At 54.5% G+C, this 81,247-nt stretch carries 67 protein-coding genes and 4 pseudogenes; 54 read left to right on the top strand and 17 right to left on the bottom strand.

The genetic code is table 11. The features are described 5' to 3' along the window. Nucleotides 1-835: MerR family transcriptional regulator (locus F1381_RS07305; protein WP_151734157.1), on the bottom strand; the 835-nt coding region annotated here is incomplete at its 3' end. Nucleotides 836-975: 140 nt separating this feature from the next. On the opposite strand from F1381_RS07305, the gene F1381_RS07310 reads away from it, so the two are divergent. From F1381_RS07310 to F1381_RS28565, 4 genes are all read left to right on the top strand, one after another. Further along, nucleotides 976-1,974, top strand: a complete 999-nt coding sequence (locus tag F1381_RS07310; RefSeq protein WP_151734158.1) for an ABC transporter ATP-binding protein — start codon at nt 976-978, stop codon at nt 1,972-1,974. Then, nucleotides 1,971-2,762: an ABC transporter permease gene (locus F1381_RS07315; RefSeq protein WP_151734159.1), complete on the top strand. Its 792-nt coding sequence runs from the start codon at nt 1,971-1,973 to the stop codon at nt 2,760-2,762. Before F1381_RS07310 ends, F1381_RS07315 begins: the two co-directional genes overlap by 4 nt. A 5-nt stretch (nt 2,763-2,767) precedes the next feature. Beyond that, the gene (locus F1381_RS07320) at nt 2,768-3,559 is read left to right on the top strand and encodes an ABC transporter permease (RefSeq protein WP_151734160.1); all 792 of its coding nucleotides are present in this window, start codon (nt 2,768-2,770) and stop codon (nt 3,557-3,559) included. 101 nt (nt 3,560-3,660) lie between these two features. Next, complete coding sequence (locus tag F1381_RS28565) at nt 3,661-3,765, top strand: YjcZ family sporulation protein (protein ID WP_222850424.1); 105 nt, start codon at nt 3,661-3,663, stop codon at nt 3,763-3,765. Between the two features lie 94 nt (nt 3,766-3,859). Here F1381_RS28565 and F1381_RS07325 read toward each other — a convergent pair whose 3' ends face one another. Then, nucleotides 3,860-4,591 (bottom strand): GH12 family glycosyl hydrolase domain-containing protein, encoded by a 732-nt coding sequence (locus F1381_RS07325; protein WP_151734161.1) that lies wholly within the window; start codon nt 4,589-4,591, stop codon nt 3,860-3,862. Nucleotides 4,592-4,898: 307 nt separating this feature from the next. Here F1381_RS07325 and F1381_RS07330 point away from each other — a divergent pair, with 307 nt between their 5' ends. Further along, nucleotides 4,899-6,179, top strand: coding sequence for a cellulase-like family protein (locus F1381_RS07330; RefSeq protein WP_151734162.1), 1,281 nt, complete (start codon nt 4,899-4,901; stop codon nt 6,177-6,179). 299 nt (nt 6,180-6,478) lie between these two features. On the opposite strand, the gene F1381_RS07335 is transcribed toward F1381_RS07330, so the two are convergent. Then, complete coding sequence (locus tag F1381_RS07335) at nt 6,479-7,627, bottom strand: family 8 glycosyl hydrolase (protein WP_151734163.1); 1,149 nt, start codon at nt 7,625-7,627, stop codon at nt 6,479-6,481. Between the two features lie 219 nt (nt 7,628-7,846). Here F1381_RS07335 and F1381_RS07340 point away from each other — a divergent pair, with 219 nt between their 5' ends. Together F1381_RS07340 and F1381_RS07345 are read left to right on the top strand one after the other, a co-directional pair. After that, nucleotides 7,847-8,332, top strand: coding sequence for a nitroreductase family protein (locus tag F1381_RS07340; protein ID WP_151734164.1), 486 nt, complete (start codon nt 7,847-7,849; stop codon nt 8,330-8,332). Between the two features lie 125 nt (nt 8,333-8,457). After that, on the top strand, nt 8,458-9,084 hold the full coding sequence (locus tag F1381_RS07345; protein WP_151734165.1) for a spore coat protein: 627 nt from the start codon (nt 8,458-8,460) through the stop codon (nt 9,082-9,084). Nucleotides 9,085-9,475: 391 nt separating this feature from the next. Here F1381_RS07345 and gluQRS read toward each other — a convergent pair whose 3' ends face one another. The 4 genes and pseudogenes from gluQRS to F1381_RS28160 form a co-directional block, all read right to left on the bottom strand. Next, complete coding sequence (gene gluQRS, locus F1381_RS07350) at nt 9,476-10,474, bottom strand: tRNA glutamyl-Q(34) synthetase GluQRS (protein WP_281349884.1); 999 nt, start codon at nt 10,472-10,474, stop codon at nt 9,476-9,478. 35 nt (nt 10,475-10,509) lie between these two features. Further along, nucleotides 10,510-11,037: a helix-turn-helix transcriptional regulator gene (locus F1381_RS07355; protein WP_151734166.1), complete on the bottom strand. Its 528-nt coding sequence runs from the start codon at nt 11,035-11,037 to the stop codon at nt 10,510-10,512. Beyond that, the gene (locus F1381_RS29245) at nt 11,030-11,302 is read right to left on the bottom strand and encodes an AraC family ligand binding domain-containing protein (protein WP_187355231.1); all 273 of its coding nucleotides are present in this window, start codon (nt 11,300-11,302) and stop codon (nt 11,030-11,032) included. The genes F1381_RS07355 and F1381_RS29245 overlap by 8 nt, the downstream gene beginning before the upstream one ends. A 258-nt stretch (nt 11,303-11,560) precedes the next feature. Beyond that, nucleotides 11,561-11,934, bottom strand: a pseudogene (locus F1381_RS28160) (hypothetical protein); the annotation flags it as partial. 81 nt (nt 11,935-12,015) lie between these two features. Between F1381_RS28160 and F1381_RS07370 the strand changes: the two are divergent. Then, complete coding sequence (locus tag F1381_RS07370) at nt 12,016-14,829, top strand: glycoside hydrolase family 2 TIM barrel-domain containing protein (RefSeq protein WP_151734168.1); 2,814 nt, start codon at nt 12,016-12,018, stop codon at nt 14,827-14,829. Nucleotides 14,830-14,981: 152 nt separating this feature from the next. Here the strand turns inward: F1381_RS07370 and F1381_RS07375 are convergent, their stop codons facing one another. Together F1381_RS07375 and F1381_RS07380 are read right to left on the bottom strand one after the other, a co-directional pair. Continuing rightward, a complete protein-coding gene (locus tag F1381_RS07375; RefSeq protein WP_151734169.1) occupies nt 14,982-15,575 on the bottom strand; it encodes a D-glycero-alpha-D-manno-heptose-1,7-bisphosphate 7-phosphatase in 594 nt (197 codons plus the stop codon). Between the two features lie 37 nt (nt 15,576-15,612). Then, nucleotides 15,613-15,930 (bottom strand): hypothetical protein, encoded by a 318-nt coding sequence (locus F1381_RS07380; RefSeq protein WP_151734170.1) that lies wholly within the window; start codon nt 15,928-15,930, stop codon nt 15,613-15,615. A gap of 286 nt (nt 15,931-16,216) precedes the next feature. Here F1381_RS07380 and ku point away from each other — a divergent pair, with 286 nt between their 5' ends. The 8 genes and pseudogenes from ku (at nt 16,217) to F1381_RS07420 (ending at nt 22,148) form a co-directional block, all read left to right on the top strand. Next, nucleotides 16,217-17,083 carry a non-homologous end joining protein Ku gene (gene ku / locus F1381_RS07385; RefSeq protein WP_151734171.1) on the top strand — a complete coding sequence of 289 codons (867 nt, stop codon included), beginning with the start codon at nt 16,217-16,219 and terminating at the stop codon, nt 17,081-17,083. A 3-nt stretch (nt 17,084-17,086) separates the two neighbouring features. Continuing rightward, entirely contained in the window at nt 17,087-17,995 is a 909-nt protein-coding gene (locus F1381_RS07390) for an ATP-dependent DNA ligase (protein WP_151734172.1), read from the top strand. Further along, nucleotides 17,992-18,895, top strand: a pseudogene (locus F1381_RS07395) (DNA polymerase domain-containing protein). The gene F1381_RS07390 and the pseudogene F1381_RS07395 overlap by 4 nt, the downstream one beginning before the upstream one ends. 39 nt (nt 18,896-18,934) lie before the next feature. Beyond that, the gene (locus F1381_RS07400; RefSeq protein ID WP_151734173.1) at nt 18,935-19,165 is read left to right on the top strand and encodes a DUF2188 domain-containing protein; all 231 of its coding nucleotides are present in this window, start codon (nt 18,935-18,937) and stop codon (nt 19,163-19,165) included. A 151-nt stretch (nt 19,166-19,316) separates the two neighbouring features. Continuing rightward, nucleotides 19,317-19,694 (top strand): VOC family protein, encoded by a 378-nt coding sequence (locus F1381_RS07405; RefSeq protein ID WP_151734174.1) that lies wholly within the window; start codon nt 19,317-19,319, stop codon nt 19,692-19,694. Between the two features lie 153 nt (nt 19,695-19,847). After that, a complete protein-coding gene (locus F1381_RS07410) occupies nt 19,848-21,422 on the top strand; it encodes a glycosyltransferase family 39 protein (RefSeq protein ID WP_151734175.1) in 1,575 nt (524 codons plus the stop codon). Continuing rightward, on the top strand, nt 21,409-21,663 hold the full coding sequence (locus tag F1381_RS07415; protein WP_151734176.1) for a hypothetical protein: 255 nt from the start codon (nt 21,409-21,411) through the stop codon (nt 21,661-21,663). The genes F1381_RS07410 and F1381_RS07415 overlap by 14 nt, the downstream gene beginning before the upstream one ends. Before the next feature lie 14 nt (nt 21,664-21,677). Next, complete coding sequence (locus tag F1381_RS07420) at nt 21,678-22,148, top strand: DinB family protein (RefSeq protein ID WP_151734177.1); 471 nt, start codon at nt 21,678-21,680, stop codon at nt 22,146-22,148. A gap of 56 nt (nt 22,149-22,204) precedes the next feature. Here the strand turns inward: F1381_RS07420 and F1381_RS07425 are convergent, their stop codons facing one another. After that, nucleotides 22,205-24,349, bottom strand: a complete 2,145-nt coding sequence (locus tag F1381_RS07425) for an alpha-amylase family glycosyl hydrolase (RefSeq protein WP_151734178.1) — start codon at nt 24,347-24,349, stop codon at nt 22,205-22,207. 309 nt (nt 24,350-24,658) lie between these two features. On the opposite strand from F1381_RS07425, the gene F1381_RS07430 reads away from it, so the two are divergent. Next, nucleotides 24,659-25,168 (top strand): DUF1572 family protein, encoded by a 510-nt coding sequence (locus F1381_RS07430; protein WP_281349885.1) that lies wholly within the window; start codon nt 24,659-24,661, stop codon nt 25,166-25,168. Nucleotides 25,169-25,280: 112 nt separating this feature from the next. Then, nucleotides 25,281-26,216 (top strand): phosphotransferase enzyme family protein, encoded by a 936-nt coding sequence (locus F1381_RS07435; protein ID WP_151734180.1) that lies wholly within the window; start codon nt 25,281-25,283, stop codon nt 26,214-26,216. 65 nt (nt 26,217-26,281) lie between these two features. On the opposite strand, the gene hmpA is transcribed toward F1381_RS07435, so the two are convergent. Then, nucleotides 26,282-27,475 carry an NO-inducible flavohemoprotein gene (gene hmpA / locus F1381_RS07440; protein ID WP_151734181.1) on the bottom strand — a complete coding sequence of 398 codons (1,194 nt, stop codon included), beginning with the start codon at nt 27,473-27,475 and terminating at the stop codon, nt 26,282-26,284. A 152-nt stretch (nt 27,476-27,627) separates the two neighbouring features. Between hmpA and F1381_RS07445 the strand changes: the two are divergent. Further along, nucleotides 27,628-28,056 (top strand): annotated as a pseudogene (locus F1381_RS07445) (Rrf2 family transcriptional regulator); the annotation flags it as partial. A gap of 13 nt (nt 28,057-28,069) precedes the next feature. Here the strand turns inward: F1381_RS07445 and F1381_RS07450 are convergent. Beyond that, nucleotides 28,070-28,489, bottom strand: coding sequence for a hemerythrin domain-containing protein (locus F1381_RS07450; protein ID WP_151734183.1), 420 nt, complete (start codon nt 28,487-28,489; stop codon nt 28,070-28,072). Between the two features lie 299 nt (nt 28,490-28,788). Here F1381_RS07450 and F1381_RS07455 point away from each other — a divergent pair, with 299 nt between their 5' ends. The 9 genes from F1381_RS07455 to moaA all read left to right on the top strand — a co-directional run bounded on the left by F1381_RS07455 (nt 28,789) and on the right by moaA (nt 40,374). After that, a complete protein-coding gene (locus F1381_RS07455; RefSeq protein WP_151734184.1) occupies nt 28,789-32,463 on the top strand; it encodes a nitrate reductase subunit alpha in 3,675 nt (1,224 codons plus the stop codon). Next, complete coding sequence (gene narH, locus F1381_RS07460; protein ID WP_151734185.1) at nt 32,453-34,018, top strand: nitrate reductase subunit beta; 1,566 nt, start codon at nt 32,453-32,455, stop codon at nt 34,016-34,018. Before F1381_RS07455 ends, narH begins: the two co-directional genes overlap by 11 nt. Further along, nucleotides 34,011-34,577 (top strand): nitrate reductase molybdenum cofactor assembly chaperone, encoded by a 567-nt coding sequence (gene narJ, locus F1381_RS07465; RefSeq protein WP_151734186.1) that lies wholly within the window; start codon nt 34,011-34,013, stop codon nt 34,575-34,577. The genes narH and narJ overlap by 8 nt, the downstream gene beginning before the upstream one ends. After that, complete coding sequence (narI, locus tag F1381_RS07470) at nt 34,574-35,260, top strand: respiratory nitrate reductase subunit gamma (protein WP_151734187.1); 687 nt, start codon at nt 34,574-34,576, stop codon at nt 35,258-35,260. The genes narJ and narI overlap by 4 nt, the downstream gene beginning before the upstream one ends. Before the next feature lie 48 nt (nt 35,261-35,308). Next, nucleotides 35,309-35,767 (top strand): GAF domain-containing protein, encoded by a 459-nt coding sequence (locus F1381_RS07475; RefSeq protein WP_151734188.1) that lies wholly within the window; start codon nt 35,309-35,311, stop codon nt 35,765-35,767. Nucleotides 35,768-35,799: 32 nt separating this feature from the next. Further along, on the top strand, nt 35,800-36,843 hold the full coding sequence (locus F1381_RS07480; RefSeq protein WP_151734251.1) for a PAS domain-containing sensor histidine kinase: 1,044 nt from the start codon (nt 35,800-35,802) through the stop codon (nt 36,841-36,843). Further along, on the top strand, nt 36,840-37,487 hold the full coding sequence (locus F1381_RS07485; RefSeq protein ID WP_151734189.1) for a response regulator: 648 nt from the start codon (nt 36,840-36,842) through the stop codon (nt 37,485-37,487). The genes F1381_RS07480 and F1381_RS07485 overlap by 4 nt, the downstream gene beginning before the upstream one ends. Before the next feature lie 322 nt (nt 37,488-37,809). Then, a complete protein-coding gene (locus F1381_RS07490) occupies nt 37,810-39,300 on the top strand; it encodes an MFS transporter (RefSeq protein ID WP_151734190.1) in 1,491 nt (496 codons plus the stop codon). 57 nt (nt 39,301-39,357) lie between these two features. Next, on the top strand, nt 39,358-40,374 hold the full coding sequence (gene moaA / locus F1381_RS07495; RefSeq protein WP_151734191.1) for a GTP 3',8-cyclase MoaA: 1,017 nt from the start codon (nt 39,358-39,360) through the stop codon (nt 40,372-40,374). A gap of 19 nt (nt 40,375-40,393) precedes the next feature. Here moaA and F1381_RS07500 read toward each other — a convergent pair whose 3' ends face one another. After that, nucleotides 40,394-40,639: a hypothetical protein gene (locus F1381_RS07500; protein WP_246187940.1), complete on the bottom strand. Its 246-nt coding sequence runs from the start codon at nt 40,637-40,639 to the stop codon at nt 40,394-40,396. A 175-nt stretch (nt 40,640-40,814) separates the two neighbouring features. Here F1381_RS07500 and ilvB point away from each other — a divergent pair, with 175 nt between their 5' ends. Then, a complete protein-coding gene (gene ilvB / locus F1381_RS07505) occupies nt 40,815-42,491 on the top strand; it encodes a biosynthetic-type acetolactate synthase large subunit (protein ID WP_151734192.1) in 1,677 nt (558 codons plus the stop codon). A 115-nt stretch (nt 42,492-42,606) separates the two neighbouring features. Here the strand turns inward: ilvB and F1381_RS07510 are convergent, their stop codons facing one another. Continuing rightward, nucleotides 42,607-43,329 (bottom strand): YwiC-like family protein, encoded by a 723-nt coding sequence (locus tag F1381_RS07510; RefSeq protein ID WP_151734193.1) that lies wholly within the window; start codon nt 43,327-43,329, stop codon nt 42,607-42,609. Between the two features lie 525 nt (nt 43,330-43,854). Between F1381_RS07510 and F1381_RS07515 the strand changes: the two genes are divergently transcribed. The 8 genes and pseudogenes from F1381_RS07515 (at nt 43,855) to F1381_RS07550 (ending at nt 52,729) form a co-directional block, all read left to right on the top strand. Beyond that, nucleotides 43,855-45,999, top strand: a complete 2,145-nt coding sequence (locus F1381_RS07515; RefSeq protein WP_187355235.1) for a peptide ABC transporter substrate-binding protein — start codon at nt 43,855-43,857, stop codon at nt 45,997-45,999. Between the two features lie 71 nt (nt 46,000-46,070). Then, nucleotides 46,071-47,033 carry an ABC transporter permease gene (locus F1381_RS07520; RefSeq protein WP_151734195.1) on the top strand — a complete coding sequence of 321 codons (963 nt, stop codon included), beginning with the start codon at nt 46,071-46,073 and terminating at the stop codon, nt 47,031-47,033. Between the two features lie 35 nt (nt 47,034-47,068). Further along, entirely contained in the window at nt 47,069-47,968 is a 900-nt protein-coding gene (locus F1381_RS07525; RefSeq protein ID WP_151734196.1) for an ABC transporter permease, read from the top strand. Nucleotide 47,969: 1 nt separating this feature from the next. Next, the gene (locus F1381_RS07530) at nt 47,970-48,956 is read left to right on the top strand and encodes an ABC transporter ATP-binding protein (protein ID WP_151734197.1); all 987 of its coding nucleotides are present in this window, start codon (nt 47,970-47,972) and stop codon (nt 48,954-48,956) included. Then, the gene (locus tag F1381_RS07535; RefSeq protein ID WP_151734198.1) at nt 48,946-49,935 is read left to right on the top strand and encodes an ABC transporter ATP-binding protein; all 990 of its coding nucleotides are present in this window, start codon (nt 48,946-48,948) and stop codon (nt 49,933-49,935) included. The genes F1381_RS07530 and F1381_RS07535 overlap by 11 nt, the downstream gene beginning before the upstream one ends. Before the next feature lie 176 nt (nt 49,936-50,111). Then, complete coding sequence (locus tag F1381_RS07540) at nt 50,112-51,014, top strand: hypothetical protein (RefSeq protein WP_151734199.1); 903 nt, start codon at nt 50,112-50,114, stop codon at nt 51,012-51,014. A gap of 99 nt (nt 51,015-51,113) precedes the next feature. Then, entirely contained in the window at nt 51,114-52,091 is a 978-nt protein-coding gene (locus tag F1381_RS07545) for an aldo/keto reductase family protein (RefSeq protein ID WP_151734200.1), read from the top strand. Nucleotides 52,092-52,127: 36 nt separating this feature from the next. After that, a pseudogene (locus F1381_RS07550) lies at nt 52,128-52,729 on the top strand (amidohydrolase family protein). A 24-nt stretch (nt 52,730-52,753) separates the two neighbouring features. Here F1381_RS07550 and F1381_RS07555 read toward each other — a convergent pair. Beyond that, complete coding sequence (locus F1381_RS07555; protein ID WP_151734201.1) at nt 52,754-53,890, bottom strand: glycosyltransferase family 61 protein; 1,137 nt, start codon at nt 53,888-53,890, stop codon at nt 52,754-52,756. A 288-nt stretch (nt 53,891-54,178) separates the two neighbouring features. On the opposite strand from F1381_RS07555, the gene F1381_RS07560 reads away from it, so the two are divergent. Next, nucleotides 54,179-56,494 (top strand): glycoside hydrolase family 95 protein, encoded by a 2,316-nt coding sequence (locus tag F1381_RS07560; protein ID WP_151734202.1) that lies wholly within the window; start codon nt 54,179-54,181, stop codon nt 56,492-56,494. A gap of 22 nt (nt 56,495-56,516) precedes the next feature. Here F1381_RS07560 and F1381_RS07565 read toward each other — a convergent pair whose 3' ends face one another. Further along, entirely contained in the window at nt 56,517-57,350 is an 834-nt protein-coding gene (locus F1381_RS07565) for an AraC family transcriptional regulator (RefSeq protein WP_187355236.1), read from the bottom strand. A 538-nt stretch (nt 57,351-57,888) separates the two neighbouring features. Between F1381_RS07565 and F1381_RS07570 the strand changes: the two genes are divergently transcribed. Next, on the top strand, nt 57,889-58,551 hold the full coding sequence (locus F1381_RS07570; protein WP_151734204.1) for a hypothetical protein: 663 nt from the start codon (nt 57,889-57,891) through the stop codon (nt 58,549-58,551). On the opposite strand, the gene F1381_RS07575 is transcribed toward F1381_RS07570, so the two are convergent. Then, on the bottom strand, nt 58,543-59,373 hold the full coding sequence (locus F1381_RS07575) for a helix-turn-helix transcriptional regulator (protein WP_151734205.1): 831 nt from the start codon (nt 59,371-59,373) through the stop codon (nt 58,543-58,545). The genes F1381_RS07570 and F1381_RS07575 overlap by 9 nt on opposite strands. A gap of 158 nt (nt 59,374-59,531) precedes the next feature. Here F1381_RS07575 and F1381_RS07580 point away from each other — a divergent pair, with 158 nt between their 5' ends. From F1381_RS07580 to F1381_RS07650, 15 genes are all read left to right on the top strand, one after another. Then, complete coding sequence (locus tag F1381_RS07580) at nt 59,532-63,167, top strand: glycosyl hydrolase 115 family protein (protein WP_151734206.1); 3,636 nt, start codon at nt 59,532-59,534, stop codon at nt 63,165-63,167. Nucleotides 63,168-63,335: 168 nt separating this feature from the next. Then, nucleotides 63,336-63,665 carry a hypothetical protein gene (locus F1381_RS07585; RefSeq protein WP_151734207.1) on the top strand — a complete coding sequence of 110 codons (330 nt, stop codon included), beginning with the start codon at nt 63,336-63,338 and terminating at the stop codon, nt 63,663-63,665. A gap of 15 nt (nt 63,666-63,680) precedes the next feature. Next, complete coding sequence (locus F1381_RS07590) at nt 63,681-64,004, top strand: hypothetical protein (protein WP_151734208.1); 324 nt, start codon at nt 63,681-63,683, stop codon at nt 64,002-64,004. Nucleotides 64,005-64,241: 237 nt separating this feature from the next. Continuing rightward, nucleotides 64,242-64,601 (top strand): hypothetical protein, encoded by a 360-nt coding sequence (locus F1381_RS07595; RefSeq protein ID WP_187355237.1) that lies wholly within the window; start codon nt 64,242-64,244, stop codon nt 64,599-64,601. 42 nt (nt 64,602-64,643) lie between these two features. Continuing rightward, nucleotides 64,644-66,389, top strand: coding sequence for an ABC transporter ATP-binding protein (locus F1381_RS07600; protein ID WP_151734209.1), 1,746 nt, complete (start codon nt 64,644-64,646; stop codon nt 66,387-66,389). Continuing rightward, on the top strand, nt 66,373-68,241 hold the full coding sequence (locus F1381_RS07605) for an ABC transporter ATP-binding protein (protein ID WP_151734210.1): 1,869 nt from the start codon (nt 66,373-66,375) through the stop codon (nt 68,239-68,241). Before F1381_RS07600 ends, F1381_RS07605 begins: the two co-directional genes overlap by 17 nt. A gap of 300 nt (nt 68,242-68,541) precedes the next feature. Continuing rightward, entirely contained in the window at nt 68,542-69,483 is a 942-nt protein-coding gene (locus F1381_RS07610) for an AraC family transcriptional regulator (RefSeq protein ID WP_151734211.1), read from the top strand. A 163-nt stretch (nt 69,484-69,646) separates the two neighbouring features. Next, nucleotides 69,647-70,510 carry an ABC transporter permease gene (locus tag F1381_RS07615; RefSeq protein WP_246187947.1) on the top strand — a complete coding sequence of 288 codons (864 nt, stop codon included), beginning with the start codon at nt 69,647-69,649 and terminating at the stop codon, nt 70,508-70,510. Nucleotides 70,511-70,531: 21 nt separating this feature from the next. Beyond that, entirely contained in the window at nt 70,532-71,425 is an 894-nt protein-coding gene (locus tag F1381_RS07620; RefSeq protein ID WP_151734213.1) for a carbohydrate ABC transporter permease, read from the top strand. A 22-nt stretch (nt 71,426-71,447) separates the two neighbouring features. After that, entirely contained in the window at nt 71,448-73,127 is a 1,680-nt protein-coding gene (locus tag F1381_RS07625) for an extracellular solute-binding protein (RefSeq protein WP_151734214.1), read from the top strand. A 24-nt stretch (nt 73,128-73,151) separates the two neighbouring features. Continuing rightward, nucleotides 73,152-74,144, top strand: a complete 993-nt coding sequence (locus tag F1381_RS07630; RefSeq protein WP_151734215.1) for an N-acetylglucosamine kinase — start codon at nt 73,152-73,154, stop codon at nt 74,142-74,144. Further along, a complete protein-coding gene (locus F1381_RS07635; RefSeq protein WP_151734216.1) occupies nt 74,129-75,442 on the top strand; it encodes a 6-phospho-beta-glucosidase in 1,314 nt (437 codons plus the stop codon). Before F1381_RS07630 ends, F1381_RS07635 begins: the two co-directional genes overlap by 16 nt. Continuing rightward, nucleotides 75,429-77,099: a glycoside hydrolase family 3 N-terminal domain-containing protein gene (locus tag F1381_RS07640; RefSeq protein ID WP_151734217.1), complete on the top strand. Its 1,671-nt coding sequence runs from the start codon at nt 75,429-75,431 to the stop codon at nt 77,097-77,099. Before F1381_RS07635 ends, F1381_RS07640 begins: the two co-directional genes overlap by 14 nt. A 27-nt stretch (nt 77,100-77,126) precedes the next feature. Next, the gene (gene nagZ / locus F1381_RS07645; protein ID WP_151734218.1) at nt 77,127-78,761 is read left to right on the top strand and encodes a beta-N-acetylhexosaminidase; all 1,635 of its coding nucleotides are present in this window, start codon (nt 77,127-77,129) and stop codon (nt 78,759-78,761) included. 2,164 nt (nt 78,762-80,925) lie between these two features. Continuing rightward, the gene (locus tag F1381_RS07650) at nt 80,926-81,201 is read left to right on the top strand and encodes an HPr family phosphocarrier protein (protein ID WP_151734219.1); all 276 of its coding nucleotides are present in this window, start codon (nt 80,926-80,928) and stop codon (nt 81,199-81,201) included. The last annotated feature ends 46 nt before the right edge of the window (nt 81,202-81,247 follow it).

Here is an 81,247-nt window from a genome sequence, read left to right on the forward strand (position 1 = left end):
CAAACCGGGCGAGACTGCGCCGGATTGCCGCGATGCTGTAATGGTTCTGCCGCAGCATGTAAATAAGGCGCAATCTGGCGATTTCGTCGTCGCCATAGACACGCCGGTGTCCGGAACCGGCCCGCGGGACAGTGATCAGCCCGTTCCGTTCCCAGTTGCGGACGACCTCGGCCGTCACGCCCAGCATTGAGGCGGCTTCTTTGCGGTTAAACCGCTGTCCGCTCTGCGGAAGCTCCCGGCGTTCGGTCCATTGCTTCAGCAGGGACGCGGTCTCCAGGGCGGCGGCATATTCCTGTTCTACTGTCCGCAGATGGGCTTCGGCGCAGCCGCTGGCTTTGGGCAGATTTCGTTCCTTCAGGGCTTGAAGCACGGTGAGCGACGAATTCCGCAGCCGCTTTCCGGCATAGGGTTCTTTAAAAATCAGGCGGCATATCCTTAGCTGCAAAAGATGCAGCGGCGTAAACTGCCGGTAACCGTTCTGCGCCCGTTCCACGGGGGAGATGAGGCCGACCTTCTCATAAAAGCGGACCGTATTGGGCGGCACCTCCGCGATTTTGGAAAGTTCACCGGTCGTATACCGCTCTGCTTCATTAACCTTGGGCTCCCATTTGATCTGCGGAGGTACATATTTCAGCACATCCCCGATCCCGCATCCGAGTACGGCACATACCCGGGCAAGAACGTTAAGATCCGGCCGTGTAACTTTGCCTGCGATATACTGCTTCAGCTGCTGCTGCTGGAAATGCGCCGCTTGCGCAAGACGCCGGCTGTCGAAGCCCCGGCTCCGCATGATTCCCTCCAGGGTAATCTCGAAATAACCCCATTTTCCGTCCAATGCCGTCCCTCCTGAAACTGATCATATTGTCCCAGTAAAGCATATCCGGCAGTATCTATCAATGCGCAACCCTCCCATTGCCCACCACTATAAGTTATCGTGCTAATCTTCTTGTGATCTCACATGAAAGGAGGAGCGGCATGAGTGTACATATTGCTGCAGATGGTTTGACCAAAACTTACCGCGTCCCGGTTAGGGAAGCGGGTCTGGGCGCTGCTGTGCGGAGCCTGTTCCGGCCCCGGTTTGATGAAGTGCAGGCGGTGAGGGATGTCAGCTTTCAGATTGAACGGGGGGAGATGGTCGGATTTATCGGCCCAAACGGTGCGGGGAAGACGACCACACTGAAAATGCTGTCCGGTCTGTTGTATCCGACATCAGGCAGCGTGGATGCAGCCGGGCATACTCCCTGGAAACGCAAAACGCAATATTTAAGCAAGATCAGCATGCTTATGGGCAACCGCAGCCAGCTGCAATGGAACAACACGGTTTATGATACCCTGTACATTTTCAAAGAAATTTACGGTGTGCCTTCGGATGTATTCAAGCGGCATCTGGCGGAATTGTGCGACCTGCTGGATCTTGCCAAATTGCTGCCGAAACGGTCGCGGAATCTGTCGCTCGGCGAACGCTCCAAATGCGAATTCGCTTTGGCATTGCTGCACCAGCCGGAAATACTCTATCTCGACGAGCCGACGCTGGGGATGGATGTAACAATGCAGCTCAGACTGCGCGAATATATCCGGGAATATAACCGCCGTTTCGGCGCTACGGTCATTTTAACCAGTCATTACATGTCAGACGTTACTTCACTTTGCGGACGGGTTCTGCTGATCAACGGGGGAGAGCTGGTATACGACGGGAAGCTGGCCAAGCTGCAGGAAATGATTACGCCGTTCAAAATCGTAAAGCTGACGCTGGACCAGGCAGAGCTGACGCAGGAAGAGCTGGTCTCGCAGGGAATTGAGGCGGAGCTGACGGAACGCAAAGACAATGAATATATGCTGCGCGTCAAGAAACAGGATGCGGTAACCGCCAGCGGGCTGCTGATGAGCCTGTACAATATCGTTGACTTCAGCATTGCCGACCCGCCTATGGAAGCGGTTATCGATAAGATTTACACAGAGGGGGGACTCGGATGAATCTGCGCGGAGGGCTGGCCCTGATCCGTGGTCAATTGTTCGGTTATCTGTCCGAAAAAGGTTTCTTCTGGACGCTCGCGCTGGGCTGGATGACGGCGCCGGTCATCTATCTCCTGGTATGGCAGGCAGCGGCTGCGGGGGGCGTCATCGGGGGCTATGACCGGAACGATTTTATTCTGTACTATCTGTGTCTGATCGTGGTAAACCAGGCCACTTACCCGACGACGCACTGGACGACGGCCGAACATATCCATAACGGAACGATCTCCGCAGAGCTGCTGCGGCCGGTACCTCTCATCTATAATGCGCTGGGAACCGAATTTGCTGTCAAAATCGTCTGCCTGCCATTCGTAACTGCGGTTGTGACGCTGTTCGGCTTTGGTTTTCAAGTAAAGCTGACCATCGCAGCGGACTCACTGGGGCTTGCCGCCGCCGCACTGCTGCTGGCGATGCTGCTCCGCTTCCTTCTGGCGTATGCCATCTCACTGCTGGCTTTCTGGACCCAGCAATCGAATGCCTTGCTGCAGGTCAATGACACGCTGGTGTTTCTGCTGGCCGGGCAAGTGGCTCCGCTGGCCTTGTTCCCCCCCGGACTGCAGAAGCTCGCTATGCAGCTGCCCTACCGTTATATGGCTTCTTTTCCGGTTGAAGCAGTGCTCGGCAAGCTGTCCATGGCTGAAATCCGCAGCGGCTTCGCGGTCATGGCGGGCTGGATTCTGCTCCTCGCCATATTGACGTATGTGTTGACGAACAAGGGTACCCGGAAATATTCGGCAACGGGAGGGTGAGCAACATGAGATATTTACGTTTACTCGGTACTTTTATCCGGGCGGCGATCCAGAACGAATCGGCTTACCGGCTGAATGCAGTCATGAGGCTCTTAAGCACCGGATTATCGCTGGCCGGAGGGATCGGGGGCATTGCCGTACTCTTTCAGGCAACCGACAATTTGAACGGATGGAGCAAAGCGGAGACGCTTGCCGTCCTGGGTGTCTATATGCTGGTCTTGGCGGTCAACGGGCTTGTAATCAGTCCGAGTCTGCACAAGCTGGGCGGAATGGGCGGCGAGATTGAGACAGGCAACTTTGATTATACTTTGTTGAAGCCGTTGTCCAAGCAATACTACATCAGTGTGCGCGAGTGGTCCGTATGGCCGCTGCTGGATATTGCCGTTAGCTTGGGTGTGATAGGGTTTGCCGTAAGCCAAATGGAAGCATCGCTGACTGCTGCTGTGCTGGGGATGTTTCTGGTGTCGCTGGTTATCGCGCTGGGCCTGTTATATTCGCTGATGCTGCTGCTGAGCTCGGTCGCTTTTTGGTACAGGGGGACTTATGTACTTTGGATTATGGGGGATGTGCTGCAGACGGGCAAATATCCGGTCAGCATCTATCCCAGGCCGGTTAAGCTGGTGCTCACCTGGGTGTTTCCGGTCGGGTTTATCGTGTCCACTCCGGCGGAAGTGCTGATGCAAAGAGCCGAGCCTGTAACGCTTGCGGCCGGTTTTTTGCTGATGCTGGTTCTGTTTGCGGCTGCGTCCCTATTGTTCAACCGGAGTCTGCGCAAGTATGCGGGGGCATCGAGCTGACCCGTCTGGCTGAACGCTGAAGGAACTGCCGGATAACCCAGTCTCAGTCATCATTTGCCGCATAAGTTAAGCTGTACTCAATTACAAGGGAGGGCGAGCACATGGGCAACGAAAATGGAGCAGGCTACGGCGGCTGGACATCGGCAACAGCGATTCTTGTACTGTTCATCCTGCTGGTAATCATCTCTAAGGCATTCGTCATCTAAAAAGGTTTGGCCGGTGCGTTACGTCAGGCCTGTGCTGAACCAGTGTCAAAGAACCGCCAGCCCGTGCTGGCGGTTCTTTGCATCGTCCGGGAGATTACTTGGTATAGCTTACCGAATAGCTGTTGGTCTGGAAATCCAGGCCGGCAGGAGAGGAGGTAATCTCATAGCCGAATTGCACCCGGTTCAGAACCTCGTCGCCGAACCAGCCTTTGCCTTTAATCCAGTTCATAATGGCCAGAATATCGACCGTCCCCGAGCTTGTATTGCTGGTTCTGACAAAAGAGAAGACGGCATTCGATCCATTGCTGCCCTTATAGACATTCCAGGTGTGTCCGCCTACGGATACATTGGTGAAGGAGGGAACCGGGTTCCCGGCAGCATTCCAGTTTGCAGAGATCGGCTTTACGCCGCCCGCATAGTTCATCCATAGCATAATTTCATAAGCGTCATTGCTGCCGGCCCAAATATCGTAAGCGGAGACAAAGGCGGCGCCGCTGCTGGGAACGCTTACATTAAAGCTGCTGCTTGCCGATTTCAGCGCGCTCATCTTCGTATTGACTTCCCGGCTACTGTTCGGATAAGCTTTGATTCCGCCTGTAGCCGGATGCTGGGCCCATACGCCCCAGTTGCCATAGGAATTGGCCCAGATGGACTGGTAACCCGCGCCGCTTCCCCAGATATTGTTATAAACGGTATATCCGCCGTTCGACCAGCTGCCATATTGCGCCGTGGAAGACCAGGTCGCTGCGAAGGCTACGCCAAACGTTGAAAAGATGCCCACCAATGCTACCAAAACCACACTTAGAAACTTGGACTTTTTCTTCATACATATCCTCCTTAAGATTTTGAAATCAAGCCTGAGAGCTTTGCAGAATCCGCAGCGGGCTTCACCTTCCTTTACCGGTTAGTAAATGACCATAATATGGTAACGCTTACTTAGTATAAAATCTTCAAGTTTCATGCGTAAACCCCCATAATTCTACTAATTTTCCTATAAAAATTACATATTTTCACATGCCATTACGAACATAATCCATTAAAATCCGTTCATTGTGAATTGCCCTGAGGTCAGATGTTCCATTACACTCATACTAATGTAAGCCATTTCACAGAAACAGGAAGTAGGGACAGACATGACAAATAAATTCAGCAGACTCCCGCAGAAATTAACGATCACGATGTGGGATTTCTCCTGGTATACGATGACGCTGCCGGGTGAGCCTTACCATGAGCTCGAAGCGCGTTTCAAGGAGGCAGTGGAACGCGGATATAATACAATCCGCATTTGTGCGATGCCTTTCCTGCTGTTCACGGCGGAGGGCAAGCGTCCGGGTCCGCTGCAGTTCGGCAGCCTGGGGGCCGTCGGTCAGCGTACGCGCTGGTATAACTGCCGCGGGGGTGCCGTGCTTGACGGGCATGCGCATCTGCTGGAGCTGTTCAAGCAGGCCAAGGCGCATGGCTGCTATATTATGCTATCATCGTGGGAATATCAGCAGAGTCCGAGCTTCCTGGCACATCCCGCGCTGCGGGACGAGCTGGCCGCCATCCCGCCCGAAGACCGCTGTATGGCTATTGCCCGCTCGATGGACCAGTTGATTCGCTATGTGAAGGATGCCGGTTACGGTGATCAGATCGTATATGCAGAACTGCACAATGAGGTGGAGTTCGGCCAGCTGACCGCAGTCGGAACGGCCCAGGGGATTTCACAGGCTGATGTTCCCGGACTGGTGCATGCAGTGCGGCCTTATGTCGGGGAAGCCGTCGACTTTCTGCGGGCTGCCCATCCCGATATTCTGATCACCGCCAGCTATACGCTGAATGAGGCTTATCCGAAGGCTTATCTTCCGGATAATCTGGAGGTGGCCCATTTTCATCTTTATATCAAAGGGGTGCTCAATGAACTGACCGCAGCCGCCGGATTGGAGGATGACTCGGAGTTTCCGAATGAATTCGTGCGGAAGATGCTCCGGGACGACGCGCCCCCGTTCAGCGAGTGGCAGCTGCCGCCCGGTCAGGAATGGCGGATGGAGGGCAACCCTGTCGGACTGCGCCTGATTTATCTGCACGACTGGGCGGACCCGGTGAAGTGGGATCTCTTTCTCTACGACAAATACGGGCAGCACAAAATCGCCATGCTGGAAAAAGCCGACACGCGCCTGGAAGAAGCGCATGAATGGGCGGCACGGCACGGCATTCCGGTAGTTATCGGAGAGGGGTACGTGGGTTACACGCCGCTGCTCGCGGGCTTCGAGGAAGGGCCGGTCGGCAAATTCATTGCCGAATACGCCCTGCTGAAGGGAATGTCGCTGGGCTTCTGGGGATTGACGCTCTGCTCCAACTGTGCGCCGCATCATCCGTTCTGGGACGATATTGCCTGGCAGAAGAAATGGAACAAGGTGATTCTGGAAAGCTAGTGGGTGCTGGGATGTAAATAATAATCGGGTAGGCGCCTCACCCGGAGCAGGTCGGCAATGAAATAAAGTGATTTTCTGCCTCTAATTCAGTGTCGTTCAGCCGAATCGGCTTTTTATGTGAAATTAGAGGAAGTTTTTATCTTTAATTATGTAAGTCAGGTATTCAAGAAGAATTAGAGATGGTTTTGAAACACCCATAAGTTTGCGGAGCGTCCACCTCAGCTTAACCATGAAGGCCGGCAGAAACGAAGCTGCCCCCCGGCAGCCATTCTATGGCGTGGAGACAGCTTCGTTTTGGTTTATTCGTAGATCCGGTAGTTGCCGCTAAGTGCCAGCATGCTGAAAAAATACAGGCAGTTGTCATAATAACGGCGTTCGCCGCGGCGCAGCGGCGTATCCCAGAACAGCCGGACGAATGGAGCAGCATCGGGACCGTCGGCGGCCAGTGAAGCCATGGCGAGGGTAGCAAGCAGACCGACGGGATGCAGCGCAGGTTCGTCCATAGGCTGACCGTCGATGGTGTAGCGCCGGTATTCTGCCGGGTCTATGTCCCGGAAGAAACGCTGGATCCGGTTCGACTGCACTACCTGCCACGGATCCTGCCTGAACCATTCCCAGTCCAGCGCAACATTTGCGGCGACCCGGTAGGAATCGCTATAGAAATGGCGGAAGTCGCCGTGGGCCTGGACAGGGGCGGGGGTGCCGTCATAGTTGGCGTATTCCGGGGACAGGCCGGTCAGCGGGTGGCAGGCCAGCTGCAGATAAGCGCGGCTGGCTGCCGCCGCTTCATGCCAGAATCCCCGATCCGTTTCATCCGCCCAGAGGGCGAACAGATCATAGAAATGCGGCAGGTGATAGGAAGGATCGCTGAACGGCGCTTCCGGAACGAACTTAATCAGCTTAGTAGACACATCCCACATGGGATTGCCGGGGCCTTGCTCCCCTTGATGCAGGCATGCCCGAAGTATAGCTTTTGCCTGCTCTGAGTAGTTGTATGGTGCGCTGCCGTCTCCCCAGCGGTTCGCTGCAAAAAACAGCGCCAGCGCGAAAAATTCCTCTCCATCCGGGGCCGGTCCGGAGGATAGACGGGTGCCGTCCGTACGGCAGTGCCAGGCGAAGTAATCCTTGTACCGGCCCTCTTGATGCTGCATATACGTCTTGGCGAAATTCCACAGCCGGTCAAATTCATCCTTTCGGTCCATCTGAACGGCCATCATCATCCCGTAAGACATACCCTCAGTACGAACATCCTGATTGCCGGTATCCAGAATGTAGGCCTTATCCTCTCCGGCAGGGTAGTAGATGCGCACATCCGGCTCTCCGTAGAACAATTCGCTCCACGTCTGCTCAAGCCTCGCCGCAAGGGTCTCTTCGCTGTATCCCGCTTCTGCAAACACGTTCCGGTATAAATGGGTAAAATAAGCGCCGCTTTGCTGATTCTTTGTCATGTGAACCTCCTGATCGTAGGGTGTGAGCCGAGTATAACATGCGTTCAGGTAAGCGGATTAAAGCATCAGCCGGGATTAATATAGCGTTTACATTTTAGACGCCAGCTTGACATCAGCCATTGAAAATGAATACAATCTTATACAAATCTATATCCGTATACGATTGTATACAACTAATATGCCGGTAAGATAATCTCATAAATAAGGAAGGTGCACTCTATGTCCATCATTAATGTGATCCGCAGCCGCCGCAACATAAAAGCCTTCAAGCCGGATGAGGTAGCGGAGTCCGACTTGTTGTCCTGGCTGGAAGCCGCAAGCTATGCTCCCAACCACCGGCTGACCGAGCCGTGGGAGATGAAGCTCCTCGGACCGGATACCCGGGCCCGGTTAAACCACAAGACCGACTTCGGACATGCTCCCGTCGTACTTGCGGTGTTGTCCAAGCAAGGTTCCAGCGCCATCGAACGCGACGAGAATGTAATGGCTTCGGCCTGCTTTGTACAGAACTTCCTGCTGGCTGCCCACGAAGAGGGCGTAGGCGCATACTGGGCTTCACTTGGAGCGCTGCCCCAGAACCGGGAAATCCTCAGCGTCCCGGAGGATTATGACGTAATCGGCGTCTTCGGCATCGGTTATCCGGAGGATGTGCCGGCAGTGAAGCCGCGTACACCTATTGTCTCCAAGCTCACGCGTTTGCCATAGCGTATAGCTGCAGCCGGTCTGCGTCTTTTATCTGCGGCTCCAATCGTTGCGGTATATTTAGCGGCCTCTCTCCGCAGGATAAGAGGGATAAAGCCAACATTAACCGTTAAAGGAGCCTAATAACGATGAAACTTGCCGCACACGAGCTGAACGATCTGAATGAATTGACAATGAGCTGTGTGAATTCAATTACCAGTATGGCTTATATGCTTGACCATGTCGCCGATCCGGCACTTAAGAGCCTGGTAGAGAAACATTTTCCCTTTCATGTCCGCGACTATAATATGAAGGTTGAATTTCTCAACCAGCAGGAAGGGGCCAGAAGGGAGCTTCCGCTCCTCAGAGAGGACCGGGCGCTGCAGGATCTGACAAGCTCGAACCTGCTGCAGTATCCGCCCGCGCAGCCTAGAATCTCTGTCGACAATTTCAATGACCGTGAAATGGCAACCTCTTATTTGCTGACCCTGAAACGGGCCGGCCGGGAATATGCCTGGACAGCGATGGAAATGGCCAATCCGGAAATCCGTTCCTTCTGCCAGACCGCTTTTATGATGAGCTGCTCGCATGCTTACGATGTTTGGCAGTACATGGTTCAGAAAGGGTATTATGCACTTGAGCCGGCTGATCCGGCGATGATTCAAAAGGTCGGCGCAATGTATCAGGTCGTACCGGAAGATCAAGAGCGGATTCAGCAATATGTCAGCCAGTATGACAATCCTGTTGCCGGCAACAGCAGCCAGTTGTATCAATAATCCTTGATGAATCCGCAATAAATAGTCTGTCCCGTCAGCCGCAAAGCCGGCTGCCCTGGGGCAGACTATTTGTTTAACAAGGAACTGCCTGCCCTTGCAATTTGAGATTTCCGGAAAATAGCTTGTAGGCGGACGCAATCGCTCCTCCAGATACAAACTACCCCTTCGAATTCCTTTTGTTCAACTAAAATAGTTGGAAAATCTCTACCTATTTTCACCTGTTTGGAGCTTAGCGTAGATCTAGTTGGATAGTCGCCACCTAATATAGACGAAAATTAATATTTAGCCATTACCGTCCAAATTAAGATGCGATAGTCCAATTAGATGTTTCGAATCCGCAAAAACGGCTAAATTAGTGTGCCAAAATCCACCTATATCGTGGCCGTTAACATTAGCCAAGCGAAGGATGAAGCCTGACTAGCATCTCCGCCGTAACAACGATGTTCTCTTTATGTATGGCAGAGAGGTCAAATAAGGGAACGAGCTCCGCCGGCGGCAAAGGTGCGGGTTCGGGAAGCAGGCCGGCGATCCAGGCCAGCCAGCCTGTGATGTCTTGCGGCGCAGCGCCGGCTGCCCTGAGCTCGGCCAGCGTAATTCCGCCGTGCCGCTTGGCCAGACGGCGTCCGTCCGGGCCCATCATCAGCGGAACATGGGCAAAGCCGGGAGCCTTGTAGCCCAAGGCTTCATAGAGCAGAAGCTGCCGCGGCGTCGAATCGAGCAGATCGGCTCCGCGCAGCACATGGGTAATACCCATCAGAGCGTCGTCCACGACGACGGCCAGCTGATAGGAGTATATCCCGTCAGCCCGCCGGACGATGAAGTCGCCGCCGTCTGCGGCGTTCACTGTACGCTCGCCGGCGACCCCGTCCGTGAAGCGGATTTCCCGGTACGGCACGGCAAAGCGCAGCGAAGGGAGCTTGCGGCTGGCGCGCTCCGCCGCTTCTTCCGCCGGCAGATTCCGGCAGGTCCCCGGGTAGACGGGGCCTTCCGAAGCCAGGCCGTGCGGCGCGGCGGCGGCGGCCAGAATGTCATGGCGGCTGCAATAGCAGGGATAGAGCAGGCCGTCCGCAGACAAGCGGTCCAGCGCCTGCCGGTAAAGCTCCAGCCGCTCGCTCTGCACATAGGGACCGGATGCGCCGCCGGCAGCGGGGCCTTCATCCCAGTCCAGCCCCAGCCAGTGAAGATCGCGCACTGCGGCCTCAGCGAACTCGGGCCGGCAGCGGGCGGTATCGATATCTTCAATGCGCAGCACAAGACTGCCCTGCAGCTTGCGGATCTGCAGCCAGGCGAGCAGGGCGGCGAGCGCATTGCCGATGTGCATCAGGCCGGACGGGGAGGGGGCGAAGCGGCCGCGCGCTTTTTTCTTATGAGGGTCGGGTAAGGAATTCAAGGCTAAGCCTCCATTTCATAAAGCTGGTGCTTACATCAGCGGATGCTTGACTTATATTGTCCAGGCGTCATGCCTTTGGCCTTTCGGAACATCTGGCTGAAATAGGAAGGGGAAAGACCGCCCGGCTCTGCGGCAATCTCCTTAACGGTAAAGCCGGTGTCCGCCAGCAGTCTGCAGGCTTCCCTGACCCGGCGCCGGACCAGATATTCCGTAAGCGTCATCCCGGCACCGTCTTTGTAAATCCGGGAAATATGATACGGCGACAGATGAAGATGCTCCGCCAGCCTTTCCAGCCGGAACGGTTCTTTATAATGCTCATCCAGCCATTCGGTAATCCGCTCTATGTGGGTAACTGTCCGTGAAGCGGATGACAGGCCCGGAACTATGGCGTCCTTTGCCTGCTCCTCAATGAACAGGACCAGGCGCAGCATCAGCAGGGCGAGCTTCTCTTCCTCGACGGGATCCGCACCGGCCGCCGCCTGCTGCAGCTCTTCCAGCAATCCGGACATCGCCGCATGCTCCAGGGAATAGAAGACTTGCCTGGCTACCATTCCTTTACGCATGTTGCGGAAAAAACGCTGCAGGATGGGAAAGACCCCCAAATGACGCTCCAAAAAGCCGGGATCGAAGGTGCAGGTTGGTCCGGATATAGGTGCGGCTCGGAGCAGATGGCACCGTAACCCGGTGCAGCTGGTAGGGCTGAAACCACACAAGCGTATGATCCCGGATCGGATAGGTCAGATTCTCCACCATGATCTCGCCCTGGCCTTTATAAATATATAAAATTTCAATGCCGCGATGGGCATGATGTAAGTGCCAATTCTTCATCCTGCTGCTTATGCGAGTACATCCATGAACCGGGTTCAAACGGCATCCCCGCCTGTTTATTCATATCCTGACACGGCTCCCTAAAGATCCAACTTCTATTAAGTATAAAGACTGGCCTGCAAAAATACAAAACATCAACAGGCAGCTCCCCGGAGGAAGCTGCCTGATTGGAAAGTGTGGCGGTACACGCTTCTAGCGCTCGTACCAGTAACCCGGTATTCCCTGCTGTACGCGCAGCAATGCCTCCAGGAAGAAATAATCGCCCCGGACGAGGGAGCGCCGGCTCTTCCCGGCATGCAGCCTGGCGCATTCGGCATACCGGGAATCTCCGGTCTGCTCTGAGCCCAGTAAAGCAGCGGAAGATTCAGCAGGCAGTCAATAATGATCCGTCCGCCATTATCGGGGTCATCTTCCGGTCCCCAGGCCTGGAACAGCTGCAGTTCGGGGGCTTTGCTATATTCATAACTTAGCCACAGCATTCCTGACCAGAAGCCTTCCGTCCAGCTGGTATGGTCCGTCATGATATAGTGGCTGTCGCCACTGCTTACCAGCGGGAACGAATCGCCAAACCGTGTAATATTAAGGCGTACAGTTTTCAAAGCCTGTTGCGGTTTAAAACTAGCAAGGGTCAGCGGGGAATTTGCAAGATTTACATCTGTCCGCGCAAATAGATATAATGGTTCAGAACGATGATAAGAGTAGGAGTGAGCACTGTGCACACAAAGATCAGCCTGGAAGGCGAATGGAAGCTGCTGCTTGACCCGAAAGGGCGGGAGCTGCCGCTGCAGGAGCAGTACGACGATGTCATCACCTTACCGGGAACGACCTCCCATGCCCGCAAAGGCCCAAAGAATGAAGAGAAATTAATTGGCTCGCTGACGGATCACTATCTGTTTGAGGGACATGCCTGGTTCTCCAAGGAAATCGAAATTCCGGAAGTGCTTGCCGGACAGACCTGCTTTCTCTATCTGGAACGGACGAGAATGACGACGGTCTGGCTGAACGGGCAGGAGCTCGGCAGCCGCGACAGCCTCAACACTGCCCATGTCTACGATCTTACCGGCCACTTGCAGGCCGGACGGCAGACAATAACGGTGCGCGTATCCAATGTCGGGTATCCGACCAAGGGCGGTCATCTGACTTCACCGGATACACAAACGAACTGGAACGGAATCACCGGCCGCATGGAGCTGCAATTCGCCGGCGCTTCTTATGTAAGCGGCATCCGGCTCGATGCCGATCTGGCCGCCCGTGCGGTCCGCATCACAGGCACATTGGAAGGCGGCCTTGCGGCAACGCTGTCCGTCTCGGCCAAGAGCTTCAACAGCGAATCGGAGCACGAGGCAGCGGAGCTTGAGTACACCGCAGAGCCGGGTGTATTCCGGATTGAATATGGACTGGGAACGGATGCGCTGCTCTGGAGCGAGTTTGCACCGAACCTCTACCATATCCATATTGCCGTTAAAGACGGGGCGGGTACTGTATCCGACCACCATGAACTGGTCTTCGGCTTGCGCGAGTTCAAAGCGGCCGGTGACAAATTCACCATTAACGGTGAGAAGACCTTTTTGCGCGGCAAGCATGACGGCCTGATCTTCCCGCTGACCGGCTATGCGCCGACCGATGTGGAAGAGTGGGTGCGAATTCTCGGCATTTCCAAGTCGTACGGCTTCAACCATTACCGCTTCCACACATGCTGCCCGCCGGAAGCTGCGTTTACAGCCGCTGATATGCTGGGGATTTATATGGAACCGGAGCTTCCGTTCTGGGGAACGATCACCGAGGAAGGCGACGAGGGGCATAACCAGGCGGAGCAGGATTATCTCGTCAGCGAAGGCTACGCCATGCTGCGGGCGTTCGGCAATCATCCGTCCTTTGTAATGATGTCGCTGGGTAATGAGCTGTGGGGCAGCCGTTCGCGGATTGACGGCATCCTCAAAGCGTACAAGGAGTACGACAACAGACCATTGTATACCCAAGGCTCGAACAACCACCAGTGGGTGCCGGAAATTCTGGAACACGATGACTTCTTCTGCGGTGTACGGTTTACGCGGGACCGGCTGTTCAGAGGCTCCTATGCCATGTGCGATGCGCCGCTTGGACATGTCCAGACCGCTGTGCCGGGTACACTCAAGGATTACGATGACCAGATTGTTCCTCCAGACTTCGGACAGAGCGGAGCAGCGCTTACCGAAACCGGTGGCGAAATCCAGATTCAATACGGCACAGAAGCAAAAACGGTGAACGCCGGTGAGGAGTCGGGGGAATGGATTCCGGATATGCCGGTCATCTCCCACGAAATCGGCCAGTACGCCACCTTCCCAAATTTCGCGGAAATTGAGAAATATACAGGCTCCATCAAAGCCGAGAACTTCGTAATCTTCCGTGAACGGCTGGAAAGCAAGGGCCTCGGGCATCTGGCGGAAGCGTTCTTCACGAACTCCGGACAGCTGGCCGTCGATTGTTATAAAGAAGAACTGGAAGCAGCCTTCCGTTCCCGCAGACTGGCAGGGTTCCAGCTGCTTGATCTTCAGGATTTCAGCGGGCAGGGTACGGCGCTGGTCGGTATTCTCGATGCATTCATGGATTCCAAAGGTCTGATTACCCCTGAAGAATGGCGTACCTTCTGTAATGACGCTGTTCTGCTGGCCAGATTTCCGAAGTACAATTATGCCGCCGGGGAAGATTTCCGTGCACAGGTAGAACTGAGCTGGTTCCGCAGCGGATCGCCGGATGAGCTCAAGCTGGACTGGCAGCTGACAGTGGACGGTATAGTGCTGGCCGAAGGCGGGGAAAGCTCCGCTATTGCAGCAGGCTCCAACTACATCGAAATCGGCGGAATCGAACTGACCCTGCCGGACGTCAAACGTATGACCCAGGCAGCGCTGTCACTGCAGATTGTCGGCACCGATATCCGCAAATCGTATGACCTGTGGATCTATCCGCAGCAGCAAGGCAATGGACTGGATGGTGTTCAGGTATTTGAGACCTTATCGGCGGAAGCCTTGGCCGCTCTTGAGCAGGGGGCCAATGTGCTGCTGATGCCGAAACCGGATTCGCTGCAAAATGCGGTGGAAGGCTTCTATTGCACGGATTTCTGGTGTTATCCGATGTTCCGATCCATCTCCGAGAGCATGAACCGTCCGGTACCTGTAGGTACCATGGGGCTCCTGATTGACAACAGCCACCCGGCGCTGCGCGATTTCCTGTCGGCGATCCATTCCACGTATCCGTGGTGGAACATTGTCGAGAATTCAAAGTCGCTGATTCTGGACGGCACAGCCAAGGAGCTTAGCCCGATCGTTCAGACCATCGACAACTTCGAACGCAACCACAAGCTCGGCTTCCTGTTTGAATGCCGCGTCGGCAACGGCAACCTGCTGGTCTGTCCGCTGGATGCGGACAGAGTGAGCGGGACGGTAGAAGGCCGACAATTTCTGTCCAGCCTCGGCAGCTATATGAAATCTGCCGATTTCAAGCCGCAGGTGGAGGTTACGTCCGAAGAGCTGCAGCAGATCATCCGTTAACGCGGCAATATTTACCCGTAAAAATCATGAATCCTTCATCAACCTGTCCCCGCAGGCTAGTCTTGCGGAGGACCGGTTTTTTGTCTTTTGTGATCACCGGACGATTCCCGCTGTGTTCCGCCTGCAGAGCGGTGAGTATTCGGACATGCAAGTCATGAATGTTCCGTTTGTGCAGCCGGTTCCCCGGACGCGAGCCGGCGGATGATCAGCACCGCAGCTTCCAGCAGCGAGCCTGCGGTCAGCTCCGCAGCCGGCGCCCCGGCAGGCCGGCCCTTGCGGCTGGCGATATGTACCGTCATCGTGCCGGCCGCTTGTCCGGCCCGAATGTCGGAGGCCATATCGCCGACCATATAGCTCTGCGCCAAGTTGATGCCATGCCGCGACGCCAGCTCCAGAAGCATGCCGGGCTGCGGCTTCCGGCAGGGGCAGCCCGCACGAGGCCGGTGAGTGCAGGCTGCAATCTCATCGATATACGCGCCGCTCTCCGCCAGCAGCGCCTCCAGGCGTTCATGCACTGCTGCAAGATCCTCAAGGCTCATGTGTCCCAGGCCGACACCGCCCTGATTCGTTACAATAAACACCTTGTATCCCGCTTCATGCAGTCCGGCTACCGCCTCAGCAGCACCGGGCAACAGATGGACGTCCTCCGGCTGATTGACATAGCAGACCCGTCTGGTTCTGACCTCGGTAAGCACTCCGTCCCGGTCCAGAAAGACCGCCCTCGTTCCCTTTGATCTGCCGCTCATCCGATTTACCTCCTTACAATCCTTTCTACTCTTATACCTATTCCCGTAATTTATATTCCCGCCATGCGTTTTCATAATCTTGGCTTTTTATGAAGTAACGGTCTTCGAAGACATTGCTTTTGTAGATTTTAAGACCAGGCTGAATTCCATCTTCACTGTCAGTTATGTTTCCCGTATCAGCCAGTGTGGTCTCATCCATACTGTCGTAAGTAGTTGTATAATAGTATTTATTTCCATCTATTGTTAACCAAGTCACCGGATCGCTATTGGACATATTATTGCTGCTGACTACTTTGTTATTTGAACATCCAATTAAAAGAAAGCAAACAGATATAATCAAAAGAAGCTTTTTCATTGTATTATGCCTCCGGAAATTTTAATATGCTAGTCGCTAGTCCCATACCAGCAACCCTTACAGCAAATTGGATACATTTAAATATTACCAGTACATTGATGTCACATATATATATAAATCTAATACAGAGTTTAGAGAATTATCGAACTTATAGAAAAAACCCATTTCTCACGCAGTCTTGCCTACATCCCGTATTCCTGCCTTTAGTCGCTGTCCTTGATTGCCTTTCGATAGGTGAGGTTAATAATTGGCATGTCATCTTAGAGAAGGTAAGGAGGTTACCGGTATGCAGACGATCTGGAAAGGCGCCGTCAGCTTTGGTCTCGTCAATGTTCCCGTCAAAATGTACACCGCAACGAAGGACAATGACGTTCCGCTGCGGATGCTGCACCGCGAATACAACGAGCCGATCCATTACAGCCGCACCTGTCCGAAATGCGAGCAGGAGGTGGCCTGGAGTGATATTGTTAAAGGCTACGAATATGAGGAAGGCCATTTCGTCACTTTCGATAAGGAAGAGCTGGAGGAGCTGGCTTCCGAGACCTCACGGGAGATCCGGATCCTTGATTTCGTCGATCTCGCCGACATTGATCCGATTTACTACCAGAAGACCTATTATCTGTCCCCCGAGGAGACTGGGGTTCATGCTTACAGGCTGCTCGTAGAGGCGCTGAAAGCGACTGAGAAAATCGGGATCGCCAACGTGACGATCCGCCAGAAGAGCAGCCTCGCCGCAGTGCGGGTCGTGGACGGTGTTTTATCGCTGGTGACGATGTTCTATGAAGAGGAAATCCGCGACCGCTCACAGATTCCGGGTCTGCCGGACGATGAGAAGGTGGACCGCCGGGAGCTGGACATGGCGAAGACGCTGATCGGTCAGCTGACCGGGGATTTCGAGCCGGAGAAATATAAAGACGAGTACCGCGAACGCCTAATGGAAGCGATCGAGGACAAGATTGAAGGGCGGGAGATCAAGACCGCGCCGGAAGAGAAGGTCGGCAATGTGCTTGACCTGATGGATGCGCTGCAGGCGAGCCTCAAGCAGCTGAATCCCGCCGACCATACGGATAAGGGCGGAGGAGCGCGCAAGGAAGCCAAGGGGCAGGCAGCAAAGAGCCGCAGCAAAGGGCGGTCCAAGCGTACCGGTGCCTAAGCCATGCAGCCGCTGCTGCCCATGTCGCCGATTCTGGTCCCGAAGCTTCCGCAGGGCGGAGAATGGCGCTACCAGCTGAAATGGGACGGCTTCCGGACCATATCGATGGTGCAAGACGGCCGGGCAGCCTTGTGGTCGAAGCAAATGCTGCCCAAAACGGCCGTCTACCCCGAGCTGGCGGAGGCGCTGTCGCGGCTGCCCGGCAGCTTTGTGCTGGACGGGGAAGCCGTTATTCTGGAGCCGACTTCCGGCCGTCCCAGCTTCCAGCTGATGCAGAAGCGCGACAAGCTGCAGGACCCGCAGCAGATTGCGCGGGCAGCCCGGCTGCAGCCGGTGCAGTATGTGCTCTTCGATCTACTCTATGAGGCCGGGCAGGATCTGCGCGGGCTGCCGTTTGCCGAGCGGAACCGCCGCCTGAATGAGCTGGCGCGGGAGTGGGGGCCGCCACTCTATCTGGCGGACACCTTCCAAGACGGCGAGGCCTTGTGGGACTGGGTGCTCCGCAACGGCTGGGAGGGTGTAATCGCCAAGCGCAGCACCAGCACTTACCGGGTAGGCAAGGAGCACGCCGACTGGTTCAAGCGCAAAGCTTCTTTTCATTATGAAGCCCAGATTGTAGCGGTGCTGTATAAAGAAGGGCGACTGTCCAGCCTGGCGATGGCCAGGGACGGGCGCTATTTCGGGCGCATCTCGTCGGGACTGAACGAGACCGCCAAAGCGCAGCTGGCGCAGCTCGACCAGAGCGGTGCCGCCCGGGATTATTTTCCGGCCGGAGCACCGGCAGGCCTGCGGGGCAGAGGCATCCGCTGGCTGAAGCAGCCGCTGGCCGCCCAGGTCACCGGGCGGGAGATCACCGAAGCCGGACTGCTGAGACAGCCGAAGCTTCAGGAGCTGGAGGGGATAAAGTTATGAGCGCGAACGAGCTGGAGGTTGAAGGCAACCGCATCGCCGTTACCCATCCGGACAAGATGCTCTGGCCGGAGCAGGGCATCCGCAAAGCGGATTATCTCGGCAAGCTGATCGCATTGTCGCCGTACCTGCTCCCCTATTGCAGGGACCGGTATTTGACGACCATCCGTTTTCCTGTCGGGGTAGGAGAGAAGCCCTTTTAACCAGAAGAATGCGCCGGAGCCTCTCCCCGGTTTCGTCGACACCGCCGATCATAACACCGTCCGGTATGTCCATCTCAATTCTCTTTCCACACTGCTGTGGCTGGGGAATCTCGATGCGCTGGAATTCCATCCGTCCTTTGAATATATCGGTGGAGAGGAGCCGGCGGAGTGGGTGCTGGATATTGATCCGAGCGAAGGCCGCGAACGTCAGCTAATGGAGGCGGTCTCACTGATCGGCGAGGCGCTGGAGGGCATGGGAATCCATTCCGTGCCGAAAACATCGGGTGCAACAGGGGTGCAGATCATTGTTCCGCTGAAGCCGGGTTACACTTTCCCGCAGCTGCGAAAGCTGGGTTCTTTTACAGGACACTATCTGAGCGGCAAATACCCTAAGCTCTTTACGGTAGAGCGCCGCCTCAAAGACCGGCAAGGCAGGATTTATATCGATTATGTCCAGCATGCGGTAGGCAAAAGCCTGTCCGCTCCGTATACACCGCGCGGACGCCCGGAAGCAACGGTCAGCACTCCGCTGACCTGGGAAGAAGTGCGGCAGGATGCCGACCCTAAGGCATTTCATCTGCTGAATATTGAGGAGCGTCTGCGGGAGCGGGGAGACCTGCTGGCCGCTGCGGCTCCGCAGAACCTGGATGACGTCCTGCAGTTTATCGGCAAACGGTCGGCACATCTGGGTCTGGATTAATGAAATACTTATACTAACGATTAAGGGAGGATATCAACCATGGAAGACAACCGCAAGAACAACGTTCATACGACACCGAATGCAGACGGAGGCTGGGACAATCAGCAGGGCGGCGAGACAATCAGCCATCATGATACCAAAGCAGAAGCTGAAGAACGCGCCAGAGAGGAAGCCAAAAAAGCCGAAACCGAGCTGAAAATCCATAACAAGGACGGCAAAATCTCCGACTCGGTCAGCTACGGAAATGATCCTTATCCGCCGAAGGGCTGATCCGGGTTGCAGGAAACGAAATAAGCATCCATTCCCTGCGGCCGCACACTTGCCGGAATCCCTGTTATTTGTTTATATTAAGGAAGCGCCCAGGCTTGGACAAAGGGTATCGGACCAGGGCTGCTAAGCCTTTTGAACAGGGGGAATCCATATGATCAGGCAAATCGGACAAGTGATGCTGTACATGGAAGATCAGGATCAGGCCGTGCGGTTCTGGCGCGACAAGGTGGGGTTTGTGGTGGTAGAGGAAGTGGACCATGGCGACGGGCTGCGCTGGATTGAGATCGCCCCGCAAGCGGGAGCGCCAACTACATTTGTGTTGCAGAATAAGGCTTGGGTAGCCCGGCATGAACCGGAGCTGAATACGGGAACACCTTCAATTATGCTGTACTCGGACGATGTGGAGGGGTTATACCGCAGCTTTCAGGAAAAAGGCATCACCGTCGGGGAAATGGTGGAGATGGGCGGGGGCAAGGTCTTTAACTTTGCCGATGACGAGAACAACTATTTTGCAGTCATGCAGCATTAAACGTAATGAATTAAATCAAGGCACCTCCATCGCGCATGGAGGTGCCTTTAGGTTTAGAACACTTTTATGGAGCGCTGTCTGCCCGTTTTCATCTGGCTTTCAGGTAGGCTGTTTATAATACAACCATCCTATCAGCTGCAAAGGAGTCGTTTCATGACCAAAAGATTTCAACAGTCCCTGTACCTCCTGCTGGCCCTGTTCATGGCGCTATTCATCGTGTCCGCGTTCTGGGTCCGGGCCAAATACATTTATTCCGTATATGGCGATACACCTGTGCTGGAGCGTCAGCAGACCGGTCTGCTGCTATTGTGGGCAATCATCGCTATGGCTGCCAGCTGCGGGCTGTACCGTCTGGGCAGGATGCTGGCAAAGTTCAGCCCCAAGATCATCATCCCGGTTATCCTGCTTAGTTCGCTGGCGGTTCAGATTGCCGTTATATTTGCTTTTCCGCGTCTGCCTACCGATGATTCCCAAACGGTGCTTAACCTGGCGCTGGATATGCTCTACCGGAATGATTATTCCTCCTTCCAGACAGGAGGGTATCTGCATATGTTTCCGTTCAATTTCTCGACGGTGCTGTATTTGAAGACACTGCTGCAGATTTTTCCGGACAACTATGTGGTTCTGAAACTATTCAATATGCTCTTTATGCTTGTGACTACGCTCATAATCTACTTGCTTTACGGGGAAATAAGCGGCAAGACGGGGGAGCGGAATTACGGTGTGCTGCTGCTCGCGGCGTTTTACGTCCCCGCTGTCCTGATGAGCAATTTTATTTATAATGACATCATTGCCACCGCCTGTCTGACTTCGGCGCTTTATTTCGCCGTCAGGTTCATGAACCGGCCGTCGCTGAAATTCATTCTGGCAAGTGCCGTCCTTCTTGCGCTGGGCAACGCCTTCCGCAGTATCGGAGCCATCTTCCTGATTGCGATCGTTCTCTGCCTGCTGCTGAGACTGCATTCCACCGGTTTAAAGAAGACATTGATTGCACTCGGCATTATCTCGATACTCTTCAATGTTCCCGGCTGGACACAGAATGCCGTGCTGCAGGCAACCGGTGCCGTGGACGAATCGGTCAACGCCAATTCTGCACCGGTATATATGTGGCTGAATATGGGTGTCAACCAGGAGACCTTCGGATTCTGGGATAACCGGGCGAGCTATAATATTTATCAGCGGGAAGCTGGCTACAACAAAGAAGTCAGCGCTGAATTGTTCAAAGATAATATCCGCAGCACGCTCACGGAGACGGGCGGGGCCGAACTGGTGAGAAACTATTATAAAAAGCTCATCTGGACCTGGACGGAAGGGACTTACCAGATGGAGCGCTATGGAATCGGCAACGACGGTTCAGCCGGCTCGGGCCGGGGCGCCGGCATGCTGTTGGACCGTTACAGCTATACCACCTACGCAACAGATGCCTTCGCTGGAGGTTCGCTCTATAGAACAGGCTTGATCTGGTTCGCCTATACCTTGAATCTGCTGATGTACGCCGGCGTTCTGTTCCGGTTGATCAGCAGCCTGAGGGCCGGCAGAACTGCCGAAATCCCGTTGGTGCTGGTGATCCTTGGCTTCGTGGCCTTCTATCTTCTCTGGGAGATTAAATCGCGTTATCTGTTCCCGGTTTATCCGCTGCTGATTGTGCTATCCTGTATGGGCTTCAAAGACTTGTACCACTACATGATTCCACGTATGATGAGGGGGACCCAGCATGCGCATTCGTAAGCCGCTTCGGCTAATCATGACGGCGCTGCTCGCTTCGGCGCTCTTAACGTCCTGTGAGGCCATCACCGCCCAGCATATTGACAGCTCCGGATCAGGGTCGCAGTACGGCAGCCAGCCGGGCATTGGCGGAGGCCGCGTTCGCGGAGGAGCCGGCCAGGGCATGGACGGAGCATGGCAAGGAAACGGCAGCAGACCGGAATTCGGCGGCCGGCAGGGAGCAGGCAGCACGCCGGATAACTGATGAGGAGGTTTTCTGTGGAAAGAGGAAATGCAGTTCTGTTTGAGCAGTTGACTGCGTATCGCAGCGAGCTGCTTGGCGTTGTGGCGGATATTTCGGATGCTGAGGCGGAGATTATACCTTCCGGTTTTAACAACAATATCCGCTGGAATCTGGGGCATCTGTACACCGATCAGTTTCTTTGGCTGCAGGCGCTGACCGGAGAGCGGCAGCCCATCCCCCCGGAGTATATGAAGTGGTTCGGGTATGGCACGAATCCGGCAGATTTTGCGGAGCTTACCCCCTCGATGGCTGAGCTTAAGACCCTGCTCCGGCAGCAGCCGCCGGCTATCCGACAAATGTATGGTGAACGGATGGAGGAGGTGTTCCCTGAAACGGAAATGGGGATGTTCACGGTCAGCCAGGTGCTGGTCAGAACGATTTTTCATGAGGGGCTGCATCTCAGCGCCATTCTGGCCATAAAGCGGCACCTAAGAATTTTGCAATAAAAGAGCAGCGGCACCCTCCTCTAGGGAAGGGCCGCTGCTCTTTTTACATAATTGCCCTAGTTCTGCCAGTCAACCGTTACCGAGCCTACGCCGCTGGAAGGGGCGGTGTACGTATGGTTGTTGCCGCCCTCCCAGGTCACGCTGCTGCCGTTCACCTTCAGGAACTTGAACTGCAGGGAAGCGCCCGCCGGAACGCTGACATCGAAATACCAGGTCGGATAAGCAGCTTCCACCACATTATACAGCGGGCCTAAGGCCGAAGCAGGCGTCCAGGAGCCAAGCTCGGCGACGTTGCCGGTCAGATAGACATTGGTGCCGAGTGCCGTAGTGGCATTGTTCACTTTAAAGCGTACCGTAACCTGCTCCGCAGTCAGCACCTTAAAGTTACTGAAGCTGTTGCTGGTGACATTGGCCGCTGTCTTGACAGAGACGGCCGTGTTGCCGGCTGCAACAGACGGGATCTTCACCTTGATCTGGCTGTCCTCCCAGCTCACAATATTCGAGCCGGAGACCGCCGTCGTGCCGAAATATACGGTTCCCGCACCGGTGCCGAAGCCGCGCCCGTCAATGGTAACGGTGTTGCCCGGCTTGCCCATCGTCGGCCCGACATTGGCAAGCGTAGGGGTTGTCTCTGCTGCGGTATACTGCCAGACCGCCGTTCCCCCGGCGGCCAGGGTGAAATTCGTTACCGCTCCGGTAGAGCTTGCGGTAATGGAATTGCCGCCCAGCAGGCCGCCGAGCACATCCGTATAGGTTCCGGCTGGAAGCGAAGAGAGCAGGCCGGTAATCGGATAGGACAGCGATGGGTTACGGTTAATGGCGACGAGAGCGACATTTTTGCCGAATTTGCGTTCAAAGATGAACACATCATCGTTCACCCAGCGCTGTGTCGTCGAGCCGTAAGCGATGGCCGGATTAGATTTACGCAGCGGTGCCAGCGCCTGGATCAGCTTATAAGCATTGGTATTGGTATTAAAGCCTGTCATCATCGCCCGGTTGTTCGGATCGCCGACGCCGGTCATATACTGCTCGGTACCGTAATAGATTGCAGGTACGCCACGTGAGGTCAGGGTAAGCGCCAAAGCTTGCTCTGTCGGGCGCGTGCTGGCCCCGGCCACCTGGAACCGGTCCATATCGTGGTTATCGATGAAGGTGACCATGTTATTGAGGTAGTTATAGCTGGATGCTGTAGAGGACAGGATGGTGTTGAGGTCGACCATGGTTTCGGTCTTGTCTTTGAACACTTCGCGGACTTCCTGCGCATAAGCGAAGTCCAGCAGGTGCATCCCGCTGTTGTTGGCGAACTTGATATTCTCGCTGCTGATCTCATCAACTCCGAGAAACCACTCCCCAAATGTAAAGACCGGATTGGCACTGCTGTAAATAGAGGACACGTAGCTCTTCTGCCAGCCTTCAGGCATATGCTTCACCGCGTCGAACCGGATGCCGTCCACGCCCATGTTAAGCCACAGCTGAATGGCTTCTTTGAAGTAGGTGTCAATGGCGGTGTTGTTTTGGTTGATATCCGCAAGGTCGTAGAGGTTACGGTAAATACCGTCTTCAATCGTGGAGAAATCCGTGCCGCCGTTATGGTGGAACAGATTGTTCGGATCACTGCCGTACTTGGCGAGCAGAGTGCCGTTGTTGTATAGCGCACCGTTCTCGGCAAAGCTGGCATCCGTGGAGGAAGCCGGGCTGGTATGATTGGGTGCAAAATCAATGATAACTTTAATGTTGTTGGCATGTGCCGTTGTGATCAGGTTCTGGAAGTCGCTGAAGCTGCCGAAAGCGGCGTTCGTCTTCTTGAAGTCGCGAGCCCAGTAGCCGTGGTAGGCGGCGTTATTCACACCCGAATAGTTAATGACCGAGGTGATATTCTCCACCGGCTGGGAAATCCAGATGGCCGTAACCCCCATACCGGTTAAATAGCCGTCATTGATTTTGTTGATAATGCCCTGCCAGTCTCCGCCAAAATACAGCTTCAGATTCGATTTGTTCGCGCTGAAGGCGGCGCCGGCCGGGTTGTTGGCGGTATTGCCGTCGACAAAGCGGTCGGTGACAATCTGATAAATTACATCGGTGCTGTAATTCAGTTTGTTGCTTACACTGGTATCCGGGGCTGCCGAGGCGGGCATGGCCATGCCGAGCACCAGACTGAACGAAAGAGCTGTGGTGGTAAGTAGTTTACTGTAAGGTCTCATGAGGCTTCTCCTTTCAAAATATACTGCAATCATTGCTCCGTTGCTGTCTTGCCCGGCCGTAAGCGGCTGCGCAACCGCCTGGTCGTCCGGGCAATCAGATCTTAGGCAAAACGTTTGCACAAAAGGGAATGAGAAACCGGTTTCTTCACCAAAATACCACTCTGACATCTGAGAGTCAATATATAAAATGGTATAAAATAGATTTTATGATAGAAAAAAGGTTATTACCTCGCGTACTTCTCAAGCATTGTATAACGAACAAATGTTTGCTAAGATAAAGGAATAATATGGTTGTTGGAGAGTGATCCAGTGGACATTGCTTCAGAATTATTGGAGAGTTTACTCGTGAAATTCCGCTCCGAACGGAAATGGACGCTGCAGGCGCTGGCACAATTAAGCGGCGAAGATATCGTATGGGCAGCCAATGTTGACTGCAACAGCATAGCGAATCTGGTTGCACATATCCGAGGAGCGGTACATTCACGGATTGAGACCGTCATGTTTCAAGTTCCCGACACAAGAGACCGGGACAAGGAATTTGAACGCGGACTGATGATGACGAAAGAAGAGGCAATGCGCCTGACCGCTGAAGCTTTCGATATTATGATCCAGTATCTCGAATCCCTCGGATCAGATCCGGAATTGTGGCTGTCGAAGCCCTATCTTAATTTGCCGCCGCTGACCTACAGCCAGGTGGTTAATGAAGCCACTGCATTAAATATGGTCATGGCCATGTTCAGGGAAATGCACTATCACACCGGACAGATCATCCACATTGCCAAAGAGCGTGTCGGGGCATTGGTGTGGAATTATGACTGATATACATGGAAGGAGGACAGGAATGATCCCTCCGGAATGTGTGACAGCGAAGTATATTCCAAATTAGCTCTTCTTGCTGGTTATATCATGATCACGATACGGAGGACTGTACATGAAAGCGGAGATACTGGACAAAGCCTTGCTGTCACTTTGCATTAAGCCTGCTGACTGCAAGCTGATCGGAGGCTACAGCGGCAATGTATTTGAAATTGACGGTGAGGCCGGTTCCATCCTCAAGATTATAGACAAGACAGCAGCAAGCGAAGCGGGCTTGCTCGCGGAGGTGGAATGGCAGCATTTTTTGCATGGTCAGGGGGTTAAGGTTGCCAGGCCACTGCGCATCAGCGGGAATGATTTTATCAGGCACATTGACAGTAACTATTGCTGCGTAATGTACGAGAAGATAAACGGGCGAACGGTAAGCCCTTCGGATCAGAGCGTCTGGAACTCAGATCTGTTCATGCATTGGGGAGAAGCGATGGGGCAAATCCATGCGGCTGCGGCCCGGTATGGGATACGTGACGGCTTGCTTCAATGGAATGAGAATAAGGTGCTGCGTCAGCTGGACTCCGTGCAATGGAACCCGGGAATCCGCAGGAGATGGGACCATTACCTACAGGAACTTAACGAGCTTCCGCGGCGAGAGGGATGGTATGGGCTAATTCACGGTGATCTTCACTCCGGAAATTTGCTAGTGCATGAACAATCCCTGTATATTCTGGATTTTGGCGACTGCGAGTATCATTGGTTTGCTTATGATATTGCTACTGCTGTTTATCATGCAGTTCAGACCGCCGTGCCCGGAGCCAGAACGTCTTTAGCTTCTGAGTTCTGTAACGCATTCATAAAAGGGTACTTGCTGAGGAATCCCAATGCCCCATCCTTACAGGAGATCAGGTATTTCATTGAATACAGACATTTGTTCTCATTTACATATCATTGGTTATACGCCGATAAAAGCAGCTTAACACCGGGCCAATTGCAATACTTGCAGCAAATGGAACAATCACTGGCAGACGGCACGCCATTTCTGGATAACTTCGGCTGAGCATACAAAGAAGCAGCGCAGCATTTCTCCGGCAACCGGTAAAATGCGACGCTGCTCTTTCTGCACTATTTTACTGAAAGAACCGGATTCAACTGCTGGGCAGGACCAAAGAACTCATAGTGAATCTGTTCTTCCTTCATGCCAAGCGCGCGCAGCCCCCGGATCATGGCCTCCATAAAAGGTACAGGTCCGCAAACGTAAGCGTCGCCGGTGATATCCACATATTTGCCCAGCGTCTCACCTGTGATAATACCGTCCGGTCCCCCGGAATAGAAGAACTTGGTCTCGACATGGCTCATTGCGGCAGCGTGCTTCTCGACATCCGCGCGGAAAGCGGCAAGGGATTCGTTCCGTGCGGAGTGCAGAAATACGGTTGGCCGCTCCGGCGTAGCCGCCGCCACCGTCTCGAACATGCTCATCATCGGTGTAATGCCTACACCGCCGGAAATAAAGGCTACCGGTGTAGTCTTTGCAGTATCAAGAACAAACTCTCCGGCTGGAGGGCTAACCTCAACGGTGTCGCCTTCGTTAAGCTGCTGGTGAAGATACAGGGAAACCACGCCATTCGAGTCCTGATTCTCTTCGCGCTTCACGGAAATACGGAATTCATCGTCCGCAGGCGCCTGGGACAGGCTGTACTGGCGGATCATCATGTACTCTTCGCCCGGAATCGAAACCCGTACAGAAATGTACTGTCCTGGCTTATAGTCCGGAACCTTGGAGCCGTCCGCAGGCTTCAGATAGAAGGAGGTGATGTTCTCGCTTTCCCGGATTTTGCGGGCAACGGTGAACGGTTTGAAGAAATTCCAGCCGTGCTCCTGTTCTCTGGCTGTCTTGTACATATCGGCTTCAACCCCGATAAAGGCATCGGCAATAACACCATATGCTTCTTCCCAGGCTTTGAGAATCTCCGGAGTCGCTGCATCGCCAAGCACTTCCTTAATGGCCTTCAGCAGGAATTCGCCGACAATCGGATACTGCTCCGGTTTAATTCCGAGGCTGACATGCTTGTGGGCAATCTGCACGACCGCCGGCAGGATGTTCTCCAGGTTGTCGATGTGAACGGCTGCCGCATATACGGCGTTTGCCAACGCCGCCTGCTGGCGTCCCTGGACCTGGTTCGCATGGTTAAACACGTTCAGCAGCTCCGGATGGGCGGCCAACATATTGCGGTAAAATACAGTGGTAATCGTGGTTCCATGTTCGGCTAATACAGGTGCTGTTGATTTAACAATTTCTCTGGTTTGTTCGGATAACATAGTTTTCGACTCCTCTCGAATATCACGAATTTAATATATACGCTTTTTAACTAAAAAGATATATTTAAAATACCACTTTAACAAAATGGACAATTTATATGCTATTATTTGTAGCATAGATCACATACTATGCATTGGTTTAGGGGTGGGGTATGAGGCTCACATTGTACACCGATTTCTCCCTGCGGATCCTGATTTATTTGGGGAGCAAGAACCGCAGTGAATTGTCTACTATACAAGAGATATCCGGGAAATACGGGATTTCCAAGAATCATTTGATGAAGGTGTCGCATGAGCTGGGGAAAGCGGGATACATTGAGACAGTGAGGGGGCGCCGGGGAGGGATACGGCTGGCGCTTGCCCCGGAACAGATTAATATCGGTGCGGTTGTCCGCAGGATGGAGGACGATTTCTATCTGGTGGAATGCTTCCAGCCTTCCGGGGGCCGCTGCCCGATCAGCCCGGTGTGCAGACTGAAAGGAGCGCTCGGACGGGCGCTCCAGGCCTATTTGCAAGTGCTGGATGAATACACGCTGCAGGATTTATTAGTGAATACCGAAGATCTGCGGGTACTGCTGCAATTGAATGAGAACATCAGCCCTGTCCGAACAGCAGACGCTCCTCTTCCCGGCTATGAACGGCATTCACCACCAGCAGGGCATGAAACTGCAGAAGCACCTCCGGAGTGAGGCCTTGCTCAGCCAATAGGACCTTAACGTCCCGTACAATGATCCGCATCAATTCATGGTCGCGGGCAAGCCGCAGAACATCATCTGCCAGCCCGGGGTTCTGCTGCGCCATGTCCTGATAGAAGCCTTCTTCTTCGGCGTCGGCATGACTGATGATCCGTGTCTCCCAATACTCGATCAAATGCTCGGCCGCCTGGCGCGCCACGGCAAATTCCTTGGCGATCAGCAGCTCCTCCACTTCTTCGGTTTTGGCTGCCGCACCGGACAGGCCTCCTTCGTGAATGGCATGGTGGGCAGCGTGCTGCCATAATGATGGTCCTGGCATCAGGCTCATCCTCTCATTTTTTATTTCATAGTATAGCATGGAAGCCGCCGTTAAAATTACCGGTAAGGAATTCCCCGCAGCGAAAGAGGGAAATCCCTGAGCCGCTTTTTAGTTCAAAATTTTAATAGTGTTCCGCAGCCCCGCTCATGGAGAGCGGGGCTTTTGCTATGCCGCCCTTTGCCGGCGCCTATAATCAAGGGATTTCCCGTTCCTCAATAGGACATTCCCTAATGGGAACCGCGAGGCGGTAGATTCATAATGGAGTTAATGAGTGTTCTGCAAAGGAGTGTACGACATCGATGAAGAAGAAATTCGGCCTCAATTTTTTCAAACCGCTTGAGAGCTATTCCGGGAACTGGTCCATTCTCGAGGAGAAGAACCGCGATTGGGAGAACATGTACCGTCAGCGCTGGTCCCATGACAAGGTTGTCCGCACGACCCACGGAGTGAACTGTACCGGCTCCTGCAGCTGGAAGGTATTCGTGAAGAACGGAATCATCACCTGGGAGAACCAGCAGATAGATTATCCTTCCTGCGGTCCGGATATGCCGGAATTCGAGCCGCGCGGGTGTCCCCGCGGAGCTACCTTTTCCTGGTATGAGTACAGCCCGCTGCGTGTGAAATATCCTTATGTCCGCGGCAAGCTGTGGCGGCTGTGGCAGACCGCGCTGTCCGAGCATGACAACTACATTGATGCCTGGGCCAGCATTGTCGAGAATCCTGATAAGTCCAGCCAGTACAAACAAGCCCGCGGCAAAGGCGGACATATCCGCGTAGCCTGGGATGATGTACTCCGCCTCATTTCAGCCCAGCTGATCTATACAATCCGCAAGTATGGCCCGGACCGGATTGCCGGCTTCACGCCGATTCCGGCTATGTCTATGGTCAGCTATGCCTCGGGAGCCCGCTTCATATCGCTGCTTGGCGGACAGATGCTGAGCTTCTATGACTGGTATGCCGATCTTCCGCCGGCCTCGCCGCAGATCTGGGGAGAACAGACGGACGTACCGGAATCCTCCGACTGGTACAATGCCGGATATTTGATGATGTGGGGCTCCAATGTGCCGCTGACGCGGACACCGGATGCCCACTTCATGACCGAGGTGCGCTATAAAGGCACGAAGGTTGTCTCGGTAGCGCCGGATCACGCGGAGAATGTCAAATTCGCCGACAACTGGCTGGCGCCGAATCCGGGAACTGACGCTGCGCTTGCTCAGGCGATGACCCATGTCATTCTGAACGAGTTCTACCATGAACGCCGGGAAGCGCAATTTATTAATTATGCCAAGCAATATACCGATATGCCGTTCCTGATCCTGCTGGATGAGCACGAGGATTCCTGGAAGGGCGGGCGGTTCCTGCGGGCCAGCGATCTGGGCGACACCACGCCGCATGCCGAATGGAAGCCGGTGATCTTCGACGAAGCTGCCGGCGAAGTTATCGTGCCGGGCGGCACCATGGGCCAGCGCTGGGAGGAAGGCAAAGCCTGGAACCTGATTCTGGAGCGGGAAGACGGCACTAAGATTGAGCCGGCGCTCAGTATGGAAGAGCATGGGGGGCAATGGACAGAAATTGTGTTCCCTTACTTTGACAATGCCAGCAACGGCGTATTCAAACGGGTCATTCCGGTCCGGACCATCCGGCTGGCAGACGGCACAGAGCGGCTGGCGGCTACCGTGTACGATCTGATGATGAGCCAATACGGTATCGCCCGGACCGCAAGCCCGTTTAATGCCAAAGGGTACACCGATGATCAGTCCCATTATACGCCGGCCTGGCAGGAGAAGGTTACCGGGGTTAAGGCGAGCGTTGTTGTACAGATCGCCCGCGAATTCGCCCAGAATTCCCTTGATACGGGCGGCCGTTCGATGATCATTATGGGGGCGGGCATCAATCACTGGTTCAACAGCGATACGATCTACCGTTCGATCCTGAACCTGGTCGTACTGACCGCATCCCAGGGTGTCAACGGCGGGGGCTGGGCCCATTATGTGGGACAGGAGAAATGCCGTCCGATCGAAGGCTGGTCTACCGTCGCCTTCGCCAAAGACTGGCAGGGTGCGGCCCGCCAGCAGAATGCTACTTCCTTCTTCTACTTCGCCACCGATCAGTGGCGGTATGAGGAGAGCGGCACTGATTCCCTGAAGTCGCCTACCGGCGGGGAAGTGGCTTACCGCCATCCGGCCGACTACAACGTGCTTGCAGCCCGTCTTGGCTGGCTGCCGTCTTTCCCGCAATTCAACAAGAACAGCCTGCTGTTCGCCGAAGAAGCTGCGCAGCAGGGCAAGACCGCGAACAGCGATATCGTGGGCCATGCCCTGGAGGAGCTGAAATCGCGCAAGACCCGTTTCGCTGTAGAAGATCCGGGTGCACCCGAGAACTTCCCGCGCTCGCTGTTTATCTGGCGCTCGAATCTGATCTCCAGCTCGGCTAAGGGGCAGGAGTATTTCATGAAGCATCTGCTGGGCGCGTCGGACGGCTTGCTGGCTGAACCGAATACCGAAGAGAAGCCGGAGGAAATCATCTGGCGCGAGGATGTGGAAGGCAAGCTGGATCTCATGGTTGCGCTGGACTTCCGGATGACGACTACGCCGCTGTATGCAGATATCGTACTGCCTGCGGCAACCTGGTATGAAAAGACCGACCTGTCTTCGACCGACATGCATCCGTTTGTACATCCGTTCAATCCGGCCGTCAATCCGCTGTGGGAATCCCGCTCCGACTGGGATATATACCGCGGGCTGGCCGAAGTATTCTCGGAGATGGCTAAATCGCATCTTCCGGGCATCTATAAAGATCTGGTCTCCACACCGCTTGGACATGACTCCATCGGCGAAATTTCACAGCCGCTGGGGATGGTGAAGGATTGGGCCAAGGGCGAGGTTGACGCCGTTCCGGGTAGAACGATGCCGAACCTGAGCATCGTAGAACGGGACTATACGAAGATTCACGATAAATTCATTTCGCTCGGCCCGAATCTCGCGGTCGGCAAAGCCGGTGCTCACGGCATCAGCTTCTCTGTGGCTGAAGAATACGAAGAGCTGAAGAAGCTGAGCGGTGTGTACTACGACGAATCGATTAAGAACGGCCTGCCGAAGCTGGCGACCGCCCGTCAGGCGGCCGATGCCATCCTGCATCTGTCGTCGGCCACGAACGGCCGCGTATCCCAGAAGGCATATGCACAGGCCGAGAAAGATTCGGGCGTCGAGCTGCGCGATATCTCGGCCGACCGGGCGGCGGAGCGGATTACCTTCCAGAGCATCACGGCACAGCCGCGGGAAGTCATCCCGACGCCGGTATTCAGCGGCTCGAACAAGCAGGGCCGCCGGTATTCGCCGTTCACGACCAATATCGAACGGCTCGTTCCCTTCCGGACATTGACCGGAAGACAGCATTTCTATATTGACCATGAAATCTTCCAGCAGTTCGGCGAGGCACTGCCGGTCTACAAGCCGACCCTGCCGCCGATGGTATTCGGTCCGCGCGACAAGAAAGTGAAGGGCGGCCAGGATTCGCTGGTTCTCCGGTATCTGACGCCGCACGGCAAGTGGAATATCCATTCCACCTATCAGGATAACCAGCATATGCTGACGCTCTTCCGCGGCGGCCCGACCGTTTGGATCAACGACGAGGATGCAGACGGCCACGGCATTAACGACAATGACTGGCTGGAGGTCTACAACCGCAACGGTGTTGTCACCGCCCGGGCGGTTGTCAGCCACCGGATGCCGCGCGGCACCATGTTTATGTACCATGCCCAGGATAAGCACATTCAAGTGCCGGGCTCGGAAATTACCGATACACGCGGGGGGAGTCATAATGCGCCTACCCGGATCCATCTGAAGCCTACGCAGATGGTCGGCGGCTACGCTCAGCTCAGCTACGGTTTCAACTACTACGGTCCTATCGGCAACCAGCGTGATGTCTACGTAGCCGTCCGCAAGAAGAAGGAGGTTGACTGGCTTGAAAATTAAAGCGCAAGTGGCAATGGTAATGAATCTGGATAAATGCATCGGCTGCCATACGTGCAGTGTGACCTGTAAGACAACCTGGACCAACCGCAAGGGTGCGGAATATATGTGGTTCAACAATGTGGAGACAAAGCCGGGAATCGGCTATCCGAAGCGCTGGGAAGACCAGGAGCTGTATAAAGGCGGCTGGCAGCTGCGGAAGGGCAAGCTGGAGCTGAAATCCGGCAACAAGCTGTCCAAGATCGCGCTCGGCAAAATCTTCTACAATCCCGATATGCCGGAAATGAAGGATTACTATGAACCATGGACTTATAACTACGAGCATCTTACTGAAGCCGGCGAGCAGAAGCACAGCCCGGTCGCCCGTGCCCATTCTGCGGTAACCGGCGAGAAAATGGACCTCGAATGGGGACCGAACTGGGAGGATGACCTGGCCGGAGCACATGTGACCGGACCGCAGGACCCGAACATCCAGAAGATCGAAGAAGAAATCAAATTCAATTTCGAGCAGTCCTTTATGCTCTACCTGCCCCGCCTGTGCGAACATTGCCTCAATCCGAGCTGTGTGGCTTCCTGCCCTTCCGGCGCCATGTACAAACGCGATGAAGACGGCATCGTCCTCGTAGACCAGGAAGCCTGCCGCGGCTGGCGGTATTGCATGACGGGCTGCCCGTACAAGAAGGTTTACTTCAACTGGCAGACCAATAAAGCCGAGAAATGCACGTTCTGCTTCCCGCGTGTGGAAGCGGGCCTGCCGACCGTATGCTCCGAAACCTGTACCGGCCGCATCCGCTATCTGGGCGTGCTGCTCTATGACGCCGACAAGGTGCATGACGCCGCTTCGGTGCCGGATGAACAGGATCTGTACCAGGCACAGTGCGATCTCTTCCTGAATCCGCATGATCCGGAGATCATCGCCCAGGCCAAGGCGGACGGCATTTCGCAGGACTGGCTGGAGGCTGCCCAGAACTCGCCGGTTTACAAGCTGGCCATCGAGCATAAGCTGGCTTTCCCGCTGCATCCGGAATACCGGACGCTGCCGATGGTCTGGTACGTGCCGCCGCTTAGCCCGATCATGAATTATTTTGAAGGCAAGGATTCGCTGAATAACCCGGATATGATCTTCCCGGCCATCGAAGAGATGCGTACGCCGATCCAGTATCTGGCGAACATGCTGACAGCGGGCGATACCGAGACCGTCAAAGAAGCACTGCAGCGGATGGCGATGATGCGTTCTTTCAAACGCGCCCAGTCAACCGGGCAGGAATTTGACGCCGCCCGTCTGGAACGCGTAGGAATGACTGCACAGCAGATGGAAGATTTGTACCGGCTGCTGGCCATCGCCAAGTATGAAGACCGCTTTGTGATTCCGACCTCCCACAAGGAGCAGCATATGAATCCTTACCGCGCCCAAGGCTCGGCGGGCTTCGGCGATCTAATGGGGGATATGGGCTCCGGCTGCAGTGGCTGCGGTCCGGCCAGCGCACCCGGCATCACCATCAAGGACGGCAAACAAACGCTTGAAGAGAATTTCTACGGAGGGATCTGGCGTGATTGATTTAGAGCAATTGCATAAGTATAAGCAATCCTTCGGTTATTTCTCTCTGCAGCTCATGTATCCGGAGAAGCTTGATTTCCATCCGGCTTTTCTGGAGGAAGCGTTTGATGCAGCCCATCCGGGTTACGAACATGTGCACACTTACTGGATGCTTATGCAGAATTACAGTCTTGAGGAAATCCAGGAGCAGTATGCGGCTACCTTTGATTTTCAGAAGCATTGTGCCCTTTATATGACTTATTTCAAGTTCGAGGATGCGAAGGAACGGGGACAAATCCTGGCCAAGACGAAGCTGCTCTACGAAATGTTCGGCCTTGAAATGCCGGAGGGCGAGCTGCCCGATTATTTGCCGCTGATGTGCGAGTTTCTGTACGCCGCAGAGTGGCGCGGAAATCCGGACGCCCAGGAGAATTTCCGGATGCTGATGGCCATCTTTGAGGACGGCACTTACCATCTGCTTCAAGCGCTGGAGCGGAATGAGAGTCCTTATTTCCATCTGGTCAAAGGATTGCGCGAAACCATTAAGGCTTGTGTACGACAGGAGGCCCCCCGTTCATGAATATGTTCAACCAGTTTCTATGGGTAATCGTTCCCTATATGTGTCTCGTCGTCTTTATCGGGGGACATATTTACCGCTACCGCAAGGACCAGTTCAACTGGACGGCGAAATCCAGTGAATTCATTGAGAAGAAACAGCTGAAATTCGGCAGCATCCTGTTCCATCTGGGGATCATTCCCGTGATTATGGGCCACGTCGCCGGACTCGGCATTCCGAAGTCATGGATGGAGGCGCTCGGTGTAAGCGAACATCTCTATCATATCGGAGCTGTCTATATCGGCGGGGTTTTCGGTGCAGCAACGCTGGTGGGCATGCTTATTCTGACGTCCCGCCGCTTTACGATCAAGAATGTACGCCGGCTCAGCAGCGCGTCCGACCTGATAGTCAATACGCTGCTGCTCTTCATCGTCTTTATGGGCATGTATTCCACGGTGGTGACCAATGCCGTCCAGCCTGAATTCGATTACCGGGAGACGATCTCTGTCTGGTTCCGCGGCCTGTTCATGTTCCGCCCCGACCCGTCGCTGATGGCGGATGTGCCATTCTCTTTTAAGCTGCATATTCTTACCGGGTTTGCTATTTTCGCCTTTTGGCCGTTTAGCCGTCTGGTCCATGTCTGGAGCGTTCCGTTGAATTATATAGGCAGAAGTTATATCCTATACAGAAGGAATAAATCGAATTAAGGACGGGAGCGGACGCATCTTCCGCCGTTTACTATAGGAGAGAAAACGATGATAAACAAGGTGGATTACGGTCAGGAGCTGCACATGCTCCGCACGGCTCTGGGATATGATTTCATGTCGCTTGCACTGGCCGAACCGGCGGAATACGATTATGTTCTCCGCTGGAAGTACGCCTCCGGCAACACCAATGATCGCTATAAACGAATTGTGCTGCAATCGGGAAGAGGCATCGCAGGCATCGTGTTTAAGACCGGAAAGCCATTCTTGATTTCTTCGGTACAGGAAGATGTGAGACCGGATAACTTGTTCAACTACCCCATTACGAAGATGGAGAATCTGAACAGTATCGGTGCTGTTCCTGTCTGGAATGACGCCCGCGTAGAGGGTGTTCTGCTAGGCGGATTCCGCAGCGGCCGCCGGGTTAACGCAGAGATGCTGCAGGCTCTGGAGGAAGCTGCCCGCAGGGGCATCGGAGAATTGAACGGGAAGGAATTGTTGCTGAGTTGAGAACCCGGGATGCTGATTTGTCCGATGCCTTGATGATGAAGCTGTTCGAGAACAGCACGGAAGCGATTTTCTTCTTCGACCGGGAAGGAAGGGCGCTCGCAATGAATCCGGCAGCCAAGAACATTGTGGACCCGGATATTCTGAAGCAGCTCTACCAGGGATATCCCGAAGCCCTTTGCGGGACCTGCCGGGGCTATACCAGTGAACTGGAGCTGCGGACCTGTCACAACTGCTATTTCAATACGCCCGATTCCGAGGAGTTCAGCTCCTACCAGGTTTATCTGGAGACGAAGGATAAGGGAATCATTCCGTTTGCCGCGACTTTTCATACAATCGATGAAGCATCCGGTGTCCGGGTGTTTATGCTGCGGGATTTAACCCGGCAGTTCAAGACCCAGGAGAAATTCTACCAGAACAAAATGATGAAGCACGTCATAGAGGCGCAGGAGAATGAACGCAAACGGATCTCCCGCGAGCTGCATGACAGCGTAGCCCAGGAAGTCATGGGGGCGGTCATCGATCTGCGGCTGCTGAAGTACATGACGGCCGACGAACAGCTGCTGAAGAAAGTGAAGCAGACCGAAATGTCGATGACCCGGCTGCTGAATGATATCCGCAATCTGTCCGTCGAGCTGCGCCCGGCGGCGCTGGATGATTTCGGACTGGAGGCGGCCTTCCGCTCCCATTTCAAACGGATGGAGCAGAGCTACGGTCTTGTCATCGAGTTCCACTCCCAGCTGTCCGATAAGCGGTACGGCAGCGAGATCGAAACGGTCATGTACCGGGTATGCCAGGAAGCCGTGCTGAATGCGCTGAAATATGCCCAGGTCGACAAAGTCAAGGTAACGCTGGCGGAGAACGACGGTGTGCTGCGGCTGCTGGTCGAAGATGAGGGCATCGGCTTTCACCCGGGCGATGAACCCGGCGGAACCGGACTAGGACTGTTCGGCATGCAGGAGCGGGCGGAGCTGGTAGGCGGCACCTTCAGCGTGGATTCCGGCGTGGGCCGGGGGACCCGTATATTGCTGCAGATTCCGTTAAGAAATACGCTGAACAAGGAGGGGAATCCCGAATGAGAATCGTCATTGCCGACGACCACGCGATGGTGCGCAGCGGCTTCTCGATGATTCTGAACTTTCAGGAGGATATCGAGGTCATCGGTGCGGCAGCCGACGGCATCGAAGCGTATGCCATGGTGGCCAAGCTGCGTCCGGATCTACTGATTATGGACCTGAGCATGCCGCCGGGCGAGAGCGGGCTGATCGCCACCGGCAAGATTAAAGAGGATTATCCGGAAACCAAAATCCTTATTCTTACGATGCATGACGATGAAGAATATCTGTTTCATGTGCTGAAGAACGGGGCTTCCGGCTATGTGCTCAAGAGTGCGCCGGACGAAGAGTTGCTGCTCGCGATCCGGACGATTTACGAAGGCGGCACTTATATTCATCCCAAGATGGCAACCTCTCTGGTCCGTGAATTCATCAAGAAGGACAAATCCGAGGGCACCGAGGATCTGTTTGAAATGTTGTCGAAGCGGGAGCTGGAGATCCTGCCCCTGATTGCCAAAGGTTACGGCAATAAGGAAATCGCCGAGAAGCTGTTTATTTCCGTGAAGACGGTAGAAGCCCACAAGGCGAAGATTATGGAGAAATTGAATCTGAAGAGCCGGCCGGAGCTGGTCGAATACGCTTTGAGGAAAAAAATGCTCGACTTCTGAATCCGTTTCGGCCGAAGCGGATTTTTTACATCCAACATTTATGAGTTTCCGGGGTCCCCGCAAAGTACCGGAACCGGCTTCATGCCAAAGCCCCACTTTGTGGGGTTATTTTATTTCAGGGAAATGCCTACCCTAACCGGGCTCTCCCTTGTTATCCCTATGCACAAAGGGCTCCTGAGTGCATTTTCAGGGTTTCCCCTCTCAGGGAGAGGGGACTCCCCTATATCTGCACAGGGGGGACGGCAGATACAATGAGGACAGGAGAGAGACAGCAGTACATACAATCAGGAGAAATATTGTGCGAAAAGGTGAGTGGAATGGAATGATTAAAAAGGTGCAGCTGCCGCTGCAAACACTGAACTTGATTATCGGTTTTATGGTATGGGTGATTATTTCCTCGCTGATGCCTTATATTTCCGAGGACATCAGCATACCGTCCGGACAACTGGCAATCGTTACCGCCATACCGGTGGTCCTGGGCTCCATTCTGCGGATTCCGCTTGGTTACTACGCGAACATTTTGGGAGCACGGGTCATTTTTATGGCCAGCTTTATTCTGCTGCTGTTTCCGGTTTATTTTATCAGTGAAGCGACTACAATGACGCATCTTATTATCGGCGGACTCTTTCTGGGGATCGGCGGAGCGGTATTCTCGGTAGGGGTTACTTCGCTGCCCAAGTATTATGCCAAGGAAAAGCACGGGCTGGTAAACGGGATCTACGGGATCGGCAACATCGGTACGGCAATTACGACCTTTTCGGCCCCGATTGTGGCTGACCGTTTCGGCTGGCCTGTGGCCGTCAAGATTTATCTGATTCTGCTGCTGGTGTTCATCGTGCTGAATTTCTTTCTCGGCGACCGCCGGGAGCCCAAAGTGAAGACGCCGATCATTGACCAGATCAAAGGCGTGGCCCGCAATGAGAAGCTGTGGCTCTTCTCGCTGTTCTATTTCATTACCTTCGGGTCGTTCGTGGCGTTTACGGTGTATTTGCCCAATTTCCTCGTATCCAACTTCGATCTGGAAAAAGTCGATGCCGGGATGCGTACCGCCGGCTTCATCGCTGCCGCGACCTTCTTCCGTCCGGTAGGCGGATGGCTGGCCGATAAGTTCCAGCCCCTGTTCCTGCTGATAGGCACGTTCAGCATCTATACCGTCGCTGCCATTGTGCTGGCCTTTCTACCATCAATGGGGCTGTATACGGCAGGCTGTCTGGCCATTGCCGTCAGTGCGGGCATCGGGAACGGCGTTATTTTCAAACTGGTTCCCTTGTATTTCAACAAGCAGGCGGGGATCGCCAACGGCATCGTCTCGATGATGGGCGGCCTGGGGGGATTCTTCCCGCCGATCATGCTGTCGCTGATTTATTCCGCCACCGGGCAGTATGCCATCGGATTTATGCTGCTGTCGCAAGTCGCACTGGCCTCTTTGGTGCTGGTAGTCTGGCTGTATTACCAGGACCGGCTGGCACTTACAGCGGAAGTGTTTAATTCAACCGGCCAGGGGATTATGGTGACCGATGTATCCGGGCGGATCAAATCCGTTAACCCTGCCTTCACGAAACTAACGGGCTTCAGCGAAGAGGAGGTGCTGGGCAAGCAGCCTAGCATTCTGAAGTCCGGCCGGCAATCCAAGGATTTCTACCGGGGGATGTGGGCGGAAATCCGGGCTAAGGGAATGTGGCAAGGCGAGATTTGGAACAAGCGCAAGAACGGACAAGAATATTTGCAGTGGCTGAATATCAGTGCTGTGAAAGACGAGACCGGCGAGGACGTGCGTTATGTAGGTACCTTCAGCGATATATCAGGCAAATAGCGGGGCTGCTGCACAAGGAAAGGCGCATGGGAGCAGTAAAGAAGGGAAGATGACCAGATGAATGTACATCCACTAGAAGATCAACTTCGGCGGCCGATCCGCGATTTGCGGATTTCGGTCACCGACCGGTGCAATTTCCGCTGCTCCTATTGCATGCCCAAAGAGTTGTTCGGCGATGATTACGCCTTTATGCCCAGCAGCGAGCAGCTGACCTTTGCAGAAATCGAGCGGCTGGCGCGGCTGTTCGTTGCCCTCGGGGTGCGGAAGCTGCGGCTGACCGGCGGCGAGCCGCTGATGCGGCGCAATCTTCCCGAGCTTACGGCGAAGCTGTGCAGCATCGACGGTGTGGAGGATATCGGATTAACGACAAACGGGGTCTTCCTGCGTCAGCATGCGGAGCCTCTCTACGCAGCCGGACTGCGGCGGCTGAATATCAGTCTGGATGCCCTTGACCCTGTGCTGTTCGGTAAGATGAACGGACGGGGCGTCAAGCCTGAGGTGGTCTTGCGGCAGATTGATCATGCGGCTGAAGCCGGATTCGAGGTTAAGGTGAACATGGTGGTTCAGCGCGGACTCAATGAATCGGAGATTCTGCCGATGGCCGGCTATTTCCGCAGCAAAGGCATCATGCTCCGCTTCATTGAATTCATGGATGTGGGGGGCGGCAACGGCTGGAGCATGGACAAAGTGGTCACGAAGCAGGAAATACTGGAGCGCCTCCAAAGCGCATATGAGCTGGAGGCGCTCGATCAGCATTATTTCGGCGAAGTCGCCAAGCGCTACAGATACAAGGGAAGTGCAGCGCAAGTCGGCTTCATCACCTCGGTATCCGAATCCTTCTGCTCCTCCTGCACCCGTGCCCGGCTGTCCTCCGACGGAAAATTCTATACCTGCCTGTTCGCCTCGGAGGGATTGGACCTGCGGCGGATGCTGCGCAGCGAAGCGGACGACGACAGTCTCCTGGCCGCCATTAAGAGGGTATGGGAGCGCCGGGCCGACCGTTATTCCGAAGAGCGCACAGAACAGACTAGGCAGCACCGCGACAAAATTGGAATGTCGTACATCGGCGGATAGTATCAGGCTTACTTTGGCCTTAACTGTTGATGGAACCCATCTGAGGATCGTTCTTGGCTGCTTCGAAATTACCGTCGCCGACCCGGCGGCGGATTTCCTCTTCCGTCAGCTGCTGTCCGATCGGTCCGGTCGGGATCTCCGCCGCGCCCTCGTCTGTTGCTGTCCGTTCTACGCGGGCAAAGCCGGCATTGGTCCGGCGGCCGATCTCTTCCCGTTCCTCCCTCGTCAGTTGCGGCTGTTGTCCGGATTGCGGATCCATGGTCATTGTTAATTCCTCCTCTTATAAGTTGAACTTTTAAAAATCTAAGGATGGAAGTCCGAACATTCCTCGTATTACAACCAAGACTGTGTGTGTCCTGAGTTCAACTTATAAACTACCCCTATTATGCAGCCGAGAAACAGCGAATGATACCCAGATCAGACGGGAGACGAATGAGCCGATGAATGGAGCCCAATTATTGATTCAGATGCTGAGCGAGAAACAAACCGAGATCATCTTCGGTTATCCTGGCGGCGCCGTACTGCCTTTATACGACGCCTTATATGACTGCACCAGCATAGAGCATATCCTGGTGAGGCACGAACAGGCTGCGGTGCATGCCGCCGACGGTTACGCCAGGGCTACAGGAAGGCCGGGGGTAGCGCTTGTAACAAGCGGGCCCGGTGCGACTAATGCAGTTACCGGAATTGCTACGGCATACATGGATTCCGTTCCGCTTATTATATTGACCGGACAAGTCTCAACCGACCTGATCGGCCTGGACAGCTTTCAGGAAGTGGATATCTACGGGATGACCATGCCCGTAACCAAGCATAATTATATTGTCCGGGACGTGGCCGAGCTGCCGCGCATTGTGAATGAAGCCTTTCATGTAGCAACCACCGGCCGTCCCGGCCCGGTTCTGATCGACCTGCCGAAGAATGTGATGAACGCGCAGTGGAAGCCGGAGCATGAATATATTCCGGCAGAGCTTGCGCCAATCATCCGGGGATATGAGCCCTATCAGGCGATAGCACCCGCGGACCTGGATCAGGCGGCAGAACGCCTGAACCGTTCGGAGCGTCCGCTGATCCTTGTCGGCGGCGGGTGCATCGGCGGGAATACGCCGCAGCTCCTGCGGGAGCTCGCGGAGCGCTGGGACCTGCCGGTAGCCAGCACCCTGATGGGCCTGGGAGTCCTGCCCTCCGGGCATTCCCTGCATCTGGGCATGGTCGGCATGCACGGAAGCGTAGCTGCCAACCGTGCCCTGCAGGCTGCAGACGCCGTCCTCTGTCTCGGCGTCCGCTTCAGCGACAGAGTTACCGGCAAGCGCAAAGCGTTCTCGCCGGGCTCCTGGAAGATCCAGGTCGACCTGGACCGCTCCGAGCTGAACAAGAATATTAAGGTGGACCACGCCATCGTCGGAGCTTGCGAAGATTTACTCGCAGGTCTGCGGGAACGGCTGCAGGTGCAGGAGCTTTCGGACTGGAGCCGGCAGCTTCACACCTGGTCGCTGCGCTCCGCTAAGCCGCAGCGGGTGCAGGAGAATAAATTGACCGCTCCCGAGGTCATCGGCTGCCTGGCGGCGGCCACGGCAGGGGAGGCTATCATTGCAACCGACGTCGGCCAGCACCAGATTTGGACGGCCACGTATTACCCGTTCTCGGAGGCGCGCTCCTTTCTGACCTCCGGTGGACTGGGAACAATGGGCTATGGCTTGCCGGCAGCCATCGGCGCCGCCGCTGCCTATCCCGGACGTGAGGTGCTCTGCATCACAGGGGACGGCAGCTTTCAGATGAATATGCAGGAAATGATGACAGCCGTTGATCTGGGACTGAACGTCAAAGTGGCAGTGCTCAAGAACGGATACCTGGGAATGGTGCGGCAATGGCAACAGCTGTTCCATAGCCGCCGGTATTCTGCGGTGCGCATCAGCTCTCCCGATTTCGTTGCCCTGGCCCGCTCTTTCGGTGCTGCCGGATTCCGGGCCGGTACTCTGGCCGAGGCGGAAGATATTATTGCGAAGGCATTAAGCATTGACGGACCGGTGGTCATGGAGTTTGATATCACGGAAGAGACGAACGTGTATCCTATCGTCCCTCCGGGAGCCAGCAATCAGGAAATGATCGTCGAGTAGCCTTCCGCCCGCGGTAGATACACATATAGATAAGCAAAAGGATGTTCCGAAAGCCGGCGTAAGCCCAGCGCAGGAACATCCTTTTTGGGGTTGCAGTTTGTTGCGGTCAAAATCGCTAGAAATAGAACACCAGCACGCACACATAAAGCATCAGCGAAAAACCGATCTCCAGCATACCCGTACGTTTGGCTGTGATTCCCGTCTTGGGCAGCCAGGCGGCGCGTACCAGCAGAACCATAAGCGGGACGAGCAGGGAAGGGAAGAGCACTGCCCCGATGATGACAAACAGCAGATGGTACAGTAATGAACCGTAAAAGAAACGGGTATTATTCCGCTCCCGGATGACTGTCTTGACATAGAAAGCTGTTCCGACAAAATATAGGGCCGACAAAAGAAACAGCTCCGTGGCAGCCCGCCAGTTCTCCCCTCCGCCGACATAGAAGACCGGAAAGAGAATCAGGCAAAAGGCCAGCACAGCCGCTATATCGTTCAGCAGGGCGCGTTCATTCTTGGTTTTGGCATAATAGAGATTAACCGCAAACAAAGGCAGCAGCGGCAGGGCAAAGACAAGCAGCCTGGGCTCGGCGGTCAGCAGGTAGGCAGCAAAGGGCAGGAGCAGCAATCCATATAGGGTAACAGGCTTGATGTAGCGTTCCCGTCTTCCGGTCTTGACCCATTGCAGCAGCGGAAAGCTGAACAAATAGATCAGCAGCCAGCAAATAAAAAATGGAATATGGTTGACCCGGCCCGCCGATGCGGCGATTCCGAACAGAAAGGGCAGGATCAGCATCGCCCATGCGCCGTGCTGGTTAGGGATATATTTTCGGATCGTCCTCAACCTCCTTGACAGAAATAATTCGGCAGCCGATCATTCTTCAGCTCCGATTATTACTATACCGCTCCGGGCAGAGACGGATTAGTGACTGCAGACACAGAGGATTTTACAAAATGATTATAAATCTTATCCAGGAAGGCCAAGCCCTGATAAAGGGAGGAAAGCCGATACGCAGCACTGATAAATTAGCGAAAATTAGGGAATGGACGCTAAAATAAATGAAATATAGCAAATTGGCAATAATTAATTTATGCACAAAGTTAGTTTGATAATAACATTTTATACTAACACATAAAATTACATTTCCCCTTGACAACGCTGCTGGAGAATTTTAGAATGAAAGCGATTACTCAATTGGTAATGTTACACATTAAGCTGTACAGCAGAAGGCTCGTCTTCAAGTTAACGGTCTAAATTCATACAGGAGGTGCTGATAAAACTCAAGGTAGTTGCTAACTTTAGATATAACAATAATAAAAATTGTTAGTTTGAGTTCCATTAATGATTTATAAGGGGGAACGCTTAAGGATGAAGAAAAAGAATGCCGTGCTTGCATTACTTCTGACCTGCTCTATGTTATCAGCTACTGCCTGTAACAACGACAATAACAGCTCAAATGGAGATAAGAAGAATTCTAACAGCAATACCGCCGCTGCGACGAGCAAGCCGGCCGGAGATGTCGGACAGACACCAGTCAAAAATGAAAGCGCTTCTGATCCGGAAATCAAAGCAGGCAGCTCGGTTACCGTCTTCAATCCGAAGATGCCGACGCTCGATCCGACGCAGTGGCAGGGTCAGATTCTGGTAGGCCAGGGAACTTTGCTGGAAGGCCTATACGGTTACAACCAGGACAATGAGATCGTTCCGAAGATTGCGACAGGCTATACTGTTTCCGAAGATAAAAAGACCTGGACCTTTACGCTCCGCAAAGACGCCAAGTGGTCGAACGGCGACCCGGTAACCGCCAATGACTTCTATTACTCTTACATGTATCAGCTTGATCCCGCCAACACGACGGCGCAGCTATGGCTAAGTGTGCTGAATTATGTAAAGAACAGCTACGCTTATCATGCCGGCTCGGTAGCTAAAGAAGAAGTAGGGCTGAAGGTCGTCGATGATTATACCTTTGAGATCACAACCACTGTACCGCATGCCATCCTGGGCAGCCTTGTGCTCGCCGGCTCGATGCCGATGAACCAGAAGGCGGTGGAAGCCAATCCGGGGACGTGGTTTGAGCCCGGTAACTTTGTGGGCAATGGTCCATATACAGTAAAATCGTTCACGCCCAACGGCGAGCTTATCATGGTGAGCAACCCGAATTATGTGGGACCCGAAGGCCAGCTTAACCGCGGCAACGTCGAGACTATCCACGTTCTCCCGGCTACGACGGTTCCTGTTGAAGACTACATGTCCGGCCATGCCGATGTCGTCCTCATCCAGAGCGCATCGGATCTGCAGTACGTGAAGAAATCCGACGAGCTGAAATCCCAGCTCTACACTGCGCCGAATTATTCCATCAAATATCTGCTCTGGAGCAATCCGCAGACGGAATCCCCTTATGACAAGAAGGAAGTGCGCCAGGCCTTAGCCAAGGCGGTTCAGCGCAAGCCCATCGTGGAATCGGTGCTGAACGGCATGGGCGGTGCGACTAACATCTTCTCTACGCCGGGCTGGCCGACCGAGAAGCTGGAGACCGGCATTGCCGAGGATCTGGAATCCGCCAAGCAGATGCTGAAAGACGCAGGCTATGAGAACGGTAAAGGGCTGCCGACGCTTGCCTTGTATGTCGGCGTGAAGCAGGTTGATGCCCAAGGGGAACAAATCGCCCTTGCGCTCGGTCAGCTGCTGGAGCAGAATCTGGGCATCAAGACCGAACTGATTCAGCTCAATGAAGCGCAGTTCAACGCCTACCAGTACAATGGCCCGCAGGCCGATGCGAAGCCGGGCTTCATTCTCGCCTCGGGCGCCACGAACTGGAGCGAGCCTGGCGGTCTGGATATGGGCGCTACCCAGCAGCTATATTCCCTCGGTACGCTGGATGCGCCGCTTGAAGCGACCAAGCAATTTGTCGACTGGACGAAGGATGTGTACTACAAACCGGCGATTGAGCAGTACGGCGATCCGGACAACAAGAACGCCGGAGTAGAGTGGAGCGACTGGGCAGCCCTTGAACAGGCGGCCAAAGAAGATATCGCCTACCTGGAGAAATGGATTTCCGAGCAGCCTGCAGAGTGGCTGCCGTATCTGAAGCAGGATGGTGTGCCGACAACAGCCGAACAGTGGGATCAGATCGTGGAAGTATGGAAGAACGCCAAGACTAACGATGAGAAGCATGCTGCCTTCGTCACCGCCTGGACCTTCGTCGCCCCCAATGCTCCGGGCGGCAAGCTGAACCAGAACGCCTTGGATGTGCAGGTCTATTACAACAAGTATTCCTCCAAAGATCTGCTGAATCTCAGAATGTGGCAGACGCAATTCGTCAACGCGCTTACCGTCGAAGAGGGCGCGCCGATCGCAGCCAAAGTCATTAATTACCTGCTGGATGAAGCCTACACGGTTCCGCTGTTCTACCAGCAGCAATTCTTCCTGGTGAAACCGGGCATTACCGGAGTCCAATCCAACCCTTGGGCCTGGGGCAATTTCTACGGGCTTCATATGATCTCTGTGGAATAGCCGGATCGGTTGAATAACGGCCAATCAAGGGCACCCTATGGTGCCCTTGAATCGGTAAAGGAGGCGCGAAGATGGCCATAGTAAAATTTATTTCCAAACGGATCATTCAGATTATCATTACGCTTATAATGGTCATTACCGTCAGTTACATCATGATGTATTATTCACCGGGCGGCTTCATGCACACAAGCACAATGGCTACGGCGCTAGCTCCGCTGCAAGGCCAGAATCCGGTGCTTTATCAGGAGGTCATGAACCAGTTCCAGAGCCGGTACGGACTGGACCTGCCGCTCTGGCAGCAGATTGCCAAGTATATCTGGCATGAATTGACCTTTGATTTCGGCAATTCGATGCAGAATCCGTCGCTGCAGATTGCCGGTCAGCTGAAGCAGGCTTTGCCGATCAGCGTCATGCTGGCCTTCGGCTCCGTCCTGCTCTCCGTAATCATCGGGGTTCCGCTGGGTATCATCGCTGCCCTGAAACGAAACTCTTGGGTCGATTATGTCGTCAGCACCGTCTCCCTGGCGGGGCAAGCGATTCCGGCGTTCGTACTCGCCGTCATTATGGTACTGCTGTTCGGAGTTGTATTTCAAGGGATTCTGCCGGTAACCGGGTGGGGCAACTGGAAGCAGGCGATATTGCCGATTATCTGCTTGTCGGCGGCGAATATCGGCGTAGTCGCCCGTTATATGCGGGGCAGTCTTATTGAGACACTGAGGTCGGATTATATCCGTACCGCCAAAGCCAAGGGCGTCAAATACTGGCCGATGATTATGAAGCACGGCGTCAAGAATTCCCTGACCGCAATGATCACCGTTCTGGGTCCACAATTTGCGTTCACGGTGATGGGAACGATCTGGGTCGAGCAAATCTTCGCGATACCGGCACTCGGCCAGGTTATGCAGACGGCCTTCACCAGCTTCGACTATCCGCTGGCTATCACTTCGGTCTTCCTGCTGGGCTCCATGATCATGATTTTGAACCTGTTGGTCGACATCATCTATGCCTTCATTGACCCGCGGGTCAAACTATAATCCGCACAGCTTACAACCCTTAGAGGAGGGAGCATATGGCCAGTACAGTTACAGCAACACAATCACCGGATAGCGCTGTCAGCAAGCAGCGGCGGCGATCCCAGTTCTATCAAGGCTGGAAGCGGTTCAAAAGACATAAACTCGCCGTGATTGGCCTAGTATGGGTGGTCATCTTCTGCATCGCCGGTGTGATCGGGCCGTGGGTGGCCCCGTATGACTACCGTACAGGAGATTTCCTGGCCATCAACCAGGGGCCGACCTGGACGCATATTTTCGGTACAGACAATGTGGGCCACGATATGTTCAGTCAAATTCTGTACAGCATCCGCAGTGCGCTCATTATTGCTGTCGGCGCGACGCTTGTCAGCTTCATCATCGGCATTATTCTCGGCTTATGGGCAGGGCTAAGAGGCGGCCTGGCCGACATCATTATTATGCGCGCCGTCGATTTCATGATGACGCTCCCGGGCTTTCTGTTCGCCCTGATCCTGGTTATTATGCTGGGCCGGGGATATCTGTCGCTGATTCTGGCCATCGGCATCCCGGGGTGGGCCGGTTATGCACGGCTGATCCGCAGCCTGGTGCTCAGCATGCGCGACGGCGAAATGGTGGAAGCGGCGCGGGCGCTGGGCGCTTCCCAGGCGCATATCGCCAGACGTTATATGCTGCCTAATGTGGTAGGCAGCATGGGCGTGGCCCTGGCCTTCGGTATTCCCGGCGACTTGATCCAGATTGCCGGACTCAGCATCTTCGGCATGGGGCTGCGGCCGCCGATCCCGTCCTTCGGGAGCATGATTGCCCAGGCCAGCGAGAACGTTCTCGGCTTTCCTTGGCTGCTGTATTTTCCGGCAGGAATATTTGCCATTACCCTGCTGTCTTTCCTGTTCGTAGCAGACGGTCTCCAGGAAGCATTCAGTCCGAAGGGGGGCAATTAACATGGGCGAACCGCTGCTGTCTATTGACGATTTACATGTGAAATTCTCCAGAAGCGAAGATGAAGTCTACGCCGTGAACGGCGTCAGCTTCACAATCGATGCGAACGAAGCCCTGGGCATCGTCGGCGAAAGCGGCTCCGGCAAGTCTGTCACCCTGATGTCGGCCATCGGTCTGCTGCGCGAGAACGGGAAAATTACATCCGGTACGGCCAATTTCCAGGGTCAGAACCTGCTGAAGCTGCGTCCGAAACAGCTCGAGGATATCCGCGGCCGTGACATCGGCGTGGTCTTCCAGGACCCGATGACCAGCCTCAACCCGATCATGCGCATCGGGGATCAGATTATGGAAGCGATGCTGACGCATCACTATGCCGGCCGCAAGGAAGCGTTCGAACGGACGCTGCAGCTGCTGCATGAAATGGGGATCCCGGACCCGAAATCCCGCTTTAAGAGCTACCCGCATGAATTCTCCGGCGGGATGCGCCAGCGCATCATGATTGCCATTGCCCTGGCCTGTGAGCCGCAGCTGCTGATCGCCGATGAGCCGACGACCGCGCTGGATGTTACCGTACAGATGCAGATTCTGGCACTTCTGCAGGACCTGCGCCGCAAACGAGGCATGAGCGTTGTCATGGTGACGCATGACTTCGGCCTCGCCACCAACTTTTGCGACAATATCATTGTCATGTACGGAGGACAGATTATGGAGAAGGCGACTACGGACCAGTTCATCCGCGAAGCGGCACATCCGTATTCGCTCGGCCTTAAGCGCTCCATTATCGAGGTAGGCCATAAGGGAAAAGAGATACTGCCAATTCCGAAGACGGCAAAGACGCTGACCGCAGCATTGACCGGCTGCCCATTTGCCGACCGTTGCAACTATACAACTGACCGCTGCCGTCAGGAAGTGCCCCAGCTGCGGGCTTTCGGTACCAACCATGAGCTCGCTTGCCACCATGCCGAGGAGGTAGCCTGCTATGTCCGATAACCCGCTGCTGCGTGTTGAGAATATATCCAAGACCTTCCGGGTCCAGGGCAAAAAGCTGCATGCCATCGAGAATGTCTCGTTCACTCTGGAGGCCGGAAAGACACTGGGCCTTGTCGGGGAGAGCGGTTCGGGCAAGTCAACGCTTGGCCGGCTGGTACTGCGGCTCCTGGAATCCGACAAGGGCAAAATCTTTTTCGACGGCGCCGATCTTTCCAAAATGTCCAAAGAGAAGCTGCGGGCGCTGCGCCGGGATATGCAGATTATTTTCCAGGACCCGAAGGCCAGCCTCAGTCCGCGGATGACCGTCGGCGATGCCATTGAGGATGCGATGGCTATCCATAAGATCGGCACCAAAGCCAGCCGCCGTGCACGGATGACCGAGCTGCTGGAGCGGGTCGGGCTGCCCTCCGAGATTCAATATGCTTACCCGCATGAGCTGTCCGGCGGACAATTGCAGCGGGTTGGCATCGCCAGAGCCTTATCGCTCAATCCGAAGCTGATTATTTGCGATGAGCCGGTGTCGGCGCTGGATGTGTCCATTCAGGTCCAGGTCATTCAGCTCCTGCGCGATCTGCAGCAGGAATTCAACCTGACCTATATCTTCATTTCGCATAACCTGGCAGTGGTGGAATATTTAAGCGACGAGATTGCCGTATTGTATTTGGGCGAGGTCGTGGAGCAGGCGCCGGCGGATGAATTGTTTAAGACGCCGACACACCCGTATACGCAGGTCCTGCTAGATTCGATATTGAAGATTCCGGAGACGCCCGAAATGAAGCAGCAGATGGTTTCAATTCAAGGCGAGGTGCCATCCCCGCTGAATCCGCCCAGCGGCTGCACCTTTCATCCGCGCTGCCCCTATGCCGACGATCACTGCCGGAGCGTGAAGCCGGTGCAGAGCTTAGTCGCGGACGGCCATGTTGCCGCCTGCCACCGGGTGAAGGAGCCGCAGGATCTGCTGCTGCTGAACGCAAAATAAGACAGGGAAGGTAAATCTCAGGCTCAAATATTTCAGCTTTCTAAGCAGAGCGGTTGCTCTGCTTTTTTATATTGTCAGACAGGGCAGTATCCATGTCAGGAAATATCTTCTTGTGACTTTTCGCGCAAATCTTGATAAGGTAGTGGTTGACTCTTAAAGGATGAGGTGAATCTTTGATGCTGAAGAAGCATTGTTTGTTCTGCGACGATATCGTTCCCATGGAGCAAGCAGGGGGATATGACCGGTATATGGGCTGCTCCTGCGCACCCGGCGGGTCTTACCGCTTGCTGAGCGACAGCTACGAAGAGGTCAACGCGCTGCCCTATCCGCAAAAACGCGAGATGTTCCATATCATATCGGCCTACATCCGGGAGCGGACCGACTGCGGGGACAAAGTCGCCCTGTCTGCAGGAGATTTGCCGGATATTGTAAAGAATCAGAATATCCCTGTAACGATTGAAGATAAAGGCAACCGCCTGCTGCAATATCTGTACAGACATTCCGAAGGTCCGCTGGAGCCTGTGGTCATACAGCCGCTTTCAGCGAGTTACAATCTGACCTATTCCGCCAATCTGCAGGAGCTTGTCTACATCATTGATAAGCTGCAGGGCGAACAGCTGCTGATCCGGGAGGGGATGACCTTTAAGCTGACGGAAGCCGGCTGGAGGGAAGCCGCCGCGGGTAGCGGAGGCAAGAGGCTTAAGCCTTGTTCCGTGCTGCTTCCGGAAGCGAACCAATATGGGGCCGCATGGAGCGATGAGCTGCTGCCGCGGCTGGAGCAGTGCGGATACCGGCCGGAGCTTATCGGTTCCCGGGAATCGGCACACGCCGGAACCAGCACGCTGCCCTTGATCGCGGACAGCGAGCTGATGATTGCGGACCTGACCGGACAGGCTTCCTGGGCTTATTTTATGGGAGGATATGCGCTCGGCTCCGGCATCCCCGTACTCTGGACCGTGCACAGCAGCGCAGCTGATGACCTGCCGGTTCAGCCCCATGACATCCGTCCTTTAGTATGGGACACCGCCGAGGAATTGGCCGCCATTTTACAGCAGAGAATAACGATGCAAGTCACGTAATGCGTGGCTTGTTTTTTATTATTTTGGAAGTAAACTACAGCACAAAAATGATATACTTGGCAAGTACATATTAACAGGCATAATGCAGGAGGCGAAACGATGGAATACCGCAATATGGGCAGATCGGGTCTGAAGCTGAGCGAAGTGGCTTTGGGCAGCTGGATGACGGATTTGAAGGACAGCGCAGCCGGAGCGGCGGCAAGTGAAATGATGAAGCAGGCTTATGAGAACGGTGTCAATTTCTTTGACTGTGCCGATGCTTACAGCGGCGGGGAAGCGGAGCGCCATATGGGGGCTACCCTGAAACAATTTCCGCGCAGCTCTTATGTCATATCCAGCAAGGTTTTTTTTCCAACGGGGCCAAGCGTCACACAGCGGGGATTGTCCCGGAAGCATATTTTTGATTCGATTGACAGCACTTTGAAGAATATGCAAGTGGATTATGTGGACCTGTACTTCTGCCACCGTTACGACACGACGACTCCGCTGGATGAAACGCTGCAGGCGCTCAGCGATCTGGTTGCCCAGGGTAAGATTCTGTATTACGGGGTCAGCGAAGAATGGAGCGCAGCGAGAATTAACAAAGCCGTGGGCATTATCAAAGAGCTGGGGCTCCGGCCATTGTCGGTCATCCAGCCGCAATACCATATGTTCGACCGTTACATTGAGCATGAGATTATCGGGGTATGTGAAGACCATGGCATCGGAATCGTGCCGTTCTCGCCGCTGGCACAGGGCCTGCTGACCGGCAAATACCGGAAGGGCGCGCCGCTGCCGGCCGGTTCCCGGGCAACGCATCAGGCGGATAAACAGATCAACGCCCTGCTGACGGATGAGAATCTGGACAAGGTGCATGAGCTGCAGCAGATTGCGGACGAACTGGGCGTAAGCCTGTCGGTGCTGGCCTTATCCTGGATTCTGCGCCAGCGGATGGTCAGCAGCGTCATCACGGGGGCATCCAGCCCCGGCCAGCTGCTTGGCAATGTGCAGGCCAGCGGCTTCACCATTCCGGCCGATGCGCTGGAACGGATCGAGAAGATTCTCGGGTTTACGCCATTCTCCAGGCATGTCGGGTAATCTTCTATAATAATGAAGCCATAAGGAAACGCGGGTATAACCCCGCGTTTTTCCTTATTTGAGAATCAAGGATTTATACCGGATTCTTTTACCTGTAAGGACTATTTGGAAAGAGTTCAGGAGTTTAATGTGATCGGCGGTGCCGTAGTATCCGGTTCTTTTCAAGGCTTTTTAATGTCAAACGTGGAGGCTTAGAAGCTCTCGAACATTTAGAATCCTTCGCCAAGAGGGTGTATGAATTAGCAGGATGGCACGCGGAACTGTATATGGATTCGGCATTTTTACCGGAAATGACGGCCCTGCTGGAACAACTCCCTGCGGTGTCCATAGATCATTTGGGTCTGTCGAAGGACGGATTCCCCAGCCTTTTTGCTTTAGTGGTTAAAGGAGTCAGAGTGAAGGCAACCGGCTTCGGCAGGGTTGATCTTGATGTCGTACAGGCGATCCGCTCCATTTGTTCGGTGAACCCGGATGCTTTAATGTTTGGAACGGATTTACCCTCAACAAGAGCCAAGAGACCTTTTGCATTTGCTGATCTTGAACTGATTTGCAGCATTCTGGATGAGAAGCAAGCGCGGAAGGTTTTATATACGAATGCAATGAAGTGGTACTTAAAAGAGGAGAATTGGGATGAATGATCGTCAAGATTATTGCCCGTTCCGTTATCCCTGTTCCGCAAGCTTCAACGTACTAAGCAAGCGTTCTATATCCACCACGATATCCTCCAGGCCGGCTAAATTCACAGCAGAACCGGGGCTGCCCTCCGCATAGAGCATGTAATATTTCAGCGCATTGTGGTTGCTGATCATCCAGTAGGTCGGAACGACATGACCTGCATGAAAAATTTCGATCACCCGGGTGCCCGGCCGGCAAAAGGCAAGATTGGCCAGACCGGCACCGTGGGGCCCGGCAATGATATCGGCAGCAGCAAACAATTGAATCTGTTCCGCAAGCGTAAAGTCCTCCAGACACACCGGCACGAATCCGTGCGGCTGCAGGCAGCGGAGCACGGCTTCCTCGTTAACGATCCGCCGTGTTAAGGCTTGGCGGCGCGAGATGAAAATCCGTCCGGGCGTGTGCAGCGCCGCTTGCCGGTGAGGCAGCAACAACTGCCGCAGCGCCAGCGTAGTCCACGGCGGATAATGCGAATTCATCATCAGCGAGGGGACGAGCAGGCATTCGGAACGGATATACAGATCCGGCCCAGCCCGGATGACCGATGCTTCGGGAATCCCCAGCATAGCAAGAGCCTGCTCCGCGAACGCCCCGTAAGGATTAGGATTCATCACAAGCCGGGAATACGGGATTCCCGCAGCTTGTAACATCGCGTAGCGCGGCAGGACATCATACAGCCAGTGAAAATAGTTGTAGCTGCCGCAAAAGGTTAAGACGGCCAGTATCCCGTCCATCTCCAGCAGCTGCGGCTGGTTCCATTGGCGGAACACCGGGTGCTCCTCCGCCATCAGCATGCGGCCCTCCTCGGCGCCGTATTCCTGGGACAGCTCGAAGATGAGTCGGCCTTCGGCTGACAATACGGCCCCGGAGCGGCCCCATAGCCTTCCGCCGGGAATCACGGCCAAATATCCCCCAAAGGGCTGCAGACAGTATGGGGTCAGCACGGGATGGAGGTGCGTCTCAAGTGTATACGGCGCCGTGAATTCGGCTGTACCTCCGAATTCAAAGGGAATTACCCGTCCCCCGGAATATTGGCCAGCGCCGTGGCCCCATGTTTGTTCCCATTCGGCTATGCTGTTGAAAACACCCGCAGGAGGATCACCTTGATTCAATGAGTCAGCCATTGTCTCACCTCACAGGTCACGTAACTTTAACTCGTATAGTCAGTCTATTGTATGACCCTGGGAATTACGGGGGCACTGTTAACCTTAAAAAAAGCAAATGGCCTCGCAGGAGGAATTACAGGTCATTTTGTATCAGACCTTTATTTCAGCAGACCAATGCTGCACCAGACCAAATGTGAACGAAGATAGTTTTGTACATAGTGAGGTTAGAATCGGCTATTCAAAGCTGACATCCCGGTTGTTAGGATGATAAAGAGAGTTTCATAACAAAAACGGGGTGGGCGCATAATGAATGAGCTGAAACTGTGGTATGACAAGCCTGCGGAGCGCTGGGAGGAAGCCTTGCCGCTGGGCAACGGAACACTGGGAGGGATGGTCTTCGGAACAACCGGGCTGGACCGCATACAGTTAAACGAGGACAGTCTCTGGTACGGCGGGCCGATGGAACGGAATAATCCTCAGGCGCTGGATCACCTGGACGAAATCCGCAGCCTGCTGTTTGGGGGTGAGATCGCCAAAGCGGAGGCGCTGGCCGTCCGCGTGCTGAGCGGGGTTCCGGACGGGCAGCGCCATTATGAGCCACTGGGGGACTTGTATGTGGACAGCGGCAGCACGGACATGGAGGTCAGTGAATACCGCAGGGAACTTGATCTAAGGGACGGAATCGCCCGGACCGAATACTGCAGCGGTAGGACGGAGTATTCCCGTGAATATTTTACAAGCTTTCCCGATCAGGTTATGGCAGTCCGGCTGGCGGCAAGCCGGAAAGGAGCACTGTCCTTCTCGGTGCTGTTCGGCAGAGGCACGGTACTGGAACCGACCCCATGGTCGGACATTCTGAAGCGTCCTGTCGGCTTTCAGGCTTTTGTGGACAGCGTTGTTTCAACTGAACAGGGCGATCTTATGATTCGCGGGCGCAGCGGCGGGGAGGAGGGCGTCCGCTTCTGCTGCGGCATCCGTGTGGTGACGGAAGGGGGGCGCCTGTCTCCGGCCGCCCCAGGCCAGATTACTGTGGAGCAGGCGAATGCCGCAACGATCCTGGTGGCAGCCTGCACGGATTTCCGCATCGCCAAGGATGAGCTTGAATCCGAATGTATACGCAGGCTGGAGCAGGCTGCAGCGAAGCCTTATGAACAGCTCCGCGCCGGACATGTGTGCGATTACCGTTCCCTGGCCGGAAGGATGGAGCTTTCGTTACGCGGAGTAGAGGAGAAGCCAGAACGTGCGGAGCTTTCAACCGACCGGCGGCTGGAAGCGGTTCGGAACAGGGAGAGCGATCCGGGGCTTGCGGCGCTATATTTCCAGTTCGGGCGTTATCTGCTGATTGCCAGCAGCCGTCCGGGATCGCTTCCGGCGAACCTTCAGGGTATCTGGAACCGGGATATGCTGCCGATCTGGGACAGCAAATATACGATCAATATCAATACACAAATGAATTATTGGGCGGCGGAGAGCAGCAATTTGCCGGAATGCCATGAACCGCTGTTCCAATGGATGGAAAGGCTGCGGGTCAGAGGCAGAGAGACCGCCCGCACCATGTACGGTTGCGGGGGATTCGTGGCGCACCATAATTCTGATATTTGGGGCGATACCGCTCCGCAGGACATCTGCATTACGTCGACGTTCTGGACGATGGGGGCGGCATGGCTTTGCCTGCATCTATGGGATCATTTCGAATACTCAGGCAACGTGCAGTTCCTGCGGGACAGCTACGCAACGATGAAAGAGGCGGCAGTGTTCCTGCTCGACTTCATGGTGGAGGACCCTTCCGGCCAGTTGGTTACATGTCCTTCTTCCTCGCCGGAGAACCGTTATATCCTGCCGGGCGGAGAATCGGGAGCGCTATGCTATGGGGCATCCATGGACAGCCAGATAACCCGGGAGCTTTTTGCGCGCTGCATTGCGGCTGCAGAGATTCTGGACGAAGACTTTGAGTTCCGCAGACAGCTTAGTCAAGCGCTGGCGAAGATTCCCCGTCCGGCGGTGGGGAAGTACGGTCAGATTCAGGAGTGGAGCATTGATTACGAAGAGGTGGAGCCAGGGCATCGCCATATTTCGCATCTGTTCGCTTTGCACCCGGGGACGCAAATTACGCTTAGGGAAACTCCGGCGCTTGCCGTCGCCGCCAAAGCAACACTGGAACGCAGATTGTGCCATGGAGGCGGACATACCGGCTGGAGCCGGGCCTGGATTCTCAACATGTGGGCCCGGCTGGAGGAACCCGAGCTGGCGCATGAGAATGTAACGGCGCTGCTGGCTTCGTCCACGCTGCCGAATCTCTTTTGCGATCATCCTCCGTTTCAGATCGACGGCAATTTCGGCGGCTGCGCCGGCATTGCCGAGATGCTGCTGCAGAGCCATGCCGGCGAATTGCGGCTGCTTCCGGCGCTGCCCAAGGCCTGGCCGCACGGGCATGTCCGGGGCTTGCGGGCGCGCGGCGGTTATGAAGTGGAGCTGGAATGGCAGGACGGGGAGCTGCAGCGGCTGGTGGTTCAGGCGGCGGAGAAGGGTAACTGTAAGGTATCCTGGCGTGAACGCTCGGTGGAGCTGACGTTCCCGGAGCCGGAGTCCCGCATCAGCCTGACGGGAGCAGATTTCAACTAGATGAACGGAAGAGAAGACCCGCTCAATGAGGGCGGGTCTGCATTCTGAAAGCGGTCGGGGAGAAGCCGGTGAACGCTTTGAATAGTTTTGAGAAGTAAGAGACATCCGGAATGCCGACCTGTTCGCCGATTCCGGACAAGGAAAGATCCGTGGAGAGGAGCAGCCACTTGGCCTCCTCTATTTTTTTGCGGTTAATGTATTGAATGGGGGACAATCCGAAATGCCGCTTAAAGATGCGGATGAAGTAATTCGGATGCAGGTGCACCCGTTCGGCCAGCTCGATCACGGTAAGATTGCGGTTATAATGCATATCCATATAACTGATCGCCTCCTGCAGATAGCCGGGGGTAGCCGCCGACTGGACGCCAGTCAAATCGTCCGCAGCGTGCTCGATGTAATAGGAAATTAGCTTCAGCATCGCCGCCTGGGTCAAGAGCGGCAGGCTGAGTGCATCCGAAACACGGCAGGCCAGCAGCTCCCGGAATAACCCTAACGGTTCGGGAGTCAGACCGGTATGAATATAAAACGGCGTTCTGAGCAGATCGAACAGATTGCTCTGGCCGATTTTTGCGGTGAAATGGCACCAGTATTTCGTATACCTTGGCCCATCTGTATAGGAAAAGGATTGCCGCACGCCTTCAGGCATAAGGAACCATTGGCCGGGCTGCGGATGATACTCCTCATCCCCAATCTTCAGCCAGCCCTCGCCGTCGCAAATGAAATAGAACTTGTTGTAATCCGGCGTATAATCCAGCTCGCGCCAATCGGTCCATACCTGGTTGTACCCGATTGCCGTAACCTTGACCTGCAGATTGCTGAGATAAAGCTGGATCAGTTGCCGCTGCGCTGCATTCATACTGTCAATCCTCCAAGCAGGCCGCTCCGGCCGCTTCATAGTGTGTCTTAGTGCATGTTAATGCCAATGCCGGAATTAGGCAAGTGTCTGACGTACAGAACTGGTTGGTGACTGGCGGCGACAATACGATGGAGAGCGGTTTGTGGAGCGATAAACAAAATTACCTAACTAATTTTAGGATGGCAGAAAGAGCCGCGTTTGAGGTATGGTGAAACAGGACAGTAATCGGTGCATACTTTAGCTGATGAGTTCCCTGTTCTCCGTTGCAACGGACTCAGTTGCCGTTATTCATTGAATTCATGGCCTCAGGGAAACCTTGCAGACACCAGTGACGTTATTTCATCCTGACAGCGCATACAATTACATCTGTAGCAGGAATAACGGCGTCTGTGTCCTTAATATGAAAAAATGCCGGTTTTACTCACGAATAGCTCATTACGGTCCTAGGTTTTGGAGAGCACTTACTAACTGTGTTGGTGATTAAGATTGCAAGAAGGTTCAGCTTGAATCCGCATAGGCTGCAAAAGGAGTGAATGAAATGATGATCTACAGAATGATGTACCGTGGAATTTGGAAGGATGGCATGGAGGCGGAGGGGCTTCAGACCCTGAAGCAGGATCAGGAGGCGCTGCGGCTGGTCCGGGATGGAGTGCTGATGACGGCTGCGGCGTTCAGCTGGCGTAACAATGTGTTCTTGTATGTTGAATGCATCGGCAAAATCACTGAACCGCTGGCGGTGGCCGGTGCGGTGAACGGGTATTTGACAGACTGGCCCGGTGAGGCCCGGTCCCGCAAATGGATTCCGCTGGTGGATGTCTTCCACTTCAACGAACCTGCGGATGCTGAACACTGGCGGCGCCAATCGCCGGTAGAGCGGCGGGTCGGCCGGGTGGCCCATCTGAAGCGGGAAATGATGGCCAGCTACATCTATTATCACTACCAGCTGCAGGAAGAACGCGCATTTAACGGGCCCAAATATGAAATGATCGGCATGCACGAGAATCTGCTGTTCGGGTATCAGGAGTTTCCGGGTGTGGTTGAGCCTCCGGTGGTTCCAGGCCGGCTGGAGACGAAGGGAACGCCGGAGCCATGGGAGAAATCGCGGATGGATTTGCATTTTCAACCATGGGAAGAAGACGGTTATTTGTATTTTAAGCCGGTGGAGACGGTGTATGCCTATTACATAGGGGATTTAGGATAACGGTTCCTCTTTGGCCTTATTGCGGAATTCGCTGGGGGTTAGCGAGAGCGCCTGCTTGAACATTTTGCAAAAATACATCGACGAGTTATACCCGCAGGCTATACCGATTTCCAGAACGGACAGCTTGGAGTTGACGAGCATATTGCAGGCATGCTGAATCTTGATGTTATTCAGGTACTGGATTAACGTGAGCCCGGTGGCTTCTTTAAAGATACGGCATAAATAATACTTGGAGATGTAAAAATGCCCGGCGATTTCCTCGATCGTATCGATCTTGTTAAAGTTCTGGTTAATATACGCGAGAACCGGCGCAATATTGGTGTAGGACAGCGGGACTTGCCCGGCGCGCGGCGATCTGGTGTGCTCATTCAGCAGGTTCAGCAGATCGGCTAAATAAATGAAGATTCGGTTGTCCGGATGGGAGACGTTTTCTTTACCGAGTAGAAGCAGAAGCCTTTTCAGCTTGGGGAAGGCTTCTTTGCCGATGGCAATCAGCTCCTTGTCAAAGCAGCCCAGCAAAGCCTGAATGGAGCGCTCGGTGAAATGCAGACGCAGAAAACGGTCCGTAAAATAGATGCACGTCCGGGCACAGGAGTGATTCCCGTGGCTCTGGTGAAAGAGATTGGGCTTGACCAGGGCCACGTCATACATGGCAATATCAAAGACCGTATCATTGAGCATGAAGTGATGATAGCCTTCCTCCAGTACATACAGCTCGTAAGAATTATGGTAATGGTAATTGGGCATACGGTAATCGGCATCATGCTTCTCATACTCCATCGCAAACAGCGGATGCGAGCAGTACTGGGCGGCAGCGTTCATATCCGGGACCTCCAACATTCGTTATAGCAATATAATACAACAGAATTGGAATCAGGCAATATTATAAAAGATTATTGTTCTCTGTTCAGGTATGCTTGATCCAGCAAATGAATTGCCGCTCTTACGGACATTTACGAGTAAAAAGGGAGGTTCCATGCATGGAACAAGTTACACAAACCAGCCGGCAGCTGGAGCTGATCAGTCAGAACCGCAGGGTCTGCATATATGTCTCTGATACGGAGACCAGTGCTGTACAACATGCCGTCCGCAATCTTGTCCTCGATATCGGACGGACTTGCGGCGCTCAGACCGAGCTAAGTACAGAGATGAACGAATGCAGCATCGTGATCGGCACCTTGGATCAGAAAGTGTTCGCAGACCAGGTGCAGGAGCTGGGGTTAGCACTGGAACTGCTGGCAGGGGAGGATGGCAGTTACCGCTGGGAAGGATATTTGCAACAGGCCTCACAGGATGTGCTGTACATCATCGGTACGGACAGACGGGGAACGATTTTCGGCATTTATGATCTCTGTGAAGCGCTTGGGGTGTCACCATGGCATTATTGGGCCGATGTTCCCGCCAAAGTGAAGGAATCCTTCCGTATTCCGGCAGATTACCGGAAAGCCGACTGGCCGTCGGTGAAATACAGGGGCATCTTCCTGAATGACGAAGAGGAGCTGGATGCCTGGTCCAAGCTGCATACTCCGGACGGCACGATCGGGCCGGAAGCTTACCGTCATATCTTCGAGCTGCTGCTGCGGTTGAAGGCCAATTACATCTGGCCGGCGATGCATGTGAACTATTTCAACGGCAATCCCCGAAACGGTGAGCTGGCGGAAGAGATGGGCGTTGTCGTCGGAACGTCGCACTGCGATATGCTGCTGCGCAGCAACCAGAACGAATGGGAGCCCTGGCTGCAGAGCAAAGGCTATGAAGGCGCCGTCTACGATTATTCCATCGCAGGGCAGAACCGGGACATTCTCAAAGAATACTGGCGCGAAAGCGTGGAGCTGAACCGCAATTACGAGGTAAGCTTCACCATGGGGATGCGCGGTATCCACGATTCCGGGTTCCATACCCGGGCCATCGATGAAGACGCTTCCTTAACGGAAGAGCAGAAACAGCAGGCCAGGGTTGCGCTGCTGGCACAGGTCATTTCGGATCAGCGGCAGATTCTGCAGGAGGTGCTCGGACCGCAGGAGGCGGAGTCACTCCAGACCTTCGTGCCCTACAAGGAGGTACTGGACCTCTACGATCAGGAGCTTGACGTACCCGACAATGTCACCTTAATCTGGGCCAACGACAACTTCGGCCATGTGCGCCGCTACCCGGACGAGAATGAGCGCAGACGCAGCGGCGGGAACGGGCTGTATTTCCATAATTCGTACTGGGCGGCTCCGGGGACGGCAATGAGCTATCTGTTCATTAACTCCATTCCACTGGCCCACACGGGCAACGAGCTGAGAAAAGCTTATGAATCCGGCATCCGGAACATCTGGATTCTAAACGTCGGCGGCCTGAAGCCGCTGGAGCAGGACATGGAATTCTTCCTGCAATACGGCTGGGACGCAGACAAGGATGAGGCATTGGTGAAGAATACGCTGCTATACACCGAAGATTGGATCAACCGGAATTTTACAGGCCGCCATGGGCGGGAAGCTGCGGAAATATATGAAGCATTCGCCCAGCTTACCAATGTGCGCAAGATCGAGCATATGAACTCGAATGTCTTCTCGCAAACCGCCTACGGGGACGAGGCGGGGCGGAGACTGCAGCGGCTGGAGGACGTCTACAGAAGGGCCAACGGGATGATGCACAGCCTGCCTGCCGGGGAACGGGAGGCTTTCTTCCAGCTCTTCCTGATGAAGATTCATGCCTCCTATTATATTAATCACGAATATTATTACGCCGACAGAAGCGTGCTTTCCTATAAGCGCGGCAACCTGCAGGCGGCCGACCGCTATGTAGAGCTGTCCCTGAAGATGGTGGATTACAAACGCCGTATGCTGCATTATTACAATAAAAAAATGAGCGGCGGCAAATGGGACGCCATGCTTACGCCGGAAGCTTTTCCGCCGCCGCCGGCAGCCATGCATCCGGTGCGGCAGCCCGCACTCCGCATTTCCGGGGGCGGAATGCGCGTTGATCTGTGGAATGAGGGGTATTCGTTATCCTTCTCCCCTTATGGACAAAGACAGAAATGGATCGATCTGGGAAATCAGGGGACAGGCAGCTTCGATTATTTCATCGAGATTCAGGCGGGAGCCGGCTGGATGACGGTTTCTGAACCCAAGGGGACTGTGCAGACCGAGAAACGCATCCTGGTTTCGGTTCTGGAGCCTGAGCAACATGCCGGAGAGAAAGGTCTTCTCATCATCCGTAATCTTACCGGCGGTACAGAACAACCGGTTGAAGTTCGGATGGAGGCTGACGGGCCGCTTCCGGAGCGATATACCGGATACGTGGAAGCAGACGGAGCAGTGTCGATACCCGCTGCCGGATTTGACCGGACCGTCCGTCCGGAAGGCTCACCCTCTGAGGAGTCCGGCTGGATTACTGTTCCCGGTATCGGCAGATACGAAGGAGCGGCGGTGATGGCCTGGAGCGCAAAGCTTACTCCGCTGGAGGGAGAGCTGAAGCAGAACCCGTATCTTGAATATGATTTCTATGTTATGGATAGCCGTTCATTCCTGCTGGAAATACACCGCTTCCTGACACTCAACTCCACAGGCCGGATCCGCTTCGGGATCGGAATTGACGGCCTGGAGCCGGTCTTGATTGAAACCGCAACAAACGATGAGTGGAGGGGGCAATGGCAGGATGCCGTCTTCAATAACGGTGAGAAGCTGACGGTAGAGCTTCCTTGCATGGATCAGGGAGCACATCGGCTGCAGCTGTATATGGTGGATCCGTATGTGACCATCAGCAAGCTCGTAATCTACACGAAGCAACAGCGTGTCAGTAACTTGGGACCGGTCTACAGCAGCCGAAGCGGCAAGCCGGTTGCCGAATACGGGCTGGAATGTCCAGAGGTACGCTGGTCTGAGCTTGAAGAGCTCTGCAGCGGGCTTTACCGGACGGCCGCTGAGGAACTTGCTCCGCTGCCTGCGGTGTATGCCACAGAAGAGCTCTACACTTCACGGAACGAGGTGTTCATTCCTGCCGTGAGCATTCCGCAGTCTGCTCCTGCAGGTAAACGCTATGTCACCTGTTTAGACGACGATTCCAAAGATGTGATCGGCGAATTCGGGTCCGGGGTCTTTGCCGAACAGAACGGAGTCGTAGCCATTGAAGCGGAATATGCCCTGGAACAGTCTGTGAACGCATATCTTACGGAGAGCAAAGACGGCAGCAAGCTGGTCTGGAGCCACCTGCAAGCAGAGACGAACGGCAGAACCGGACTGGCGATGCATGTCGCTGAGCCGGGTAAGCTGTGGGATGATCCGGCTGCCGCTCCCGCGATGCATTACCGGATTCATGTCGGCAGTGCCGGCAGGTACCGGGTATGGATGCTTATCAGGCATTACAACAATCAGTCTGATTCCTGCAGCCTAGCGCTGGACGGCAAGGTGCTGCCGCTGACAGAACAATTTAACCAGGGCAAGCTGTATACCTATAATACCTCTTACGTGTATTTCTGGTCCTGCTTCTGCAGTCTGGAGATCACCGAAGGTGAACATGTCTTATCTGTCATCGCCAGGAAATCGGAACTGCGGGTGGACCGGATCTATCTCACCCAAGGCTACGAGCTGCCGCCGGTAGACTGCGAGTGGAAGGATTCCGCGCGGGTGTGAGGGTGTTACAGTCAATATGCTGGGGAGTAATTAGCAAACTGCTAGGCCGCCTTGTGAGCAAGGCGGTTGTTTTTTAACTTGACACTCTATAAGTTGTAATTATGGTTACCACATCTAAAAGTTTCCTGTATAATTAAACCAATCTATTTATGGGGGAGGTCAATATACTTGGAGCTAGCCTATTACGTTACACCTTCTGAAACACCAAAAGCTTTGCCTTTTAGTAATAAAAATATTGAAGATATTTTAGAATATGTAGAGGCAACAGATATCAGTGATTTGGAGATTATTCCAATCACACAAGAGATTTTAATCTGGGCTAACAGTGCTGTTATTCAAGCGAGACATAATCTTGCCTTTAAATTGGATGTAGACGACTCTTTGGTTTATGGAAAGGCAATTTTCACTGGAACAATGAATGAAAATGGAACTATTGAAGGTTTAACTGGTCCGCAATTCTCCACAATACCTAATCTAATTCAATTCCCGAACTATTGATTTAAAGGAGGAAGTATGCTAACTACTAATTTTTTTCAGCAACTTTTCGGTAAGTATAAAGACTTCGTCGTGCAGTTGGATTCGAACGAAGCTGTTTTTACTATAAATGCGCATAATCCTTCTGAAAGCTTAAAGGTAAATGAATATACTCATTATTTTCAAGTGAAGCTTCAAAAATCTTCAGATTCATTTTTTCAAATCCCAAAACGTAACATCTCATCTTATGGGATGGGGAGTCCTTACAATTATAAAAGTTTCGATGATTACCGTGAAATTGTAGGATATATTCGTTTCGAGAATGATGCGGAATTTTTATTCCTATCATATGACAACATGTAGATCAACAACATACAGTACACAACATAAAACAACGAAGTTCAAAATAGTACATACTTCAAAGGCGCTCCTTAATTAGAGCGCTTTTTTTGATAAGTCGAAAGAGTGATGCAGCTTACTGTACAAGTCAAGTCAGCTCCTGTGATAACATATCTTGACAATCCGGCGCCCTGAGGTATACATTCGTATACGAGAGTGATCGTATACATATGTATACGGCAATAGATGGAGGGATGCAACATGCGTGAGGGAAGTCATGAGCACAGAGGGAATCAGCCGTTCAGAGAGCACGGCGACCGCTGCGGACGGTCCCCTGAAGAGGGGAAGAAGCATTTTCAGAGCGCCCAGACATTCCGCCGCGGACGGGCAATTGCGTTTCTGGACCGGTTAAACATCAAGCGTTCCACGCTGCTTGAGCAGCTGAACCGGCCGGAATATGAATCCATCAAGCCGGTGATCAGCGGGGAGCTGAAGGCAACGGAAGCGATTATTCAGGAATTCATTCAGGCGTTTGAGCTGCGTGAGATCATCCGGGAGAGCGGAGAAGTCTCTGCAGATCATGAAGTAAATGAACGTGAAGGGGACCAGAAAGAGCTTTAGCCGCAAATATACAGTATTTCATAGAAACTGCAGGTGAAACGAATGTGGAAACTAAGGAGTTTTGTTAAGCCTTACATGCTGTGGTGCCTGCTGGCGCCTCTGTTGATGGTAGTGGAAGTAATCATGGATTTGCTGCAGCCGGCACTGATGGCGAGCATTGTGGATGAAGGGCTGATGAAGAACGATTTGCCGCATATTGTGACGACCGGGCTGCTGATGCTGGGAGTGGCTCTGATCGGATTAATCGGCGGGGTGGGCTGTACCGTGTTCTCCAGCCTGGCCTCCCAGAATTTTGGGAACGATCTGCGCATCAAGCTGTTCGAGCATATTCAGACCTTCTCGAACCGCAATCTGGACCGGCTGCGCACCGGCTCACTGATTACACGCCTGACGAACGACGTGGTGCAGCTGCAGACCTTTGTACAAATGATCCTGCGCACCTTTGTGCGTTCGCCGCTCCTCTTGATCGGCAGTCTCGTGATGGCGGTGCGGATCAGCCCGTCACTGGCCCTGATTCTGCTGGTGGCTGTACCGCTGCTATTCATTCTGCTCTATGCGCTGATCAAGCTTTCTTTTCCGCTGTTCTCCAGAATGCAGGAGAAGCTTGACAGCGTGAGCAATGTGCTGCAGGAGAATCTGACGGGTATCCGGGTCATTAAAGCCTTTGTGCGTGCCCGTCATGAAGCGGATCGCTTTGATGAAGCCAATGCCGAGTATACCCGGACCGGTATCAAGGCGATCCGATTGATGGCAATGAACATGCCGCTGATGATGCTGATTCTGAACGGAAGCATCGTGGCCGTCTTGTGGTTCGGAGGCATCCAGAGCTGGAACAGCGGGCTTCCCGTAGGCGATTTGATCGCGTTCATCAACTATGTCACCCAGCTGCTGATGTCCATGATGATGCTCAGCAATATGCTGACCTTCGTGTCGCGGGCCAAGGTGTCGGCCGACCGTGTGAATGAAGTGCTGGCTACCCGCAGTGAGATTGCCGACTCGCCGGAAGCACAGCCGGATACGATTCGCGCCGGCAAGGTCGAATTCCGCAATGTCTCGTTCGCCTATAATCCGGCGGATGAGAACAAGGTGCTGGAGGATATCACTTTTACCGCTGAGCCCGGTGAAACGGTCGCCATCCTCGGTGCGACCGGCGCAGGCAAGTCGACGCTGGTCAGCCTGATTCCGCGGCTGTACGAGGTGTCCTCCGGCTCCGTCGTTATCGACGGTACCGATATCCGCAGCATCTCCCTGGATGAGCTGCGCGCCAGGATCGGCTTCGTGATGCAGCAGACGCTGCTCTTCAGCGGCACAATCCGGGACAATATCCGGTACGGGCGGCCGGACGCCGCCGATGTCGAAGTCGAACAGGCCGCCGCCGCTGCGGAAGCGCACGGCTTCATCACGTCACTTCCCCAGGGCTACGATACGGAGCTCGGACAGCGCGGGGTCAATCTGTCCGGCGGACAGAAGCAGCGGCTGTCCATCGCCCGGGCGCTGCTGACCCATCCGTCCATCCTCATTATGGACGATAGTACCAGCGCGCTGGATGCGGTCACCGAAGCGCGGATCCGCGGACGATTGAAGGAGGAGATGCGGGGCAGCACCTGCATTCTAATCGCCCAACGGGTCTCTTCAATTATGGATGCCGACCGTATTCTGATTCTGGAGAACGGGCGGATCGCTGCCCAGGGTACGCATGAAGAGCTGATGGCAGGCAGCGCGATCTACCGCGATATCCGTTCGTCCCAGCTCAAGGAAGAGGAGGGGAACTATGTCCAGTCAACCTAATCAGCCTAATCCAACTAATCAACCTGTTCAGCCTCCTATCTCCGTGCGTCCCGGCGGGTTCGGCGGGGGACCGCCCGGACGCGGCGGAGCGGTCCCCAAAGTCCGGGCCAAGAATCAGGCGGCCACGATCAGACGGATCTGGACGTATCTGAACCGTCAGCGCAGCGGGCTGATCATGGTCTATGTCTTCACCGTTCTGAATTCTGTGCTGTCTTTAATAGGCCCTTTTCTGCTGGGGAAGGCCATCGATACCGCCATTATTCCGCATGATTACGGCTTGCTTGTCCGGCTTAGCCTGCTGCTGATCGGCATTTATCTGCTCGGCAGCGCCGTAGCCTGGGTTCAGGCTTATGTCATGACGGCGGTCTCGCAGAATACCGTCTATGAGCTGCGGCGGGATCTGTTCGCCAAGTACCAGGACCTGCCGGTGCAGTTCTTCGACACTCATGCGAGCGGCGAGCTCATGAGCCGGGCGACGAACGATATCGACAATGTATCGAATTCTCTCAACCAGAGTGTCACCCAGCTGTTGAACAGTCTAATCACGCTTAGCGGATCGTTAGTTATCATGCTGCTGATGAATATACCGCTGACGGTGGTTGCTCTGCTGACGATCCCGCTTGTTCTGCTGGCCAGCCGCAAAATCACCGGCCTTAGCCGGCTGTACTTCAAGAATCAGCAGCGGCATTTAGGCGAACTGAACGGCTTCGTGGAAGAGGCCATCAGTGGACAGAAGATCATCAAGCAGTACCGGCGTGAAGAGCAGGAGACCCGGCGGTTCAGCGGATTAAGCAATGAATTGAACAAATACAGCATCCGGGCGCAGATTGTTTCCGGACTGGTTGGCCCGGTCATGAACATGATCAACAATTTGAACTTTGCGCTGATCGCCGGTGTCGGAGGCTGGATGGCCTATAACCACTGGGCGACTGTCGGGGTAATTGTCAGCTTCCTGAATTATTCAAAGCAATTCGGCCGCCCGATTTCCGAGCTGGCGAACCAGTATAATCTGATTCAGTCGGCCATCGCCGGTGCGGAGCGGGTGTTTGAAGTCATGGATATGGCTTCTGAGTATAGCGGCAGCGGTCAGGAGAATCTGTCGAGATTGCGTGGAGAAGTGGTCTTCCGTGAGGTAGCGTTCGGATATACGCCGGAGAAACCGATCCTGACAAGTGTGAGCTTCACCGCAAAGCCGGGCGAGAAAATCGCTCTGGTCGGACCGACGGGGGCTGGAAAGACGACCATTGTCAACCTGCTGACCCGATTCTATGAGATCAGCGGCGGGGACGTTCTGATCGACGGGCGGGATATCCGGAAGCTGGACAAAAATGCGCTGCGCAGCCAGCTCGGTATGGTGCTGCAGGATGCCCATGTGTTCTCCGGCACGATCCGGGACAATATCCGCTTCGGGCGTCTGGAAGCGACGGATCGCGAGGTCGAGGCAGCAGCGAAGCTGGCGAATGCCGATGCCTTCATCGCCAGACTGCCGCAGGGCTATGACACCGTGCTGGGCGCCGAAGGCTCCAGCCTGAGCCACGGACAACGCCAGCTGCTGACCATTGCCCGCGCCATCCTTGCCGATCCGGCCATCCTGATCCTAGATGAGGCTACCAGCAGCGTCGATACGCGGACGGAAATGCACATCCAGCAGGCCATGAAGACGCTGATGAAAGGCCGGACCAGCTTTGTGATTGCCCACCGGCTCAGCACGATCCGCGATGCAGACCGGATTCTCGTCATCCAGGACGGGAGGATTGTGGAGCAAGGCAACCATGAGCAGCTTCTGGAGCTGCGCGGAGTTTATCATGAGCTGTATAACAGCCAGTTCAAACGGGCGATTCAGGCGGTATAATTCAAATCAAAAGCGGCTGCAAGGGAATGAAAGGCGATCCCGGAGGCCGCTTTTTTTCGCATTTATTCGGCACAGGTTGAGTTAAATATGTGTTAGCTTTTATCCGGATGATGATTATTGTAACCGGATACATTATTATGGCGAAGAACAAATATGTAATGATTATTGACACCTGGGATTTGCTATTCTAGGATTAATTTTAGTCAGTTGCAAGAACATTCAGCAGGATACAGTAGGTTGCAGCATCATACTATTCCGGCACCGTGCATCGTGCAAAGCGCCGTAACAGGAGGGATTCATATGGAGCAGTCACGCGGACGCAACAGCCTACGGGAGAAAGTGGTTTTTACGCGGCAATACCCGATTTATCTGGGGGACACGATGGGTGTCACCTCGCAGTATCAGCGTCTGCACGCCCACGATGCGCTGGAGATCAATATGATCAAATCGGGCACAGGGTACTATCTGATTAACGGGGAGCGCTATGATTTTGCCGAAGGGGATATTCTGCTGATTAACTCCAATGACCTGCACTGCGCCTATGAGAGCGAGAATCTCATTATGCAGGTGATTACATTCGATGCTTCCTGGTTTCTGGGAACACTCCGCTGCGATCCGGAAATCCTGGCTCCCTTCAAGGAAATGGGCACCCACTTCAGCAATCTGCTGGACCGGGACCATCCGAGAATCGGCGAGCTTCGTTCACTGCTGCTGCTGATGCAGGAAGAGCATGAAGCGCAGCGGCGCTCCTTCACCTCTGCCGTCTATGCATATTTCCTGCAATTCCTCGTCTGTGTCAACCGCCACTTCCGCATGGAAACCCTGCAAAGAACGAAGACCAGCGTGTCCGCCGCCCAGCTTGAGAAGATCTGGCATGTTACCCGGGTCATGGAGGAGCAGCCAGCCTATCCGTGGACACTGGAGGAATTGGCCTCCCTCGTCTATTTGAGCCCTTCGCGTTTCAGCGACATCTTCCGCCGTACGGTCGGAATGTCCCCTCTGCTGTATCTGATCCACCTCCGCCTTGAGAATGCTTATAACCTGCTGCAGACCTCCGACCGCAAAATCGTCGATATCGCCATGGCCTGCGGCTTCCGCACCTTATCCAACTTCAACCGGCTGTTCAAGCGCCATATCGGCACCGAGCCGCGCAATATCCGGATAAAATCCGCTGCCCAGGACAGTAGGATAGTATCAGTATTCGAGAAATTAGGCGGAGCAGCCGAACTTGAATCCATGTAGACTTAAGTCAGTTAATATAACAGTATAAGTTAAACACCGGTAAAAGAAAGTAATGGAAGAGGAGGTTAAAATGCAGAAGATCGCCTATACCGCCCAGACGGGCTCCGAGACGCGCAAACCTGCACTGTTCAAAAGAATATTCCGGCAGTGGGATCTTCAGCTGATGGTGCTGCCGGCACTGCTCTTTATCCTTGTATTCAGCTACATTCCCATGTACGGGGTGCTGATGGCCTTTCAGGATTACAATCTGTTCAAAGGATTCACGGGTAGCCCGTGGGTCGGCGTCAAGCATTTCGAAATGTTCTTTAATGCCCCCGAATTCTGGATGGTCATCCGCAACACCGTTGTCATCAGTCTTTTCAAGCTGCTGATCGGGTTCCCGGCGCCTATCCTGCTGGCCTTAATGTTGAATGAGGTCCGCAGCAGGGTGTTCAAACGGACCGTACAGACCATCAGCTATCTGCCGCATTTCCTCTCCTGGGTCATCGTCTCCGGCTTCGTCATGTCCATGCTCTCCACAGAGAACGGCAGTGTGAACATGCTGCTGCAGCAATTGAACCTGATTAACGATCCGATCAACTTCCTCTCCTTGCCGCAATACTTTTGGTCCATTCTGGTCACTACGGGTGTGTGGAAGGAAATAGGCTTCTCCTCGATTGTCTATCTGGCCGCCATCGCCGGTGTCGATCCGTATATGCATGAGGCCGCTTCAATCGACGGTGCCGGCAAGCTCAGACAGATGTTCTCGGTCACTTTGCCGGCCATTTTGCCGGTCATTATTGTCTTCCTGATTCTGGCCATCGGCAATCTGCTCAGTGCAGGCTTTGAGGATATTCTCCTGCTCGGTTCAAACCCGGTTCTGCGCGATGTCAGCGATGTGCTCGACACGTATGTGTACCGGATCGGAATTCAGAACAACCGGTATTCTTATGCCACCGCCGCCGGACTCTTCAAATCGCTGATCGGGGTATTCCTGCTGGTTGGCGCCAATTATGCCGCCCGCAAATCGGGGAATAGCCTATGGTAGGGCGAAAGGAGGTCCCATGAAATGAAGCTGTCGACCGGCGACCGCACACTGGTGGCCTGTATTTATGCCTTACTTGCGATATTGGCCTTCGTATCATTTTATCCATTCTGGAATGCAGCAGTTATTTCGTTTAACAACGGAACGGACACCATGCGGGGCGGTATTACCTTCTGGCCGAGACAGTTCACACTGGAGAACTACGGCGTAGTCTTTGAGGACAGCCGCCTGATTAACGGGTTCTTCATCTCGGTGCTGCGCACGGTAATCGGGACACTGGCATCCATTGCCGCAACGGCGGTATTCGCCTATGGCATGAGCAAATCCGAGCTGATCGGCCGCAAAGGCTATATGGTATTCTGCATCATTACCATGTATTTCAGCGGAGGACTAATCCCCACCTTTCTGCTGATCCGGGAACTGGGCATGTTCAATACCTTCTGGGTCATGGTTATCCCGGGACTGATCAGCGTCTGGAACATGATTATATTCCGGACCTTCTTTAAGGGAATACCAGCCGGACTCGAGGAATCCGCACGGATTGACGGCTGCTCTAATTGGGGAGTGCTGCTCCGCATCGTGCTGCCGCTATCCGGCCTCGTCATTGCCACCCTGTCGCTGTTTACCGCCGTCTCTCACTGGAACGACTGGTTCACGCCGAGCATTTACATCAGCAATATCGATCTGATGCCGATCCAGACCAAGCTGCAGCAGATCCTCAATTCCAACATCATGTCCGAGCAGATGGCTCAGCTTGACGCCACCGCGCAGGGGCGGATGAACAAAATGCGCGCCGTGACGACCAAATCACTGTCCATGGCGACCATGATGGTCGCGACGATTCCGATTCTGTGTGTCTATCCGTTTTTGCAGAAGTATTTTGTCAAAGGCGTAATGGTCGGTTCACTGAAAGAGTAAAGGATCATAAGGGGGATTATGCATGAATGGAATCAACAAAAAGACCGCTGCCATAGCGGCTGTGCTCAGTCTGATGCTCGGAATTGCCGGTTGCTCCGGCGGGAATAACTCTGCCCCGGGCGGGGAGCAGCCTGCGGCCAATGCCGCCGGGAACGCAGAAGCATCGGCCAATTCGCCCTCGGGCGGGGGAATCTACATGCTCGGCGAAGAGCCGCTGGAGTTCTCATTCTACGGCCATTATGACTGGTATACGATGCCGAACTGGGGTGAGGATCTGTCCTCGCAGTGGATCAAGGAGAACAAGAAGGTCGATGTCGTGCCGGTTAGCTCAGGGGGCAATGCCAAGCAGAAGCTCAGCACAATGATCGTCTCCGGTGAGCTGCCGGATGTCATCTGGCTGGAGCGCGGGGCGGATGTGGAGCAGCTGCGGGCTGCGGGCGCCCTGGTGCCGTTTGACGATTATCTCGATAAATATCCGAACCTGAAGGAATGGGCGGGAGAATCGACGCTGAATATGCTCCGCTCTCCCGACGGCAAGCTGTATCAGTTCCCGAACTGGTACACGACACAGCCTAACGGCAACTCCGGTTATCTGGTCAACAAGAAAATCTATAACGAGCTCGGCGCACCTTCTCTTGAAACGACGGATGACTTGTATGCTTACTTGAAGCAAGTGAAGGAGAAATACCCGGAAGTCGTGCCATTTGAGGTTGGGCAAGGCGCGGAAGGTGTGGATGTGCTGTCGTCGGCTTTTGCCGAGAACCGTCCTTATGTGTACAGCGCTCTAAGTATGATGGCGATACCGTCCGGAAGCGAGATGACCTCGGTGTTCAAGGATGAGGCCTTCAGATCATCGCTTGTATATGCGAATCAATTATACCGGGATAAGCTGATCAGCGCAGATGCCTTCACCCAGACACGGGAGCAGGTGGAGCAGAAGATTATTACAGGTAAAATCGCCGTCTACGCCGCCTCCAGCCCGACCGAATTCGGCGCCATCGGCAACTCGCTGCTCAGCGAGCAGGACCCGGATGCCGGCTATATCATGGTATGGCCGATTCACAAAGCAGGCCTCGACCGGAATAAAATCTTCCCCGGCGCCTACAATCAGCTGGGCTGGAATGTCAGTGTCATCACGACGGCGGCGAAGGATCCAGAAGCAGTGTTCGCATTCCTCGATTGGTTCACGGGTCCGGAAGGCCAGCGGATCATTATGTGGGGGCCGGAAGGCAAGTACTGGAACGGTACCGATGCAGAAGGAGCGCCGCTCTTCACGGAAGCCTTCACCAAAGATACCAAAGGCCGCGATGAATTGATGAATTCAACCGTCAACCTGCAATGGAACGGCAACACCGTCTATGTGGATAATTCCAAAATGAAATTCGAGTCGACACTGCCCGAAGAGCAGAAGAGCTGGGAAACGAAATGGCAGTCGGAAATTACCTGGAAGACGCAGTATAACACAACTGAATTCGTCAATCTGGCTCCGGCTGGCGATTCTGCAGAAGGGATTATCAACCAGAGCGTAGGCGAAATTTATGAAAAAGCGAGAGCCCAGGCTGTGCTCAACGCCAAGAATGAAGCTGAAGTGCTCTCCATTCTCGATAAAGCGGAAGCAGACGCGCAGCAAGTCGGTTACAGCGATTTGCTCCAGTTCAAGACGGCCAAATGGCAGGAGAACCTGGAAAAATTAAACCAGTGATACTGGGTACAGGAGCGGAAGAACTTGAACTATTACTTGGGCGTTGACGGCGGAGGCAGTAAAACGCTGGCAGTCATATCCGACGAAGCGGGCCGCATTGCCGGGCACGGCGTAAGCGGATGCGGCAATCATCAGGCAGGAGCGCAGACAGCCGAGGATAACATCCGTCTGGCGGTAGAAGAAGCACTGCGCTCGGCGGGACTCGGCAAAGAGCAAATCACCTACTCTCTGTTCGGGCTTGCCGGCGCCGACCGGGAGGCGGATTACCGGGTTCTGCGGCCGATGATTGCCGGCCTTGGCCTGGAGCCGCACGGGATCGTCTGCGACACCGTTATTGCACTGCGTGCCGGCACGCGCAATTCTTACGGCGTTGTGCTCATTTGTGGCACAGGCACCAACAGCTACGGCATTAACAGCAGCGGCGAGGAACTCCAGGTCGGCGGCTTCGGCTACACCTTCGGCGATTTCGGCGGTGGGTCCGACCTGGCGGTAGAAGCCTTCCGTTCGGTGATCCGGGCCTGGGAAGGCCGGGGGCAGCCTACACGGCTGGCTCCGGCGATCCTGGCACAGCTCGGCTACGGCAGTGAGGAAGAGATGTTCCACCATTTCCTGGATCACGGGCTGCGGGTGCCGAACGGGCTGGCGAAGCTGATCTTTGAAGTGGCTGGCGAGGATGAGACGGCCCGGGCAATTCTGCGGCGGCAGGGCAGCGAGCTGGGCAATGCGGCCAAGGCGGTGATCCGCAAGCTGGGCATGGAAAGGGACAGCTTCGATCTGGTGATGGCCGGCAGTATTCTGACGCGTGGGGACAGCCGGTATGTCGTACCGTATCTTGAAGCGGAGGTGCTGCCGGCCGCCCCGGCCTGTCGGTTGCGTGTGCTGGAGCAGGAGCCGGTGGCCGGCGCCTTGCTGCTGGCCATGGAGAGGAGCGGTGTCCAGGTCGGTGAAGCGGTCTATCAGCAGTTGCAACATACACTATCGGTAAAGGCGGCGAATGCAGTATGGATCAATCATTGAAGGTGGCGGTGATCGGGGGCGGGTCCTCCTATACCCCGGAGCTGATCGAGGGCTTCATTCAGAATTACGCCACCTTTCCTGTCAGAGAGGTCGTCCTGGTCGATATCCCGGAAGGCCTGCATAAACTATCTATCGTCGGAGCACTTGCGCAGCGGATGATTACGAGGTCCGGGCTGCCGATTAAGCTGAGCATGACACTGGACCGGCGCTCGGCGCTTGCGGGGGCCAGCTTCGTCAGCACCCAGATGCGCGTCGGCCGGCTGGAAGCCCGCGGCTGGGATGAGACGATCCCGCTGAAATACGGCATGATCGGGCAGGAGACCACCGGCCCGGGCGGCATGATGAAGGCGCTGCGCACCATTCCGGTGCTGCTGGATGTCGCGCGGGATATGGAAGAGCTGTGTCCGGATGCGTGGCTGCTGAATTTCACCAATCCGGCCGGCATGGTAACGGAAGCGATCTACAAGCATTCGCGGATCAGGTCGATCGGCCTCTGCAATTCGCCGATCGCCGCCTATAAATGGCTCTCGGCGCTGTATCAGGTGCCGGCTGAACGGATCTACTGCGAATTCGCCGGGCTTAACCATCTGCACTGGATCAGCACGATTACTGTCGACGGCGAGTCCAAGCTGCCCGAGCTGCTGGCGAACCGTGACGGCTACTCCGCCCGCAATGTGCCGCAGTATGAGTGGAATGCGGCGCTGTTGTCCTCCCTCGGGGCCATTCCTTCTTATTATTTGAAGTATTTCTACCTGCACCGCGAGATTCTGGCCGAGCAGCAGGCTGCGGCGGCGAGAGGGGAGACCCGCGCCGGGACTGTGCAGCGGCTGGAGGATGAATTGTTCGAGCTGTACAAGGACGAGAACCTGGCCGTGAAGCCGAAGCAGCTGGAGCAGCGCGGCGGAGCCTATTATTCGGAAGCCGCCGTGCGGCTGATGAATTCGCTCTACAATGATTCCGGCGATATCCAGACGCTGAATGTGCCGAATAAGGGCATTCTGGACTTCCTGCCGGACGATGCCTGCATTGAAGTGAACTGCCGGGTGCGGCGGCAGGGGCCGGAGGCGCTGCCCGTGGCCATTGTTCCGGCAGCCGCCAAGGGGCTGATTCATGCGGTCAAGACCTATGAAGGTCTGGCCATCGAAGCCGCAGTCAGCGGCAGCCGGGACACCGCACTCCTCGCGCTCGCCCATCATCCGCTGGTGCCTTCGGTCAACGATGCAGAGAAGATGCTGGAAGAGATGCTTCTGCAGAACAAAGCCTATCTACCGGGGTTCTTTCAGCATGCCGGTCGATAAGCGGAAGGCCGGGAAGGGAGTTGACCGTAAGGCGGGTGGGGATGCCGTGATTCCCTTGAACGAGGGAAACTCGGTAAACCTGGAGAACGAGGTGAACCCGCAGAATGCAGCTGGACCGCAGCTCAGCCTAGAGCAGAAGGTGGCCCGCATGTGTATTGCGGGTGTGCCTTCCCTAGAAGGCGGCGGTTTCGCTGAACGGCTGGTGCGGCAACCGCTAGGCGGAATCGGCCTGTTCCCGCATAACATTGCAGACGAAGAGCAGCTGCGCGGGCTTATCAGCGGCGCAAAGAGCACTGCGGGTCAGCTTATTCATCCTGCTGATCCGTATTACATTGCCATCGACGAAGAAGGCGGGAGCCTGGCTAACCTCAAGGCTTTCTTCCCGCATTTCCCCGGCAATCGTGCAGTTGGCCTGACCGGCGATCCCGAAGCGGCTTATTGGCAGGGCAGGCTGGCAGGTAGCCAGCTGCTGGAGCTGGGCATTCCCGTAAACTGGGCCCCTGTGCTGGATGTCAACACGAACATCCGCAATCCGGTAGTCGGTGTCCGTTCCTATGGGGAGGAGCCCTCCGCGGTCGCCTCCTTCGGCGCCGCCTATATCCGGGGACTGCATGAGGCCGGGATTGCTGCAACAGCCAAGCATTTCCCCGGACACGGGCAAGTGGACGGCGACTCACATGTCGTGCTTCCCTATTGTGGACTTACCTTGGAGCAGCTGAACAGCGGGCCGCTGCTGCCGTTCGCTGCCGCAATCGCTGCAGGCTGCGATGCGGTGATGATGGCGCACATTGTCTTTCCGGACATTCCGGAGTCCGGGGAGCTGCCGGCTTCTCTCAGTCCGTTCTTCGTTACGCAGCTGCTGCGCAGGAGAATGGGCTTTACAGGTGTAATATGTACAGATGACGTTGAGATGGCCGCCATTAAGAACAGTTACCCGCCGGAAATGATCGGGGAGCTGGCTGTACTGGCCGGCAATGATCTAATTCTGATGTGTCATACACCGGACTTCCAGGATGGGGTCATCCGGGGAATTGTTGAAGCCGTGCGGCAGGGTCGGATTCCGGAAGCGCGGATTGATGAATCCTTGGCCCGTATTGCCCGGCTTCAGGAACGGATGACGATGTACGCGGAGCAAGCGAAGCCGATTCCGCGCGTCGAATGGGAGCGGGAAACGGCAAGGCTGACACGGCGGACGCTAACTCTGTTGGGTGATCCACAGCGTCTGCTGCCGCTCCGGCGGGATGTCCGTTACACACTGCTGCTGCCACGGCCGGAACGGCTGACGCTCGCGGACAACACGGATAGCAGGGGGGTGGGGGTATTGGGCGAGTTACTCACTGCCCAAGGCCTGAATGTCACAGTGAGGGCAATTCCCGTTGACCCGGATGAACAGGACGTTAAAGACGTTCTTGCCGCGACCTTTGAAGATGACGCCGTCATACTCGGTACCTGGAATGCCCATATCTACAGGGGCCAGCTGTCTCTGGCAAAAGCTGTCGCCGCGAAGAAGCCGCTGATCACCGCCATGCTGCGTAATCCATACGAGGCCGACGAGCTTCCCGCCGGGGCTGCAGTAATCGCTGTATGCGGGACGTCATCCTATGCACTGCAGGCGCTAGCGGAATTGCTGGCAAGCGGAACTATAAATATTGAATAGTTACATCAAAAGGAGTCGATGGATACAATGGAAGCCGCAATTGAGCGGAGTGCAAGCATCCGGCGCAAGGTGGGACAGATGTTTATGTGCGGATTCATGGACACTGCCCCGGACGAAAATATTCTGAAGCTGATTACGGATTATCATATCGGCGGAATAATTTACTTCCGGCGCAACATCGGTTCTGCCGAACAGGTCTACAAATGCTCGGCCGCCCTGCAGCGCGCAGCGTCTGAGCCGCTGCTGATCGCCATCGACCAGGAAGGCGGGATGGTGGCCCGAATCGAAGACGGCGTGACTTTGATGCCGGGGAACATGGCACTGGGTGCAACAAGGAATATCGAAGGCGTCCGGAGAGCGGCCGCCATCAGCGGGGCGGAGCTGCGCATGCTCGGGATCAACATGAACTTCGCTCCATGCGTGGATATCAACAATAATCCGGCCAATCCGGTGATCGGTGTCCGTTCCTATGGGGAATCACCTGGACTGGTCAGTGAAATGGGGCAGGCCGCAGCAGCCGGGTACCAGGAAGCGGGAGTGGCGGCGACAATTAAGCATTTCCCCGGACACGGGGATACCGACACGGATTCGCATCTGGCGCTGCCCAGCATCGGGCACAGCCGGGAACGGCTGCACCAGATTGAGCTGCTTCCGTTCCGCGAGATCATTGGGGCAGGCGTGGATGCGGTGATGACGGCGCATGTGGTATTCAAAGCCTATGAGGAGCAGGCCATCCCCGCCACGTTGTCGCACAGCATTCTGACGGGCTTGCTGCGTGACGAGCTGGCTTTTGACGGGGTCATTGTGACGGACTGTCTGGAGATGAACGCTATTTCGCAGACCGTCGGCGTAGGAGCGGGGGCTGTGCAGGCCGTGCAGGCCGGTGCCGACCTGATTCTGGTCAGCCATACGTTTGCTTGGCAGACGGAAGCCATCGAGGCTGTTGTTCAGGCTGTTATGGCCGGCGAGATCAGCGAAGCCAGAATTGAAGAATCGGTGCAGCGGCTGGCCGGGCTGAAGGCTAAACGCGGAATCATCAAGGCTGAGCCGGTGCCATTCGCAAGTCTTGCGTTAGAGCTCGCTTCTCCGGCATCGCTGCAGGTTGCCCGTGTACTCAGCGAACAGAGCGTTACGCTTGTGTGCGGCGAAGGACAACTGCCGCTGGATGCATCCCAAGGCATTTACTGTATCTGGCCGGAGGTACGCGTCAATCATGAAGTGATCGAAGCTTTGAGGGAGGAGCATACGCTGGGCAGGGCGCTCGAAGCCTATTTTGACCATGTCACCGAAGCCATCATTGATGCCGATCCCTCCGATGAGGAGATCAGCAGGGTTCTCCTGGAGAGTGCCGGCTTTGCACAGATCGTAGCAGTAACTTACAATGCGGATTTCTCGCCCGGACAACGCCGTATTCTTCAGGAACTGGCGGCAAGGAAGCCGGGTAAACTAATCGTTGTAGCCGGGCGTAATCCGTTCGATTACACGGCCGTTCCCGGAATCACCACCTATCTTGCAGCCTACGAGAATAAACCGCTGGCCATGCAATCCGCCGCCAAGGTGCTTGCCGGGATCAACCCTCCACAAGGCCGGCTGCCGGTGACAGTAGGGGAGTTTTCTTATGGGGCAGGGATTGTCGGGCCGGCTGAGGAGATTGAATCATAGAGCAGGAGACAGTGGAATAGAGGACGGCACTGGGAGCAGTCCAAACCTTCCAACAGTTGCCGACTCGGCTTATGTTTGCTTCAAAGGCTCAACTTTAGTTTTACCGGCGTACAATTCTCTGTTGCTGTGAATGGTGTCTCTGCTGGCCTAGCTGTTGGCCTTGGAATCTTTTGTCGTCCTCCAGTACGCCGGGGTGGATCAAGATTAAGTGGTATCGATAAACGCTCCAACACATAATTTATGAATGAATTCATCATCTGCTGCATGCTCCACACAGTCTGAAAGTGCGAGAAATTGAACACATTGTGCTCCTGCAGGAGGGAACGAGCATAATGTATGCGAAAAATCGAACACAATGTGCTCCGGCGAAGGTAAACAGGCCGATTGTATGCTAAAAATCGAATACAATGTGCTCCGGCGAAGGTAACCGGACCCATTGTATTCGAAAAATCGAATACAATGTGCTCCTGCAGAGGTAAACGGACCCATTATATGCGAAAAATCGAATACAATATGCTCCTGCGAAGGTAACCGGACCGATTGTATGCTAAAAATCGCATACAATAGGCTCCTGCGAAGGCAACCGGACCGATTGTATGCGAAAAATCGAATACAATGTGCTCCGGCGAAGTCAAACGGGACGATTGTATGCGAAAAATCGAACACAATGTGCTCCGGCGAAGGCAAACGGGCCGATTGTATGCGAAAAATCGAATACAGTGTGCTCCGGCGAAGGCAACCGGACCGATTGTATGCGAAAAATCGAATACAATAGGCTCCTGCGAAGGCAACCGGACCCATTGTATGCGAAAAATCGAACACAATGTGCTCCGGCGAAGGTAACCGGACCCATTGTATGCTAAAAATCGAATACATTATGCTCCGGCGAAGGCAACCGGACCGATTGTATGCGAAAAATCGAATACAATAGGCTCCGGCGAAGGTAACCGGAGCATAATGTATTCGAAAAATCGAATACAATAGGCTCCGGCGAAGGTAAACGGGCCGATTGTATGCTAAAAATCGAATACAATGTGCTCCGGCGAAGTCAATCGGACCAATTGTATGCTAAAAATCGAATACAATGTGCTCCGGCTAAGGTAAACAGGCCGATTGTATGGAAAAATCGAATACAATGTGCTCCGGCTAAGGTAAACAGGCCGATTGTATGTGAAAAATCGAATACAATGTGCTCCGGCTAAGGTTAACAGCCCTACTGTATGCTAAAAATCGAATACAATGTGCTCCGGCGAAGGTAACCGGACCCATTGTATGCGAAAAATCGAATACAATAGGCTCCTGCGGAGGCAACCGGACCTATTGTATTCGAAAAATCGAATACAATGTGCTCCTGCGGAGGCAACCGGGCCGATTGTATGCGAAAAATCGAACACAATGTGCTCCGGCGAAGGTAAACAGCCCTACTGTATGCGAAAAATCGAATACAATGTGCTCCGGCGAAGGCAACCGGACCGATTGTATGCTAAAAATCGAATACAATAGGCTCCTGCGAAGGCAACCGGACCGATTGTATGCGAAAAATCGAATACAATAGGCTCCGGCGAAGGTAACCGGACCCATTGTATTCGAAAAATCGAATACATTATGCTCCGGCTAAGGTAAACAGGCATATTGTATGCGAAAAATCGAATACAATAGGCTCCTGCGGAGGCAACCGGACCTATTGTATTCGAAAAATCGAATACAAAGTGCTCCTGCGAAGGTAACCGGACCCATTGTATTCGAAAAATCGAATACAATATGCTCCGGCGACGGCAAACGGGCCGATTGTATGCGAAAAATCGAACACAATGTGCTCCGGCGAAGGCAAACGGGCCGATTGTATGCGAAAAATCGAATACAGTGTGCTCCTGCAGGAGGGAACGAGCAGAATGTATGCGAAAAACCGAACTCATTGTACTTTTCTCGCTTCGGAAGAGGCAGAGCGGGGCAGCGCACAAACAGGTGCGAAATTTGCAAATGCCCCAAAGCTATGTTATAAATTGAATAGCATATTCATTCGGGTTGTTACTGTTCGATCAGGCAAAACCGTTACCGTGTACACAATACCTTTTCCGTGTACAAGGGTAAGGTTTTGCCTTTTTTGGTTTCTGAGCGAGTATGCCATACCTACTATATACGACGAAAGTGAGCTGACTTTACGATGCAACAAACATTCAAAATTGTCGACGAAGATGGAATCCACGCACGCCCGGCTACGGCGCTTGTGAATACAGCTACGAAATTCAAGGGAGCCGAATCTTTTGCCGAAGCCAAAGGCAAAAAAGTAACCCTGAAGTCCATCCTGGGCGTACTGTCCCTGGGCCTGGAAACCGGCGACACGCTGACCCTGATCACTGAAGGCGCAGAGGCTGCCGAAGCACTGGCCGCTCTGCAGGAAGTGATGGTTAAAGAAGGGCTGGGCGAGGTTCATGAATAAACTCACAGGAATCGCGGCCTCCGCCGGCATTGCCGTGGCCCGCGCA

This window comes from Paenibacillus tengchongensis, from assembly GCF_008973665.1.
In the GTDB taxonomy this organism is placed as follows: Bacteria; Bacillota; Bacilli; order Paenibacillales; family Paenibacillaceae; genus Paenibacillus_AQ; species Paenibacillus_AQ tengchongensis.

Bases quoted from the DNA above. Each gene is read 5' to 3' on its own strand.
- F1381_RS07310 (WP_151734158.1), top strand. From the start codon at position 976: ATGAGTGTACATATTGCTGCAGATGGTTTGACCAAAACTTACCGCGTC.
- F1381_RS07315 (WP_151734159.1), top strand. From the start codon at position 1,971: ATGAATCTGCGCGGAGGGCTGGCCCTGATCCGTGGTCAATTGTTCGGT.
- F1381_RS07320 (WP_151734160.1), top strand. From the start codon at position 2,768: ATGAGATATTTACGTTTACTCGGTACTTTTATCCGGGCGGCGATCCAG.
- F1381_RS28565 (WP_222850424.1), top strand. From the start codon at position 3,661: ATGGGCAACGAAAATGGAGCAGGCTACGGCGGCTGGACATCGGCAACA.
- F1381_RS07325 (WP_151734161.1), bottom strand. From the start codon at position 4,591: ATGAAGAAAAAGTCCAAGTTTCTAAGTGTGGTTTTGGTAGCATTGGTG.
- F1381_RS07330 (WP_151734162.1), top strand. From the start codon at position 4,899: ATGACAAATAAATTCAGCAGACTCCCGCAGAAATTAACGATCACGATG.
- F1381_RS07335 (WP_151734163.1), bottom strand. From the start codon at position 7,627: ATGACAAAGAATCAGCAAAGCGGCGCTTATTTTACCCATTTATACCGG.
- F1381_RS07340 (WP_151734164.1), top strand. From the start codon at position 7,847: ATGTCCATCATTAATGTGATCCGCAGCCGCCGCAACATAAAAGCCTTC.
- F1381_RS07345 (WP_151734165.1), top strand. From the start codon at position 8,458: ATGAAACTTGCCGCACACGAGCTGAACGATCTGAATGAATTGACAATG.
- F1381_RS07355 (WP_151734166.1), bottom strand. From the start codon at position 11,037: ATGCGTAAAGGAATGGTAGCCAGGCAAGTCTTCTATTCCCTGGAGCAT.
- F1381_RS29245 (WP_187355231.1), bottom strand. From the start codon at position 11,302: ATGAAGAATTGGCACTTACATCATGCCCATCGCGGCATTGAAATTTTA.
- F1381_RS07375 (WP_151734169.1), bottom strand. From the start codon at position 15,575: ATGAGCGGCAGATCAAAGGGAACGAGGGCGGTCTTTCTGGACCGGGAC.
- F1381_RS07380 (WP_151734170.1), bottom strand. From the start codon at position 15,930: ATGAAAAAGCTTCTTTTGATTATATCTGTTTGCTTTCTTTTAATTGGA.
- ku (WP_151734171.1), top strand. From the start codon at position 16,217: ATGCAGACGATCTGGAAAGGCGCCGTCAGCTTTGGTCTCGTCAATGTT.
- F1381_RS07390 (WP_151734172.1), top strand. From the start codon at position 17,087: ATGCAGCCGCTGCTGCCCATGTCGCCGATTCTGGTCCCGAAGCTTCCG.
- F1381_RS07400 (WP_151734173.1), top strand. From the start codon at position 18,935: ATGGAAGACAACCGCAAGAACAACGTTCATACGACACCGAATGCAGAC.
- F1381_RS07405 (WP_151734174.1), top strand. From the start codon at position 19,317: ATGATCAGGCAAATCGGACAAGTGATGCTGTACATGGAAGATCAGGAT.
- F1381_RS07410 (WP_151734175.1), top strand. From the start codon at position 19,848: ATGACCAAAAGATTTCAACAGTCCCTGTACCTCCTGCTGGCCCTGTTC.
- F1381_RS07415 (WP_151734176.1), top strand. From the start codon at position 21,409: ATGCGCATTCGTAAGCCGCTTCGGCTAATCATGACGGCGCTGCTCGCT.
- F1381_RS07425 (WP_151734178.1), bottom strand. From the start codon at position 24,349: ATGAGACCTTACAGTAAACTACTTACCACCACAGCTCTTTCGTTCAGT.
- F1381_RS07435 (WP_151734180.1), top strand. From the start codon at position 25,281: ATGAAAGCGGAGATACTGGACAAAGCCTTGCTGTCACTTTGCATTAAG.
- hmpA (WP_151734181.1), bottom strand. From the start codon at position 27,475: ATGTTATCCGAACAAACCAGAGAAATTGTTAAATCAACAGCACCTGTA.
- F1381_RS07450 (WP_151734183.1), bottom strand. From the start codon at position 28,489: ATGCCAGGACCATCATTATGGCAGCACGCTGCCCACCATGCCATTCAC.
- F1381_RS07455 (WP_151734184.1), top strand. From the start codon at position 28,789: ATGAAGAAGAAATTCGGCCTCAATTTTTTCAAACCGCTTGAGAGCTAT.
- narI (WP_151734187.1), top strand. From the start codon at position 34,574: ATGAATATGTTCAACCAGTTTCTATGGGTAATCGTTCCCTATATGTGT.
- F1381_RS07475 (WP_151734188.1), top strand. From the start codon at position 35,309: ATGATAAACAAGGTGGATTACGGTCAGGAGCTGCACATGCTCCGCACG.
- F1381_RS07480 (WP_151734251.1), top strand. From the start codon at position 35,800: ATGATGAAGCTGTTCGAGAACAGCACGGAAGCGATTTTCTTCTTCGAC.
- F1381_RS07485 (WP_151734189.1), top strand. From the start codon at position 36,840: ATGAGAATCGTCATTGCCGACGACCACGCGATGGTGCGCAGCGGCTTC.
- F1381_RS07490 (WP_151734190.1), top strand. From the start codon at position 37,810: ATGATTAAAAAGGTGCAGCTGCCGCTGCAAACACTGAACTTGATTATC.
- moaA (WP_151734191.1), top strand. From the start codon at position 39,358: ATGAATGTACATCCACTAGAAGATCAACTTCGGCGGCCGATCCGCGAT.
- F1381_RS07500 (WP_246187940.1), bottom strand. From the start codon at position 40,639: ATGACCATGGATCCGCAATCCGGACAACAGCCGCAACTGACGAGGGAG.
- ilvB (WP_151734192.1), top strand. From the start codon at position 40,815: ATGAATGGAGCCCAATTATTGATTCAGATGCTGAGCGAGAAACAAACC.
- F1381_RS07515 (WP_187355235.1), top strand. From the start codon at position 43,855: ATGAAGAAAAAGAATGCCGTGCTTGCATTACTTCTGACCTGCTCTATG.
- F1381_RS07520 (WP_151734195.1), top strand. From the start codon at position 46,071: ATGGCCATAGTAAAATTTATTTCCAAACGGATCATTCAGATTATCATT.
- F1381_RS07525 (WP_151734196.1), top strand. From the start codon at position 47,069: ATGGCCAGTACAGTTACAGCAACACAATCACCGGATAGCGCTGTCAGC.
- F1381_RS07530 (WP_151734197.1), top strand. From the start codon at position 47,970: ATGGGCGAACCGCTGCTGTCTATTGACGATTTACATGTGAAATTCTCC.
- F1381_RS07535 (WP_151734198.1), top strand. From the start codon at position 48,946: ATGTCCGATAACCCGCTGCTGCGTGTTGAGAATATATCCAAGACCTTC.
- F1381_RS07540 (WP_151734199.1), top strand. From the start codon at position 50,112: ATGCTGAAGAAGCATTGTTTGTTCTGCGACGATATCGTTCCCATGGAG.
- F1381_RS07545 (WP_151734200.1), top strand. From the start codon at position 51,114: ATGGAATACCGCAATATGGGCAGATCGGGTCTGAAGCTGAGCGAAGTG.
- F1381_RS07555 (WP_151734201.1), bottom strand. From the start codon at position 53,890: ATGGCTGACTCATTGAATCAAGGTGATCCTCCTGCGGGTGTTTTCAAC.
- F1381_RS07560 (WP_151734202.1), top strand. From the start codon at position 54,179: ATGAATGAGCTGAAACTGTGGTATGACAAGCCTGCGGAGCGCTGGGAG.
- F1381_RS07565 (WP_187355236.1), bottom strand. From the start codon at position 57,350: ATGAATGCAGCGCAGCGGCAACTGATCCAGCTTTATCTCAGCAATCTG.
- F1381_RS07570 (WP_151734204.1), top strand. From the start codon at position 57,889: ATGATGATCTACAGAATGATGTACCGTGGAATTTGGAAGGATGGCATG.
- F1381_RS07575 (WP_151734205.1), bottom strand. From the start codon at position 59,373: ATGAACGCTGCCGCCCAGTACTGCTCGCATCCGCTGTTTGCGATGGAG.
- F1381_RS07580 (WP_151734206.1), top strand. From the start codon at position 59,532: ATGGAACAAGTTACACAAACCAGCCGGCAGCTGGAGCTGATCAGTCAG.
- F1381_RS07590 (WP_151734208.1), top strand. From the start codon at position 63,681: ATGCTAACTACTAATTTTTTTCAGCAACTTTTCGGTAAGTATAAAGAC.
- F1381_RS07595 (WP_187355237.1), top strand. From the start codon at position 64,242: ATGCGTGAGGGAAGTCATGAGCACAGAGGGAATCAGCCGTTCAGAGAG.
- F1381_RS07600 (WP_151734209.1), top strand. From the start codon at position 64,644: ATGTGGAAACTAAGGAGTTTTGTTAAGCCTTACATGCTGTGGTGCCTG.
- F1381_RS07605 (WP_151734210.1), top strand. From the start codon at position 66,373: ATGTCCAGTCAACCTAATCAGCCTAATCCAACTAATCAACCTGTTCAG.
- F1381_RS07610 (WP_151734211.1), top strand. From the start codon at position 68,542: ATGGAGCAGTCACGCGGACGCAACAGCCTACGGGAGAAAGTGGTTTTT.
- F1381_RS07615 (WP_246187947.1), top strand. From the start codon at position 69,647: ATGGTGCTGCCGGCACTGCTCTTTATCCTTGTATTCAGCTACATTCCC.
- F1381_RS07620 (WP_151734213.1), top strand. From the start codon at position 70,532: ATGAAGCTGTCGACCGGCGACCGCACACTGGTGGCCTGTATTTATGCC.
- F1381_RS07625 (WP_151734214.1), top strand. From the start codon at position 71,448: ATGAATGGAATCAACAAAAAGACCGCTGCCATAGCGGCTGTGCTCAGT.
- F1381_RS07635 (WP_151734216.1), top strand. From the start codon at position 74,129: ATGGATCAATCATTGAAGGTGGCGGTGATCGGGGGCGGGTCCTCCTAT.
- F1381_RS07640 (WP_151734217.1), top strand. From the start codon at position 75,429: ATGCCGGTCGATAAGCGGAAGGCCGGGAAGGGAGTTGACCGTAAGGCG.
- nagZ (WP_151734218.1), top strand. From the start codon at position 77,127: ATGGAAGCCGCAATTGAGCGGAGTGCAAGCATCCGGCGCAAGGTGGGA.
- F1381_RS07650 (WP_151734219.1), top strand. From the start codon at position 80,926: ATGCAACAAACATTCAAAATTGTCGACGAAGATGGAATCCACGCACGC.